Origin of the sequence: Pedobacter chinensis (genome assembly GCF_003339865.1) — a bacterium.
Taxonomy (GTDB): domain Bacteria; phylum Bacteroidota; class Bacteroidia; order Sphingobacteriales; family Sphingobacteriaceae; genus Pedobacter; species Pedobacter chinensis.
In genome coordinates this window covers 1-115,343 of record NZ_QPKV01000008.1, presented here as the reverse complement: position 1 = coordinate 115,343, position 115,343 = coordinate 1, and the positions used below count along the sequence as shown (strand labels likewise).

The 115,343-nt window shown below is 36.4% G+C and carries 88 protein-coding genes; 27 read left to right on the top strand and 61 right to left on the bottom strand.

Annotated features, from left to right (window positions below; genetic code table 11):
- Positions 1-163: 163 nt before the first annotated feature.
- Positions 164-2,248, top strand: coding sequence for a hypothetical protein (locus DU508_RS18265; RefSeq protein WP_115404210.1), 2,085 nt, complete (start codon positions 164-166; stop codon positions 2,246-2,248).
- Between the two features lie 607 nt (positions 2,249-2,855).
- On the opposite strand, the gene DU508_RS18260 is transcribed toward DU508_RS18265, so the two are convergent.
- From DU508_RS18260 to DU508_RS18225, 8 genes are all read right to left on the bottom strand, one after another.
- Positions 2,856-3,470 (bottom strand): trimeric intracellular cation channel family protein, encoded by a 615-nt coding sequence (locus DU508_RS18260; RefSeq protein ID WP_115404209.1) that lies wholly within the window; start codon positions 3,468-3,470, stop codon positions 2,856-2,858.
- Positions 3,471-3,584: 114 nt separating this feature from the next.
- Complete coding sequence (locus tag DU508_RS18255; RefSeq protein ID WP_115404208.1) at positions 3,585-3,884, bottom strand: FtsB family cell division protein; 300 nt, start codon at positions 3,882-3,884, stop codon at positions 3,585-3,587.
- A gap of 180 nt (positions 3,885-4,064) precedes the next feature.
- Positions 4,065-5,360, bottom strand: a complete 1,296-nt coding sequence (gene eno / locus DU508_RS18250; protein ID WP_115404207.1) for a phosphopyruvate hydratase — start codon at positions 5,358-5,360, stop codon at positions 4,065-4,067.
- Between the two features lie 609 nt (positions 5,361-5,969).
- A complete protein-coding gene (locus DU508_RS18245; RefSeq protein WP_158542206.1) occupies positions 5,970-7,013 on the bottom strand; it encodes an alpha/beta hydrolase in 1,044 nt (347 codons plus the stop codon).
- Between the two features lie 164 nt (positions 7,014-7,177).
- Positions 7,178-8,581, bottom strand: a complete 1,404-nt coding sequence (dacB, locus tag DU508_RS18240) for a D-alanyl-D-alanine carboxypeptidase/D-alanyl-D-alanine endopeptidase (RefSeq protein ID WP_115404205.1) — start codon at positions 8,579-8,581, stop codon at positions 7,178-7,180.
- Positions 8,582-8,600: 19 nt separating this feature from the next.
- Positions 8,601-9,725, bottom strand: coding sequence for an ATP-binding protein (locus DU508_RS18235; protein ID WP_115404204.1), 1,125 nt, complete (start codon positions 9,723-9,725; stop codon positions 8,601-8,603).
- 147 nt (positions 9,726-9,872) lie between these two features.
- Positions 9,873-10,475, bottom strand: coding sequence for a CDP-alcohol phosphatidyltransferase family protein (locus DU508_RS18230; RefSeq protein ID WP_115404203.1), 603 nt, complete (start codon positions 10,473-10,475; stop codon positions 9,873-9,875).
- Positions 10,476-10,528: 53 nt separating this feature from the next.
- Positions 10,529-11,518 (bottom strand): aspartate-semialdehyde dehydrogenase, encoded by a 990-nt coding sequence (locus DU508_RS18225; RefSeq protein ID WP_115404202.1) that lies wholly within the window; start codon positions 11,516-11,518, stop codon positions 10,529-10,531.
- 49 nt (positions 11,519-11,567) lie between these two features.
- Here DU508_RS18225 and DU508_RS18220 point away from each other — a divergent pair, with 49 nt between their 5' ends.
- Positions 11,568-14,174 carry a lamin tail domain-containing protein gene (locus DU508_RS18220; RefSeq protein WP_115404201.1) on the top strand — a complete coding sequence of 869 codons (2,607 nt, stop codon included), beginning with the start codon at positions 11,568-11,570 and terminating at the stop codon, positions 14,172-14,174.
- 196 nt (positions 14,175-14,370) lie between these two features.
- Positions 14,371-14,922, top strand: coding sequence for an REP-associated tyrosine transposase (locus DU508_RS18215; RefSeq protein ID WP_115404200.1), 552 nt, complete (start codon positions 14,371-14,373; stop codon positions 14,920-14,922).
- Between the two features lie 1,316 nt (positions 14,923-16,238).
- Here the strand turns inward: DU508_RS18215 and DU508_RS18210 are convergent.
- The 11 genes from DU508_RS18210 to DU508_RS18160 all read right to left on the bottom strand — a co-directional run bounded on the left by DU508_RS18210 (position 16,239) and on the right by DU508_RS18160 (position 27,532).
- Positions 16,239-17,108 (bottom strand): sugar phosphate isomerase/epimerase family protein, encoded by an 870-nt coding sequence (locus DU508_RS18210; protein ID WP_115404199.1) that lies wholly within the window; start codon positions 17,106-17,108, stop codon positions 16,239-16,241.
- Between the two features lie 7 nt (positions 17,109-17,115).
- Positions 17,116-17,991, bottom strand: a complete 876-nt coding sequence (locus DU508_RS18205; protein WP_233509669.1) for a sugar phosphate isomerase/epimerase family protein — start codon at positions 17,989-17,991, stop codon at positions 17,116-17,118.
- Between the two features lie 6 nt (positions 17,992-17,997).
- The gene (locus DU508_RS18200) at positions 17,998-18,882 is read right to left on the bottom strand and encodes a hydroxypyruvate isomerase family protein (protein WP_115404197.1); all 885 of its coding nucleotides are present in this window, start codon (positions 18,880-18,882) and stop codon (positions 17,998-18,000) included.
- A gap of 2 nt (positions 18,883-18,884) precedes the next feature.
- On the bottom strand, positions 18,885-20,126 hold the full coding sequence (locus DU508_RS18195) for a nucleoside permease (RefSeq protein ID WP_115404196.1): 1,242 nt from the start codon (positions 20,124-20,126) through the stop codon (positions 18,885-18,887).
- 145 nt (positions 20,127-20,271) lie between these two features.
- Positions 20,272-20,952, bottom strand: coding sequence for a 3-keto-disaccharide hydrolase (locus DU508_RS18190; protein WP_115404294.1), 681 nt, complete (start codon positions 20,950-20,952; stop codon positions 20,272-20,274).
- 84 nt (positions 20,953-21,036) lie between these two features.
- Positions 21,037-22,494 carry a Gfo/Idh/MocA family protein gene (locus DU508_RS18185; RefSeq protein ID WP_115404195.1) on the bottom strand — a complete coding sequence of 486 codons (1,458 nt, stop codon included), beginning with the start codon at positions 22,492-22,494 and terminating at the stop codon, positions 21,037-21,039.
- Positions 22,495-22,525: 31 nt separating this feature from the next.
- The gene (locus DU508_RS18180; RefSeq protein ID WP_115404194.1) at positions 22,526-22,906 is read right to left on the bottom strand and encodes a c-type cytochrome; all 381 of its coding nucleotides are present in this window, start codon (positions 22,904-22,906) and stop codon (positions 22,526-22,528) included.
- Positions 22,907-22,916: 10 nt separating this feature from the next.
- Positions 22,917-23,975, bottom strand: a complete 1,059-nt coding sequence (locus tag DU508_RS18175) for a sugar phosphate isomerase/epimerase family protein (RefSeq protein ID WP_115404193.1) — start codon at positions 23,973-23,975, stop codon at positions 22,917-22,919.
- Positions 23,976-23,984: 9 nt separating this feature from the next.
- The gene (locus tag DU508_RS18170; protein ID WP_115404192.1) at positions 23,985-25,142 is read right to left on the bottom strand and encodes a Gfo/Idh/MocA family protein; all 1,158 of its coding nucleotides are present in this window, start codon (positions 25,140-25,142) and stop codon (positions 23,985-23,987) included.
- Between the two features lie 78 nt (positions 25,143-25,220).
- Entirely contained in the window at positions 25,221-26,921 is a 1,701-nt protein-coding gene (locus tag DU508_RS18165) for a GMC oxidoreductase (protein WP_199562742.1), read from the bottom strand.
- A gap of 26 nt (positions 26,922-26,947) precedes the next feature.
- A complete protein-coding gene (locus DU508_RS18160) occupies positions 26,948-27,532 on the bottom strand; it encodes a gluconate 2-dehydrogenase subunit 3 family protein (RefSeq protein WP_115404190.1) in 585 nt (194 codons plus the stop codon).
- Between the two features lie 494 nt (positions 27,533-28,026).
- On the opposite strand from DU508_RS18160, the gene DU508_RS18155 reads away from it, so the two are divergent.
- Positions 28,027-28,971, top strand: a complete 945-nt coding sequence (locus DU508_RS18155; protein WP_115404189.1) for an NAD-dependent epimerase/dehydratase family protein — start codon at positions 28,027-28,029, stop codon at positions 28,969-28,971.
- A 105-nt stretch (positions 28,972-29,076) separates the two neighbouring features.
- A complete protein-coding gene (locus DU508_RS18150; RefSeq protein WP_115404188.1) occupies positions 29,077-29,805 on the top strand; it encodes a YebC/PmpR family DNA-binding transcriptional regulator in 729 nt (242 codons plus the stop codon).
- Between the two features lie 385 nt (positions 29,806-30,190).
- Here the strand turns inward: DU508_RS18150 and DU508_RS18145 are convergent, their stop codons facing one another.
- The 12 genes from DU508_RS18145 to DU508_RS18090 form a co-directional block, all read right to left on the bottom strand.
- Entirely contained in the window at positions 30,191-30,973 is a 783-nt protein-coding gene (locus DU508_RS18145; protein ID WP_115404187.1) for a carboxylesterase family protein, read from the bottom strand.
- A gap of 231 nt (positions 30,974-31,204) precedes the next feature.
- Positions 31,205-33,499, bottom strand: a complete 2,295-nt coding sequence (gene bglX, locus DU508_RS18140; protein WP_115404186.1) for a beta-glucosidase BglX — start codon at positions 33,497-33,499, stop codon at positions 31,205-31,207.
- A gap of 18 nt (positions 33,500-33,517) precedes the next feature.
- Positions 33,518-35,248, bottom strand: coding sequence for a family 43 glycosylhydrolase (locus DU508_RS18135; protein ID WP_115404185.1), 1,731 nt, complete (start codon positions 35,246-35,248; stop codon positions 33,518-33,520).
- 7 nt (positions 35,249-35,255) lie between these two features.
- Positions 35,256-36,239 (bottom strand): metallophosphoesterase, encoded by a 984-nt coding sequence (locus DU508_RS18130; RefSeq protein ID WP_115404184.1) that lies wholly within the window; start codon positions 36,237-36,239, stop codon positions 35,256-35,258.
- Positions 36,240-37,601 (bottom strand): glucoamylase family protein, encoded by a 1,362-nt coding sequence (locus DU508_RS18125; RefSeq protein WP_115404183.1) that lies wholly within the window; start codon positions 37,599-37,601, stop codon positions 36,240-36,242.
- Between the two features lie 14 nt (positions 37,602-37,615).
- Positions 37,616-39,304, bottom strand: coding sequence for a glucoamylase family protein (locus DU508_RS18120; protein ID WP_115404182.1), 1,689 nt, complete (start codon positions 39,302-39,304; stop codon positions 37,616-37,618).
- A 111-nt stretch (positions 39,305-39,415) separates the two neighbouring features.
- Entirely contained in the window at positions 39,416-40,303 is an 888-nt protein-coding gene (locus tag DU508_RS18115) for a LamG-like jellyroll fold domain-containing protein (RefSeq protein WP_115404181.1), read from the bottom strand.
- 18 nt (positions 40,304-40,321) lie between these two features.
- The gene (locus DU508_RS18110; RefSeq protein ID WP_115404180.1) at positions 40,322-41,878 is read right to left on the bottom strand and encodes a RagB/SusD family nutrient uptake outer membrane protein; all 1,557 of its coding nucleotides are present in this window, start codon (positions 41,876-41,878) and stop codon (positions 40,322-40,324) included.
- 24 nt (positions 41,879-41,902) lie between these two features.
- A complete protein-coding gene (locus DU508_RS18105; RefSeq protein WP_115404179.1) occupies positions 41,903-44,923 on the bottom strand; it encodes a SusC/RagA family TonB-linked outer membrane protein in 3,021 nt (1,006 codons plus the stop codon).
- A 332-nt stretch (positions 44,924-45,255) separates the two neighbouring features.
- Positions 45,256-48,135, bottom strand: a complete 2,880-nt coding sequence (locus DU508_RS18100) for a ligand-binding sensor domain-containing protein (RefSeq protein ID WP_115404178.1) — start codon at positions 48,133-48,135, stop codon at positions 45,256-45,258.
- Between the two features lie 474 nt (positions 48,136-48,609).
- On the bottom strand, positions 48,610-49,557 hold the full coding sequence (trhO, locus tag DU508_RS18095) for an oxygen-dependent tRNA uridine(34) hydroxylase TrhO (protein ID WP_115404177.1): 948 nt from the start codon (positions 49,555-49,557) through the stop codon (positions 48,610-48,612).
- A gap of 829 nt (positions 49,558-50,386) precedes the next feature.
- Positions 50,387-52,834 (bottom strand): DUF5686 and carboxypeptidase regulatory-like domain-containing protein, encoded by a 2,448-nt coding sequence (locus tag DU508_RS18090; protein WP_115404176.1) that lies wholly within the window; start codon positions 52,832-52,834, stop codon positions 50,387-50,389.
- A 251-nt stretch (positions 52,835-53,085) separates the two neighbouring features.
- Here DU508_RS18090 and kbl point away from each other — a divergent pair, with 251 nt between their 5' ends.
- The 4 genes from kbl to DU508_RS18070 all read left to right on the top strand — a co-directional run bounded on the left by kbl (position 53,086) and on the right by DU508_RS18070 (position 56,446).
- Positions 53,086-54,273: a glycine C-acetyltransferase gene (kbl, locus tag DU508_RS18085; RefSeq protein ID WP_115404175.1), complete on the top strand. Its 1,188-nt coding sequence runs from the start codon at positions 53,086-53,088 to the stop codon at positions 54,271-54,273.
- A 147-nt stretch (positions 54,274-54,420) separates the two neighbouring features.
- A complete protein-coding gene (gene pheS, locus DU508_RS18080; protein WP_115404174.1) occupies positions 54,421-55,461 on the top strand; it encodes a phenylalanine--tRNA ligase subunit alpha in 1,041 nt (346 codons plus the stop codon).
- A 2-nt stretch (positions 55,462-55,463) separates the two neighbouring features.
- On the top strand, positions 55,464-55,871 hold the full coding sequence (locus tag DU508_RS18075) for a Rieske (2Fe-2S) protein (RefSeq protein WP_115404173.1): 408 nt from the start codon (positions 55,464-55,466) through the stop codon (positions 55,869-55,871).
- Positions 55,871-56,446, top strand: a complete 576-nt coding sequence (locus tag DU508_RS18070) for a TetR/AcrR family transcriptional regulator (RefSeq protein ID WP_115404172.1) — start codon at positions 55,871-55,873, stop codon at positions 56,444-56,446. Before DU508_RS18075 ends, DU508_RS18070 begins: the two co-directional genes overlap by 1 nt.
- 12 nt (positions 56,447-56,458) lie before the next feature.
- Here the strand turns inward: DU508_RS18070 and DU508_RS18065 are convergent, their stop codons facing one another.
- The 5 genes from DU508_RS18065 to carA all read right to left on the bottom strand — a co-directional run bounded on the left by DU508_RS18065 (position 56,459) and on the right by carA (position 62,192).
- Positions 56,459-57,142 (bottom strand): XAC2610-related protein, encoded by a 684-nt coding sequence (locus DU508_RS18065; protein ID WP_115404171.1) that lies wholly within the window; start codon positions 57,140-57,142, stop codon positions 56,459-56,461.
- A 54-nt stretch (positions 57,143-57,196) separates the two neighbouring features.
- A complete protein-coding gene (locus DU508_RS18060; RefSeq protein ID WP_115404170.1) occupies positions 57,197-58,153 on the bottom strand; it encodes a Fic family protein in 957 nt (318 codons plus the stop codon).
- A gap of 113 nt (positions 58,154-58,266) precedes the next feature.
- On the bottom strand, positions 58,267-59,421 hold the full coding sequence (locus tag DU508_RS18055; RefSeq protein WP_115404169.1) for an ABC transporter permease: 1,155 nt from the start codon (positions 59,419-59,421) through the stop codon (positions 58,267-58,269).
- 66 nt (positions 59,422-59,487) lie between these two features.
- A complete protein-coding gene (locus DU508_RS18050) occupies positions 59,488-60,252 on the bottom strand; it encodes an ABC transporter ATP-binding protein (protein WP_115404168.1) in 765 nt (254 codons plus the stop codon).
- Positions 60,253-61,079: 827 nt separating this feature from the next.
- Entirely contained in the window at positions 61,080-62,192 is a 1,113-nt protein-coding gene (carA, locus tag DU508_RS18045) for a glutamine-hydrolyzing carbamoyl-phosphate synthase small subunit (RefSeq protein WP_115404167.1), read from the bottom strand.
- A gap of 343 nt (positions 62,193-62,535) precedes the next feature.
- On the opposite strand from carA, the gene panB reads away from it, so the two are divergent.
- Positions 62,536-63,351: a 3-methyl-2-oxobutanoate hydroxymethyltransferase gene (gene panB, locus DU508_RS18040; protein ID WP_115404166.1), complete on the top strand. Its 816-nt coding sequence runs from the start codon at positions 62,536-62,538 to the stop codon at positions 63,349-63,351.
- 245 nt (positions 63,352-63,596) lie between these two features.
- Positions 63,597-64,283 (top strand): RluA family pseudouridine synthase, encoded by a 687-nt coding sequence (locus DU508_RS18035; RefSeq protein WP_115404165.1) that lies wholly within the window; start codon positions 63,597-63,599, stop codon positions 64,281-64,283.
- A gap of 13 nt (positions 64,284-64,296) precedes the next feature.
- Here DU508_RS18035 and DU508_RS18030 read toward each other — a convergent pair whose 3' ends face one another.
- The 17 genes from DU508_RS18030 to DU508_RS17950 all read right to left on the bottom strand — a co-directional run bounded on the left by DU508_RS18030 (position 64,297) and on the right by DU508_RS17950 (position 83,985).
- Entirely contained in the window at positions 64,297-64,764 is a 468-nt protein-coding gene (locus tag DU508_RS18030; protein ID WP_115404164.1) for a hypothetical protein, read from the bottom strand.
- 144 nt (positions 64,765-64,908) lie between these two features.
- Positions 64,909-66,351 (bottom strand): glycoside hydrolase family 30 protein, encoded by a 1,443-nt coding sequence (locus DU508_RS18025; RefSeq protein ID WP_115404163.1) that lies wholly within the window; start codon positions 66,349-66,351, stop codon positions 64,909-64,911.
- A 190-nt stretch (positions 66,352-66,541) separates the two neighbouring features.
- On the bottom strand, positions 66,542-67,966 hold the full coding sequence (locus DU508_RS18020) for a RagB/SusD family nutrient uptake outer membrane protein (RefSeq protein ID WP_115404162.1): 1,425 nt from the start codon (positions 67,964-67,966) through the stop codon (positions 66,542-66,544).
- An 11-nt stretch (positions 67,967-67,977) separates the two neighbouring features.
- Complete coding sequence (locus DU508_RS18015) at positions 67,978-70,890, bottom strand: SusC/RagA family TonB-linked outer membrane protein (RefSeq protein ID WP_115404161.1); 2,913 nt, start codon at positions 70,888-70,890, stop codon at positions 67,978-67,980.
- A gap of 292 nt (positions 70,891-71,182) precedes the next feature.
- Positions 71,183-73,081 (bottom strand): 7TMR-DISM family protein, encoded by a 1,899-nt coding sequence (locus tag DU508_RS18010; protein WP_233509668.1) that lies wholly within the window; start codon positions 73,079-73,081, stop codon positions 71,183-71,185.
- Between the two features lie 69 nt (positions 73,082-73,150).
- Complete coding sequence (locus DU508_RS18005; protein WP_115404159.1) at positions 73,151-74,452, bottom strand: ATP-binding protein; 1,302 nt, start codon at positions 74,450-74,452, stop codon at positions 73,151-73,153.
- A gap of 91 nt (positions 74,453-74,543) precedes the next feature.
- Positions 74,544-75,221, bottom strand: a complete 678-nt coding sequence (locus DU508_RS18000; protein WP_115404158.1) for a response regulator transcription factor — start codon at positions 75,219-75,221, stop codon at positions 74,544-74,546.
- Positions 75,222-75,291: 70 nt separating this feature from the next.
- Complete coding sequence (locus DU508_RS17995; RefSeq protein WP_199562741.1) at positions 75,292-76,491, bottom strand: aspartate aminotransferase family protein; 1,200 nt, start codon at positions 76,489-76,491, stop codon at positions 75,292-75,294.
- 70 nt (positions 76,492-76,561) lie between these two features.
- Entirely contained in the window at positions 76,562-77,002 is a 441-nt protein-coding gene (locus tag DU508_RS17990) for a hypothetical protein (protein ID WP_115404292.1), read from the bottom strand.
- Positions 77,003-77,093: 91 nt separating this feature from the next.
- Complete coding sequence (locus DU508_RS17985) at positions 77,094-77,768, bottom strand: hypothetical protein (protein WP_147273660.1); 675 nt, start codon at positions 77,766-77,768, stop codon at positions 77,094-77,096.
- 15 nt (positions 77,769-77,783) lie between these two features.
- Positions 77,784-78,344: an RNA polymerase sigma factor gene (locus DU508_RS17980; RefSeq protein WP_115404156.1), complete on the bottom strand. Its 561-nt coding sequence runs from the start codon at positions 78,342-78,344 to the stop codon at positions 77,784-77,786.
- A gap of 138 nt (positions 78,345-78,482) precedes the next feature.
- A complete protein-coding gene (locus tag DU508_RS17975) occupies positions 78,483-79,442 on the bottom strand; it encodes a transketolase family protein (protein ID WP_010602830.1) in 960 nt (319 codons plus the stop codon).
- Between the two features lie 181 nt (positions 79,443-79,623).
- Positions 79,624-80,469 (bottom strand): transketolase, encoded by an 846-nt coding sequence (locus DU508_RS17970; RefSeq protein WP_115404155.1) that lies wholly within the window; start codon positions 80,467-80,469, stop codon positions 79,624-79,626.
- A 57-nt stretch (positions 80,470-80,526) separates the two neighbouring features.
- Positions 80,527-80,991 carry a thioredoxin-dependent thiol peroxidase gene (gene bcp / locus DU508_RS17965; protein WP_115404154.1) on the bottom strand — a complete coding sequence of 155 codons (465 nt, stop codon included), beginning with the start codon at positions 80,989-80,991 and terminating at the stop codon, positions 80,527-80,529.
- Between the two features lie 155 nt (positions 80,992-81,146).
- On the bottom strand, positions 81,147-82,877 hold the full coding sequence (locus DU508_RS17960; RefSeq protein ID WP_115404153.1) for a M23 family metallopeptidase: 1,731 nt from the start codon (positions 82,875-82,877) through the stop codon (positions 81,147-81,149).
- Positions 82,878-82,880: 3 nt separating this feature from the next.
- Entirely contained in the window at positions 82,881-83,492 is a 612-nt protein-coding gene (locus DU508_RS17955) for a fumarylacetoacetate hydrolase family protein (protein ID WP_115404152.1), read from the bottom strand.
- A 73-nt stretch (positions 83,493-83,565) separates the two neighbouring features.
- Positions 83,566-83,985 (bottom strand): T9SS type A sorting domain-containing protein, encoded by a 420-nt coding sequence (locus tag DU508_RS17950; protein WP_233509667.1) that lies wholly within the window; start codon positions 83,983-83,985, stop codon positions 83,566-83,568.
- Positions 83,986-84,277: 292 nt separating this feature from the next.
- On the opposite strand from DU508_RS17950, the gene DU508_RS17945 reads away from it, so the two are divergent.
- On the top strand, positions 84,278-86,254 hold the full coding sequence (locus DU508_RS17945; protein ID WP_115404151.1) for a KUP/HAK/KT family potassium transporter: 1,977 nt from the start codon (positions 84,278-84,280) through the stop codon (positions 86,252-86,254).
- A gap of 4 nt (positions 86,255-86,258) precedes the next feature.
- The gene (locus DU508_RS23910) at positions 86,259-86,411 is read left to right on the top strand and encodes a hypothetical protein (protein ID WP_158542205.1); all 153 of its coding nucleotides are present in this window, start codon (positions 86,259-86,261) and stop codon (positions 86,409-86,411) included.
- 16 nt (positions 86,412-86,427) lie between these two features.
- Here DU508_RS23910 and DU508_RS17940 read toward each other — a convergent pair whose 3' ends face one another.
- The 3 genes from DU508_RS17940 to DU508_RS17930 form a co-directional block, all read right to left on the bottom strand.
- On the bottom strand, positions 86,428-86,862 hold the full coding sequence (locus DU508_RS17940; protein WP_147273659.1) for a transposase: 435 nt from the start codon (positions 86,860-86,862) through the stop codon (positions 86,428-86,430).
- Between the two features lie 13 nt (positions 86,863-86,875).
- Positions 86,876-87,421: a transposase gene (locus DU508_RS17935; RefSeq protein WP_115404149.1), complete on the bottom strand. Its 546-nt coding sequence runs from the start codon at positions 87,419-87,421 to the stop codon at positions 86,876-86,878.
- 1,078 nt (positions 87,422-88,499) lie between these two features.
- Positions 88,500-90,446, bottom strand: coding sequence for an amino acid permease (locus tag DU508_RS17930; RefSeq protein ID WP_115404148.1), 1,947 nt, complete (start codon positions 90,444-90,446; stop codon positions 88,500-88,502).
- Between the two features lie 285 nt (positions 90,447-90,731).
- Between DU508_RS17930 and DU508_RS17925 the strand changes: the two genes are divergently transcribed.
- Positions 90,732-91,949 carry an MFS transporter gene (locus DU508_RS17925; protein WP_115404147.1) on the top strand — a complete coding sequence of 406 codons (1,218 nt, stop codon included), beginning with the start codon at positions 90,732-90,734 and terminating at the stop codon, positions 91,947-91,949.
- A 554-nt stretch (positions 91,950-92,503) separates the two neighbouring features.
- On the opposite strand, the gene DU508_RS17920 is transcribed toward DU508_RS17925, so the two are convergent.
- The 4 genes from DU508_RS17920 to yihA all read right to left on the bottom strand — a co-directional run bounded on the left by DU508_RS17920 (position 92,504) and on the right by yihA (position 98,925).
- The gene (locus DU508_RS17920; protein WP_115404146.1) at positions 92,504-94,924 is read right to left on the bottom strand and encodes a TonB-dependent receptor; all 2,421 of its coding nucleotides are present in this window, start codon (positions 94,922-94,924) and stop codon (positions 92,504-92,506) included.
- A 636-nt stretch (positions 94,925-95,560) separates the two neighbouring features.
- Entirely contained in the window at positions 95,561-97,267 is a 1,707-nt protein-coding gene (locus DU508_RS17910) for a M3 family oligoendopeptidase (RefSeq protein WP_115404144.1), read from the bottom strand.
- A 56-nt stretch (positions 97,268-97,323) separates the two neighbouring features.
- Positions 97,324-98,181 carry a UbiA-like polyprenyltransferase gene (locus DU508_RS17905; protein ID WP_115404143.1) on the bottom strand — a complete coding sequence of 286 codons (858 nt, stop codon included), beginning with the start codon at positions 98,179-98,181 and terminating at the stop codon, positions 97,324-97,326.
- Positions 98,182-98,301: 120 nt separating this feature from the next.
- Entirely contained in the window at positions 98,302-98,925 is a 624-nt protein-coding gene (gene yihA, locus DU508_RS17900; RefSeq protein ID WP_115404142.1) for a ribosome biogenesis GTP-binding protein YihA/YsxC, read from the bottom strand.
- A gap of 263 nt (positions 98,926-99,188) precedes the next feature.
- On the opposite strand from yihA, the gene ubiE reads away from it, so the two are divergent.
- From ubiE to murI, 13 genes are all read left to right on the top strand, one after another.
- The gene (gene ubiE / locus DU508_RS17895; protein ID WP_199562740.1) at positions 99,189-99,920 is read left to right on the top strand and encodes a bifunctional demethylmenaquinone methyltransferase/2-methoxy-6-polyprenyl-1,4-benzoquinol methylase UbiE; all 732 of its coding nucleotides are present in this window, start codon (positions 99,189-99,191) and stop codon (positions 99,918-99,920) included.
- Positions 99,917-100,714 (top strand): type IX secretion/gliding motility protein PorT/SprT, encoded by a 798-nt coding sequence (porT, locus tag DU508_RS17890; RefSeq protein WP_115404141.1) that lies wholly within the window; start codon positions 99,917-99,919, stop codon positions 100,712-100,714. The genes ubiE and porT overlap by 4 nt, the downstream gene beginning before the upstream one ends.
- A 94-nt stretch (positions 100,715-100,808) precedes the next feature.
- Positions 100,809-101,567, top strand: a complete 759-nt coding sequence (locus DU508_RS17885) for an SDR family oxidoreductase (RefSeq protein ID WP_115404140.1) — start codon at positions 100,809-100,811, stop codon at positions 101,565-101,567.
- A 568-nt stretch (positions 101,568-102,135) separates the two neighbouring features.
- Positions 102,136-102,582 (top strand): GatB/YqeY domain-containing protein, encoded by a 447-nt coding sequence (locus DU508_RS17880; RefSeq protein WP_115404139.1) that lies wholly within the window; start codon positions 102,136-102,138, stop codon positions 102,580-102,582.
- Between the two features lie 181 nt (positions 102,583-102,763).
- Complete coding sequence (locus DU508_RS17875; RefSeq protein ID WP_115404138.1) at positions 102,764-103,528, top strand: alpha/beta fold hydrolase; 765 nt, start codon at positions 102,764-102,766, stop codon at positions 103,526-103,528.
- A complete protein-coding gene (locus DU508_RS17870) occupies positions 103,528-104,190 on the top strand; it encodes a CBS domain-containing protein (protein WP_115404137.1) in 663 nt (220 codons plus the stop codon). Before DU508_RS17875 ends, DU508_RS17870 begins: the two co-directional genes overlap by 1 nt.
- Before the next feature lie 8 nt (positions 104,191-104,198).
- Positions 104,199-105,080 carry an NAD kinase gene (locus tag DU508_RS17865; protein ID WP_115404136.1) on the top strand — a complete coding sequence of 294 codons (882 nt, stop codon included), beginning with the start codon at positions 104,199-104,201 and terminating at the stop codon, positions 105,078-105,080.
- Positions 105,081-105,082: 2 nt separating this feature from the next.
- Complete coding sequence (gene porG / locus DU508_RS17860) at positions 105,083-105,880, top strand: type IX secretion system protein PorG (RefSeq protein WP_115404135.1); 798 nt, start codon at positions 105,083-105,085, stop codon at positions 105,878-105,880.
- Positions 105,881-105,899: 19 nt separating this feature from the next.
- Positions 105,900-106,640: an isoprenyl transferase gene (locus DU508_RS17855; RefSeq protein ID WP_115404134.1), complete on the top strand. Its 741-nt coding sequence runs from the start codon at positions 105,900-105,902 to the stop codon at positions 106,638-106,640.
- A gap of 153 nt (positions 106,641-106,793) precedes the next feature.
- Complete coding sequence (bamA, locus tag DU508_RS17850) at positions 106,794-109,337, top strand: outer membrane protein assembly factor BamA (RefSeq protein ID WP_115404289.1); 2,544 nt, start codon at positions 106,794-106,796, stop codon at positions 109,335-109,337.
- Between the two features lie 186 nt (positions 109,338-109,523).
- Entirely contained in the window at positions 109,524-110,054 is a 531-nt protein-coding gene (locus DU508_RS17845; RefSeq protein ID WP_115404133.1) for an OmpH family outer membrane protein, read from the top strand.
- A 61-nt stretch (positions 110,055-110,115) separates the two neighbouring features.
- Entirely contained in the window at positions 110,116-110,694 is a 579-nt protein-coding gene (locus DU508_RS17840) for an OmpH family outer membrane protein (RefSeq protein WP_115404132.1), read from the top strand.
- Between the two features lie 1,418 nt (positions 110,695-112,112).
- Positions 112,113-112,931, top strand: a complete 819-nt coding sequence (gene murI, locus DU508_RS17835; protein WP_115404131.1) for a glutamate racemase — start codon at positions 112,113-112,115, stop codon at positions 112,929-112,931.
- 989 nt (positions 112,932-113,920) lie between these two features.
- On the opposite strand, the gene DU508_RS17825 is transcribed toward murI, so the two are convergent.
- On the bottom strand, positions 113,921-115,057 hold the full coding sequence (locus DU508_RS17825; RefSeq protein ID WP_115404129.1) for a cytochrome-c peroxidase: 1,137 nt from the start codon (positions 115,055-115,057) through the stop codon (positions 113,921-113,923).
- Positions 115,058-115,343: the final 286 nt, after the last annotated feature.

Below are 115,343 nucleotides of genomic sequence, written 5' to 3'. Positions count from 1 at the left end.
CTGTGAAACTCAGTGCAATTCTTAGTGTTCTCTGTAGTTAAAATTTATGAGCTTGGTTATAGCTTCTATTAATTGCAAAGAGCAGAGCTATTTGTAAATAAACCTTTGCGTAAATTCTTTACGTCCTTTGCGGTTAATAACAAAATTAGCATCTTTATAAAATATGAATGGCTTTTTTGCTGGTACTTCCATCTTGTATTTTCTGGCCTGCCTTGCTTTAGGTGTTTTGTATGCATGGTTGCTATATCGTGGTAATAAAAATCTGAATAAAAAATTACAGTATGGTCTAACTGCAATTAGAATAATCGCTGTTACAGCTATTGCCTGGCTATTATTCGCTCCATTAATTAAAACGTTAAATTATACGCTGGATAAGCCTGTAATCATCATCGGTCAAGATAATTCTCTTTCTGTTGGTCAGGTTAAAGCTGTCGGTTTCGACCAGAAACTATATGAACAAAGTCTCAAGATTTTACAAAATAAATTATCAGATAAGTATGAAGTAAAAGCTTACAACTTTGGGGATTCGGTAGCCGATGGATTCAACTTTAAAAACCAGGGTAAATTAACTGATGCATCAGCGTTTTTTCAGAAGATCAGAGATGAATACACCAATAGAAATATTGGGGCAATTGTTCTGGCTACTGATGGAATTTTTAATCACGGTGGAAACCCTTTGTACAATATCAATCAAATTAATGCCCCCGTATATACAATTGCTTTAGGTAATAGCATTCCAAAGCGTGATGTTTTAATTGCAAATGTAAACTACAATAATATTGTTTATCTGGATGATGATTTTACTATTGAAGTTCAGGTTCAGGCATTTCAAAGTGATGGAGAAAATACTGCTTTAACGATTAGTCAGAATGGTGTAAAGGTTGATCAACAAAATATTGCTATCTCTGGAAATTCTTTTGTAAAAAACATTCCTGTAAAACTGCATGCCGGTAAAATCGGTATTCAGAAATATACGATTCAGCTTAATGCGCTACAAAATGAAATTACCACGAAAAATAATTCTCAAACTTTTTATGTTGAGGTTATTGATGGTAGGCAAAAAGTATTAATGGCAGCGGTTGCACCGCATCCTGATTTAAGTGTTTTAAAAGAAGCAATTTCACTTAATAAGCATTATGAGGTTAAATTGGCTTTAGCTGATGAATTAAATTCAACTGACCCTTCAAAGTTCGATTTGATTGTATTGTATCAATTGCCAGATGTTCAAAATATTTCATCTGCATTTTTACAAAAACTTACCGCATTAAAGAAACCAACCTGGTACATTGTTGGTGCGCAGAGTAATGTAAATGCTTTTAATCAAATTCAAAATCAGGTTAATCTGAGTTCGGCTAATGGTTCGTTGCAAGAGATTTATCCTGATATAGCCGATGGATTTACCAGTTTCAATTTATCTGAAGAAAATAAAAAACACTTTTCAGTGTTCGATCCATTGCTTTCGCCTTTCGGCAGATTAACAGTTAATGCGAGTGCAATACCAGTTTTTAACCAACGTGTGGGAAAAGTAAATACCCAACAACCGTTGTTGTTCTTTACCAATGAAAATGGATTAAAAGCCGGTTATTTAATGGGAGAGGGGTTGTGGCGATGGAAATTATCAGAAGCTGAAAATGAGATTCCCCAGTCAAGTTTAAATGATTTGATCTCTAAAACGGTTCAATACCTTTCTGTGAAGGATGATAAACGTAGATTTAAGGTTTTTACTTCCAGGTCTGCTTACGATGAAAATGAAAGTATTCAATTCAATGGAACACTTTATAATGATAGTTATCAGCCTGTAAATGAATCAGAAGTTAATCTTCAGCTCAAAAACGATTCTGGAAAAGTTTTTAACTATCTTTTCTCAAAAACTGAAAATGGTTATCAGTTGGATGTGGGAACAATGCCTGCAGGAAATTATTCTTATACAGCAAGTACATCACTAGGCGGACAGAAATTTACTGCCTCTGGTCGTTTTTATGTAAATGCTTTGATTGCAGAATATCAACAAACAACAGCCAATCATCAATTACTCTATACAATTTCAAAACAAAGTGATGGAAAACTTTTTATGCCTGCAGATTTGCTGAAAATTGCCGATGAAATTCTTGAAAACGAGAATATTAAAACCATTAGTTATGAAAATCGTAAATACGATGAATTGATTAATATTAAATGGTTATTTGGAGTGATTTTGGTTTTATTAAGTGTCGAGTGGTTTTTAAGGAAAAGAAATGGGGAATTATAAGCTTTATTTAGAAACGTTTATTTAACCACAAAGCACACAGAGAAAGGCACAAAGAAACACAAAATTAGCTACCGATATTTTTTAAATTAAATCGAAGTCCAGGGTGCTCTTAGCTGTCTAAGGTGGTAAGCCTTAATACTCCCATATTTTATGTTTAACCGCAAAGTACGCAAAGGGAAAGACGCTAAGAACCCAAAGTTAGGTTTATAATACCCGTAAGGATTAAACTGTTAACTGAAACCGTAAACTTAATTAATCCCGCCCATATTGTATGTTTAACCACAAAGTACACAAAGGGAAGGCGTAAAGAACACAAAGTTGGATGCAGAATTCTTACTCGAATTAAAGCTTGGATGTTCTTAGCTGTCTAAGGTGGTAAGCCTTAATGCTCCCATATTTTATGTTTAACCGCAAAGTACGCAAAGGGAAAGACGCAAAGAACCCAAAGTTAGGTTTATAACACCTGCAAGGATTAAACTGTTAACTGAAAACTGTAAACTTAATTAATTCCGCCCATATTGTATGTTTAACCGCAAAGGGAAAGACGCAAAGAACCCAAAGTTAGGTTTTATAACATTAAACTGTTAACTGAAAACCGTAAACTTAATTAATGCCACTCATCTTTATAAACGAATTTCGGCATGTGCCATTCGTATCTTATAGAAAGTAGTCTGATGGTTAAACCAACAACGGCGGCTAATATTGTAGCCATTAATTCACTTCCATGGAAATGTTCAATGCCTATATAAACTGCTCCTGTAACAATTGCTGCACTTGCATAAATCTCTTTACGAAATAGAAAGGGAACTTCATTACAAAGTACATCGCGAAGAACACCGCCGGCACAGCCTGTAATCATGCCGCTGAACAATACAATTAAATAAGGTAAATGGATTTGTTGTGCAACCTGGCAACCAATAATGGTAAAAACAACTAAACCCATTGCATCAAGATACAGAAATAGTTTTTTAAGTTTTGTCATGATGGAAGCAATAAAAGCTGCAAATAAAGCAGCTACTGCAGTAATGACTAAATATTCAGGATGTTCAACCCAACTCATGGGATAATGACCAAACAATACATTTCTAACTGTTCCACCACCCAAAGCAGTAACCCAGGCAATAATACAAACGCCAACCCAATCCATATCTCGCCTGCCAGCAGAAAGTGCAGCAGTCATAGCTTCAGCAGTAATGGCGATGATGTATAGAATGTGAAGCATAGAGAGGTGGTTAATTGTTTGAATTGGATAAATGGTTAACCTAAAACCGTCGGACAACTAAATGAATTTCCCCTGATCTTGAAATCCTAAAATCCTAAAAATCTTAATTCTTGTTTAATCTTTCTTCTCTTCGTGGATGATAACAAAAACGTCTTCGTTGTCTTTTTTCATGAAATATTTTTCACGAGCGAATTTTTCAGCAGTATTCAAATTGGTATTCAATTCGTTTAAATCTTTTTTTACCTGAGCAATTTCTTTCTCAAAATATTCTTTTTCTTCCTGCAATTTATTCGCCTGGCTACGATATTCGTATTGCGACATCATATCATTTTTATCAAAGAACAGCATCCACATGGCGAAAGCAACCGTTGCCAGAAAATATTTATTGCGGAAAAGATCTATTAAACGTTTCATAATTCTTCTCGAAAAATCGTCAATGACGTAAATGTAAATAAAAACATCCGAAGATTTAAAATCTCCGGATGTTCTACAAAAAAAGTTTTTCAACTTCTTAACATTAAATCTAATTGTGATGTTGAGCCTGTCGAAACACTTACCGAAAAGTTCTTCAACAAGCTCAGCATGACAAACTATTTATTTTTTTGCGTATTTGAAGTTTTTACCAATAAAACGGGCATTTTCGCCTAATTCTTCTTCAATACGTAATAATTGATTGTATTTTGCAATCCTGTCAGAACGAGATGCAGAACCGGTTTTAATCTGTCCGCAGTTTAAAGCAACAGCTAAATCAGCAATAGTAACATCTTCAGTTTCTCCTGAACGGTGGCTCATTACTGAAGTGTAACCACTGTTTTGGGCTAAAGTTACCGCATTGATTGTTTCTGTTAAAGAACCGATTTGGTTAACTTTTACCAGGATTGAGTTTGCAGTATCTTCATCGATACCACGTTGTAAACGCGTTACGTTGGTTACAAATAAATCATCACCAACCAATTGAACATGGTCGCCGATTTTTTCAGTTAAAGTTTTCCAACCAGCCCAGTCATTTTCATCCATACCATCTTCAATAGAAATGATTGGATATTTTGCAGAAAGATCAGCTAAATACTGAGCTTGTTCTTCACTAGAGCGGATAGCACCTTTGTCACCCTCAAATTTTGTATAATCGTATTTACCATCTTTATAAAACTCAGATGAAGCACAATCTAAAGCCAGGCAAATTTGTGAACCAGGCTTGTAACCCGCAGTTTCAATTGCTTTTAAAACAGTTTCGATTGCATCTTCAGTACCATCGAAAGTTGGAGCAAAACCACCCTCATCACCTACAGCAGTAGATAAACCTCTGTCGTGAAGAATTTTTTTCAGGTTATGGAAAACTTCAGTTCCCCAACGCAATGCTTCAGAGAAAGATGGCGCGCCTACTGGCATAATCATAAACTCCTGAAAAGCGATAGGTGCATCAGAGTGAGAACCACCATTGATGATGTTCATCATTGGAATGGGTAAAGTATTTGCATTAACGCCACCAATGTAACGGTACAAAGGTTGACCAATTTCATCAGCTGCAGCTTTAGCAACTGCCAATGAAACACCTAAAATTGCATTAGCGCCCAGGTTACCTTTATTTTCAGTACCGTCAAGTTCTAACATGATCTTGTCAATCGCATTTTGCTCAAAAACATCAATACCTCTCAACGCCGTAGCAATTTTAGTGTTCACATTTTCAACAGCTTTTAAAACGCCTTTACCTAAATATGTAGATTTATCTCCGTCACGTAATTCAACCGCCTCATATTGCCCGGTAGATGCACCGCTTGGTACAGCTGCACGGCCAAAAGCGCCTGCTTCTGTAACTACTTCTACTTCTACTGTTGGGTTGCCTCTCGAATCGAGGATTTGTCTGGCATGGACATTAACGATTATGCTCATTTCTATTTGATTTTTTGTTGATTTTTTAACCTGCTTAGTGTATAAAGTACAATTACTAAGCTTAACATCAAAGTTAGTATATTTTTTAAATAAATAAAGCCTTTCAAGGGTTAATGTTATGATGGTTAGCTTATGTAAAATACTTTAAGATTCCCACCTGTGTGGGAATGACGGAGTGTACAAACAAAGTTATCAAAGATATGTTGCTGTGCGCTCTTTCCTAAAATTACCGAACCCAAATTATCTAAACCCGATTGAAGTGGAAAGTTTTTTAATTTGCACTTCCCTAAAATATACTTCTCATGCTGAGGCACGAAGCATCCGCAACCGATAAAACAGATGCTTTGTACCTATCAGTTGACAGCAATTAAAAAACTTGCAACAAAAAGCGGGATTGATTTAACCGAAAAGCCACTGCTATTGCTTTCCTAAAAATAACTATTGAAATAAATTCAGAATGACGATTGGATCACAAAGACTGGCGGATTACTAATATTACTAATCAGGTTGTCGCAACCGATGAAAAATCAGCTTCGTAATGACGATGGAGAAAAAATAGCCTGACCAAACAATAATCAGTTAACCCATTCGAACAATTAACCTACAAATCTACTTCGCAATAAACTTATAAAACGGTACAAACTCACGATGCCAAAACCATTCTGTATGCTTGCCATCTTCCTTTTCAACAAAAATCACGTTTTTATTAGTGTCATCAGGATTTAGAATGTCGTAAACCTTTTTCAAATCACGAACCATTGCCGGGCCTTCTTTATCGCCTGCAACAAAAAAGATTTTACTATTCTTCAATCCGGTTAATCGTTCTTTTATATCAGCATAAATTTTCGGAGCCAACCAGAATGCAGGACTAAAAACTCCGGCCGAACCAAAAACTTTAGGATACTCGGCAATCGCATACATGGAAATTAATCCACCCATTGAACTGCCGGCAATAGCTGTATTTTTAACGCCGGGTAAAGTCCGATAGTGCTGATCAATAAATGGTTTCAAAGTTTCAACAAGAAATGCAGCGTAGGCTTTCCCTTCGCCTTTTCCGTACTGGCTATCATAAGGATTATATTCTTTCAAGCGATCATTACCGCCATGGTCAATACCTACAATTATCATCTCTTTAGAACCCGCTCTAATCAAACTATCCATAACAGAATCAACCGCCCATTCGTTATTGCGTGGTGGATTGGCATGAAAAAGATTCTGACCATCATGCATGTAAACCACAGGGTATTTCTTTTTAGAATTTTTATAGCTCTTGGGCAGGTAAATCCAAATTTTGCGATATTTCTTAAGCTGAGGTATGTAAAAAGCAGAATCAATTACATGGACATGATCTCCAAAGCGGTAATCTTCCGTTTGTTGCTTGAAATTATCTGCCCAATTTGCAATTCTTACATCCATGTTTGTATCAACATTCAAAGTCAAAGTTCTGTTTGCGATAGGTTTCCCATTTGACTGTGATTCTACCTGATCCCAACTGCCACGGGTTATTTTAAATTCATGATATCCTTTTGGCAAATTCAGCTCAATAAGATAGGTTAGGCTATCTTTCTGTTTCAAATGGAAAGCCCGGTTTCCTGGATTCCAGTCATTAAAGTTGCCAGCGATAAATAAACTATCATTTGTTTTCTTTGGCATGTGGACGGTCAAATTAACTTTAACCTGAGCACATAAAATAAAAGGAAACAGTAAGTTGATAGATAAAAATCGCTTTAACATATTAGAAACTCAATTGATGTGACTTTGAAGTTCTTAGATCCTGAAATAAAATTCCGCATCACGAATATGCAGAAATAACCAAACTATTTCAGTTCATCTAAAACCCGAAACAATTTTTTATTAATCCCGCTGCCGCTATAGTTGTTGATATTAATTACGATAATGTATTTATTTCCAGCAGAATCAGTATGGTAGCCTGCAAACGCAGAAACATCATTTATGGTACCGCTTTTGATTTTCATGCCATTGTATTCTGGCAAGCCTTTATAAAAATCAGGAAACCAATTTTCTTTTTGGATTTGAAAAAGGACACTTGCCATTGCAGAAGTGGTGATTCTGTTGCCTGGTGATAGTCCACTGCCATCAATAACATTCAGTGCTGATCGATCGATACCTTTCCCTGCCCAGAAATTAATTTCGGTTTCAGTTCCTTTGGCTGTGGTTGCAGCTTTTCCAGATTTTAGTGCAATGGTTTTTAATAGGGTTTCGCCGTATAAATTGATGCTTTTCTTCAAAAACCAATAGGAAATTTCACTTAAGGTAGGAGAAGTAATTGTACTAATCTTTTGCGTCACTGCGGGAATGGGTTGATTATTTAAAGCCATTAACCTCGTGGTTGTTACTTGGTTTGCTTGGATTCCTAGTCTTTTCAAAGTATCCTGTAAGCGATAGGCACAATCAAAAGCAGGGTCGGGCAGAGCTACAGAAATTCCTGATTTGCCAATTCCCATTCCCCAGCTCCCGCGTAAATAAGCAACATTACTGTATGGGGGAAGAAAAGCATAACTTCTGTCGCCAGTTCCGGATGCTCCGGTTTTAAGTTCGTTTACAATTTGAACATAAGGCGTTTCGGGAATGGTTTTAACTACTTTTACCTCGTCAGCGGTGCTGGAACCCGCTCGTAAATGAATATCGAATTGATTTTCTCTCCAGGCTAATCCGGAAGTTCCTGCACCATAATAGTTCCCAATATCTTGCCAAACCCAGCCCTCTGGTGTTGTTTGTGTCCCAAAAATCCGATCATCGCCAATTATTGAGCCTTCAATTTTTTTTATTCCTGCTGATTTTATTGCTGTTACCCATTGCGTTAAAACAACATTTTCTTTGTTTTGATATCGCCATGAGCCCAGTGTTGGGTCTCCACTGCCAATGATGATCAAATTTCCTTTTAATATTCCATCAGCAGTGATATTTCCGGAGTAAGCCAGCGTGGTTTGAAATTGAAAATCTTTACCCAAAATACTGAAAGCCGTTGCGGCGGTAATCGTTTTTAAAGTTGATGCTGTTGCCAGACCGATCTGTTCATTTTTAGCGAAGAGTGTTTTACCTGTATTGGCATCCAAAACACAAAGCGATATAATGGCATATTTTGCCTGCTCATCTGCCAATAAATTATTGAAAGCCTTTTCCAGGTTTTGAATTTTATTTTGGGCAATTGTGGCTGTTGCTGAAAAAACGAACAGGAGTAGTATTTTGAAAAATTTCATTTATAACGGAATGATTGTTTTATATCAGAAAACTGGTATAGTTAGATTTATTTATAACGTGTGTTTCATTGGTATTATACGCATCTAGAAAAGTTGATGGGAATCTGACTTTTTTATTCTCATTCCATTTTATTTCTATTGCATTTATTTTTCCATCGATTTCTTCTATCAAATCGATTTCTTGCTGTTGAAAGCTACGCCAAAAGTAATATTTCGCAAGTTTTCTTTTGTTATTATTGGCCTTAATGTATTCTGATACAATATAATTTTCGAAAAGCTGACCAGCATCTTGTCGCAATCCGAGCACATTGAAATTTTCAATTACTGCATTGCGGATCCCTGTATCGTAGAAGTATATCTTTTTGCTTTTTTTTATTTCATTCCTCAGGTTACTGCTGTATGCGCCTAATCTGAATACAACCAAGCATTGTTCTAACAGGTCTATATATCGCTCAACCGTTAGTTTATCTGCCTCAATCATCTGACCAAGTTCTGTATACGATACCTCATTACCTATTTGTAATGCCAATGCTTGTACTAATTTTTCTAGCTGTAAAGGTTTTCGGATGCCAGTAAGCGATAAAATGTCTTTAAAAAGATAGCTATTGGTTAAATTTAGTAATAACTCTTTTTCTTCTCCAGGATAATTGATGGCATCTGGGTAGGCACCGTAAATCAATCTCTTTTCTAATGCCTGTTCCTCTATAAGTATATTGGTATCTTCAACAAGTTCTGCTACTGAAAAAGGAAAGAGATGATATTCAAATTTTCTTCCGGTTAGCGATTCTTTGATGCCAACAGCCAGATCTAATGATGAAGAGCCTGTAGCCAAAAGCTGCACATCAATAAAATTATCTACTATCAATTTTAGTGTTAAACCAATGTTTGTAACACGTTGCGCTTCATCAATAAAAATAATTTTATTTGAACCGATAATTGATTTTAACCGCTCAATACTGATGTCTGTTAACGTAGTGCGTACATTAGCTTCGTCGCAATTGAGAAAAACGAATGGCAATTCTGTTTTTTTTACCAATTGCTTTAACATGGTAGTTTTGCCTACCTGTCTGGCACCAGTAACTATAATTGCTTTTTGTTTAAAAAACTTAGACTCGATATGATTTTGTAAACTTCTGATGATCATTTCGCTACATTTTCTGATGACAAATATAGTTAAAATAAAATCGCAATCCCTTTTTTATATGTAATTTAGTGATTATAATCACTTTTTTTATATATAATTTAGTGATTACAATCCCTTTTTTATACATAATTTATAATAGGAAGATGGTTATCCGTTAAAAAATTTATTGCGCTTAATTCCCTTTCCTTGCCTCAATTTTATGGCGTGATAAATTGTTGGAACATCGTTTGTCCAGCTTCTCAACGTTAAAACGATTACTAAAATCTCCAGCCTTGTAGCTAGTCCAATCCACACGCAGAGTTCAAATAATAGGGTAGATTTACAATGAACCATGATTTCAACCAGTGTTGCAAACAAAAATAATGTCCAGATTTTTGCACCTATGGAATGCGTTGCAATCTCTTTTTTAAATTTAATATAACTAACAAGGTAAATCAGCACTTCAGCACCGATTAGAATAGCAAGTTTAACGGGATTAGACTGGAAGAAATCAGGGCACTGAATATAAGTTGCAATAGCGACCGAGATGAAAAACACCTGATCGATGCTGGAATCCAATCTTCTTAATTTTTCTGAAGAAACATTTAATTTTCTTGCGATTATTCCATCAAAAACATCAGTAAGCAAACCAATGGATAATAAGGTAATGGCTAAAAATGAATAATAGCTTGCATGAAATAAACTAAGTAATATAATTCCGAAACCAATTAATAATCTTGCATAAATTAATGTTATAGGAATGTTTTTCATGATGGAAAGCGCATAAAAAAGCCCGTGAATTTGTGCACGGGCTTGATCTGTTTTTAAACTAATTCTTTCTGGATTAAGTATTCTGCAATTTGAACTGCGTTTGTAGCAGCACCTTTGCGTAAATTATCAGCTACAATCCAAAGGTTTAAAGCTTTAGGAGCCGATTCATCTCTTCGAATACGTCCTACAAAAACTTCATCCTTTTCATGTGCATCTTTCGGCATTGGGTATTTTAAATTAGCAACATCATCAACCACGATCACACCAGGTGATTTTTCTAAAATGCTGCGAACTTCTGCTAAATCGAAATCATTTTCAAATTCAATGTTAACCGATTCAGAGTGGCCACCCATAACCGGAATACGAACGGTTGTTGCGGTAACTTTAATACTGTCATCGCTCATGATTTTATTCGTTTCTTTAACCATTTTCATTTCTTCCTTGGTATATCCGTTTTCCATGAAAACATCAATATGAGGAAGAACATTCAAATCAATTTCGTACGGATAAGCTTTAGGGCCATCAATTCCATTACGTTCATTCATTAACTGGTCAACCGCTTTAACGCCGGTTCCTGTAACCGATTGGTAAGTAGAAACCACAACACGTTTAATTTTATATTTATCGTGTAAAGGTTTTAAAACCACTACCATTTGAATGGTAGAACAGTTCGGGTTTGCAATAATTTTATTATCAATAGAAAGCTCATGAGCATTAACTTCTGGCACGATTAATTTAATCGAAGGATCCATTCTCCAGGCTGATGAGTTATCAATTACAGTTGTTCCTGCTTCTTTGAAACGTGGTGCGTGTTCTAATGAAGTATTTCCACCTGCAGAAAACAAAGCGATGTCTGGTCTCATGCCGATTGCAGTATCCATGCTAACGATTGGGAACTTCTTGCCCTTAAAAGTAATTTCCTTACCAACGCTCTTTTCTGATGCTACGGGAATTAACTCTGTTAAAGGGAAATTTCTTTCCTCCAATACTTTTAACATTACGGTACCAACCAATCCGGTTGCACCTACTACTGCTACTTTCATTTTAAATTTTAATTATTATATTTATTAAACATTTGATATAAGCCCAAATATGAAGAAAATTCTGCTTATATCCCTATTGTTATTTTCTAAAATTGCATTTTCCCAGTTTTCTGATCACTTTGAAGACGGGAATTTTACTCAAAACCCTGTATGGCAAGGCGATGAAAATTATTTTTTTATAAATGCCGGTAAACAATTACAATCAAACGGGCCACAACTTGGTTCACAAATTCTTGCGCTTTCAACCGTCAATCAAAACAGCTTAAATACAAGCTGGGAGTTTTTTGTTAAGCTCAACTTTGATCCAACCGCAACCAATTTTGTACGGATTTATTTAACTTCTAATCAGCAGGATTTAAAATCTGCACTGAATGGGTATTTCGTTCAAATCGGAGAAACAGGCTCAACAGATGGGTTTCATTTATACAGGCAAACAGGTACGTCTACTTCCAGAATAATAACCGGGTCACAAAAAACGAGAGTAAACAATAACGTGCTAACTGCCAGGATCAAAATTACCCGTGATGATTCTGGTTTATGGAATTTATATACCGACGTTAACGGCGGGCAAAATTTTATTCCTGAAGGCTCAGTTACAGATAAAACTTTCACTACTTCTGGTTATGCCGGTGTTTATTGCAGGTATGCTACAGCATCGAGGTATAGCCAATATATTTTTGATGATTTTGAAGTTAAAGATTTAGTGCCTGATGTTACCCCGCCAACGATAAAAAATGTAACAGTGGTTGATCAAAATAATTTAGAAGTTACTTTTTCTAAACCTATTGATCAAAATTCGGGATTAACACCCATTAATTATACTTTGTCAGGAGGGTATTCCAGTCCCGAAAATGTTTCCCTGATTGATCAAAATAATTATCGATTAACATTTAAAAAAAGCTTTTTAAGTGGAAATTATTCTTTGATAATTAATGATGTGAAAGATAAAACAGGGAATACGATTTCTGCAAATTCAGCTTTTAATTTTTTTTATGTTAAACCATATCTGGCTGAGTTTGGAGATGTGGTAATTAATGAGATTTTTGCAAACCCTACTGGAAGTAAAGGACTGCCACAAAAAGAATTTATTGAATTGTGGAATACAACAAATGAATATATTTTAACTGCAGGTTGGAAATATTCTGATCAAACCTCTACCTATACTTTTCAAAACGATACTATAAAACCTGCTGAATATATTATTTTATGCGCCAAAGCAGATACCAATTTATTTAAACCATTTGGAAAAACCATTGGTCTTTCGCCATGGCCCAGTTTAAATAATGATAAAGATATATTGACTTTGAGCAATGCAAAAGGTACAACTATAGATAAGGTAGCTTATTATGATAGTTGGTACCGGGATGACTTAAAGAAAAAGGGAGGATATAGCCTGGAGTTGATTGACCCCAAAAACAGTTGTAAAGGAAGTCAAAACTGGTCTTCAAGTACAAATGTTGATGGAGGAACACCTGGAAAAGAAAACTCGATTTTTCACGCGCAATTAAGTACGGAAATTCCAAAGCTCATTCAAGCTACGGTTGTGGATAGTGTGACCATTTTAGTTCAGTTTTCTAAACCAGTAGATAGTTTATCTGCTGTTCAGGCTCAAAATTATACTGTTAACAATGGTGTTGGTTACCCATTAAAGGCAGTTATATCTCCTCCACAATTTTCATTGGTAACATTAAAATTTAAAACCCCATTAATTAGAGGTGTATTGAATACCCTGAATGTAAAAGATTTAATAGATTGTGCTGGTAATCAACTTTCTCCTTCGGCAAATAGTGTTCAGATTTTTATGGCAAAAAAGATATCAAAAAATGATATTCTAATCTCGGAAGTTTTATTTAATCCCAAACCTAAAGGGGTTGATTTTGTCGAAATTTTTAACAATACCAATCAACCTTTGGATTTAAAGGATTTGCAACTCGCCAATATCGATACTAAAGGTACTATTGCAAATATAAAGTCGCTTTCAACTAAAAGTTTACTGATCGATCCTGGAACTTATTGGGTAATCAGCAGTGATACCTTAAATGTTAAACAGAATTATTTTGTACAAAATCCCGATAATTTCGTTCAAATCACTTCTTTGCCAGCTTACAATAACGATAAAGGAAGTGTCATTCTTTTGAGCAATAATATAGTAATCGACAGATTGAATTATAATGCTAAAATTCATCATCCTTTAATTCATGATGAAGATGGAATTTCAATTGAAAGAGTTTCTTTTAGAGTTGACACCAATGAGCCGAACAATTTTAAATCGGCTGCGGCTACCGTTGGTTTCGCAACCCCAACTTATAAAAACTCCCAGGAATCATCTGGAGATGAAAATTTTGTAAGGTTAAAGAATAAAACTTTTTCGCCGGATAATGATGGTTTCGATGATGTGATGGCATTAGAATATCAGGTAGCCGAAAATACGAGTTTAGCCACTGTAAATATTTATTCAGATAAGGGAAGACTGGTTAAAAAGCTGTTAAAGAATCAAACGATCGGCACAAATGGAACTTTAACCTGGGATGGTCTGGATGACAACGGACAAAAAGCTGCCATCGGCATTTATGTTGTTTTATTTGATGTTTTTGATTTAAAAGGTAATACCAAACGGTTTAGAAATACTGTTGTGTTGGCAAGGAAGCTAAATTAAATAGCTATCGCTGCTTGTAGCATCTCGTTATGGCTATCACTGGTTGTAGCATCCCGCTACGACTTAAAATAAATCATCAAAAAAATAGAGAGAAAATATTCAATTAAAAATCGACAAAATCTCTACTTCGTAGCCTTTACATTGGTTATCACTGGTTGTAGCGTCCCGCTACGACTTAAAATAAATCATCAAAAAAATGGGGAGAAAATATTCAATTAAAAATCAACAAAATTTATACTTCGTAACCTTTACAGTTATACATTGGTCAGATATTTTTACCAGAGATACTTATCGCGATATTTTATATGATGGAATTAAGTTTTGCCAAATCAATAAAGGACTTAATATTCATGCTTATTGCATAATGAGTAATCACGTACATTTTGTGATGAGTGCAAAGGATAATTTTATTCTTTCAGATATCATAAGGGATTTAAAAAGTTTCACATCAAGAACGATTAGGAAAACATTGGAAACTGATTTTACAGAAAGCAGAAGGGAATGGTTTTTAAAAATGATGAGAGATGCTGGGCAAATAAATAAAAGGAATAATGATTTTCAATTCTGGCAGCAACATAATCACCCAATTGAATTAAACACAAATTTTATTCTGGATCAAAGAATAAATTATATTCATCAAAATCCAGTTATTGCTGGTTTAGTTGAAGAACCGCATTATTGGTTGCATAGTAGTGCTAAAGATTATTCTGATTTTGGTAAGAGTATTATTGAAATAGATTTTGTTTGATGTTCAAAATAAGATTTTCTTAGGGTCGTAGCGAGACGCTACGACCAGAGAAAAGACGCTACAACCAGAAAAAATAGCCATCACTAGTTGTAGCGTCCCGCTACGACTTGTAATTGAAATTGTGGTATTCTGACCTAAATTTTAATAGTTTTTCTTAGGGTCGTAGCGAGACGCTACGACCAGAAAAAATAGCCATCACAAGTTGTAGCGTCCCGCTACGACTTGTAATTGAAATTGTGGTATTCTGACCTAAATTTTAATAGTTTTTCTTAGGGTCGTAGCGAGACGCTACGACCAGAAAAAATAGCCATCACTAGTTGTAGCGTCCCGCTACGACTTGTAATTGAAATTGTGGTATTTTGACCTAAAGATTTTAATGGGTTTTCTTAGGGTCTTAGAGAGACGCTACAACCAGAAAAAATAGCCATCACTAGTTGTAGCGTCCCACTACGACTTAAAATAGAGATTTGTAATTGAAATTGTGGTATCCTGACCTAAATTTTAATGGTTTTTTTAGGATCTTAGCGAGACGCTACGACCAGAAAAAAGGAAAATGTCACTTCATGAAATAGGCAGTTACACTCTTGACTGGCCATAACAAAGTGTTGAAGTAAAAACGAACTCAAATGTTTAGAGGGCAATGAAAACTATGACAATCCAAATAACGCTGAAAATGCAGCCGATATAAAATAATGGCATATTTTGTTTTAAATTCTTCTTAATAAGACTAGCATAAATTATCCAACCAATAAAAGCAATAAAGAACAATGGAGCGGCGAAAAATAGCATAATTATATATCTTTAATTTTTATCCCAATAGATAAAATTAAAGATACTAAACAAGTTTTGAATTATTTACTATAAATGATTATTGGCCTTCTGAAATATATAACAAGCTCAGGCTATTGTAAATGAATAAACAATTTTATAAAATATTCCTGATTTGTTCAAATTAGTCAGCAAATTTAATTTTTCGATTAATATTATAATTTGGAGTTTGAACTGGCTTTCATCTTGATTTCTTTTCCTGTAATTTTTGTTCTTCAACCGAGCATCCGTGATCTTCTTGCATTTACAACCACAAAGAGATATTATTGAAATAGATTTTGTTTGATGAAAATGAGATTTTTTAGGGTCTTAGCGAGACGCTACGACCAGAAAGTGTTCCTGACCTAAAGATTTTAATGGTTTTTCTTAGGGACGTAGCGAGACGCTACGACCAGGAAGTTAAAATAGATTTTGTTTGATGAAATGAGATTTTTTAGGGTCGTAGCGAGACGCTACGACCAGAGATGCTACGGCCAGAAGGAGAAAAACTAAACCAGGTTAGCTTTAATATAATCGCAGCTTGTTTTTATCGAACCAATTGGATCTGGTTTATAATTACTTTCATGTTCTACAAAAAAATGTTTCATGCCCGAAAGCTTTGCTTGTGCAAAAATGCTTTTAAAGTCAATCGAACCTTTTCCAATCTCTGTATTCCATTCTGGTTTTGCTTTGTCCATATCCTTTACATGCCACATGGGGAAACGACCTGGATATTTTTTAAATAGCGCGAGAGGATCATTTCCTGAACGCACAACCCAATATAAATCCATCTCAAAATTGACCAGATTTTTATCTGTTTCACTTAGATAAACATCGTAGCCTGTAGTATCTTCAAATTTTTTAAACTCGAAATCATGATTGTGATAAGCAAACTTTAATCCTGATGCTTTTGCCAATTCTGCTACTTTATTAAAATCATTAGCAGTTTTTTTGAAACCATCTATACCTTTACTCATATCCACATGGGCGCCGGCAATGGTAAAATATTTTCCACCAATGATTGCACAGGCCTCCATATCAGCTTTAAGATTATCGGTTTTGCCGGTTCTGGAAAATTGGTCCATACCATAATGTCCGCTGGGTGCTTTAAGGCCGTTGGCACTTAATAAGGCTTTGAATTCTTTTGCTGATAAATCCCAGAATTTTCCTTTATAAAAACCATAGGTTTCTACTTCTTTATAACCAGCCTGGGCAACTTTTTCAATTACGCCTTTTACATCTTTGGGTAATTCCTCACGCAAAGTATATAATTGTAAACCCACATTTTTATTTATTCTTTTAAAAGCAAAAGATGGAACCAGCAATGCTGCTCCTGCTGCTAGTCCTGCTTGTTTTATAAAAGTTCTTCTTGAATTCATCTTCAGTTTAGATTAGTTCTTTCTTGATATATTTACAACTTGCGGCAACCGACTCAATAGGATTAGGCTTGTAATTGGTTTCGTGCTCTACAAAGAAATGTTTCATGCCTGATAGTTTGGCATCAGCAAAAACGGTTTTGAAATCAATTGATCCGGTTCCAATTTCAGCGTTCAACGCAGGATCTGTTTTATCCATATCTTTTACGTGCCACATGGTAAAACGGCCTGGGTTATCTGTAAACAATTTAATTGGATCATTTCCTGAGCGAACAACCCAGTATAAATCCAATTCAAAATCCACCAGGTTCTGATCTGTTTCCGTCAGTAAAATTTGATAGCCAGTAGTTTCTCCTTGTGGGTCAAATTCAAAGTTATGATTATGATAGGCCAATCTTAAACCAGCATCCTTACACATTTTGCCAGCCTCATTTATTTTTAAGGCAATTTTTTTGTAATCATCAGCATTCTTTCTAATATCTTCATCTAACCAGGGAATAGTCACATACTCACTACCTAAAACTTTTGCAGCAGCAATAGCAGCTTTTAATTCGTCAGTATTTCCATCAGCTAAATATGTACCCAAGCCATAGTGCCCACTCACAGCTTTTAGTCCGTTGGCATCAAGAAGTTTTTTGAAATCGGCAGGTGTTAAGCCCCAGAACTGATCATTGATTGAAAAACCATAAGTTTCTACTTCCGTAAAACCAGCTTTTGCAACTTTTTCAATGGTACCTTTTAAATCTTTAGGCAATTCATCTCTTAAAGAATAAAGCTGTAAACCTACTGCTTTTCTATCGGCTACACAGGCAAATGACGGAACTAACAGCGCCGCCGCTGCAGCTAAACCACTACTGATTATAAAATTTCTTCTTGATAACATCATAAATAATTAAATATCACAAATTGAAATCGCCTTTTTAAGCGAGGCTAATTTATCTGCATTTTTAGGAATAAATTCTTGTGCTACGAAACCTTTAAAGCCTGTTTCGGCAATGGCTTTTATTATTGCAGGGTAGTTTAATTCCTGCGTTTCATCAATTTCATTTCTGCCAGGTACGCCTGCAGTATGGTAGTGTGCAATATATTTGTGGTTGTTTTTAATGGTTGCAATCACATCTCCCTCATCAACTTGCATGTGATAGATATCGTAAAGCAGTTTAAAGTTTTCGGAACCTAACCTTTTGCATAGCTCAACTCCCCATGCCGTTTTATCGCATTGATAATCTTGATGGTCAACTTTGCTGTTTAAGAGCTCCATCACCAACACCACATTGTGTTTTTCAGCTAGTGGAATCAGTTTTTTTAATCCTTCAACACAATTGTTCCAACCCGTTTCATCATCCTTTCCTCTTCGGTTTCCGCTGAAACAAATCAGATTTTTGTAACCTGCTTTTGCAACAAGTGGTATCATTTCCGAATAATTTCTAATCAGGGTTTCATGAAGTTTTTTATCATTAAACCCATCAACTAAATTAATTTCGGCACCATTGCACATGGTTGATTCTAAGCCGTGTTTTTTAAGTATTGGCCAGTCTTTTGGTCCAACCAGGTCAATCCCGGTTAAGCCTATTTTTTTCGCCTCAAGGCAAAGTTTTTCCAAATCAAAATCACTAAAACACCAACGGCAAACCGAATGATTAATATTCCCCTTTAAAGGTAGATTTGTTTGATGTTTTTCCATAGCAAGCGTTGAAATCCCGGAAGAAACACCAATCGCAGCAGATTCTGCGATGATGTTTTTTAAAGCATTTCGTCTGTTTAGTGTTGAAGACATGCCTACAAGGAATTGGGTTCTATCTCTGATTTTGTTTTATCATTAAATACTAAAGCAAAGAGAATGAAAACAACCAAAGCTATGCCTGCAGGAATGATCCAAATCATTTTCCAGTCCATTGTACCATCTGTTGCCTTATAAACATCAGATATTTTACCAGCTACAGCAAAGCCAATCAGCATCCCTACACCATATGTGGCCAAGGTAATTAATCCCTGAGCTGAACTTTTAAATCTTTCTCCGGCTTTCGAATTGGTATAAATTTGACCGGACACAAAGAAGAAATCATAACAAACGCCATGTAAAGCAATTCCTAAAATTAGCATAAAGCTTAATTCGCCGGCATTTCCATAAGCAAATAAAGCATAACGGACAGCCCAGGCTAACATACCAACCAAAATGGTCATTTTAAAACCAAAACGTTTAAAGAATATTGGAATAAATAACAGGAAAATAACTTCTGAAGCCTGACCAATCGTCATTTTTCCGGTTGGATTATCCATACCAATATTAGAAAGGAATGGGTTGGCATTTTGATAATAGAAGGCTAATGGAATACAGATTAAAATGGAAGAAATAAAGAATATTAGAAAATTTCTGTCTTTTAATAATTTCAAGGCATCAAGTCCTAATACATCTGAAATTTTTATTTTTTCATCTGATGAAACCTTTGGAGGTGTTTTAGGTAAAATAAAACTGAATAACCCTAGTGCCAATGAAACAATTCCGGCCATTAAGAAAGTGTTTTTCAATAATCCTGCTGTTGTACCTTCCTGCGAATCCCAATGGAAGAAGTAGCTAATTAATAAACCAGCAGCAATCCAGCCAAGGGTACCCCAAATCCGAATAGAAGAAAATTCTTTTTCGGGATCTTTCATTTGATTGAAAGAAACTGAGTTTACCAATGCAAGAGTGGGCATGAACAAAATCATATAACCTAAAACATAAGGATAAAAGATACTTATATCTGTAGCATTATACATTTGGTACATTAAAATTGCTCCAATAATATGTAAAACACCCAAAATTCTTTCCGCATTGAAATATCGATCTGCAATTAAACCAACAATAAACGGGGCAATGATTGCACCCCATGATTGGGTTGAAAATACAGCTCCGGTTTCTGCTCCGGTAGCTTTTAAATTATTACCTAAGAAAGTTCCCAGTGTTACAAACCAGGCGCCCCAGATAAAAAATTCCAGGAACATCATGGTTGAAAGTTTAAAGCGAGTAGTGCTATTCATTTGGTTTATATTGGTTATTTGGTTTAGTGGTTAGCGTTTAGAAGTGGTAAGGTTAGTGTTTAGAATAGTTCAAGCCTTGTGACGGGTACTTTCTGAATTCCTTTCGTCCCTAATCTCTAAACACTAAACCCTAACCATATTTACATCATAATTCTTTAATTGATATATTTTTGTACCAAACCTCATCTCCATGATCTTGCAATGCAATTTTTCCAGATGTGAAGGTTCCCCAGTTTTCCCATGTGGCAAATTTGCTTCCGGCGACTAGGTTTTTCCAGTTTTCATCCCAAAGAGTGGTTTTTACAACTTCAACGCCATTTAAAATAAGGGTTAAGTTTCCTTCGTTGCTAATGATTTCTGCTTTGTTCCATTCTCCAACAGGTTTAACAGGTTCTGATGAGCTTTGAACCAGGTCGTACAAATCGCCAGCACGGTGTTTAGTAATCTTTCCATCAGGATGGCCATCATTATCCAAAACCTGCATTTCTAATCCTGTTGAGTAGGTTGCATGATATTTTGGCTCTTCATGAACATAGAAAATAAGTCCGCTGTTTCCTTTTGGTGCAATTTTCCATTCATACTTTAAATGGAAATTTTTGTATTCCTTATCGGTTACTAAATCACCACCTCCGTCTTTTCCTTTAGTTTTTGGATCTAAATGTAAAGCTCCATCTTGAACTTGCCATGCACTACCAACAGTACTTTTATTATAAGTATGCCAACCAGTTGTTGTTTTACCGTCAAATAAAGATTTGAAACCTTTTTGAGCTTTTGATATTTGAGTAATTGCCAATAAAATGCAGGCAGAAAGGATGAGTTTTTTCATTGTTTTTGTATTTCCATTATTGCGAGGCACGAAGCAATCTTTTAAACCAGCTGCTTTGTGCCTCGCAAAGACGAGTGTTTTTTATTAAAGAGTTAAGTTATTCCAGCCTTTACGGTATTCGCGTTTTACAAACTGGTTTGCTTCATCAAAATTGGTAATCTTCATATTATCATTATCCCAAAGCATTTTCATGTATCTTCCTGGATAAGAATCTTTCCCGTTAACCGATTTTTTAATATCAAAGCTTCTTATTGCCAGGTTTGCCATTAATAAAGCCTCGGTTAATGGACCGGCAATTTCGAATGGAGAACTCACTTCTTGTTTGCCGTAACCCGCAATTGCAGCTTCTACCCATTGTGCATAATGACCATTTGCGCCATCTTTTACACGAGCATATTTTTCTTTTACTTTGATATCGTTATTTCTGCTTAAAGGCAATAATTTTGGATTTGCACTATAAGTTTCTGACATCATTTTGCCTTTTGTACCGATGAACAATGTACCATTTCCGCCATCGCCAAAAGTTTCATTAGCTTCTAATTCTGCCGGGCGCTCTGGTTGGATACCACCATCCATCCAGTGTAAAGTAACATCGCCTTTGGTTTTATCTGTTTTAGGAAATTTTAAGGTAACATGGCTTGATGGAGGACAGCTTTCCGGAAAATATCCGCGTTTAAACTCATCAACATATACAGAACCCACACTGGCTTCAACTTCTTTGGCATATTTCAGGTTAAGAACACTAAATGGAGCCTCGATTAAATGACAGCCCATATCGCCTAATGCACCAGTCCCATAATCCCACCAGCCGCGCCAGTTAAATGGAACCAATTTATCTACATAGTCTTTATCAGGAGCAGTACCCAACCATAAATTCCAATCCAATTCTTTTGGAATTTCTGCCTTTTTATCAGGCCATGGAATACCCTGAGGCCACACGGGGCGGTTAGTCCAGGCGTAAACTGTATGTACATCACCAATCAAACCAGCTTCGTACCACTCTTTCATTTGGCGAGGGCCATCATTAGATGCTCCCTGATTACCCATTTGGGTTACTACTTTGTATTTTTTAGCTGCTGCTGTTAAAATACGAGCTTCATAAATATCATGAGTTAAAGGTTTTTGCACATATACGTGTTTACCCAACTGCATAGCGGCCAAAGCTTGAATGGCATGGTTATGATCTGGAGTAGACACTGAAACAGCATCGAAATTTTTGTGCTCTTTATCAAGCATTTCGCGATAATCTTTATAATACTTCGCTTTAGGGAATGCTTTGATACTGGCTGCCGCACGGCGATCATCTACATCGCATAAGAATGCGATATCGGCTTTCCCGCTTTTAGCGAACATGGCAATATCGCTTTGTCCTTTGCCGCCAACGCCAATACCTGCTACCAATAAACGATCGCTAGGGGCTAAAAAGCCTTGTCCACCTAAAACATGGCGTGGAACAATCATAAATGCTGCAGCGGCAATGGCGCTTGTTTTAATAAAATCACGTCGGTTAGTCGTGTTCTTATTTTCTTGCTCTGTTTTCATTGTAGTTTCTGAGGTTTAAACTGTTTTTTACTTATTTTTTTAAAGATAAAATATATTTTACCATGAGTTTAGCATCAGCTGGTTTCAGTGTTGCGTGTGCTGTCATGGGCATTGTTCCCCAAACACCTGTACCGCCTTTAATAATTTTATCGGCTAAATAGTTAATGTTTTTTTCTGTTGCCGGATATTTTTTAGCGATTTCTACGTAAGATGGGCCGATAATTTTATTCACTTTATTATGGCAGCCAATACAATCTGATTTGTTGATCAGTTTTTCGCCGGCGCTCATTTGAAATTCGTGATTGATTGGTGTTACGGTTGCAACTGCAAGTTTCTCCTTCTCTGAATCAGCTTTCGAAAAAGACGCCATAAATATTACTATTGCGCCTAAACCTAAAAATGTTTTTTTCATGTGTGTGTTGTTAATCTTGTAATCCTAATATTTTTTTGTTGAAAGCGCTATCACTGCCCGATGCTGCAAAATCATCAAATGCTTTTTCTGTTACATTAATGATGTGTTTCTGAATAAATTCTGAACCTTCACGGGCACCATCTTCCTGATTTTTTATACAACATTCCCATTCCATAACGGCCCAACCTTTAAAGTCGTATTGAGCCAACTTACTAAAAATGGTTTTAAAATCGACTTGCCCATCGCCAGGTGAACGATATCTGCCCGCTCTGTTTGCCCAACTTTGGTAACCACCGAAGGTACCTTGTTTACCTGTTGGATTAAATTCTGCATCTTTTACATGAAAAGCTTTGATTCTTTCATGATAAAAATCGATATATTGAATATAATCCAATTGTTGTAATACAAAGTGAGATGGATCATACAATAAGCATGCCCGGGAATGATTATTTACGGCTGCCAAGAACATTTCGTAAGTTTCTCCATCAAATAGATCTTCTCCTGGATGGATTTCATAACAAACATCAACTCCGCAATGATCAAATTCATTTAATATTGGTGTCCAGCGTTTTGCTAATTCTGCAAATCCTTCTTCTACCAGACCGGAAGGGCGTTGAGGCCATGGATGGAAATATTGCCAAAGTAATGAACCACTAAAAGTAGCATGGGCATTTAAACCTAAGTTTTGTGATGCTTTAGCCGCGTATTTTAACTGTTGTACAGCCCATTCCGTTCTGGCTTTCGGGTTTTTATGAAGTTCTTTTGGAGCAAAGGCATCAAATAAATCATCGTATGCAGGATGAACAGCAACTAACTGACCTTGCAGGTGTGTAGAAAGTTCTGTGATTTCCAGGCCATAAGATGCAATTTTGCCTTTTAGTTCATCAGCATAAGTTTTACTTTCTGCCGCTTTTTGAAGGTCGATAAATCTGGTATCCAGCGTTGGCATTTGAATGCCTTTGAAACCTAAACCTGCGGCCCATTCACATATATTATCTAAAGAATTAAAAGGAGCTTCATTACCAATAAACTGAGCTAGAAATACTCCTGGTCCTTTTAAAGTTGTCATGTCTGAATCTTAAATTTTATAATCGAACCATTTTTGGTCTGATTTGCTGGAGTTTACCACGTTTTCGATAAACGCCATGCCACGTACGCCATCTTCTGCAGTAGGGAAATCGAGCATTTCAGCCGTAGGTTGTTCATGGTTTAGCTTAGCATTTACTGTTAACGCGAAATTTTTGTAAATGTTGGCAAAGGCCTCTAAATAACCTTCTGGATGTCCGCCTGGTGTACGCGTGTTGTATTTTGCAAAATTGCCCATATAACCATTTCCGGTTCTATAAATTTGAGCAGGTTCGTTTAACCATTTTACAATTAAAGTATTAGGCTCCATCTGATGCCATTCCATACCGCCTTTCTCGCCGTAAATTTTTATTTTTAAGGCATTTTCTTCTCCTGCTGCAATTTGCGAAGCAATTAAAACACCGTTTGATCCATTATCAAATTTAAGCAATACGTTTCCGTCATCGTCAATTGCTCTTCCCGGAACAACAATGTTCAGGTCAGCGCAGATTTTAGTGATTTTTAATCCGGAGATATATTCTGCAAGATGGGCTGCATGCGTACCTATATCGCCCATGCTACCACTTTTTCCGGTTTTAGACGGATCAGTACGCCAGGCTGCCTGTGCATTACCCTCACGTTCAGACAATGTACTCAGCCAGCCTTGAGAATATTCTACCATGATTTTTCTGATTTCGCCCAATACGCCCTCACGCACCATTTGCTTAGCTTGTTTAACCATAGGGTAGCCAGCATAGGTATGCGTTAAGCAAAGCGTTAAGCCAGTTTCATCTACTTTGGCTTTCAGCTGTTTAGCTTCATCCAAAGTAAGGGTCATTGGTTTTTCAATAACCACATTAAAACCATGCTCAAGCGCCATCATTGCAGGAGCAAAGTGAGCAAAGTTTGGGGTTACTATTGTTACAAAATCAATTTTTTCATCAGCTGGCAATTCACTTTCCTGCTGAATCATTTCTTCGTAACTCTTATATATTTTATGATCTGGAAGGAAAAGCAATTTTCCGGATTCATACCCAACTTCAGGGTTAACACTCAGTGCTCCGGCAGATAGTTCAATTAATCCATCCATGTTAGCAGCTAAGCGATGTACGGCACCGATAAATGCGTCTTTTCCACCGCCTATCATGCCCATTCTTAATTTTCTTTTCATAAGGTTTAGGGTTTAGGGCTTAAGGCTTAAGGCACTGGATTTATACCCTACACCTCAAGCCTTATACCTTATACCGCTCTAAATGTTGTTTTTCTTAAGCTCTTTAACCGCGTAATCTGCAGCACGAGCCGTTAAAGCCATAAAAGTTAACGATGGGTTTTGACAAGCAATAGACGGCATGCAGGATCCATCGGTTACAAAAACATTGTTAACTTCGTGCATTTGATTCCATTTATTTAAAACAGAATTTTTAGGATCGTTACCCATTCTGGCTGTTCCCATTTCGTGAATGGCCATTCCAGGATAACATCCGTTATCATACGTCCTGATGTTTTTCATGCCTGCCTTTTCGAGCATTTCTGCGGCATCATTCATCATATCAACCCGCATTTTTTTCTCATTTTCTTTGTATTCGCAATCAATGGCTAATACCGGCTGTCCCCACTTATCTTTTTTGGTTTTATCAATGTAAACCTTGTTTTCATAGTAAGGTAACATCTCTCCAAAACCACCCAATCCCATGGTCCATTTACCTGGCTTGGTCATTTTTTCTTTAAGTCCTGAACCAAACGATAACTCGGCAACATCATTTTGCCAGTTGCTTCTGCTGGCGCCACCCTGATAACCAAAACCGCGTAAATAATCGCGTTTATCATTTCCAATGTTTTGATATCTCGGCACATAAATTCCGTTTGCGCGGCGGCCGTAGGTATATTTATCATCAAATCCTTCTGCCTCGCCAGATGCTCCGCAACGGAAATGATGGTCCATTAAATTATGTCCTAACTGGCCACTGCCATTTCCTAAACCGTTTGGATGAGCTTCAGAAGTAGAGTTTAATAAGATGAACGTTGATCCTAAAGTAGAGCCATTAACAAAGATGATCTTGGCATAAAACTCCATTGTTTTATTGGTTTCTGCATCAATTACCATTACTCCTTTTGCTTTCTTCGTGTCCTTATCATAAATGATATGGTTCACAATAGAATATGGCCGAAGAGTAAGGCGTTTTGTTGCCATGGCCGCAGGCAGTGTAGAAGATTGTGTAGAGAAGTACGCTCCAAAAGGACAACCACGGCTACATAAATTTCTGTATTGACAGTTTCCACGGCCTTTATGAGGAACAGTAAGATTGGCCACACGACCAATCATCATAATACGTTCTCTGTTATAATGCTCTTCTATGCGTTTTTTTACTGATTTCTCTACAATGTTAAGATCCATTGGAGGTAAAAACTGTCCATCAGGACACGTTGGCCAATTTTCACTGGAACCACTAATGCCCGCAAAACGCTCGGCATAATCGTACCAGGGAGAAAGCTCTGCATAACGAACAGGCCAGTCATTTCCATGCCCGTCTTTTGCATTATCTTCAAAATTATGATCACTTAATCTATAACTTTGGCGTCCCCACATTAGTGATTTACCCCCCACATGGAAACCACGATACCAATCGAAACGTTTATCTTCAGTGTAAGGACATTCCAAATCGTTAACCCACCATTTTTCGTTTGCTTCCTGGTATGGATAATCTCTTTTTTGTACAGGGTGGGTACGTTTTTGCTCTTCGGTCAATTTACCGGCATGTTTAAATTCCCAGGGGTTTTTCATGGCCGATTCATAACCTGTGATATGCTCAACATTCATTCCTCTTTCGAGCATTAAAACGCGCAGGCCTTTTTCAGTAAGTTCTTTTGCAGCCCAGCCGCCACTAATGCCCGATCCTATAACAATAGCATCGTAAGTATTCTCTGCTTTTAAATTTGTATTTAAATTCATGATGTTTTGTTCGTTGTATGGTTAGATTAGGTTGCCCAGGATTTTTGCCCTGGCTTAAGGGTTGTTCCGCCATCATATCGGCCTGGGATGGCCACATATTCACGCGCCTGGGTGCAACCAATTTCCGATGCATAATAGCCCAATAAAGTTAAATCTCTGGCTGTTATGAAAAAGTAAACCAGATCTTGATTTTCTTCTGATTTGGTTTCTTTTTGAGCAATCGACATTAATCTTAAATCGACCATTAATTTGGTGCGCTCGCCAACAGTCAAATTCATGTAGTTCTTACCTAAATCGGTGGTTGATTTATCCTGAAGTTCTTTAAAGCCTTTTGCAAAAGAGGTTTGCATTTTTGCGGGATAACAATCTTGCATCATCATCGGGATGAATTTTCCCAAACCAGCAGCTTTAGCACCTGGAGATGATTTTGTGGTCGGAACAATAATGTTAGCAAATTCAGCAAAAATCTTTTCATCCTGTATAGAGAATGATACAAAGTTTTTTTCATTTTCAGGGAGCGTAAAACTTTCAAACAGAACGCCCATTGTACTTGCTGAGATGGCTCCTCCCAGCAAAAATGCGACGTTTTTGAGTGCTTCTCTTCTGTGCATCGTTTTTATGATTTTTTTATATTGATTATCATGCGTTGAATTAGTAATATTAGAAAAAATATAACGGAAAAATCAACTCTGCCCATTTAAAAATCTCATCTGCAATGCGATTGTTACTGCGTAGAATTATTCTAAATAGCTGTTGTTTTCATGCCTCATGCATGTTTAAATTTATTTTTTATATGTGATTTACTTCGTGTAAATAATACATTAACTCTACATAAATGTATTTCTTGCCTAAGAATTTGTTCCTATTCTTCGTCAGTTAAAAATTATTTTAAAATAAGCCTTTCTTTTAAAGTAATTATAATTTCCACATGCACCCAAGAATGTTTTTAATCAAATATCTTTTAGTAAAAATATAAATCAGCATAAACATTAAATTAAAGCATTTACTTTTTTACAGGTATTAATATCTTCAGCTATGTACTTAGTGTAAAAATTTTATAGCCTTTTGTCCCATTTTTTTACCTTTGCTCAATCTCTAAAAAATTATGCAGGAAAAAATTATTGTTTTAGGCTCTAATGGGCAAATTGGTACCGAACTGGTTACCATGTTACGTAAAATATATGGTGATGATCATGTAGTTGCATGTGATATTCGCCGACCAGATTATGATATCAAAAATTCTGCGCCATTTGAGTTTGTAAACGTTCTGGATAAGGAGATGATTAACGGCATTTTCAAAAAGTATAAGCCAACACAGGTTTATCTTTTGGCTGCATTATTATCAGCAACAGGAGAGCAAAACCCTAAATTGGCATGGGATTTAAATATGAATGGTCTTTTGAACGTATTGGATTTAGCTTTGGAATACAAGGTTGCTAAAGTTTATTGGCCAAGTTCTATAGCTGTTTTTGGACCGAATTCTCCTAAAGATAATACTTCGCAATATTGCGTAATGGATCCAAATACTGTTTATGGAATTAGCAAACTGGCAGGAGAACGTTGGTGTGAATATTATAATCAAAAATATGGGTTGGATGTTCGCAGTATCCGTTATCCGGGTTTAATCAGCTGGAAAGCAGCTCCCGGAGGTGGAACAACAGATTATGCCATTCATATTTTTCATGAGGCCTTAAAAAAGGGGAGTTATCAAAGCTTTTTAAGTGCCGAAACGGAATTACCAATGATGTATATGGATGATGCTATTCGCGGTACAATTGAATTAATGGATGCACCAGCCGATCAGATTTCTGTTAGAAGTAGTTATAACTTTGCCGGGGTAAGTTTTACACCTGAGGTTTTAGCGGCTGAAATCAGAAAACATATTCCGGATTTTACTTTAACTTACGCCGATAGTGATCCTCGCCAGCAAATTGCAAACAGCTGGCCACGCTCTATTGACGATAATTTTGCTGCAAAAGATTGGGGATGGAAACCAGAGTTCGATTTATCGAAAATGACCACAGATATGTTAAATAATTTAAAAAAATAAGGTGTAATGGTTTAACTGTTTTAATTGATTAATTGTTTGAATCGTCATTGTACATCAGTTAACCGATTTAAAACTAACAGTTAACCTACCCTGGATACTAAAAAAATGGGAAGAGCATTCGAATTTAGAAAAGAAAGAAAATTTAAGCGTTGGGCCAAAATGGCGGTTCAATTTACACGTATTGGTAAGGATATTGTAATGGCGGTTAAGGAATCAGGACCACATCCTGAAACCAATTCCCGTCTGCGTACAGCAATGCAAAATGCAAAAGCTGTAAACATGCCAAAAGATAGGGTGGAGGCAGCCATTAAACGTGCTTCTGATAAATCGTTGGCAAACTATGAGGAAATTGTTTACGAAGGTTATGCGCCTCATGGAGTTGCTGTACTGATTGAAACAGCAACTGATAATACAAACCGTACGGTTGCCAATGTTCGCAGTTATTTTAATAAAACCAATGGCACGTTGGGTAAAACAGGGTCATTGGATTTTGTTTTCAACCGCAAATCGGTTTTCCGTTTTGTACCTGCTGAAGATTTGGATTTAGAAGAATTAGAATTCGAATTAATTGATGCTGGTTTAGAGGAATTATATGTAGAGGCTGATGAAGAGGGAAATGATGTAGCGGTTGCACAAGGTGCATTCGAGAATTTTGGATCATTACAAAAGGCTTTGGAAGAAAAGGGCATCGAATTAAAAAGCTCAAAATTGGAACGTATTGCGCTATCTCATCACGAAGTTACGGAAGAGCAGGCTGCTGATGTTTTGAAGCTGATTGACAAGTTAGAGGAGGATGACGACGTACAAGCGGTTTATCATAATATGGCCGAGTAGTTAAATTACCTGGTTATACAAAAAAGGCTTGAAGATTTTTCTTCAGGCCTTTTTTGTATATTAATCTATCATTTTTGCTAAAGCCCATCGTGCGGACACATCATTAGCATTGTATGTCATGCCCATTTTGATTTGATTTTCTTAATGTGTTTTTAAATAGCAAAGGCTTCAAGGTTCCCACCTGCGTGGGAATGACGGCGCAACAAGCATAGCCTGAAGAATATATGTGTCACACGATAGGGTATGAGTGTAGGAAGATAAATGATATGTTCAGAATAAAAATCTCATGCTTTTATCACCATTGAGAAATTAACAACATTAAGCAGAGGGGCTTAATGTCCTTAATTGTAAATGACTATTTTCAGATCGATACTGATCTGCAAAATCAATTCTTTTTATGACTAAACAACCATGGCAGCAATTCTGGTTCTGCGAAAGCTGAATCCCAGCTATTGTGATTTGCGTTTGGATAAAGTGTGAATTTTACCTCTTTACCTACTGTTTTTAATCTTTCGGCAATAGCCATTGAAAAAGCCGGATCAACAATGTCATCTTTTCCACCATGAAAAATCCAAAGGGGGATATGCTGATATTTTTTGATGTTATTGGTGTTGTCTCCGCCACAGATTGCAAAGGCAGCAGCAAATGTTTTACGTTGTCTTCTTAACAGCTCATAAGTGCCCATTCCTCCCATGGATAAACCACCCACATAAACCTGTTCTTTGTTTACAAATGGCTTTTTCAAAAAATCTTTAACCATTCGTTGCAACGCATGCATAGCAGCAGTTGGTTTGCCACCTTCAACAAAGCTGAAATTTCTTTTGCCTTTATCATTGCTTGTAATATTCACGTTTGCCCAATAACTTTCTACAGGACATTGAGGAAAAACAATAATTGCAGGGAATTTTTTTCTGATATCATCTTTTAAAAACAGTTTAGCACCATGTGTTAACTGTTTCTCATTGTCTTTTCCACTTTCTCCGCGGCCATGTAATACAAATAGGATAGGATATTTTTGTGTGGGGTTAAAATTCTCCGGAAAGAGAATTCTGTAATAGATGGAATCTTTTCCTTTTATAAAATTTCCACGATCATATTTTTTTAGATCCTGAGCGTTTAAAGTGATAATCGAAAAGAGAATGCAGATGCTTAGAAAAATTTTCTTCATAAAACAAAAATATAAAACCCTGACCATTTTACAATGGCACAGGGTTTATAATAAATCTGTAACCTTTAGCTTGATAATTAAACAATTATTTTTGGTTTTAATCTTAGTTTTGGCCAGCATGACTTTACGCCTTAGATATGCCCGAGCCGAGGTATGTGTCTTCGCTGAATTATAAAGCCGACAAGTCATTTTTAAATAGTTTTTATATTAATGTTATCAAAGCTGTTGTAATTATTTTAATGTAAAAGATGCTTCTTTTACATCTCTGGAATTTGTGCCAATGAATACTTTAAAATCGCCTGGTTCTGCAACAAATTTTAAATTAGAATTATAGAATTTAAGATCATCTTCAGTAAGGTTAAAACTAATCGTTTTGCTTTCCCCAGCTTTCAAACTCACTTTTTGGAAACCTTTTAATTCTTTAACCGGACGAGTAATGCTACCTACCAAATCACGGATATAAAGTTGTACAACTTCTTTTCCATCATATTTACCGGTATTGCTTAGCGTAACCGAAGCGGTAATCGATTTGCCTTTGGTTAAAGTATTTGAACTTAATTTAACATCACTATAACTGAAGGTGGTATAACTTAAACCAAATCCAAAAGGATATAAAGGATCGTTACTTACATCTAAATAATTGGAACGGAATTTCTCAAACCATTTGCCCTCTGCTAACGGGCGACCAGTGTTTTTATGTGCATAATAAAGTGGCACCTGACCTACATTTTGAGGAAAAGTTGTGCTTAATTTACCTGATGGATTTACTTTTCCAAAAAGAACATCAGCAATAGAATTTCCTGCTTCGCTGCCCGGGAACCAAACATTCAAAATAGCTGGAATATTTTCTTCTTCCCATTTTAGTGCCAATGGACGACCAGTAAATAACACCAAAACAATTGGTTTTCCTGTTTTTGCCAAAGCTTTTAATAAGTTTTTCTGCGTTTCAGGAATTTGAATATCTGTTACACTGCTTGCTTCTCCGGTAAATTCAGAGCCTTCACCAATTGTAGCTACAATCACATCTGATTTTTTAGCTACTTCTAAAGCCTCTTTAATCATATCGGCTTCAGATCTTGAATCGCGTTTATACGTGGGGTTATGAACATTTACATAGCGGTGTTCCATTGTTGAATCGGCAAGGAAATTTGCGCCACGAGCGGTTAAAATTTTAGCATCAGCGCCTAAAGCATTTTTTAAACCCTGTAAAACCGTTACTGATTGATCAAATAACGCTGCAACACTCCAAGTACCATACATATTTGCCGTGTTATCTGCCAATGGACCAATTAAGCCAATTGTTCCTGTTTTTTTAAGTGGAAGAAGGTTATTGTTATTTTTAAGCAAGACGAAACTTTCTGCTGAAATTTCACGGGCAACCTGACGATTTTCTGCATTGAAAACTTCTTTTTCAGCTCTTTGTGCATCACAAAATTTATATGGATCAGTAAATAATCCTAATTTATATTTTGCCTGAAGAATTAAACGGCAAGCCCTGTTAATTTGGTCAACACTAACTTTTTTCTCTGCCAAAGATTTTTTCAATGTGCCTAAAAAACCTTCGCCAACCATATCCATATCAATACCGGCATTTAAAGCTAAGGCAGAAACAGTTTGCAAATCACCCATGCCATGCGCAATCATTTCCGGAATACCGGTATAGTCAGTTACCACGAAACCTTTAAAGCCCCATTGGTTACGTAAAACTTCAGTCATTAACCATTTGCTTCCTGTTGCCGGAATCCCGTCAACTTCATTAAAAGAGGCCATAATACTAGCCGCACCTGCATCTACAGCGGCTTTATATGGTGGAAAATACTCATTGTACATTCGTACTTTACTCATATCTGTGGTATTATAATCTCTACCAGCCTCAGCAGCTCCGTATAAGGCATAATGTTTTACGCAGGCCAGAATTTCGTTATTAGCCTGTAATTTGCCCTGATAACCTTTAACCATTGCAGCGGCAATTTTAGAACCCAGATAAGCATCTTCTCCACTTCCTTCAGAAATCCTTCCCCAACGCGGATCACGGGAAATATCAACCATAGGCGAGAATGTCCAGTTAATTCCACTTGCACTCGCTTCAATGGCAGCAACCCTTGCCGATTTTTGAACGGCATCCATATCCCAGGTACAACTCATACCTAACGGGATAGGGAAAACGGTGTTGTAACCATGAATAACATCCATGCCAAACAGCAAAGGAATTTTCATTCTACTATTTTCTACCGCAACTTTTTGTACCGCCCTGATTTTATCAACACCTTTAATGTTGAACAAACCACCAACCTGACCATCTTTGATTTTTTTACCGATATCGCTGCTATTTGCTTGTCCGGTTGTGATATCACCAGAACTGGGCAAATTCAACTGACCTATTTTTTCGTCGATTGTCATTTTAGCCATCAGGTTATTGATGAATGTATTCATCTTAACCTCTTCGGCTGAAACAGGTTTTTGGGATTGTGCTAAAATGGAATTGGCCAGAGCTACAAACAAAAGGATGGAAATTATTTTTTTCATTATAGTGTATTTAAAATTTTATAAAATGCTTGTTTTTTTTGATGGAGCGCTAATTCCATTTTCATTAAAAGATTCTATTGTGAAGAAATATTTTTGATCTACATTTAAGCTTTTAAGCGTTAATGAGTTCTGATCATATACCATCCAAGAATTGTATAATTTATCAGGAGCAATTCCCCATTTTATATTGTAGCCCTGACTGCCATTTACTTTTTTCCAGTTTAGGTTGGCATTTCTCTTATCCTGTTCTCTGGTTACAATGAAGTTTTCAGGAGTTGCAGGTAGTTTTCCATTTCCCAGACCAAATATTCGAATGTCGGAAATAGCAAGATTAGGCATAGGTACATGTATATTTTTATACTTTACGTAACGAGCTTTGACTGGCGACTGAAGTTCATTATAGGCGTTTGGAGTATCACTGAAACTTTGTGATTGATCAACCATAGTGAACCATGATTTGCCATCTAAACTACCTTCAATGGTATAACGATGATAAAGATTATCTACTTTGCCATATAAATTTGACTTATAATCATGGTAGTTAAGTTGAATGGCGTAAATTGAACTGATTTTTTCCAGATCAATTTCTATCCACTGATTGTTGTCATTTTTTTCTGCAACCCAAAATGACTTTACATTTTCATCCACAACATTATTAATGCTATAATTTTCAGTCTGAGATGAAGCTTTAACATTTTTTTTATAAGAAAGGAGCATCCATCCGGTAAATTCGCCTTTTTTCTCACTTTGAACCGGGCTGAAATGTGGGTAATCTCCAAAAGAAGTATTGGTATACATTAATCCGTCTTTATCAAAAAATGTGGGGTAAGCACAAATTCTACGCTCCCAATTCACATTAACTGATAATGCCATAGATGCAAAGTGCCAATATTGATTGCCCGGACCTAAAACGGTACTGCCATGACCAGCACCATTCATAAAACCACCCGGCTTGTATGAAATCGGATTATTGGGTGCATAGATATAAGGACCTAACGGTTGATCACTAACATACACGCCATCACCATAAACATTGAACTCCGTTCCGGGTGCCGCATATTGCATATAATATTTATTGTTGTGCTTAGTAAGCCATGGCCCTTCTATATAACCCTTAAGTGACGTTGAAGAATGATTTTCGCCAAATCTTTCCCATCCGTTTTTCTCGGGGTTAAGATTAAAGAGCTCAATGATTTTTGAAGATGGATTAAAACGTTCATTTTTGTTTAACTCCATACCCTTGATTGGGAACACGTTTGATGAGCCCCAAAACATATAAGCTTTATCATCATCATCAATAAATAAACCCGGATCTTGTAGATTATTGAGTATAGATGGCGTTGCTTTCCAATCTCCCTTTTTCGGATTATCAGTATATAAAATGCTCATAGAACCCGATGGATCTCCTGTAACATAAAGAACTGAATCTTTATAATTATGTGCTGCAGGTGCATTGGAGCCTTGAAAATACCATTTTTCTGGTTTAATAAAACTCCAATTGGTTAAATCCTTACTATGCCAATAGCCCATAGAGCGTGTTACAAACATGTAATATTCATTTCTAAACTTAACCACAGCAGGGTCGGCACCAGAACGATAAGAAATGTTTTTATCTGAGTTGTAGATCATGTAGGTGTAATCAATATCGATAGGGTTGCAGTATGTTGCACTGTTTTGACCATAAGATTTTAGGAAAAACAATATTAAAATAAATAATAAAGGCGCTTTTTTATCGATACTATACACCATAATGCTACTATTTTGCAGGACTAAAATTAACGTCGTTAAAAATGAAGGAATGTTCCTTTTCTTCTTTAAATATTTTTAAGTAAGGGGAATAGGTTTTAATAGTAGCCGTTTTTTTCTTAAAATCCATATCTATAATTCTAAGAAAACCATTTCCACCATTTACAGAGCCTTCAACACCTTGTTGGAAATTTGCTAACATTTGATATACGGGCAATCCCTTTTCGTTTGTACTAATCAATGTTCCTACACCAGAATCCAGGATGTGACCAGAGAACACCCACCTGATGTTAGGATTTTTACTGATCAATTTTTCCCAGATTTGTTCGCCATCATTTACGGCTTTTGGTCCGCTGTCTTTTCCAACACCGTAAGCCTGCGGCCGCCATTTATCACCTTCTCCAATTCGGGTGTTATCATTATACATGTAAGCATGGGTATTAACAATTGTTAATCTATCAGGATATTTTGCTGCAATGTAATTGGCCCAATCCAAAACTTCATTTCTTGGGCCAAATTCTAAAGTGATAACCAACCATTTTATTTTTCCTGTATTAATCAGATAATATGAATTATCAAGTTTATCTTTCTCAAAAGCCCCGCCAAAATATTTTTTTGAAGAAAAATCTGCGTACTTAAAATATTGATTAAACAATTCTGAATTTCTTACATCGGCAAATTTGCCTGGTCCGCTTCCCATATCATGATTGCCAACAGCCAGGATATAAGGCACGCGCTCATCGATTTTAGAAAATGCTTTTTTAACCAAATCCCATTCTGTTTTATTGTTATTTTGAGTAAGATCACCTTGTTGCAACACAAAATCTATCTTTTTTGAATTTGTTGCAATCCAATCCAGTTGTGAATCTAAAATTTGTGGAAATTTCTCCGCATAAGTTTGCGTATCAGGCAGCAAAACCACTCTTACTTTATTGCTGCAGGATGTTAACAACAAAATTATGATTACAATATAATGGGCTCTTATTTTCATCATTTATTTTTGAATTTCGAAACCTAACTTGGCTAGTCCTTTTTGTACATCAGTATTGCTCATGAATAATTTCCAAAGCAAACCAGATCTATAATTTTCAATCATGACAACCATTGGCCCCTGATCAATTCCTAAGTATCTTTTTGGGTACCAGTTATCTGTTTCAGAAAAGGCATCGTAAAAACCATATTTACCCCAAACCTTATCGCCTAAATTTTCATACAGGTGGCGAATCACTTTCATGGATTCTTTTGGCGTATATGGAATAGATGAAATGGCTGCAGTAGGGGAGATTACCCCAAAGTCTTCCCGTGGATTATGAGCCGCATAGCCTTTAACTGAATAACTTGCTGTTAAACCCCAGTTATTTTCACTATAACCTTTAAAACCTTTTGGGTTAGCTACGCAATAGTCGTGAATGGCTAAAGTATGGTTTACATTGTTTTCCCAGTAATCTGCATATCGATCTTTCAATCCTTTTGGATTCAATCCTAAATAAGAATAATGTGCCCAAAACAATGGTCCGACAGAATTTTTCTGGCCTTGATAATCTAGTGTGAATGGATGACCGTAAACTTCAAATTTTGTTTTAATAGCGCCATTTCTGCCCCAGCCTTCGTGGTAAACTTCTGCAGGAACAGTGTGTGTTGGAGAAGATGCCGCCAAAACATACATAATCAAACATTCATTGTAACCTTTAACCGGGAAGTTCATTTCCCATTGATATTCAGGCGACCAGTGCCAGTAAAGGACATTTTGCTCACCGTTACGATACCAATTGAAATCAATTCCTTTCCAGAGTTCATCGGCCTTTTTAGCAAGTGCTTTCTCTGTTTTTGTTCCGTTTTTATAATAAGCATCAATACAAATCAATGCCTGTGCTATAAAAGAAGTTTCAACTAAATCACCACCATTATCTTTTTTGCCAAATGGCCTTACCTTACCGGTTTCTCCATTAATCCAATGTGGCCAGGCGCCGTGAAAGCGATCTGCTTTTGCTAAGAAATCCAGAATCTTATTCAATCGGGTTAATCCTTCTTTTTTAGTTACGTAACCTCTATCAATGCCACTTAAAATGGCCATTAGGCCAAACCCGGTTGCGCCGGTTGCTACCGTATTTTTATCGTTTTGAGGATAAACTTCATCAACATGAAAACGTTCTCTCCCTGCTCCTGAAACCGGTTCGGCTCCATCCCAAAAATATTGGAAGGTTTGTTTTTGAACCAGATCGAGTAACTGTTCATCAGAGAGGTTTTTCTTAATGGTTAAATCGGGGTTATAGGTTTGACTTTCTTTTTGTGCAGAACACGAAAAGAAAATTAAAGCCAGTGATAAAAATAAAGCGTTTAGGAATGTTAGTTTCATTGTATGAATTTATGTTAAAGATTAGGGCTGTTAAAACCTAGGGTTCTCATGCCCGCTTTAATTTCTGGTGCACTCATAAATAAGTTCCAGATTAGTTTTGTTCTGTAATTTTCGATCATGATGATGATCGGACCCTGATCTATCGCCAGGGTAGAAGAGGCAAACCATTGATCTCTTAATGAGAATGCATCATAAAAGCCATATTCTCCCCAGGTTTTATGGCCTATTTTATAATAAAAAAATCTTAAGGCTTGCAGAGATTCAGCAGGTGTGTAAGCAATAGATGATAACGCTGCGGTTGGTGCGATTGTGCCCACATCATTGTTTGGAGAACTTGCTGTATATCCATTTTGAATATCACTGGCAGTTAATCCCCAGCAATTTTCACTATAACCATAATTACCTAAAGGATTTGCTTTGCAATAATTATAATTGATTAGTGAATGGGCTTTTACCTGGGTTTCATAGTTGGCATAAGCATCAGTTAAACCATTTGGGTTGATTCCAAGAAAGGAATAATGAGAAAAGAACAATGGTCCGCCGTTAGCCGTGCCCAAAGGAAGTTGAACACCGTAATAGGTATTGCCGTTTTTCATTGCTCCGTTTTGCGCCCAGCCAGCATCATAAACGGTTTTAGGAATAGAATAAGTTGAGGAAGAAGCAGCCATTACATAGGTAATCAAACACTCATTCCAACCTTTAATTGGCAGATTCATTTCCCAGTTGTAATTAGGACTCCAATGCCAATAAAGGGTATTGCTGTTATCTTTTCTGTACCAGTTCCATTCAACGCCGTTATAAATGACATTGATGTCGTTTCTTAAAGTTGTTTCGGCAGCATCAGCACTATTAAAATATTGACGGGCAGTAAGTAAACCTGCCATCAAAAATGAAGTTTCAACTAAATCGCCACCATTATCTTTAGTACTGAAAGGAATCACTTTACCCGTATTTCCGTCTAACCAATGTGGATAAGCGCCGTGAAAACGTTCTGCTGTTTTTAAAAAAGAAACAATTTTCTGCATTCTGGTTAAGCCTTCTGCTCTTGAAATAAAATTGCGGCTTACGCCCGTAACTAAAGCCATGATTCCAAAGCCCGAACCACCAGAGGTTACGGTATTGCCTGAAGTGTTTCTTTCTCTGGCCAAGCCACTTGTTGGGTGGCCAAAATCCCAGAAATATTTAAAAGTTTGTTTTTGAACCAGGGTTAAAAGTTCATCATCGGTAATGCGTGGAAATTTATCAGTATCGTCTAAGCCGGTATTGAGTGATATGATAACCGGATTAATTAATCGCCCGTTAGTGGAAGATTTTAAATTACCATTAATATTTAAGGTGTATGCTGTAAAAGATGAAAGTGCAGTTTTGGGAACGATTACAATTGTTTTATCTGAATTTTGTAGCTGTTGGTTATATGGAACAACTGCTCCGTTAGATTCTGATAATATGATAGCTCCAGGAATTGTTGAACTATTTATAGGCTCTGTGAAGTTAATTCTAATTTCCGGAAGATTATTTAAACCACTGTAGGTTAATGTACCATTATATTTATCATTAACCGTAAAAGATAATGTTACATCATTTGGGACAGGTGATGAATCTCCTCCTTTTTTACAACTGAATGTTAATAGCACCGGAATGATTAGCAACAAATACTTTAATGGTAATTGTAATGAAATCAAATAAGGTTTGAATATTAACATTTATTTTAGTTGAATTTATGAAAGAGGGGGAGCCCAAAAAATCGTGGTCAGTCGTTATTCTTGTTGAAAACGGAAATGACCATTGATTTTTTGGACAGCCTCTTAATCGTATTATTTTCCGGCAACGCCTAAATTATATAAAGCTTTGATGTGTGCATCAGGAAGAACAGTGTTGTAAATTCTTAATTCATCGATAGTTCCTGTCATTGCTGCATATTCTACGCTCGTATTAACAGCTTTGCCAGGAATAACATTATAGTTACCACCAATTATGAATTCACTTGGTTCATAAGCTTTAAATAAGTTATTACCCACGCCGCGATTGTTATAAGAACCCACATCTATACCATTGGCCCATTCCTTAAATGTACCAGAGTTGCTATCATAAGTTAATACCAGGTGTGTCCAAACATCAGCACCAATTTTTGGGTTTAATGTAGCGTTTAAATTATCCTGAGAACCACCACCAACAGTCGAGAATCTTGGGCCGATTCCTAATTTATCAGTTACTGTAGCTGCATAGGCCTGGGTATTTAATCTGAAATCTAAGCTGCCATCAAAAACACCCGGACGAGCCAGTTGCATCAACATGGTTCTTTTTGAACCATTGTTTGTAATCTGCACCCAAACACTTACGGTAAAGCTTTTTAGGGCATCAGTTTTAAAAGCATCGAATTGTTTGGCGTAGTATAAATAACCAGCGGTAAGTTTAATTGCCTTTCCTTTTACACCGGTAACAAATACATCGTTTGCAGTTTGTGTTGGTGCAGAAGAAGATTTGATTTCATTTTTGGTATCATCAAAAGACCAGTAAGCTTTTAAATTGTTTGGATAAATTTCATCTGAACTGGTATATCCGTCAACCTTTCCCTGATATGCAGATGGATCTATATCAGGTAAATTATTGGGGTTATCACTTTTTTTACATGATGAAAAAAGTGCTGAGCAAATGGCAATGCCAAATGCTAAGCGTTTTATGTTTAAAGTTGAAACTTTCATTTTCTAATTTTTTATGGTTTAATAACCAGGGTTTTGAGTTAAAACACCTTTACTTAAATCTATTTGAGCTTGTGGAATTGGAAGTAGATTATCGCGTGATGCAATAAAATTAGGTCTTCCTGCACTTGGTAAAGCTGTTCCGGAAATTCCCCATCTTACTAAATCGAAGAAACGATCATGTTCCATTGCCAGTTCAATTCGTCTTTCTTGTCTGATTGCTTCACGTAAAACAGCTTGATCAGTTGTTACAACATCAGGCAAAGTACCAGCAGGGGCACCTGTTCTGGCTCTTGCACGAACGCTGTTTAATGCGGCCAGAGCTGCTGTTATATTTCCAGCACCACCAACTTCATTCGCTGCTTCTGCATACATTAACACTACATCAGCATATCTTAGCAAGCGAATATTCATCCATCTGCCAGCTCTGTTGTTATAAAGCGCTCTAAAAGCAGGATTAGTATAAACTTTGTGGTTATAAATAGGGTTTTCCCAGGTAGTTCCTGTTATTTCTCCATAAACGGTTTTGTATGGATTTTGAGAGGCCAATGTAGCGGCAGTATTTCTATATAAAAATGTTCTGGCTTTTCTTGGGTCATTAGCCTCGTAAGCATTCTCCAGGTTTGTGTTTGGAACATTCCATCCATATCCTAAGTTCCAATCGCCTGGCGCTCGTACCCCTTGCCATTGTGTAAATTCAGCTCCATTATTTGTTGGAACGGTTGCACTTGCCGTTGCCTGAACTTCGAAAACTGATTCTTTGCTATTTTCTCCTGATTCTCCAAATATGGTATTGTATGAAGTTGTCAAATCATACTGACCAGAAGTCATTACCGCATTAGCAGCCCCCATGGCAGCAGCCCATTTTTGCTGAGTTAAATAAACTTTGGCCAATAAGCCGTTTGCCATTCCTTTTGATGATCTTCCCACAAATTTCTTATCCCAGCTTACCGGAAGATTTGCAGCAGCAAATTGTAAATCACTTTCTATGAAAGCATAAATTTGGGCTGGTGTACTTTGAGGAACATTATATTGATCAACGGCTAGTACTTTATCAATTAATGGAACTCTACCATAAAATCTAACCAAATTAAAGTACGCATAAGCCCTTAAAAACCTGGCCTCTGCCTGTGCTTGAGTTTTTTGTGCATCGGTAGCCACTATATTGGTGTTGTTACTTACGTTTTCTAGAACAGTATTACACTTACTAATAAATGTGTAGTATCCCGTCCACATGCCATTACTAAAGCCATTGCTTGGTAGTACAGGAAAAAGGTCCATGCTGCTTGCATCGGCTCCACCATCAGTTGGAGAACTACCTTTATCTGCATCATCGCTTCTTATACTCGTAGCCAAAAAGAAGGCTGTACAATGCACCGCATATGATCTTAAGTCATTATATGCTGCGAAAAGAAACACATCGTAAGGCCCTGAGCCTGCTGGGTACGGATAATCCTCAGTGGTATATTCTCCCTGTCTTTGTGTATCTAAAAATTTCTTACATCCAGTTGAAGAAAATATCATTAATGCAATTAATGCAAGAACAATATTTTTGCGGGTGTTAATATTTGTTTTCATTTTATATTGATTAAATGATTTTAATTAGAAAGTTACGTTTAATCCTACTGAATATACAGCTGGAATAGGATACACGCCATTATCTGCACCGCTTCCAAGTATATTTGCAACTTGCGGTTCAGGAGAATATCCACTCACTTTACTCCAGGTTTTTACATTCTGCCCGCTAACAAATAATCTTAATTTTTGAACGCCAACTTTGTTAAAGATTTGATTGTTGAAAGTATAACCGAGTTGAATGTTACGTAAGCGAAAGAAACTTCCTGACTCTAAAAAATAAGAGCTAAATAAAAGATTATTTCCTCTAGAGTCAATAATAGGCTCAATGTTTGAAGTTCCAGGGCCAGTCCAGGCATTCAATCTGTTGCTTTCATAATTAAACGGAGCGAAGTTAGCGGTACGACGTTGAGTATAGATTTTATTTCCTGCAACACCTTGGCCTTGAATTGTTGCGTCAAAACCTTTATAAGCAACTGATAACGTTAAACCATAACTGTAAGGAGGGAATGGAGTGCCTAAGTAAGTTCTATCTGCGGGTGTGATTACACCATCGCCATTGATGTCTTCATATGCGATGTCACCTGGCAATGAAGTTGGCAAATGAGCCTGCCTATCTAAATCAGCTGTTGATTGGTAGATTCCAACTTGTCGGTAGCCATAAAAATAACCGACTGAGTTACCGGTTTCGGTTAAATTTGCGCCTCCGTTACCAATAATTTGGAAGTTGCTGGTGTTACCAATTGAATTAACAATGTTTTTATTATAACTGAAGTTTCCAGAAACATTATAAGTAAAATCTTCTCCAACTTTATCACTCCAACCTAAACTAACCTCAAAACCTTTATTTGTTAATTTACCTAAGTTAGTGAAGTATGTTTTGTTTTCACCAGGTAATGTAAAGCTTGTTAAAATACCATCAGTTGTTTTGTTATAATAATTAATCTCAGCACTTAATCTGTTATTTAATGCTCTTAAATCTAAACCAATATCAAAACCTTCTACGATTTCGAAGTGCAGGTTCGGATCAGGAATATATGTATAATCTACAGCAGGATAAACATTTTCTCCGAATACAGCTGTTGAGGCTTGAGAAACCGTTTGTTGATATAAATTCGGATCAACACCTTTTGAGTTTCCTAAACGGCCCCAGGCAGTTCTTAATTTTAAGAAATCAATCCCTTTAAGATTGTTTTTGAAAAAATCCTCATCACTCACGACCCAGCCTAAACCAACACTACCAAATGTTCCCCATCGGTTTTGAGGGGCAAATCTCGAACTACCATCTCTTCTAATGGTTGCATTCAATAAATATTTGTTTTTAAAAGAATAACTTAAACGTCCAAAAGCACCTGCGTTTGATTCTTCAGCACCGCTTCCACCATTTGAAGTAATATTATCTCTGGCAATAACGTCTAAATACCATAAGTTTGAATCAAAAGGAACTTTCAATGTGGAGTCTGTTCTGGATCCACTTAATGTAGTACTTGAAGTATAAATAGATGTGAAACCGATCATTGCATTGATTCTATGATCTTCTTTAATTACTTTATCATAATTTAAGGTGTGATCTTGTTGGTATTTACGCCCCTCAAAAGTATTCTGACTAACCGAAGTTCTTGCAGTCGGATCTAAAAATGTTGACGTTGGAGTTGTTCCCTCACCAATGTTTACAACCGTATAAGGAAGTGGAGTATAACTTCTTGTGTTATTAAAGCCCAAGTCGGTGTATACCGTAGATTTCAGCGTGAAATCTTTTAAGAATTTAATTTCAGCAAATAAGCTACCATTAAATCTGTAACCTCTATTAATTGAAGTATTACGGTTACGTTCGATATTATATACAGCATTGCCCACAGATGTTCTTTGAAAGGATGGCATGAGGTTATACAAGCCAGCTCCATTATCAACGGGAACAATTGGAGCAGATCTGATCACTGTATTCAGAACATTCTCAGTTGGTTGGTTTCTAAAATGAAAACCTGTAAGGTCAGCACCAATTTTAATTTTATCAGTAATTCTGATTTCTTCGTTTAAACGAGCAATAAATTTTTGATAATTGTTGTATTTAATAACTCCATCCTGGTTATTATATCCTAAACTAACTAGTGTTGTACTTTTCTCGTTATTGTTAGAAATGCTTAATGAATTTGTACTTATTGCTGCATTTCTTAAAATTTCTTTTTGCCAGTTGGTATCACCATTATAGTTTGTGAAATCAAACGGTGCAGCACCAGCATTGGCCAAAGCCGCAGAATATAATTTTTTAAAACCTGCAGCATCTACTACATCGATTAATTTATTAACGTGTTGTATACCATAGGTAGTTTGAAAATTAACAGTTGTTTTGCCTCTTGCAGCCCTTTTAGTTGTAATAGCTATCACACCGTTTGCACCTCTTAAACCGTAAATAGCAGTTGAAGATGCATCACGTAATACATCAATTGTTTCAATATCATTAGGATTTAAATAGTCAATATTATCCTGTAATAATCCATCTACAACATATAAAGGGTCAGCATCTTTGGTACTTGCTATACCCCTTAAACGAACAGTTGGAGATGAGCCTGGTGATCCTGCATTAGAAATCGTCATCCCGGGAACTTTTCCCTGCATCGCTGCTATTGGGTTAGTTACTGCAAATTTCTCAATTTCTTCTCCTTTAACACTAGAGATAGATCCAGTTACATCTTTCTTCCTTTGCGTACCATAACCAACTACAACAACTTGCTCTAATTCTTTAGAAGATGACAACAAAGTGATATCAATTGTAGTTCGATTGTTAACAGCAACCTCTTGCGTTACATACCCAATGTAGGTAAATACTAAAGTTGCGTTTGCCGGAGCACTGATGCTGTACGCACCAGTTGCATCTGTTTGTGTACCTGTTTGTGTTCCCTTTACTAACACGCTGACGCTTGGGATGGTTGACTTATCGTCTCCATCAATTACCCTACCTTTAATGGTAATGTTTTGCGCAAATGCTACGTTAATTGCGAGTAAACAAAATAGTGCCAGAACAGAAATTCTTGTAAAAATTCTTTTCATGCTTTATGATTTTAGTTTAATTGTTAGCATAAAAGTGAGGTAGTTTTTCTGCATGTGCAAGCAGGTTTACCTCTACATTAATACATCAAATATGAAAGTGAGGTATCTCAAAGTATAAAACCATATGGGGATTTAGGCTAAAAACGCAGTTTTTTTAGTTTCAACTGGGTAATTACCAATACACAAGTGTACAATATACACGAAGGCCTTTGTAGGGGGTAATTTTTAATTTATGAGAGGTAATGATGTAGTGATTAAAAAGCGTTTTCTATACAAATCAATAAAAATTTGTGTTTTATGCAAACGTTGCCAGACCCCTTTAGAAGGAGAGATTATAACTCCATCAAAAATTCTGTTAGATTTTTGTCATGCGGAACCTCGAGTTTTTTTCGTAACCGGTATCTCCTGATTTCTACTCCACGTAAACTAATATTTAATAGTGAAGACATCTCTTTGCTGCTCATATTCATTCTTAAATAAGCGCAAAGTTTTAAATCGTTTGGAACAAGGTCAGGATGTTGGGCTTTTAGCTTTTTAAAGAAACTTTCGTGTGCTTCATTAAAACTGTTTTCAAATAAATTCCAATCCCTCTCATCATTCATTCCATCGTTAATTACCTTTTGAATCTTACGGGTTTGATCTTCAGAAAGCTTTTTGCCATTTTCATCTTTAAGCTTGGTAATTTCATCACTCAACTTTTGTAACAACTCATTTTTATAAACCAAAGTCATGGCTGAATTGGCGAGTTCTCTATTTTTAGAAGCAAGCTCTGCCTGTAGTTTTTCCGTTTGCAGCCTGGCAATCTGTTTTTCATTGGCCTCGGTTTCCTGTTTTAGAATTTCTTCTTGTTCTGCTTGTAACCTGTCGCTTATTTTTTGACTATCTTTTCTGAGCTTATTTTCATAAAGCCTTTTTCCTACAATTAAAACAATGATAAATAAAACAGAATACACAATAATGGCAAAATTATTTAAATACCAGGGGCGTAAAATGGTAAATTCAAAAGTTGTAATATTACTTACCGATGAATCATCAATTTTGGCCCTGACCATAAATTTGTAATTTCCGCTACTCAGGTTGGTAAAATCTTTTTGTGTTGCGTAACTCCAATCAGACCAATCTTTAGAATAGCCCTCAAGATAATATTGAAACTTAAGTTTTGCTTGCCGGTAATAAGGTAGTGAGAAAGATATTCTGATATTATTTCTACTGTAGGGAATTTCTGTTTCCTGATTGTGATTTCCCGTTTCGCTGATGGTGAAGTATTTATCAGTGATATCATCAATTCTTCTGATTAACACAGCTGGTAAAGTCTTTTTTGCTAGCGATTGACTTTGTGCTTTATTATAAATCACAAAACCATCATCTACACTAATGAGGTATATGGAATTGCTAATCTGGCTGATATTCTCATAATATTGAACCATTCGTCCATCCAAAAGACTGAATTGATTGGAATCAATGTCTATTTTACCTGGTTCGGAAAAGTTAACTAATGATGTTTTTCCATGATTAATAAACCAGTATTTTTTATTGCCGGCGTCAATAATTTTGTTGGATGTAGCAAAGGAGCCAAGTTTTTTATTCAAAACCTCGTAAGGTGTAAATTTATTGCTTAGCTCATCATAAGTGTAGAAGCCATGATCGGATGAAAATACGATCTTATTCTCCAGGTTGAATATATTAATGTTGTAATTGCCGGGAAGGCCATTGTTTTCATCAAAATAAGTTATGCTTGTAACTTTGTTATAGCTGTTATTCAAAGTTACTTTATACAATCCTTTATAGGCGTGTGCCACCCAGATATCTCCTTTATGGTCTTGTTCAATAAATCTTGATGGAGCATCAAAACCAGATATTTTCGTTATAAATGCTAAACCCGACATTGTTTTTTGGTATAATGATAATCCCGTATAGGTTCCCTGGATAAAGTAATTGGGTGTAGAATTTAGCTTTTTGATGGTCCAGCCACCATTTATCGTTGAAATCTGGCTAATCTTGTCGCCTAAAACTTTGAACGTTCCATTGTTATGGCCACAGATTAATTCATTATTTACAATGGCAAGTTCCCAAACCTGCCCCTGAGAATTAGGTATTAATTTAAAGTTAAAGGGTGTTAGTTCGCCGTTTGATGACCAGTCACTATAAAACAATCCTTGATTTGTTCCCAAATAAATTTTATTTCCGAAAATAATGCTGGAGTAAACCGTGCCAAACTGCCCTGTTTTATCGAAGTAGAAATACAGGGGAGAGTTTAACTCAATCCTGTCGATCCCGTTATCTAAACCAGTCCATAAATTTTGCTCATCATCCGCATAAATACTAAGTACGGTATTGTTTTGTAATCCACTTGATTTGTTAATCCTTTGAACAACTTTCCCATCTTCATCTATTATAATTAATCCATTTAAAATGGTGCCATAGACATAATATTTATCTAATAACTTAACTCCGTTATTTAGTTGATAAGTTTTGAGGTAATTATTTGCTGATGTAATTAGAGGGCTGAAATCACTTCCATTGAAAGTAAACAATCCATTTTTACTTGTGCCAATAATTAAACCACCATTTTTATAAGGTAAAATGGATAGAATGCCTTGTTTGCCGAGCTTTTCACTGTTCGGAATGAATGTTAGTTTGTTACCTTTTAACTCGAACAAGCCTTTATCTAAAACTTCAATAAAATACCTGGTATTGGCTTTGTGTAAGAAGAGAAACGATGATGGCGCCTTAATAATTTCAATTTTATTATTCTTGTAGATGAATATTCTGGAGAAGGACTGAAAAATTACCCGGTCTTTATCTACATAGATTTTCCAGATTTCATCAGTTACTTTGTTTCCTTTTGGCAAAAGTGTAGTGAGTGATTGATAGCTTAATTTGTTGCTTGAATATGACCAGTAACCAAATTCCCCAAAACTTCCGGTGTAAATTCTGCCTTTGCTATCTGTAGCCACAGATCGTACGATTTGCCGGTTTGGCATCTGATATTTCTGCCAATATCTTCCATCGAAGGTTAAAAGCCCCTCCGCATTTCCGAAGTACATTACGCCGTTTTTATCTTTTGCGATACTCCAATTCTGGTTGCCTGAAGCATACACCGATTTTGGATAGTTCTCTATATAGGGAACACCGATGCTTTTAATATCAGCAGCATATAGAAAATTAACCGAAAAGAAAAGAAATATGAATAAACGTAAAAGTTTCAGCATAAAATGGAATCTGGTTAAGCCATTGTTACGCAAAGTAAATGAAAAAATGTTACACCTGCACGTCTTTCCCGCTGATGCGGAAATCCAATGCCGTTATTTGAGCTTTTAGAGTGGCCGTCAATTGCTGAGAAGCATAGCGACGAAGCAATCTTTTTTATGTTTGCGTCTCATTACTCACATGACTGAAAAAAGGATTGCTTCGTTTTGTTCAGCAATGACGAGCAAGTTTGGGAATCTATGCGATGTTTAAACAAGCGGAAGGCTTTAGGATTCCTTATTGCAGTACCTTTTTACAACAACAAAATCAGCAGTAAACCAAGTATAATGCCTGTAGCTGAGGGATTTACTTCGTAGCTGCTTCGCGGTCTTCACTGCGTTCAGAACGACAATTGCTTTTTGTTTCTCCCTGACTTAATAAATGTTGGATTCCTACCTGTTTGGGAATGATAGCATCAAGCGTGGCCTGAAAAATAATTAACTTACCAATTCACTTTTTTTAGCCACTGGTTGTGGCACTTTGACATAGTAACCGGTTCCATCATACGGACGTTTGCGTGGGTTGATAATACATGCAGTTGAGCAACAACCTTGCAACTGTTCTCCACACTCATCACACTGTGTAATGTGCTCATTACATTCCGGATTTGCACAGTTAATCATTTTTGGAGTGGTTTTGCCACAGTTATAGCAAACAGATACTACTGTTGGATTTACATTGTTCACATCAACCGCAATGCGGTTATCGAAAACATAACATTTACCTTCAAAATCTTTACCACCAGCTTCCTTGCCATATTTTATAATGCCACCATGAAGCTGATAAACATCATTAAAACCATGATGTAAAAGTAATGCAGATGCCTTTTCGCATTTTATACCACCAGTGCAATAGGTTAAAATCTTTTTGTCTTTATATTGTGCTAGCTGATTAATTTGCTCAGGAAAATCTCTGAAATTCTCGATATCAAGTGTGATCGCATTTTTAAATTTCCCGAGGTTGTGCTCGTAATTAGAACGGACATCTAAAATCACGACATCTTCCTCGTCTTTCATTTTCATGAAATCAACAGGTTCCAGGTGTTTACCCGTTTTTTCAGTAGGATTTATAATAGATTTATCTCTCAAACCAGAATGAACAATTTCTGATTTGTAACGGCAATGCATTTTTAAAAAAGACGGTTCTTCAACGTCATCAATTTTAAATTCTGTTTTGGCAAAACGTTCATCAGCATGAATAGCTTTCATGTAAGCATCGCAAGATTCCGGAGAACCTGACACAGTACCGTTTAAGCCTTCATCAGCAACGATGATCCGGCCAACTAAATCTAATGATTTACAAAATTTAAGGTGATCGGCAGCAAATTGCTCTGCCTCTGCTATGTAACTATAGCAATAGTAAAGTAGTGTTTGATATTTTTTCATAACGCTGTTGATACCGTTGCAAACGGCGTTTAAAGCGGGGCAAAGATAATAAAAAAAGGTTTAAGGTAAAAGGTTTAAGGCGTAAGGTTTACCTTTAAGCTTAATGCCCTTTCTGAGGTTTAAGGTAAAAGGTTTAAGGCGTAAGGTTTACCTTCAAGCGTAATACCCTTCTGAGGTTTAAGGTAAAAGGTTTAAGGCGTAAGGTTTACCTTCAAGCGTAATACCCTTTCTGAGGTTTAAGGTAAAAGGTTTAAGGCGTAAGGTTTACCTTCAAGCTTAATACCCTTTTGAGGTTTAAGGTAAAAGGTTTAAGGCGTAAGGTTTACCTTCAAGCTTAATACCCTTTCTGAGGTTTAAGGTAAAAGGTTTAAGGCGTAAGGTTTACCTTCAAGCGTAATACCCTTTTGAGGTTTAAGGTAAAAGGTTTAAGGCATAAAGTTTACCTTCAAGCTTAATGCCCTTTCTGAGGTTTAAGGTAAAAGGTTTAAGGCGTAAGGTTTACCTTCAAGCGTAATGCCCTTTCTGAGGTTTAAGGTAAAAGGTTTAAGGCGTAAGGTTTACCTTCAAGCGTAATACCCTTTTGAGGTTTAAGGTAAAAGGTTTAAGGCATAAAGTTTACCTTCAAGCTTAATGCCCTTTCTGAGGTTTAAGGTAAAAGGTTTAAGGCGTAAGGTTTACCTTCAAGCGTAATGCCCTTTCTGAGGTTTAAGGTAAAAGGTTTAAGGCGTAAGGTTTACCTTCAAGCTTAATGCCCTTTCTGAGGTTTAAGGTAAAAGGTTTAAGGCGTAAGGTTTACCTTCAACCTTCATACCCTACACCTTCCACCTTATTAAAACCCGTAGCTAATTCTGAAACCCTGGGTTAATTTACGTGCGCCATCATAGGCGAAACCATAACTGGCTCTTAAAACCAAACGCTGTAAGCCAAAATAAAATTCTTTGTAATTTCTTTTTTCAGGCGATGATAAATATCCTCCTCCTATAAATTCTTCTAGCTTTGCTTTACGCAATAGTGGTACTTTATTTAAGAAAAAACCAGAAAAATTATGTTCTAAATGCGCCTCAAAATATTGTTGATTGGTGCTAAACTGATAGAAATCTAAATATTGAAACTTCCTTAAGTTAGGTGGAAAGATGGTGGAAATATTACCTGCAAAATGTTTGTAATCCGGGTAATAAAGTTTGGAATTATTTAAAAATTTTCCGGCACCAACAAGAAATGATGTATATCCCCATAGGCCAAGTCCAATTCTGTCTTGAAGGATCTCCACTTTAGCAAAATCATAATCAACGTTACTACCTAAAACATTATTAAACCCTTTTTTATAAAGAACGGTAATTCTTGGGAATAGAGATTCGGTATAAAATTTCCCGTCGGGGCGAGTGATATATTTCTGCCCGATGGTATAAGTTAAGCTAGCCGTGGCACTGAAAGATTTATACGTTGGAAATAAAGGTGTTTCTACCGTAGGTGTAAAAGGATTATTTGAAGTGAACTCGCGATCCTCTACATCAAAAAATTTAAAATCTGTGCTGTTTTCCAGTGTTTTGTTTTTACTGTAATCCAAACTCAGGTTTCCCTGGAGTCCGGTTGCCAGTTCGCGTGATGTATAAAAATTGATAAAGCTTTTCTCATAGAATTTAGGGAAATTCTTTTCGTACAACAATGAGTTGATTGTGTTTCCGAGCGCTGTCATAGAGCCCAAATTATTTAAATCAAAAATCCCGTTTCCGAAAGAGCCGCCAATGGATGCACGTTTCAAAGGATTGTAATAATAGTTTCCAGTTAAACTTCCGGTTAATTTTTGATTGGCAAAGCCATATCTGAATTCTGGCCTGATGGAATATGAGCGTCTGTTCTCAAAGTCTTTTCTATACGTCACTCCATATTTAATGGCAAAACCTTCAACAGTATTATAAAATATGGATTTTAACACAGGGTCAAAGCTCCAATATTCTTTATCATACCGATCATTTTTGCTATAGCCCCTCAATAATAATTTACCAATACCAAACTTGTTATTCTCCTTCTCAAGCGAATCGAGGTAATGTTTTGACTCTTTTAACTTCGCAATACTATCTTTTTTAACGTAGTTCAACTTTTCATCCGGAGTTAAAGGAATTGGACGGTTATTGGTCCAATAACTCGAGTCTTTCTTGTTCACCATTTCTGTAATCTTCAGGATTTCGCCACTGAAGAAATTTTTAGGAAAGTTAGGATTCAGGTTATAATTGCTGTAAATCCCGACAAAATATCCTTCTATTTTAAATCCCAATACATTACCGGCAAATTGAAAGTTTATAGCTGTTGGCATATAAGTGTTTTCAACCTTTGTAAACTGTTGGTTAATGTTGAGTGTATCTATGAAGTTAATACCGGCTTTTTCAGTTAAATAAACATCAGTATTGTAAATTCTCCAGCTTTCATCAAGAATGTAAATGTATCCTCTAAAAACCGGATCATTTTCTCTTCGTGGAATTACCTGTATTTTGTGGATGGTTTCTCCGTTTTCCTTTGATTCTCCCACAAGTTTATACCTGTAATAAAACAGGGCATTATCAGCAATTGGGGAGATAAATCCTCTTGCACTAAGTGTGTTTTCCAGAAGGTAATTGTCATAAAAATTGATAACCAAATCTGATGCTTTATTAAAACTGAAAGCATTGTTTCTACCCGCAACCTTAGAAGAAATCATTTCCTCATGAATATCATTCGGACGGCGGAAGTTGAATTTACTTTGAGATTCTGATAAATAAATGATTCCTCTTCGGTTGGTATCCAACTCCAAAACCTTTTGTATATCACGCCCGAAAAACTTTTTCGGAGCTCCTCTTAATCTTTGAACGCCCTTTATATAAACATCACAACTGAAAGCATTGACCTCTTTTAAGTGAACTTTACGTTGTTTTATTGCTTTTCTGATGATTTCATAAGCCGGATCTTCAGCATTAGCTTTAATGGTTACATTATTAAGTGTGTAACTTTCAGATGCTAGTGTGATATTGTGGGTTAAATCTCCGGTTACTTTAATCGTTTGATCTTGTTGTTTATAACCAATTGCTCTGTAACTAATAATATGTTCACCTTTATTAAGATTGATGGCATATTTGCCATCAACGTTTGCAGATGTACCAATGGTAGTGTTTTTTAAATACACCGAGGCAAAAGGCACCGGTTGTCCACCTGTATCCTTAATTGTTCCTGTAACTGTATATTGCTGGGCAATTACCAGGTTAGTCAGGCCACAAAAAAGGATGAGTGCGCAGATTTTGATCATAAGTATTAATTAGTAAGCTATAAATATCGAATAAGTTTTAAGACTATACATATAGTTATATGTTAAAGTTTGTTAAGTTGATTAAAAAATAAGTTAACTGGTAATTTTTTTGATATTTTTTTAAACTAAAAACCTTTTTATGCAGTGCATCAAACGTTTGTTTTCAAATTATAAGTCCGAAATATGGGTTTTTAAAGCTGTGAGAAGTTTTTTTTATAACTTTGGAAATAAATAAAAATACTTATAAAACCATGTATAAAACTCTTAAACCTGTTCTCCAAAAGGAACTTGAAGAAATCGAAAACGCCGGGTTATTCAAACGCGAACGTGTAATCATTACTCCTCAGGGAGCAGATATTAAAGTTACCGGTGGAGCAGAAGTAATAAATTTTTGCGCTAATAATTATTTGGGGCTTTCATCTCATCCGAAAGTAATTGAAGCAGCAAAAAAGGCTATCGATGATCATGGTTATGGAATGTCTTCAGTTCGTTTCATTTGCGGAACTCAGGATGTGCACAAAGAACTTGAGGCGAAAATCTCTCAGTTTTTAGGTACTGAAGACACCATTTTATACGCTGCAGCATTTGATGCCAATGGTGGAGTATTTGAACCATTGTTTAATGCTGAAGATGCCATTATTTCTGATGAATTAAATCATGCTTCAATTATTGATGGGGTAAGATTATGTAAGGCGCAACGCTTCCGTTATAAAAACGCAGACATGGAAGATTTAGAGAAACAATTAATTGCGGCGAAAGATTGCAGACACCGGATCATAGTTACAGATGGTGCATTTTCTATGGATGGCTCCGTTGCACCTTTAGATCAGATAGCTGATTTAGCAGATAAGTACGAAGCATTGATCATGATTGATGAATCACATTGTTCTGGCTTTATTGGTAAAACAGGACGAGGAACGCATGAACATTTCAATGTAATGGATCGTATTGATATCATTACTGGAACGTTAGGGAAAGCATTAGGCGGTGCTTCCGGAGGTTTTACATCAGGTAAAAAAGAAATTATTGATATGTTGCGCCAGCGTTCACGTCCATATTTATTCTCAAACACGTTGGCACCGGCAATTGCAGGAGCCTCTATTGCTGTGTTAGATATGTTAAGTGAAACCACATCATTAAGAGATAAATTAGAGCGCAACACGAAATACTTCCGTGAAAAAATGACTGAAGCCGGTTTCGATATCAAACCAGGTTTCCACCCGATTGTTCCGGTAATGCTTTATGATGCAAAAATTGCTCAGACCTTTGCAGCAAAAATGCTCGATGAGGGAATTTATGTGATTGGATTTTTCTATCCTGTTGTTCCTCAGGGAAAAGCAAGAATACGTGTTCAACTTTCTGCTGCGCATGAACAACATCACTTGGACAAAGCCATTGCTGCTTTTACTAAAGTTGGAAAAGAACTGGGTGTAATTTAATACTCAAATACTATAAATTTTTCGAAAGCCGCTTCTATGCGGCTTTTGTTGTTTCGGGTTCATTTTCTTTTATAATGATATTGTAAACAGAATTTTTGAACCCGCTAACACTAATTTTTTCAGATTATTTGCCGTATATTTGAAGCCATGTTACAGGATAAAATAACACAATACACTGAAAAGATTAATGCTTTTGTAACTGAAAAAGCAGATGAATTAGAACAGTTCCGCATAAAATACTTAGGAAGTAAAGGCGTAATCAAAGAGATTTTTGACGAATTTAAATCCGTATCTGTTGAAGAAAAAAAATCATTAGGTAAGGTTTTAAACGAATTTAAGCAACTTGCCGAATCAAAATATTTGACTTTAAAAGAATCAACTGAAAATTCAGTACAAAAAACAGAGAAAGCGGAATTAGATTTAACCCTTCCGGGAGAAGGCTTTGAAATCGGTTCCCGGCATCCATTGGCATTAGTTCGCAGAGAAATTGTAGAGATTTTTGCCAAATTGGGCTTTACTGTTGCTGAAGGACCTGAAATTGAAGATGACTGGCACAACTTTTCTGCTTTAAATTTTCCTGAAGAGCATCCGGCAAGAGACATGCAAGATACCTTTTTCATTAAAAAAGGTGGAGAAAAGGGCGATATCGCTTTGCGTACACATACATCATCGGTACAGGTTCGTATGATGGAGCAGGGACAGCCACCTTTCAGAGCGATTATGCCTGGTCGTGTTTATCGTAATGAAGCCATCTCTGCCAGAGCACATTGCTTTTTTCATCAAGTAGAAGGTTTATATGTAGATGAAAATGTATCATTCGCAGATTTAAAGCAAACTTTATTTTATTTCGTACAGGAGCTATACGGGGAAGGTACAAAAGTGCGTTTTCGCCCGTCATATTTCCCTTTTACTGAACCATCAGCAGAGATGGATATTTCCTGTACCATTTGTAAAGGCGCCGGATGTCCGCTTTGTAAATACAGCGGTTGGGTAGAAATTTTAGGTTGTGGTATGGTAGATCCAAACGTGTTGGAAAATTGTGGTATTGATTCGAAAAAATATAGTGGTTTTGCATTCGGTATGGGAATTGAACGTATTGCCAACCTGAAATATGAAATTAAAGATTTACGCTTGTTCTCTGAAAATGATGTTCGTTTCCTGAAGCAATATAAATCAGCCTTAATTTAATAATGAGGTATTTATACAGCATATTATTCGCTTTAATTCTTTTTACCAGCTGTGGTAAGCAAGAAAATTACATTCCTGATGTGCCTGTAAATTACAACGTCACACTTACAGAGTTTAGCCTGAAAGCCGTAAATAATGTTCTTTTGGTGGCAAATAATGGCATAGCCGGATTAATGATTGTAAAAACTCCACTTGGGGGCTTTGTGGCTTTTGATCGTTGCAGTACAGTTAACCCCGATAATAAGTGTAAGGTTGTTCCTGACGATACCGGATTAACGGCTACTGATCCTTGTTCGGGTGCAAAATTCTTGCTGCTTGATGGTAGCCCACAAAAAGCCCCGGCAGAAAGAACCTTAAAAACATACAGTGTTTCCTTACAAGGCAATACGACATTAAACGTTAGAAATTAATGGAAGCTGAAAAAATTAAAGATACAGTTAAAAAAGCTGCCAAAGAACTTTTTAGAAAATACGGTTACCACAAAACAAGTGTTAATGAAATTGCTAAAAAAGCAAGGATAGCAAAAGCTACCATATATAAATATTTTGAAAGTAAAGAGCAGGTTTTAGATAGTATTCTGATGGATTATCTGGATCAAAACCTTCACGAAATTCTTCATAATAAGGTAAGTTACGCTTCAGAAGAAGAACACCTGAAGGCTTTAGTGATGAAGACAAGCCGCTTATCTTTCACTGCCTGTAATGAATTTATCGGTTGGGATTTTGTTCGTGAAAATGCAAACTCGCAAGAGTTTTTAAAACACCTTTCCGATCAGTTGGAGGCATTGTTACTAGCTGCTTATCTGGAGTTAGATAATTTTAAGAACAATCCGGCCAGAAGAGAAGGACTTGCCTTTTTGCTTAAAGCCAGTAAAAGTATTGTGTTTTCTTTTGCTTTTACATCGGTAAGTGATTCTGATGTGCGCAAAAACTTTGTGAGTTTTCAAAAGGAAATACTCCCGTTTTTGGTAAAGGCGGCGCTTTAATAATCTAAGAGACTATAATTGCTGTTCGTAATAATCTTTCTTTTTAAACTTTTGAATGGTTCTTTTTATTTTACCATTTGAAAGTTTTTGAGTGATCACGGTTACATCATCTCCAATGCTCGAATCTTCAATTACGGATGAAACTTCTGTTAAACCATTTTTTGCCCCAATTGCATAATTGATTGATTTATGATAACAACACCCATCTTTATGATTGATGGTAATTTGTTTCAGGTTTTTATTAACCTCAAACATCCCTAAATTTTCACTGGCGAGTTTGGTTAATTCTTTATTTAAAAAAAAGTTATCCCCTTTTGCTAGGTATATGTCGTAAGATGGACTTGCATAAGAACCATTACTTCCGTTTCTAATCGCAATATCTTCTGCGCCATCAAAATTAAAATCTCCAAAAATCAAAGGACTTTGATACTTTCCAAGTTCTAACCAGCCAATTTTTGCATTTTGTTTCTCTGTTAATCCAAAATCTAAATCAGCAGAATGAAATGTTTGAATTTCTTTTTCGGTTATTTGATCATATAGAATAATCGTAGCTTTCCCGCCGCAGGAACCGTCACTACAATCTGCAACAAAAATCTTTGCTTTATATTGATTAGAACTGTTATTAGCCAGGAATTTGAATTGAGCATTAGAAGAATACCCTGAAATTAAAAATATAACTATTAAAAGATATTTCATTGGAGATTTTTAACAAAAATACTCCAATAACTTCTGGTAAAAAGTTAAAAAAGGTTAACGTATTCTCTTTCTGTTTTTAATATACTCCTTAACAGCTGCTTTTGTAGTAAGCCAATCTTTGCCTTCTTTATAAGCATCAATTTTACCCTGCCTGGCTAATAAACTAACATATTCCTGCCCGTAGGGAACATCCGGCTCTGAAACTATAGAAGATATTGGTTCATAATCACCATAATTATTTCCTGGCAAAGCATTAATATACATGTTTAATGAGCGCTCAACAGCCTGAAGCATTAATAAGCAAAGTTTGTGGTAACTCCCTTTGTTAGCCTGATTTAAGGATTCATAGTATTTTTTTCTATCAGTTTTTAAAATAATGGCTGGTGGAAATCCTTTTCTCATTAATAATAAATTCATGGCCAACCTTACTGTACGGCCATTGCCATCAAAAAATGGGTGTATCCAAACAAATTTATGATGGAAAATTGTGGTTAATACAATATCATTTAACCCTAAAGGATTATCGTTTACAAAAGAAATCAACTCATCTAAAAAATCAGAAACTTTATTGGCATTGGGCGGCGTAAAGTTTGCTCCAACAATACGTACCCCACCATTTCTTAACCTGCCGGCAAAATCATCTTCAATGCTCCTTAAAACCAAACCATGGAGTGATAATAAATCTATGCTGCGTAACGAGTAACTTTCTTTTACTAAGGTGTATAAATAATCTATTGCTTTTTCATGATTAAAAACTTCAAAATGTTCTCTCAATGATTTTCCTTTAACGGTAATTCCTTCCTGGAGAACCATTTGAGTTTCCTGCAAACTTAATGTGTTTCCTTCGATGCTGTTAGAGTTATAAGTCCATTCCAGGCTTAAATCTGTTTTGATTCTTCGAAGTGCGCTTTCAGGTAATGGTCTTGAAGAATCAAGCTTTGCTTTTTTCTGATACAACCGCTCAATAACAGGATGTAGTTCTTCCAAATCTTGTAAATCAAAATTCCACATACCCAAATGTACTAATATCGTTTCGGATTAAAAAGTATTTCATCCGATATTAAAAATATAAACATAAAAAAAGCCGGAATAAAATCCCAGCTCAAAAAATATTTTCTCAAATTTTATTCCCATTTAAATACTTTTACGGCAACTGCATAAATACCTATCCCCCAAATTAAAAGAATCATAATTTGAAATTTAACATCCCATAAACCTAAACCTTCAAAAGCCACTTTACGCATGGCATCATTTAAATAGGTAAGCGGTAATGCTCTGCTAATGGGTTGTAACCAACTTGGAAAAGCTTCAATTGAAAAGAAAGTTCCCGATAGTAAAAACTGTGGCAGGGTTACAATGTTCGAAATAGGAGGCACCATACTTTCATTTTTTGCAATGCCTGAGATAATAAAGCCAAAGCCCATAAAAACAATTATTCCCATGGTGGCCAGTAGCAACATATTAATAACCGTGGCAACGCCATGAACAAGTGTGAAGCCGAAAAAGAAATGGCCAATTAAAATGATAAACAACGCCCCGATTAAAGCAAAACCTATTCTGGCAATTCCTTCTCCAATTACAATGCTTGATCTTTTTACTGGTGTAGCAAAGAAACGTTTAATAACTAACGTTTGGCGTAAGCTTAAAAAAACGAATGCGGTACCAAAAACACCAGTACTCAATAAAGAAAAACCAAGCTGGCCAGGTAAAATAAAATCGATGGTTTTATATTCACGCCCTACAATTGTATTCTCTTTAATCTCTGCAACTGAGGGTTTTAAAGTTTTATCATAGAAAACATTATTGAGCACAGATTTTAAAATTCCGCCTTTATCTCTTGATGCTGAAGTATAAACCACATTCACCGAATAAGCCGCCGAATTCACTTTTCTATGTACATCAATCATGGCATCGATATTTCCTTTTTCCAACAGTTTATCAAAATCAGCTCTTGATTTATCCATTACCAACCTGATCATGCCTGTTTTACTGAGCATGGTAATTACAGGATTGCTGATGTCTGAACCTGGTGTAACGCCAACATCAATGCGTGTTCCGCCGCCACCTAAAAAGCCAAATACCAAAATGAATATCAAGGGGAAGGCAAGGGTGAAAACCACTGCCGATGGGCTTCGCATAATAGAACGAAAACTAGCTTTGGCCAATGCCAATGTTGCTGTTGTGTTGCTGTAACTGCCTAGCTTCCTGAATGGCGCTTTTTCCGTTTCAGCGTTTAATCCCTCCGTCTCTAAAGAAGAACCTGAATTTCCAGTGTTCATATATATTGTTTAATGTTTAAATGTTATTTTCGCCTCTTCTGTAGTTCCTCTACAGGATAGGGGATATTACTCTCTCCACTCTTTGCCTGTAAGGTTGATGAAAACATCTTCCAGATTGGCTTTTTTTACCTCTTTTTTACGTTCAAAGCCACTGTTTACTAAATTGTCAATTAGGTTGTCAGGTGTATCAAGTGCAATGATTTGACCACGTTCTACAAAGGCAACACGATCACAAAGTTGCTCTGCTTCATCCATATAATGTGTGGTAATCACTACTGTTGTGCCTGCATTTCTGATTTCAGTAATCAAATCCCAAAGATTTCTCCTCGCTTGGGGATCCAAGCCTGTGGTAGGTTCATCAAGAAAAATAATTTTAGGTTGGTTGATCAGAGTGGTTGCAATGGAGAAACGTTGTTTTTGCCCGCCAGAAAGTGCCTTGTATTTTGCTTTGGCTTTATCTTGAAGGTTTACTTTTTCCAGCATTTCCATAGGTTTGATGTTAGCGCCATACAAACCAGCAAAAAGCTCAATTAATTCGATGAGATTCAGGTTTGGATAATATCCTGCGGCCTGTAGCTGAACGCCAATGATTTGTTTAATATCCTGAGCTTGCTTATCAACCGAAAAACCATCCACTATGATTTCGCCTGAAGTTTTATCCCTTAAAGTTTCAATGATTTCGAGTGTTGTTGTTTTTCCTGCACCATTTGGTCCGAGCAAGCCGAAAATCTCGTTTTCATAAACTTCAAAACTTAAGCCTTGTACGGCTACAAAATCATCGTATTTTTTTACCAGATCTTTAACACTGATGATGGCCTTTTTTATTTCCATGTTGCGAATGTAAGGAGCTTTAAATGAATAGAAAATGAATTTTATCAGTTTCGTGCAAAAATGTCGGTAAAACGATGTTTTATTAAGGTAAAAAATACGTTTAAACAAAATCTGCGAATCCTGGGCTTAAGTTTAGCCGCAGATTCGCAGATTATTTATGGTTTCAATTTTGAATTTAAATGCTTTGGCTTTTATCCTAAACCTTAACTGCAGTTTAGCCGCAGATTCGCAGATTTTTAAGGTTTCAATTTTGAATTTAAATGCTTTAGTTTTTACCCTAAACCTTCTAACCTTAATACTACCAAATACAGTTTAGCCGCAAATTCGCAGATTATTTAAGGTTTCAATTTTGAATTTAAATGCTTTAGTTTTTACCCTAAACCCTAAACCTTCTAACCTTAATACTACCAAATACAGTTTAGCCGCAAATTCGCAGATTATTTAAGGTTTCAATTTTGAATTTAAATGCTTTAGTTTTTACCCTAAACCCTAAACCTTCTAACCTTAATACTACGAAATACAGTTTAGCCGCAAATTCGCAGATTATTTAAGGTTTCAATTTTGAATTTAAATGCTTTAGTTTTTACCCTAAACCTTCTAACCTTAATACTACCAAATACAGTTTAGCCGCAAATTCGCAGATTATTTAAGGTTTCAATTTTGAATTTAAATGCTTTAGTTTTTACCCTAAACCCTAAACCTTCTAACCTTAATACTACCAAATACAGTTTAGCCGCAAATTCGCAGATTATTTATGGTTTCAATTTTGGATTTAAATGCTTTGGCTTTTATCTAAACCCTAAATCTTCTAACCTTTAACCTTAATACTACCAAACCAATTCGCCCTTCATCACATTCACGAAATCATCAAATAAATAACGAGAATCATGCGGACCAGGAGAAGATTCAGGGTGATATTGTACTGAGAATGCTTTTTTACCTTTAACACGAATACCTTCTATTGATTTGTCGTTTAGGTTAACGTGAGTAATTTCTACTTTATCAGAGCTTCTAACTTCATCAGGAATAACACCGAAACCATGGTTTTGAGAGGTTACCTCGCAATGGTCTTTGATAATGTTTTTTACCGGATGGTTTAAGCCACGGTGTCCGTTAAACATTTTCATGGTACCAATGCCATTAGCCTCAGCCAATAACTGGTGGCCTAAGCAAATGCCGAATAATGGTTTATCTTCAGTTAAAATTTCTTTAATGGTTTCTACAGCATAAGGCATAACCGATGGATCACCAGGGCCGTTCGAGATAAAGTAACCATCAGGACTGAATTTCTCCATCTCTGCAAAAGTGGTTTTTGCAGGAAAAACCTGAACGTAAATATCACGGTTTTCGAAACTGCGTAAAATATTTTTCTTGATACCAAGATCTAAAGCCGCAACTTTTAAAGCTGCTTCAGGATTACCATAAAAATAAGGTTCTTTAGTACTCACTTTAGATGAAAGCTCTAAACCTTCCATTGATGGAACTTCAGCCAGTTTTTGCTTTAATTCATCAATATCAGTAATTTCAGAAGAAATAATCGCATTCATTGCACCTTTATCCCTAATGTGACGAACCAAGGCGCGGGTATCGATATCAGAAATTGCAACCAAATTATCATTTTGGAAATAATCCTGAATAGATTCAGTAGCTTGCTTACGGCTGTAAACAATGTTATAATTTTTGCAAACTAAACCAGCAATTTTAATCGAATCAGACTCGATTTCTTCTCTTTGGATACCATAATTCCCAATGTGCGAATTGGTTGTAACCATAATTTGCCCGAAATAACTTGGGTCTGTGAAAATTTCCTGGTAACCTGTCATCCCGGTATTAAAACAAATTTCGCCTGTAGTGGTGCCAATTTTTCCGGCCGCTTTGCCGTAAAAAACTGTGCCATCGGCCAGTAATAAAATCGCAGGTAACTTGGTGTAGTTAGTCATGGTAATTACAATGTGGATTTTGATTTAAAAAAGAGTTGAAAAAAGGATGGCTTTCGGCATTAAAGCCGTTTTTGCTAGGTGCAAAAAAACATGAATAAGTCCCTTCCATTTCGGGATACAAAGATAAGAGTTAAGATTGGGAATGTAAAGAAAAATGTGAAATAGGTTTAGGGGGTAAGGCTGTCCAAAATCTAAACCCTTATGCCTTTTACTTTGAATTGAAGATGAAAAGAGAAATATGAAAGGTTGAAGGTTGTTTGGTCCTAACCCCTAAACTCTAACCCCTAAACCTTATGCCTTTTTAAAGAAAAAACGATACTTTTGAGGCAACAAAACAAAACCCATGTCGGTACACAAAGAAATAAAACGAATCACCACGCACATTTTACAAGAAATGAAACAACGTGGTGAGAAAATATCAATGCTAACTGCTTACGATTATTCAATGGCAACTATTTTAGATGATGCCGGATTGGATGTTTTACTGGTTGGCGATTCTGCTTCAAATGTAATGGCAGGGCATGAAACCACACTGCCAATTACCCTAGATCAGATGATCTATCATGCTGCATCGGTAATCAGAGCAGTTAAAAGAGCATTTGTGGTGGTTGATTTACCATTCGGTTCTTATCAGGGTAATTCAAAGGAAGCACTAAATTCTGCCATCCGGATCATGAAAGAATCTGGAGCTCATGGTGTGAAGTTAGAGGGTGGAGAAGAAATTATCGAGTCAGTTCAAAGAATCATTACTGCCGGAATCCCGGTGATGGGGCACCTGGGCCTGACACCGCAGTCCATTTATAAATTTGGAACCTATACTGTTCGTGCAAAAGAGGAAGAAGAAGCGAATAAACTTAAAACAGATGTTTTGGCCTTACAGGCTGCCGGTTGCTTTGCCATTGTTTTAGAAAAAATTCCTGCGGCTTTAGGTAAAGAGGTTTCTGAAAGTTTACATATTCCAACCATTGGCATTGGTGCAGGGCCAGATTGCGATGGACAGGTTTTGGTGGTAAATGATATGATCGGTTTAACAAAAGGCTTCAAGCCACGCTTTTTACGCCAATATATTAACTTGTATGATGAAATTCTTGATGCAGCGCAATCTTACATTCGTGATGTGAAAAGTAATGATTTCCCTAATGATAAGGAGCAATATTAAGTTCATGATTATGCTTGTCATCCCAATCTTCTGGTAATATGAAAAGCAATGACAGCACTTTAATTAAAGTTAGTCCCGCTTTTTGCTGCAATCTTTTTGTTAATGTCATCCTAAGTTTATAGATAGAATAACAAAAAGTATTTTCGCTGCAATCGGGTTTAAATAAGTAAACCAGTGCATTCTACTTCAGTTGCAAAACGATTATTGCTCGTATATTAATGTACTAATAAACCAATGAACTATTAATGCCAATTACCGATAAAGACATACTTTTTGAAGATAATCATCTGATCGCAATCAATAAAAGAGCAGGTGATATTGTTCAGGTTGATGAAACCGGCGATGAACCCCTGGATGAGCAGGTAAAGAAATATATCGCCAAAAAATATAATAAACCTAATGGTGCATTTTTAGGCGTTGTACACCGGTTAGACAGGCCCGTTAGCGGTGTTATTCTTTTTGCTAAAACCAGCAAGGCACTGGAAAGGATGAATGCTGCATTTAAAAACCGCGAGGTTAAGAAAACTTACTGGGCAGTTGTTAGAAATAAACCCGAGAAGCAATCTGCAACCTTAATTCATTGGTTAATTAAAAACCCACAGAAAAATGTAGTTACTTATTATAAAAATGAAGTTGCAGGTAGTCAGAGAGCCGAACTTTCATACCGTTTAATTGGTAACCTGGATGGATATTGCTTATTGGAAGTAGATCCATTGACAGGGCGCTCACATCAAATCAGGGTACAGCTTTCTTCTATGAACTGCCCAATAGTTGGCGATAATAAATATGGTTATCCACGTGGAAGCAGAAAAGGGAGCATTTGTTTACATGCCCGGAAATTGCAGTTTCTCCATCCCGTTAAAAAAGAACCGGTAAGCATCTTTGCCAAATTACCGGTAGATGGTTTTTGGGAAAGATTTGAAAACATGTAAATTCAAACTCTTTTTATTTACAGTTGGTTTTGCTAAAAATCGTCGATTTACCAAAAGTAAGTTTTCCAATATTTTTAAATTTGGTTTTACCATCTACTTCTTCCACATCGCCAAAGCCCTCTATTAATTGATCATTTTGCCTTAACCATGCTACTTGACGGATAGAGGTTATTCCTTCCGATTGGAAAGTATAATCTGCAATAATAGTATCACCTTTAACTATCCCTGCAATAACACCCTTGTTTTTATCTTTTTCAAATAAATTATAACTAAGCGAGCCAGTCACTTTTTCATCTTCAATATTTAAAGTTAAACCAGCAGTATCCCTGTTTTTAACATATTGAAAACATTGTGCTGAACCAGTTTGGGTTTCTGTTGACGAATTAATGGTAGAATCTGTTGTGGCAGTAGTTGTAGTTTTTGATTCACAGGCAACCATAAATACTGTTGCAATTGTTAAGATTGGGATTAATTTTTTCATGATGTTTCAGGGTTGATTTGCTGTTTCACTGCAAAGTACCTGCCAGAATTTACTCATTGTCGCTAAAAAGTGCTGTTCCTTGGTTTATTCTGAAACTAGAAAGCCCCGCTATTGCGAGGCTGACTAAACAATTAAACTGGATTTTTACCAAACATAGGTTGCCACTGCGCCTTTATCTAAGGCCGTGGTAACTATTTTTCCATTGTATTTAATATTGAAGATTGTTTCGTTGTTGTTATTATTGCAAACTATTAATACCTTTTTGCCACTTGGGGTTTTAAAAGCCACGTTTTGAAGATTGTTTGTAATGTTGGAAGCAATGCGTACCGAACCTGTCTGTACAAACTTTGATGCATGACCAATTACATAATAAGCTACATTTCTGGTAATTGCAGGTGCAATTGTAATGGCACCCAGACATGACGTGCAACCACCCTGATCAGTATGCGGATTGTAATTCGGATCTGCAGCTAAATTCCACTCCAAAACATTTCTGCTCCAGTTACGGGTTGCACCAACAATAAGTGTTGAAACATGCCATTTTAAGTCTTCTCCAAAATTACTCGGTCCGCCAACCCACTGCTCAGTAAAATAAATATTTTTATCTGGGTGAGCATTATGTACCTGTGTTAAGGCCGAAATGGGGCCCGCATATAAGTGAAATGCAGAGCCATCAATATATTTTTTTGCTTCAGCATCATTTAACACTGTAATTGGATACTCAGGTTTATCCGCATTGTGGTCGTAGATGATGATTTTTGTATCAATTCCACTGCTTTTAAAAATGGGGCCTAAAGCTGTTTTAATGAAATTAGCTTGTTCTGTGGCGTCCATATACATGCTTGGGTTATTACCAGGATGTAACGGCTCGTTTTGAGGAGTTATGGCATCAATGGTAATTCCTTCTGCTTTCATTGCCTGAATATATTTAACAAGGTATTTAGCGTAAACCTGATAATATTCAGGTTTTAAATTTCCGCCGATAAAACTCTTATTGGTTTTCATCCAGGCAGGGGCGGTCCATGGTGAGCCTAAAATTTTGATTGCTGGATTAATGGCAACAATTTTTTTCAAAATTGGAATCAGATCTGTTTGTTCTTTTGCAATCGAAAATTTAGATAAGTTTTCATCAGTTTCGCCATTGGCTAAATCATTATAAGTAAAAGCATGTGAACTTAAATCTGAGGCACCAATACTTATTCTAATGTAATTAACGGCAATCGCGTCATCCGCAGATGCGAAAAGCTCATTTAGCAATTTATCCTTTTCTGCTGCTGGCAAAGCATTTATTAAGCTTGCACTACCACCTGTAAGCGTATAACCAAAACCATCAATACCTTGAAATGTTGTATTTGGATCAACTTCAATTGTTGGATTTGCATTAGTTGTTTCAGCAAAGTTTAAGGCAATATTTTGTTTACTCAACAACTGTGATTGATCTCCTTTTGTAAGCCAAAAATCTACCTCAGTTTTTACAGGTTCAGTACTTACTGGAGGTTGTTGGGTTGCTGTGGTTGTATTTTTTCTACAGGCACAGGCTGCGAAGAGCATGCTTGCGGCAAAGCATATATTGTAGATAGATTTCATTAGCTTTTAGGTTTTATGAATTGGTATAGATTTTAAAAAGAGCGGATTTTTTAAATTGTCCCGCCCTTTAAGATTTAATTTGTGTGATTAAATTCGAATTGATCAAAGCCTAACCACTTTGATTTGACATGAGAATATGCCAGATATGTAAATCAAAGGCGACCTCAGCCGCCTTTGATTCAATAGGGAGCTAGCGGATATTTGGATTTCTATCCAATTCTGCCTGAGGAATTGGAAATAACAACTTCGCAGCAGTTACATTATAATTCAATAAGTTTCCATTTCCATCTCTTTGTGCATTCATTACAGTTATCGCTCTGTTTGTTCTTACTAAATCAAACCAACGGTGACCTTCGAATGCTAACTCTAAACGACGCTCTTTTTCAATGGCTAAACGCATTGATGCCTGATCTGCAGCAGGAGTAACCCCTAAATTAACGCGGCCACGAATTTCGTTTACAATTGTTGCAGCAGCCGACCAACCGGAAGCGCTTGATTCATTTAAAGCTTCTGCTTTTAATAGTTTAATGTCAGCCAAACGAATGATATATGAGTTTGCTAAATCATCATTGCGGTATTTGTTGATGTAAGGATAATTTGACTTCGACCAGTAATCATCAGACCACCCTTCAGTAACCACGTTTCTGAAACTTATGCTGGAATTCTTACGAATCACATCACCTTCAGCGTCAAAAGCAGCAACTAAATCATTGGTAGGTGTGCAAAAACGTTTCCAGCCTGTACCCACAATTACACCAGTCATCCAGTTACCACGTCCCATTGGGCCGCCCCAACCATCATACTGCATTTCCCAGATCGATTCACTGTTGTTTTTATGAGCACCATCAAACAATTGGTCAAACGATCCAAGTAAGGTGTATCCTCCTGCGATGGTAGCATCAGCATATTGTTGCACTTTTGTCCAATCAGGGTTAGGTTTGGATGCGTAAACTTTTGCTAATAATGCATTTACGATGCCTTTGGTAATGATGCCTTTATTTGCTGCTGTAGTGCGTACATTAGGCAAAGCATATTCCAAATCTTTAATGATTTGTGCATAAACCTCATCAACAGAAGAACGTGTTTTTTGCATTTCTTCCAAACTGGTTGGCGATTTTAATATTAAAGGAACACCACCCCATAAACGCACTAAATGGAAATAAAAGTAAGCCCTAAGAGCAGATGCTTCTCCAAGAATCTGGTTTCTTCTGCCATTGGCATCTAAAGCCGGGTCCTGAATGTTAGGCACGTTTTCCAATACTTCATTTGCATTCTTGATGTTTGAATAAAGCCCGCCCCAATCACGGCCAACGTTTCCATTGGTAGAATTGGTGGTAAACAAATCAATTTGAATATTTGCAGGGTTATCGCCTCCTGCATATGCATTATCGGCAGTAACATCTCCATTTACCATATAATCCCAAATGTGGTAGTCATTGTACATTCCACCGTAAGCACCTGCAATTAACTTTTCAGCGCCTTCGGCTGTGTTAAACGCTACATCACCGGTAACCTGATTAAAGGGTTGCTTATCAAGGAAATCTTTTTTACAACCGCTTTGTAATGTAATGGTTAATGCTGCGGCCGCTACTAACGAATATATTTTTAATTTCATTTTCTTAATTCTTAAAATCCAACATTAACACCAAATAATATACTTCTTGACTGCGGGTAAGTACCATAATCAACACCCATTGAAGGGCCATTTGCAGCGTTCACGTTAACCTCTGGATCTAACCCGGAATATTTGGTAAACGTTAATAGATTATAACCAGTTGCAAATACGGTTATTTTACTCATTCTAAGTTTCTCCAGCACTGATGCCCCAAAACTGTATGATAATGTGGCTGTTTTTAAACGTAAATAAGATGCATCTTCTACAAAGCGGCTGGATGTTAGTGAATTTTCTGAACTGCTTCTTAGTGCTTTAGGTACATTGGTGATTTGACCGGGAGTTGTCCATCTGTCTAATACGGCTGTTGATTGGTTTTTAGAATCAAACATACCTTCTAAATCAATTCTGGAAGCGTTGAACAATTGGCTTCCCTGAACACCCTGGAAAAATATATTCAAGTTCCAGTTTCCATAAGTAAGGTTGTTGGTCACGCCATAAATGAATTTCGGCTGTGCCGAACCAATAAAAGTTCTATCCGAAGGATCTGCAGAACCTGTAACACCATTTCCATTCGTATCTGCATATTGTGCAGCTCCTGTTGCAGGATTCACACCTGTAAATACATAACCATAGAAACTGCCCAATGGTTTGCCAGGAACGATTCTAACAGCGGCATCGCGCTCATAAATACCTGCAAAATCTAAAGATTGAGTGGTGGTACCTAAGTCGGTAACTTTATTGCGGTTAAGGGAAAAGTTTAAGTCGGTAGTCCATTTGAATTTCTCACGATCGAAATTTTTGGTTGATAATACAAACTCCAAACCTTTGTTTTCCATAGCGCCAACATTATAAGCCTGGCTTCCAAAACCTGAAGATGGAGGCAACTGAACATTGATCAGCAAATCGTTGGTTTTTTTCAAATAAGCATCAGCGGTAAAAGTAATTCTGCTGTTGAACATAGTTAAATCCAAACCCACATTGGTTTGAGTTGTTTTTTCCCATGAAAGCGCATTGTTAGCAGGATTTTGAAGGTTGTATTCACCTTGTGCATTTACGCTGTATAATTTCAGGTAAGCATAGTCTCCAATACCTTCATCGTTACCCACTTTACCCCAGCTACCACGTATTTTTAAATCGTTAATGGTTTCGCTTTCTTTCATGAAATTCTCACCCGAAATTCTCCAACCAGCAGAAACCGAAGGAAAATAACCAAAGCGATTTTCTTTAGCAAACCTTGATGAACCATCTGCCCTAAAGTTTGAGCTGAACAAATATTTGTTATCGTAAGCGTAAGTTATACGGGCAAGATATGATTGTTTACTCCACTGTGCACGCTGAGGAATAGTTAACGCTGCAGATGGTATAGTCGGATTGCCTGCAACATCATAAAAACGGGTAAGTTCACTATTTCTGTACTGCCAGTCTGATGATTGTAAAGTATAACCACCAGTTGCCGTAAAAGCATTCTTGCCAACGTTTTTAGTGTAATTTAAGATGTTTTCATTTAACCAAACATGATCGTTAGTGGTATTATCACGATATACACCTCTTTCCTGGCGACCGTAGGTAGTCAGGAAATTATCAGTAGAGTAGTTATAAAATCTATTTCTTGCGTTTGTACTAATCGTAGATTTTAAATATAAATCTTTAGTAAAATTAAGTTGTGCGCCAAAAGCACCGATAAATCTGAATTCTCTGGCCTTATTAGTCGAACCGAAAGCCAAAGCCAATGGATTGTCCCATCCACCCGCATTTGGTATGGTGGTATATTGCCCGTTTGGCTCAAAAATGCCAATAGTAGGAGGTGTTGTTAATGCTCCTAAAATTACACCTCCACGAGAAACGCTGCTGTTGTCACCAACATCGATAGAGTTGCTTGAAGTTAAAATAGCATTACCCGTTAATTTTAACCACGGTGTGATGTTTTGTGATCCGTTGAAGTTAGCTGTTAAACGATCTAATTTAGCCGGAGCTACAACACCCTGATCTTGTTGGTAACCAGTTGAGAAATAGTACTGACCACCTTTTACACCCCCAGAGATAGAAACCTGATATTGATTTTGCTTTCCTGTTCCAAATGTTTCTTTTTGCCAATCAGTATTGTTGTTACCTCCAAAGGTAGTGTAACCCAACTCTCTCATCAAACCAATATATTGCTCGCTATTTAAAACCTCCTGGGTTTGCCAGAAGTTAGAGAAACCCGTGAAAGCATTAAATGCAACTTTCAATTTACCGGCAGAACCCTTTTTAGTAGTAATTAATACCACACCATTGGCACCACTGGAACCATAAATAGCTGCTGCTGAAGCATCTTTTAAAATAGTCATCGACTCAATGTCGTTCGCATTCAAAAAGCTTGCATCCCTTGAAGTTACTCCGTCAATTACGTATAAAGGACTATTGGATGCAGTGATTGAAGTGTTACCCCTGATGCTGATCGAAATACCTGCGCCAGGTTTTCCAGATTGTGAAGTTACCTGTACACCAGCAGCACGGCCTTGAATGGCTTGCAATGGATTGGTGATCGGTTGGTTTTCCAAATCTTTTGAAGAAACAGAAACAACAGCCGTTGTCAGATCTTTTTTAGTAGTAGTACCATATCCGATTACTACAACCTCATTGAGCTGCTGGTTATCATCAGATAGGCTGATGTTAATTGTAGTGCGATTATTCACAACCTCTTCTACAGATTTAAATCCGATAAATGAAAACTCCAGGGTTGAATTTTGCGGAGCAGTAATTGTATAGCTACCATTATCGGTAGTTGAAGCACCTTGGTTAGTTCCTTTTACTTTTACAGAAACTCCAGGCAGCGGTAGACCTTTCTGATCTTTTACCTGGCCCTTTATGGTTATATTCTGCGCCATACTCAAAGAGATCCCGCATAGAATACATACCATAAGCAATGTAAACTTTTTTCTCATAATTTTTGCTCTTGTTAATTTTTATATTGGGTAAAGTTAGCACTCATTTAATGTTAAATACAAGTTTTTTGAGTGTTAATTTTTTGATAAATACCTGATAATTAGGTGTTTGTGATTGTTTTAATACGCTTTAATACCGCTCGGTAAATCATCGTTTTAGTATTGATTATCAGTGTATAACCAGCCTTTAAGAATAGGTTTACAGAATGAAAATGATACGCTTAAGTACCTTTACTATTTTTTTGTTTTTAACTGGTAAAACAACAAAAATGTGACTAAACTGAACAGTGAATTACTCGATTACAAGCTGGCTCCAGCCATTTTTGCCAGATTTTTTGAGCATTTTCTTCCTGTCGTCCATTACTTTTTTAATGCGGGTGCCAAATGTCCAGCAGGTGCTTTGCCTGATGGAAAGTAATTCGGATAACTTATGTGATGATATTTTTCCTTTTGAAGAGTAGATTAAGAAGATCATGTAGAATGCCTTGTTAATGGGTATTCTGGTATTGTGAAAAATGGTATAGGTGGTAACCGATTCTTCATAGCCACATTTGCTGCATCTGCGGCTATGTAAAATATGGCCGGCGAAATAATGATCGTTGCTGCATTTACGGCAATGGTAACCTTTACTCCATTTCAATTCAGCTAAAAATTCATAACAGGTTTCTTTATCCGGATAAATTTTACTGAACTCTTCAAAATCAACCTCGGTATTCATAACCCTATCGCGGGTTACTTTTTCCACACTGGTTTGAAGTTCTTCATTGTCTTGCTCAAGCAGCACATTCATGCGGGAAATTTCTTCTGCTTGTTTTTGGAGCAAAGCATTTGCTTCTTCCAATGCCTGATTTTTACTTTCGATAATGAGCGATTTGTGGTAAACTTCTCTGGTCCGTTCCTCAACCTTACTTTCGAGTTCCTGGTTCACGGTATCTTTCAGTTTAGCATTAATGGCCATTTGCCTGATGATTTTTTGCTGTGCCTTATCCTTTTTAAGCTTTAAAAGACGAACCTTATCTCCAATGGCAAATGATAAAAATATCATTTCGAGGATAAAACAAAAGCTTAAACTGTAATAACTTACCACGCCAAAGTTTAACCAGCTAACTCCTAGCATAATTAAGAACTTTAAAGTAAAGCCCGCAAATAAGAAACTGTAACCTAAAACAAAGAAACGGGCAGGTTGATATCCGTTTTTATAAATATAAATACCTGTAAAAAAAGCTACAGAGAGTGGTATCGCTTCAATAAATTTATAACTGAACAGGGTTTGATCAAACAGGTAGCAATAAACAAAAAATATCAGTCTGATCACAATTACACCCATAATCAATTGGTTTAGCTTTAGCGCTTTTGCCCTTACAAATAAGAGCTCTCGGGTAAATAGCAGAGCAAAAATACTGGTAGCACAAAGCGCAAAAGCATAAGCAACCTGATTCCAGGCAGGTGCATTTGGCCATAGGTATTGATAGGCAATGCCATCGGTGCTCATCTCAAAAAAACCGACACTTAAATTGTAGAGCACATAATATAAATACTGCTTTTGCCTGATGGCAATGTACATGATGAGGTTATAGAAACTAAAAACCAAAATCATCCCATAAAAAATACCGAAATAGAAATATTCATCCAATGCATAAGAAATAAACCACTCAGCGGTTCTGAGAACTATAATGATATCAGAAATTTGTGAAGAACTGATTTTGAAATAATAGATTTGTGTATCGTTCCCTTCGTTCTGAATAGGAATTTCAAAATTTTTATGGTGTATTAAACGCTCATTAAATGCATGGGCATCTCCAAGGCTTTCTACTTTATAGCTTTTATCATTTTGTGGAATGTAAGCTGTAATCCGATCGATTGTTTGATCGAAGAACTCCAGAATAAACGGTTTTTCTGCCGATTTGTTCTGCTTAATTTTAATGCGGAACCAATAGGTTGTGTTTAATTTCTTAGTTTGAGGTGTACTGGTAAGGCTGGCTTTGAATTTCTGATCAAATTTTTCACTTTTAATCTCATCAAAGGTAAACTTGTTTTGTGCATCTTCCAGAATCTCAATTTCTTTAAATGTAAAGATATGTTGAGGTACATCATCTTGTATTTCCACTGTTTTTTGTGCCTTCAATCCAGAAAGTGGAAACAGTGCAATGGCAAATGATAATAAAAAGATTTTCTTGAAAAAAGGTAACATCAGCATGAATAACAAAGGTAATCATTTGTATTCATGTGGTACTAATCAGGTTATCAGACTAATTTCATTTTAAAAATGAAGTGTTACGCTGGTTCCTTTGTTTTCTTCAGATTGAATTCCGACATCTATTTTATGAAATTTTGCAATACTTTGAACGATGGCCAAACCTAAGCCAAATCCATTTTCTTCTGTGTTTCCACGTTTAAAACGATCGAAGGCATTTTCCAACAGCTGTTTATCCATGCCCAAACCGCCATCTGTAATCGTGAGAGTATATTGATGATTAATGGTTTTGCCGGTAATGGATATGAAACCGCCACTAACATTATATTTTATGGCGTTGTTGATGATGTTGATCAGTAAAGTGTGAATTAAAGCCTTGTTACCGGTAAAATGGAAATCTTCCACATTTAAATCGTAGCGGATGCTTTTATCGGCAATCCGATCTTCCAGTTCTTCAAAAATATCTTCTATTTCTTGTTTAATGCTTATTTCTTCTGTTTTTAGATATTGATTGTTTTCTACTTTAGAGATGAGCAATAGGCTATTAATAATCACTTTTAAGCGATTAAGGGTTTTGAGCGATGCATAAATTTTATTTTCATGCTCAACCGGAATACCAGGTGTGTTGAGCATGTTTTCAAAACGTGTACTTAAAATGGAAATAGGAGTGAGTAACTCATGTGAAACATTGGCTATGAATTGCTTCTCTAATGCGAAAAGGGTATTTATTTTCTTCATCAAAGAATTTACGCTGTTATCCAAAATCTTAAAATCATCAGTACTTGTTGGAATATTTTGATAATTGTAATGTAAGGGGTCGTTTACACGGTTAATCTTTTTATCGATGATTAAATAGAAGGGTTTAAGTAAAAAGTTTGAAAAGAAATAATCGGTAACCAGCGTAATTAATAATGCAGAAAATAGAACAACAAGCATGTAAAAGCGAATGGCATTTTTAATTGATGCAAGTGCAGTCATTGATTCACCAATTTCCAGCTTGTACCAATTGGTATGGTAAGAAAACTTGTAATTCAGTATCCGGTAAATTTCCACGTCGCCTTCAATTTCCCGTTTCTCGGTAAATACTTCGGCTAATGAATCTTTCTGATTATCCGGAATATCGGTTAAAACAATAAACTCTTCCTTTAATATGTTGTAGTCTGTAAAAGATTGTTCCTTGTTTAAAAGGCTATCAATTTCGCTATCACTAAGATGTTCTATAATCTTGTTTTTCTTTTTAATCAGGCGGTTATCAAGCTGGTTATAAGCAAGCTTATCTAATGAAAAAAGAATAATGGCGCCCAAAACCACTATGATTGCAATTTTAGTTATGGCATTATATAAAGAAAATTTAACCTGTAACTTCATTTTGATGTTTCAATAGTTTACTGGTTCATTAGTTCATTAGGTTTATTTTTACATGGAATATGGCCTTTTAGCTTCAGGTTTTTGATCCAAGCTAACAATTAATCCTGTAACCAATGCTTCTAACGGTTTCAAACCAATCTATCTGACTGATTGCAGCCAGTTTTTTACGCAAATTTTTAACATGCACATCTACAAAGTTTGAATCGGAATTTACTTCCAGAATATCGCCCCAAACATGTTCGGTTAAGCTCATTCTAGAAACCACCCGATTCTTGTTTAAAACCAGATAGTTAAATATTTCGAATTCCTTTTTAGTCAGGTTCAATCTTTCTTCGCCAAAGGATACTGTTCTGTTTTGAATATTCAACAGGAAATTATGAATATTGATTTCATTTTTCTCCAGCTTATGTTTTCTGCGGGTAATGGCATGCATTCTTGCCAAAAGTTCATTTAGTGAAAATGGCTTAGGCAAATAATCGTCTGCACCCTCATCTAATCCCTTAATCCGGTCATCAACAGCGCTCCTGGCAGTTAAAATAATCACAGCATCGTCGCGGTCTTTCATTGTTTTTAGCTGTTTCAATACTTCAAACCCATCCCCATCAGGCAAGCCTAAATCCAGCAGGATGAAATCATAATTATTTACAAAGATCTTTTCTTCAGCCGATGATTTTTTCCATGCATGTTCTATGATAAATCCTTCGTTACTCAAAAATTCATCCATTTCGAGTGCAAGGCTTTTTTCATCTTCAACAATTAGTACATTCATTCGATTGGCAGTTTACAGTTATCAGTTTACGGTATTGCAAGATTTACGACCAGCTTTCAGTCTTTCTTTTTTAAGCGCTAAGCCCAAAAATTAAGTTAATGTTTTTAAGAATGATTTCGCAAGCTTCTCTGACTTCTTCTTTGGTAATAATTAAAGGCGGGGCAATACGCATGGAATTGTTGCAATGAAGAAACCAATCAGACAGGACTCCATCTAAAATACAGGCATCGATAATTTTTTTATTGATTTCGAAATTCTCAAATTCTACAGCAAGCATTAAGCCCTTACCTCTTATTTCTTTAATTGCCGGATGTTTTAAAAGCTGCTTGAATAATTGTCCTTTTTCTTCAACCTCATCAATAATTTCATGATCAACTAAAGTTCTTAACGTAGCTAAACCGGCGGCACAGCAAACCGGATGGCCACCAAAGGTTGTCATGTGGCCCAAAATAGGGTTGTGTGATAAAACTGACATGATTTCAAGGGAACTAATGAAAGCACCGATAGGCATTCCGCCGCCAATTCCTTTTGCTAAAAGCAAAACATCGGGCACTACATTGTAATGCTCAAAAGCAAACATTTTACCACTTCTGCCAAAACCCGACTGAATTTCATCAAAAATCAACAGCGTTCCTGTTTCCTGGCATTTAGCTTTAAGTGCCTGCATGTATTTTAGATCAGCCACTCTAATTCCTGCTTCGCCTTGAATAGGCTCGATGAATACGGCTGCAATTTCAGCGGTGATTTTTTCTAAATCAGCAATATTGTTGTGCTCAATAAAACTTACATTCGGCAGAAACGGTCCATATCCTGATGAATAGAAATCGCTTTCCATTAAACTTTCGGCACCTTGTGTACTCCCGTGATAAGCATTTTTACAAGCAATAAAACCTTTTCTTCCTGTATAACGTTTTGCCAGTTTCATGGCACCTTCAACGGCTTCGGTACCAGAGTTTAAAAAATAAGTGCAGCTTAAACTTTCAGGTAAAATATCGGCTAAAGCTTTTGCAAAATTAACCTGAGGGGTTTGGACATATTCACCATATACCATCAAATGCATATAGGTTTCGGCTTGTTCCTGTATCGCTTTAACCACTGCCGGGTGGCAGTGACCAACATTGCTCACACCGATGCCGGCAATAAGATCTAAATGTTTTTTTTCTTTTGAATCGTATATGTAAACTCCTTTTGCCCGTACAAATTCGAGCATTAGTGGCTCAGGAGAGGTTTGCGCATTGTGTTGTAAAAATAACTGACGTTTGGTAAGCATGGCACAAAAGTACGGAAATAGAATAGCCTGTAAAACAAAAAAAGACCTACATCGCTGTAAGTCTTCTTGATTAATTTCTTGGTCCGCCTTTAAATCTATTGAGCAATTCCCGCTTAAATCCTTCCTGGGCTCTGTAAAATTTTCCAACCACTTTAATCGGTAAGCTTGATTTCAATCTGTTGTAATATTTTTTTTCCAGATTAAGATCCTGTTGCCTAAAATCAAATTCGCTTGTAATTAAACTTTGAACCTGGGCATCAGTAAGATTATCAATTTCATCTGTTTTTCTAAATGAAATCATTTTTTGCATACGTTCTTTGCGTAATGCATTTTGTTCGCTCTGCATATCATTATAAATTGGCCAGAACACTTTAGCTTCTTCTGGAGATAAATCCAGTTTTTGCGTAAAATAAGCTATTTTAAGTGATTCTATTTCCTCGCCTTTAGGTCTTTGAGCTAAAAGCGTAGCCGGTAACAGAAACAATAAAGCAACAAAAAGTAAATTCTTCATTTTCATCAATTTTGTTATTGTTTTCAATGTGATGAAGCTATCATGATTTAGATTTGTATGTTTTTTTTGGTAAATCATGATGGTTTCCTAATTAATTATTTAATTCTTGAGTTAAATCATCGGATGAGAAATTACTCAAAATATAGTTTTCCATTTCTGTATCTGACGCAGAAATTGTTTTGGTATTTGATGATGATGCATTTTGTGCTTCCAGATGTTCAATGATGGTACTTTCGTCAATATCATATAACATTTGCTCGTTTGCAAGATCTGCCGATCGAGTTTGAGCCACTGGAATTGATGTACTGTTTTGATAAAAATAGGCACCGAAAGATGCAATTAAAACAAAGCAGGCAGCACTCGCATATTTAACGATGTTTCTTCTCCACAATGGAACAATTTTAGCAACTTTTTTAGGTTCCCCGGCAACAATCCGATCTGTAATTCTGCTTTGTAAAGTATCGAAGTAGTTTTCAGGAACAGCAAAAGCATTTTCTGTAATGGGCAGTTCTGATAACCTGATATTCGTTTCAATACGTTCCGTTAAATCTTCAAAATAATTTTGTGGAACCTCAAAACTATTGTCATTTGTTTTTTGCTTCAATCCATCTAAAAAGACAGCGGAAAGAACCGTCTCCTCAACACTTTCGAAATAGTTATCCGGAACGGCAAAAGGATTCCTTCTGGCCATTGCTGCCAGAACAGGTGCGTCCTTTTTCCAATCGTTATTTTCTACATTTTCATTCATCACAGATATATGATTCAATTTAGGCAAAAAGGTTTAATAGTCTATTTCATCATTTGTGATAAAAGCTTCAATTTTTTTTGCCGCGATGTGAAATGATGCTTTTAAAGCGCCAACAGAGGTTCCTAAAACTTCTGAAATTTCTTCATACTTCATATCATCAAAATATTTCATGTTAAAGATGATGCGTTGTTTTTCAGGTAGCGTAAGAATTGCTTTTTGTAATTTAAGTTCCAGTTTATCACCGTTGAAATATGATGAGGCCACGAGATTATCAGCCAATTCTGAAGATACTTCATCAAAAGGTGTATTATTTTTTTGTTTTTGCTTGTTCAAAAACGTTATTGATTCATTTGTTGCAATTCGATATATCCATGTATACAACTGCGAATCGCTCCTGAATTTATCAAGGTTTTTCCAAACCTTTACAAAAACTTCTTGTAACAGGTCGTCACAGTCATCATGGTTAAGTACCAGTCTCCTGATATGCCAGTAAATTTTCTGCTGATATTTTTTTAAAAGCAGGTTAAAGGCTTCATTACGAGTTTTCTCGACAGCAAACATTTCAAGAATTTCCGAATCTTCAACTTGTTTCATTAAAATGATTGCTTTATAAAATCAATTTGGGAATAAAGTTTCCGAAAAATGATCTTTTGTTTGATATTTTAAGCCACAAAGGCACTAAGACCACCAAGATTACGCTTTGTGTTCTTCGTGCCTTTCGTGATTATTTTATTAAGCTTTTTTTCTGCCAATTACTTTTTGTACGGCTTCAACAATGTTTACAGCATCTAAACCGTATTTAGACATTAGTTGATCTGGTGTTCCACTTTCACCAAAAGTATCATTCGTAGCTACAAACTCTTGTGGTGTTGGTAATTCTGTGGTTAATAAACGAGCAACACTTTCGCCCAAACCACCAAATTTGTTATGCTCTTCGCATGTTACCACACAACCTGTTTTCTTAACTGATTTTAAGATGGCTTCATCATCCAAAGGTTTAATCGTGTGGATGTTTATAATTTCTGCATCAATACCTAATTCTGCTAATTTTTCTCCTGCTTCAATTGCTTTCCAAACCATGTGGCCGGTTGCAATAATGGTTACATCTGTTCCCTCGTTAACCATCCAGGCTTTGCCAATCTCAAATTTTTGATCAGGATCTGTAAATACAGGAATTACCGGGCGACCGAAACGTAAATAAACCGGACCTTCGTATTCTGCAATTGCTATGGTTGCAGCTTTGGTTTGATTATAATCGCAAGGATTGATAACCACCATTCCAGGCAACATTTTCATTAAACCAATATCTTCTAAAATTTGGTGTGTTGCACCATCCTCACCTAAAGTTAAACCAGCATGAGATGCACAAATTTTAACGTTTTTATTTGAATAGGCTACAGATTGACGGATTTGATCATAAACACGGCCGGTTGAAAAGTTAGCAAAAGTACCTGTAAAAGGAATTTTGCCACCTATTGTCATGCCCGCTGCAATACCAATCATATTGGCTTCAGCAATACCAACCTGAGTGAAACGCTCTGGAAAATCTTTAATAAAAGCGTCCATTTTAAGTGATCCTACTAAATCGGCACACAATGCAACCACATTTTCGTTTTTCTTTCCGGCCTCATGTAAGCCAGCTCCAAAACCCGAACGTGTATCTTTTTTTTCTGTATATGTATATTTTTTCACGTTTTTATATTTTTATTTAAAGGTGTTCAAGCTTGCTTCTCAGGTTTTCATACCCCAAACCCCTAAAGGGGCTTTATTTGTAATTAAAATTAAATGTTATTTATTCCTTTTTGGGAATTAGGATAATTTTACTATTTATTTTTTACCCTGCTATTAATTCCCCCTTCAGGGGGTTAGGGGGTTAATAATCCCCTAAAGTTTCTGGTAATTGCGCCAAAGCTGTTGCCAATTGCTCATCATTTGGAGCTGTACCATGCCATTTGTGAGAACCCATCATATAATCGACACCAGCACCCATTTGAGTGCTCATTAAATTCAAAATTGGCTTACCTTTTCCTGCCAAGGTTTTAGCGTAATGTAAACCTTCTACAATTGCAGCCATATCATTACCATCAGTATTGATAACATGCCAGCCAAAAGCTTCGAATTTAGCCTGTAAGCTATCTAATGAAAGCACTTTATCTGTTGGGCCATCAATTTGCTGGCCATTGTAGTCTACTGTACAAATTAAATGATCTACTTTATGAAACGGTGCAAACATTGCAGCTTCCCAATTTTGGCCTTCTTGTAATTCTCCATCGCCATGTAAACTGAAAACGTAAGAATTATCACCATTTAGTCTTTTAGTTAGGGCAGCACCAATGGCAACTGACATCCCTTGACCTAAAGAGCCTGATGCAACACGTACTCCAGGTAAGTGCTCGTGAGTGGTTGGATGTCCCTGTAATCTTGAATCCAACTTACGGAAAGTTGCTAATTCACTTTTATCGAAAAAACCAGCATGTGCCAATGTACTGTACCATACCGGAGAAATATGACCGTTGGAAAGGAAGAATAAATCTTCACCAATACCATCCATACTGAAGTCTTTTTTATAATTTAAAACCTCAAAATATAAGGCTGTAAAAAAATCAGTGCAACCTAGTGAACCACCCGGGTGGCCAGATTGACATCCGTGAACCATTCTTACGATATCACGTCTGATTTGTGAAGCAATATCTTCTAGCTCTTTAATTGTATGTTTCATTAAAATAAGAGGTTGTTGTTACATAGCAAAGTTAATATTTTACTTGCTATATCATAATTAGTTATTGATTAAATCGAGTACTTGTTGTGTGGCGTTTTTTGTGTCTACTTTTTTAATGATGTGCAAAATTTTTCCATCGCCATCAATAATGAAAGTTGTACGAACTGTGCCCATGTATTTCTTGCCATACATGTTTTTTTCTTCCCATACTCCATAGTCATTTACAATTTTCTGATCTGTATCTGCCAGTAGTGTAAAAGGTAAACTATGCTTGTTTATAAATTTCTGGTGTGATTTTTCATCATCAACACTTACACCTAAAACCACAATTCCTTTAGCTTGTAAGCCCTGGTAATTATCTCTAAAATCACAAGCTTCAGCCGTACAGCCAGGTGTATCATCTTTTGGATAAAAATAAAGAACCACCGTTTTACCTTTGTAATCGCTTAACGATACTTCGTTGCCGTTTTGATCTTTTGATGTTATTGCAGGTGCCTGGGCACCTTCTTTTAACGCTGCCATATATTAAATGATTGAATTATTGAGTGATTGAATGTGCAATTTAACAGTTTAACTCATTATAGTGTTCAATCTTAATTAAAAGATGACATTTTTTAATTTAATGTGATGTTTTTTCAGCACTCAATTCAATGTTGAAATATTAAAACCCTTACCCTCTATTTGAAAAACGAGATGCCATATCGTTTCACATTATCTTTCATATCAGCCACAACCAATTCAAATGAATGTTTTCCAACAGTTGTTCTTTCATCAAAGCTGTGCCAAAGGGTAGCAGTTTTTGCGTCAAATTCCATTAAAACCCATTTGCCATCAATGTATCCGTTAAAACTTTTGATTCCGGAAAGATTGTCACTGATTTTAAAGGTCATTTTTGATAATCCAGCCATACTTTTACCATCAGCGATATTAGTTGGGGTAATTCTTGGGGCAATGGTGTCAATAGCGACATAAAAAGTGCCAAAATTTTTCGGTGTGGCTTTTACATAACCGTTTTCGTAATACCCACCTTGCGATGAACCGCCTGAACTTATAATCAATGCTTTGTTCTGTAAATTCTCAGGAAGCGCATCTGCCTTGATCCATAAATCGAAACCAATATGAAGTGGTATGTATTTATGATGAATTTGGTGCATGGCCGACCAGGCGTTGCCAGTTGGTTTTGGAAGTTTTTTATAAGTGAAATTTAAATCATTGTATAAAGTTCCCTGCGGGAGAACGACTTTAATTTCGTCGCTGTTAAATTCGTTCGCCCTATTATAGGGATAAATGATGCCTGCAGGAATAGTTGCAGCAACAACAGGAGCAGCACCAGCATTTACGGTAAAAGGCAAAACCGATGAATTTCCTTTAGAATCAGTGATGATGTAACGAAGCTGATGTGATGCGCCATCATTGAAGTTAATTTTACCATTATTAATTAAACCGCTGTAAATTTTCAAGGGATTTCCCGGATCAACAAAACTTTTTTGAATGCTTGTTTTTGTGTTCAGATAGGTGGAATAATCAATATGTGAATTAATGGCCTTGCTATCTTCAAAAGCGAAACGTTCCAAAGCAGAAGTATAAATCATTTTTCCATCTAATTCCAATTGAATGGAATAAACACCGTTTGTGCCTGATAAACCATTGTGGCGATCGGTAACTACAATTCCAAAACCAACTTCTCCGGTCAGGCTTATCGGTGCATTTGCTTTATAATTACCACTTGCTCCGGTAATTGCGATTGCCTGTTTTGGAGTAGATTCATTAAATGTTTTACCGTTTAAGCGATAAACATATAAACCATGGATTACAGGAGGAATATTATCTGGAATATTGATGCCAAAGAATTGAGGATTGATGGTTTCTTCGGTTTTGGTGTCTCTGATTTCAAAATGTAAATGTGGTCCGCCAGAACTTCCGCGGTTACCAGACCATGCTATAACCTCCCCCTTACGAACGGGAATTAGAGCGGCATCTGGAAATTCATCAATCTCGAAAGATTTCTTTTCGTATTGCAGATTTTTAACAATAGTTGCAGTTTTTGGTGCAAAACGTTGTAGGTGGCCATAAACTGTTGTAAAGCCGTTCGGATGATTGATATAAAGCGCTTGTCCAAAGCCGCTGTTTTGAACCCTTAAACGAGAAATATAACCATCAGCTACTGCGTATACAGGATAACCCTCCCTTTGATTGGTTCTAAAATCAATGCCAGAGTGAAAGTGATTGCCACGAATTTCGCCAAAGGAACCTGCAAGAGCCGGAGGAACAATATCCAAAGGCTGTCGAAAATCAGTAATCGGGTATTTATTTGTGCTAAAAATCTGTTGAGCCTGAGCAGAATTAAAAGCATATAATAAAACGGGAAGTAAAAATTTAGTGAAATTCAGGATCGGATTTTTAATCATTCGTTATTTTACGTCAAAATTTAAAAGTTGTTTGCCTTCCAGCCAGGCGTCTAATTTATCGCCTTTGTTTGTTTTACCAACACCTTCGGGAGTTCCGGTAAAAATAAGATCTCCTTTTTTTAATGTGATATACTGCGAAACAAAGCTTATTATCTTCTCGAACGAGAACAGTAAATCTTTAGTATGACCTTTTTGACGACTCTCGCCATTTACTTTTAATTCGAAATTTAAGTTGTATAAATCTTCAAAATCCGATTTAGGTAAAAAAACACTAATGGGAGCGGAGTGATCAAACCCTTTGGCAAGCTCCCAGGGCAACCCTTTTTCCTTATGTTTACTTTGGATATCGCGAGCGGTAAAATCGATTCCTAAACCAATTTCATCATAATAATTTGCAGCAAACTTTTCTGCAATATGCTTACCTTCTTTGCAGATTTTTAAAACCACCTCAAGTTCAAAATGTACGTCATCAGAAAAATCTGGCAGATAAAATGGTTTATTATCCTTTAACACTGCCGTATCTGGTTTCATAAAGATTACAGGTATTGTAGGAACAGGGTTGTTTAATTCTTTTGCGTGTTCGGCATAATTACGACCAATGGCGATGATTTTCATTTAATTTAAATATTGAGGTAAAAGAATGGAGATCAAAAATCTCGGGTAGCCAAAAATAGAAAAGAAAATGATGTTATAAAACCGAGATCCGTTTTACCTGACTTTCAGAGCCGGCCATTACCCGTAAAAAGTAAATCCCCGAATTTAATCGACTCGGAATTGTAAAGCTTTTAGTTTGCTCGCCAGCGTTTAATCGCTCATTGGCCAGCGTAATCACCTCATTTCCTAGCAAATCGATAATTTTGATGGTTGTTTGGGTACCATCTTTTCCTATTGATAAAATAATGTTCAATTGATCTTCAACAGGGTTCGGATAGATTTTTACAATCGTTAATAATTTATCTTTAGTGGCTGATAAAGTTGATGATTTTGATGTGCCAGAGTAAGTGTTAAACATTCCTGATGTTCCCAGGGTACTAAAAAGCGGCTTATAAGGCTGAATGTTTGCTTTAATTTCAGGAATTCTACTGGTTTTTTTTACTCTGTTTTTCAAACTAATATGAATACTATCAGCTTGTTGTGCCCAGGAATTCACATTGCACAGCAAAACAATACATAAAATGTATACAAGTTTTGCGAGTAACGTTATCCTAGTGTAAAGTTTCATCAAATTGGTAAAGCAAATGTATTGATTTAAAACAAAGAAATTAAACATTTTGTTTAAAAGCCATAATTTAACACAATTTAACAATAATAATTAAAATTCATAGTGTTAAAAATACACAATAATTTGGTTGTTAATTTCTTATAGTTTTTTACTTTTGCTCGCAGAAAATATCAACGAAGTGTCAAATCATAAAAATGTCAATGCATTAACTGCTGGGGGAGTACTGGTAAGTTTGGGAATTGTTTTTGGCGATATAGGTACGTCACCCTTATATACGCTTAAAGCAATTTTTAAAACGGCTAAAGAAATTGCAGAAAAAAGCGGCGGAGGTGGCTCTTATATAAATCCGGATCTGGTTTTGGGAGCGCTGTCTTGTGTAATCTGGACACTTACCTTGCAAACAACGATCAAGTATGTAATGATTACTTTGCGTGCTGATAATAAAGGCGAGGGAGGGATATTTTCGCTTTACTCCTTAGTGAGGAAAAAAGCCAAATGGTTGGTCATTCCTGCGATTATTGGTGGAGCAGCGCTTTTGGCCGATGGCATGATTACACCAAGCATTACAGTAACTTCTGCTATAGAAGGTTTAAAGCTCAAATTCCCAACGGTATCTGTAATACCCATAGTCATTACCATTATTGCTTTATTGTTTATCATTCAACAATTCGGTACTAATTTGGTCGGAAAGCTTTTTGGCCCCATCATGTTTCTCTGGTTTGCGGCATTAGGTGTTTCGGGCCTCGGACAAATCATTCATGATCCTTCAATTTTTAGAGCATTAAACCCATACTATGCCATACATCTTTTAACAACAAATCCTGGTGCGCTTGCTATTTTAGGTGGTGTTTTTCTTTGTACCACAGGAGCAGAGGCGCTTTATTCTGATTTAGGCCACTGTGGTAAGAAAAATATAAGAATAAGCTGGATTTTTGTTAAACTAATGCTGATTTTCAACTATTTAGGGCAGGGTGCCTGGGTGTTGAAAAACCCGAATTACGATCCTCATTTTGTGAACCCATTTTTTGAACTGGTTCCGCCAGGGATGGTTTTATATATGGTAGCATTGGCTACAACTGCTGCGGTTATTGCATCTCAGGCCATGATATCAGGCTCATTTACATTAATTTCGGAGGCTGTAAGATTAAACCTTTGGCCAAAAGTTAGAATCAACTACCCAAGTGTGCAAAAAGGACAGCTGTATGTTCCTTCCATCAATTGGTTACTTTGCATTGGATGTATCATTATTGTTTTGATTTTTAAAAGATCAGACGATATGGAGGGCGCTTACGGTTTGGCCATTAATCTTACGTTCTTAATGACAACTGTTTTAGTGGCAGTTTATATGTTGAGAAAGAAATTTCCGAAGTACCTGATTGTTATTTTTGTTGCTATTTATGGAGCAATTGAACTTTCTTTCCTGGCAGGTAACCTCTTCAAATTTGTACATGGTGGTTGGGTAACACTGTTAATTGGTTGCGCATTGCTAAGTGTGATGTGGACCTGGTACAATTCTCGTAAAATCAAGAACCGTTTCGTTAAATACGTGGAAATTGAGGATTACTACGAAATTTTAAGTGAATTAAGTAGCGATGAGACGGTTCCGAAATATTCTTCTCAACTGGTTTACTTAACCAGTGCAAACTTTAAAACGGAAATAGAATCAAAAATTATTTATTCCATTATACAGAAAGAGCCTAAACGTGCTGATGTATATTGGCTTGTTCACGTTGATGTAATGGATGAACCTTATACCATGGATTACAAGGTTGAATTCTTGATTCCCGGAAAACTAATTCGTATCGATTTTAAACTTGGATTCCGTATCGAACAGCGTGTTAACTTACTTTATCGCAAAGTAATTGAAGATTTAGTGAAAAATGGTGAAGTTGATATTACTAGTCAATACAAATCACTGAATAAACATAAAATTGCAGGCGATTTCAGATTCGTGCTGTTGGAGAAACATCTTTCTAAGTTTACTAAATTGAGTTTCTATGAACGTACAATCATGGATTATTATTTCATTTTGAAACGTTTGAGTTTATCAGAAGAGCGAAGTTTTGGACTTGACAGCAGCTATGTTGATGTAGAGAAAGTTCCATTGATTTTCGTTACGCCCGATGATATTGAATTAAACAGATTACCGGTTTAAAACGATGAGGACAGCAATATTAATATTAGGAATTGGCCTTTTTATCATTGGTCCGGCAGCAAAGATATACCATCTGGATCATGCTAATAGCTACATGATTGCCTCAGGTTTGGGACTGGTAATGATCACTGTTTTAGCTTTCATAAAAAAGAAATAATCTTAAACAAAACTCCTTAATTTTTATAAATTGAGGAGTTTTGTTTAATGATGGAACTTGTCTTCGGTCCATTAGCAGAATTATTTATGATATAATTTGAAATATTATAATAAGCATTTTCATCAAGTATGATATGTTCATAATAATTCCGTTGCCATAGTTTGCCCATTGATCTATTTTGTAATTTAAATAGTTGTAAACATGAATTTGAAACAATTGATTTATATGCTCCAATTGTCGGGGCAACCCTTGCGGTTGCCCTTGTTAATTCATCTTTTTCTTCTTGGGCAACCGCAAGGGTTGCCCCGATGTCTGACAAAATAATTATACCGTGCATATGATTCGGCATAATCTGAAAAACATCCAAATCGAAATTTGAAAATCTTTCAGACAGATTAATCCATTCATTATTCGCTATAATTCCATATTCATTAGTTCTATCGGTTGTCATCACCAACCGAAATTTAATCTCTGAAATGTTTAAGAATTCCAAAATTGTCAATCCCATCTTTATAGAAACGAGCGCTACTCCAAGCATAATCTTCAGGGTATTTACATAAACGCCATCGGTCCTTTATGGGGTTTTCATGTATATAATCTAACTTCTGAATTAATATATTTTCAGTACTTAATGGAATGGCTAATGGATCTCGTTTCCAAAATTGGTAGTGGCGATCTTCTTTTTTTGATTTGTAATGCTCAAGTAAATGTGGATTATGGGTAATCAGATACTTTCTAAATTGATGAGCAGTAAATTTTGTAAAACTTGCTACTGGACTTTCTTTCCCATTTAACTTTAACATATTCCAAATTAAATGGATATGGTTAGGCATAATCACATAGCCATAAATCTCAACTAATTTTTGTTGAACTAAGAACTGCAATGAATTCATAACAATCAATTTAAATTGATCATTTTCTAATAAATTTCTAAAATCACATATTGTATCAGTGTAGAAATAGGGATAGTTATAATCCATTTGTCCCTGTCGTTTATGAAAAATATTCATAATTGTTTTTTTTTGTTACAGGGATAATCAAAACAAGATAAGAATTTTTAATTAAATAATGTTTCGGTCGGTGAGACACCAACCGATAACTTGAGGATGAATCTTTCCTGAACTTTTAAGCTGTAGGCATTCTTTATACCTAATACCTATCGGTCGGTGTCTCACCAACCGAAACCAGTATACTTTGTTTTAAGCTATAGGGATAATCAAAACAAGATAAGAATTTTTAATTAAATAATGTTTCGGTCGGTAAGACACCAACCGATAACTTGAGGATGAATCTTTCCTGAACTTTTAAGCTGTAGGCATTCTTTATACCTAATACCTATCGGTCGGTGAGACACCAACCGATAACTTGAGGATGAATCTTTCCTGAACTTTTAAGCTGTAGGCATTCTTTATACCTAATACCTATCGGTTGGTGTTTCACCAACCGAAACCAGTATACTTTGTTTTAAGCTATAGGAATAATCAAAACAAGATAAGAATTTTTAATTAAATAATGTTTCGGTCAGTGAGGCACCAACCGATAACTTGAGGATGAATCTTTCCTGAACTTTTAAGCTGTAGGCATTCTTTATACCTAATACCTATCGGTTGGTGTTTCACCAACCGAAACCAGTATACTTTGTTTTAAGCTATAGGGATAATCAAAACAAGATAAGAATTTTTAATTAAATAATGTTTCGGTTGGTAGGACACCAACCGATAACTTGAGGATGAATCTTTCCTGAACTTTTAAACTGTAGGCATTCTTTATACCTAATACCTATCGGTTGGTGTCTTACCAACCGAAACCAGTATACTTTGTTTTAAGCTATAGGAATAATCAAAACAAGATAAGAATTTTGAATTAAATAATGTTTCGGTCGGTGAGACACCAGCCGATAACTTAAGGATGAATCTTTCCTGAACTTTTAAACTGTAGGCATTCTTTATACCTAATACCTATCGGTTGGTGTCTCACCAACCGAAACCAGTATACTTTGTTTTAAGCTATAATGACAATCAAAATAAGATAAGAATATTTAATCTTATCAATCTCCGATGATGTATTGAAGGATCGTATCCCATTTCATTATATTTCCTGTGCTAGCTTGCTATGTTTGTAACCGTATGCAAAGTACACAATTAACCCAATCACAAGCCAGATTCCAAAGCCAATCCAGTTAGATATTCCCAATTCACACATCATGTATAAACAACTGATCAATCCTAAAACGGGAATCAATGATAGATTTTTAGTAATACAATAATAACAGATGATCACGCAGATAATTAGAAAAATCCACATTGGGATTTTATGCTTAAACAAACTCCAGCCGCTTTCATACTTCTTTTCGATAGAAACTTTTGATGCTGAAATGAATTGCTCGTAACGATCTGCAGGCAGAGCACTCAAATAAGATTCTGCATCAACTTTATCTGCCAGCATGATTTGTGGAGTGGCATCTTTTACAATTTCTTCTTTTACAATTTTAAGTTCATCACCGCTTAAAGAAGTGACGAAAGTTATGGTTTCAATGGTTTTAGGTTCGTTTAAAAAGAACGATTTTGTTTCCTTTCCGTATTGAGTAAAAGCAAAAACAACAGCCGTAATAAATGCAATCGGCACAATGAATTTACTGTTTGCATAAGGAATTTTGAATTTACCACGTTGCACATCAGGACGGTTTTGCAACACTAAAACACCTGCACAAACCAAAACGAAGGCGAACAAAGTGCCGATAGAACATAGATCAGTAACGATGGTCAGGTTCATGAATAAGGATGGAACTGCAACCACAAAGCCCACCACAATAGTTGCAAAAGATGGTGTTTTATATTTTGGATGAATTTTTGAAAATGACTTAGGCAACAAACCATCGCGACTCATGCTCATCCAGATACGTGGCTGACCCATTTGAAATACTAAAAGTACGCTTGCCATAGCAAAAACAGCACTCACAGCGATGATTCCACTCATTAACTTTAAATCAATTTGGTCGAAAACAAAGGCTAATGGATCGCCTACAGCTAAAGTATTTGATCTTACAATTCCTGTTAAAACTAAAGCAATAGCTACATATAAAATAGTACAAATAATAATTGCCCACATCATTCCGCGAGGTAAATCACGTTGTGGATTTTTACATTCTTCAGCTGTGGTAGAAATGGCATCAAAACCAATGTAAGCGAAAAATACAGCAGACACACCTTTTAATATTCCGGAAACTCCGTTTGGTGCAAATGGATCCCAATTTTTAGTGTCAACATAAAAAATACCCACAGCCAAAACCAGCAAAATAACAGCTAGTTTAACTACCACCATAGCATTGCTGGCATTGCGGCTTTCTTTCATTCCACGGTAAATTAACCAGGTAATTAAGATAATAATGCCCAATGCCGGAATATCAGCCACTAAATGGAATCCTCCAATTTGTGGTGCGGTAATCCAGGCGTTATTAGCCAGAGCTGTTGCAGAATCTAAATCAGCAAGATTTTTGCCTGCTGCAAGTAAAGCTTCGGCATGCTTGTTTCCATTGTAAGCACTCAAATAATCCATCGTTGCCCAGTCTGGAATATGAATCCCATTAATGCCGAGGAACGGGATTTTGATAGTGGAGAGTAATCCTGTAAAATAATCAGACCATGAAATGGCCACTGTTATATTCCCGATTGAATATTCCATAATCAGCGACCAGCCAATAATCCACGCTACTAATTCGCCAAAAGCAACATACGAATAAGTATAAGCACTGCCTGAAACAGGTACCATCGAGGCAAATTCTGCATAAGCGAAAGCAGCAAAACTACAAGCAATCGCTGTAAAGATGAACAAAAATATTACTGCCGGACCGCCATCTGCACTGGCTTTGCCGATGGTGCTAAAAATACCGGCACCAATTATTGCCGCAATACCAAAAGCGGTTAAATCCCGTACACCTAATGTTTTATGAAGCGTATTGTCATGGTCGCCATAGCCGCTTGCCGCATCTTTTAATATCTTGGAAATCGATTTCTTTCTGAATAGCTTTTCGAACATCTTTGTTTGGTTGTTGTATTCCTCAAACTTATAAAAATATCAGTTAAAAACGTTTAAAGCGAGATATAAATTTCATTACATCGAAATTTTCAGAATAAAAAGGTATAAAATAACCTGGTTTTATAATCTGAAATTCCAAAATCATTTCTATACAGAAAGTAAAAATCGATTTGTATTGTAATCTGTATGTGTTTATTTGCCTGGCGCTGTTTCCAGGGGATCATAAAATGCTACTTTTGCCTCCTTAATCAAAAATGAGACATTATAATTTCATTTTCTACAGTCATGACGTCAACTACCTTACCTCAATCCTATATTAAAGAAAAAAATCAAGGAATAGCAACCATCTTGGCTTTTGCTTTAATCCCACTTTCTGGCTTCGCAACTGATATTTATATTCCATCGTTACCAACTATGGCTGGTGAAATGAATGTTAGCAACGTTCAGGTTCAGCTTACCTTAAGCATTTTCTTAATTAGCTATGGAGTGGCACAGCTTTTCGTAGGAAGTCTGCTTGATAGTTTCGGACGATACAAAATCGGTCTATATAGCTTATTGATTTTTGCTGCCGCCAGTTTTATTATTGCAAATACACATCATATTTACCTCATTTATTTAATGAGGGTTATTCACGGTCTTTCTGTAGGAGCCATTGTAGTGGCTAAACGGGCATACTTTGTCGATTTATTTACTGGTAATAAGCTGAAGCATTATTTAAGTTTGTTTTCCATCATCTGGTCAACCGGACCAATTATAGCACCTTTTGTTGGCGGATATTTACAAACTGCTTTTGGCTGGGAATCTAATTTCTATTTTCTGGCTGGTTTTGCATTGATTTTTGCCTTACTGGAATTTATTTTCAGCGGAGAAACTTTAAAGTACTTTACCGATTTTCAGTTAAAAAAGATCACAAATATTTATGTGGATATGATTAAAACCACAAGTTTTACTCTAGGCATCGTGATGTTAGGGTTAGCCTACTGTATGGTAATGGTTTACAACATGACTGGTCCGTTTATCATTGAGCATGAATTAAAATATTCGCCCGTTGTTGCGGGTTACAGTTCTTTGGTTTTAGGTTTTGCATGGATGGTAGGCGGTTTCATTGGTAAAGCAACTATCAATAAACCTTTTTTTAAAAGATTAATGGTTAACTCGTTGTTGCAAGTGGTTTTTGTGATGGTAATGATGATCAGCCTTAACTTTGTGTCTAATTTATTCTCGCTGATCTTTTTTGCATTTATTATTCATGTTGGAGCTGGTTTTACATTCAATAACTATTTCACTTTTTGTTTAAGTAAATTCCCGAAAAATGCAGGTATCGCAGGCGGACTAACCGGTGGAATCACTTATGTGATCGTTTCATTTTTAAGTTACGGTGTTGTTAATCTTATTCCTGCAAAGGATGAAAGAAATTTAAGTCATAGTTATTTGGTAATGATCATTCTTTCTGTTTTAGTGATGTTTTTGATTATGAAAACGAGAAAGAATGGGGAGGATTAGTTTAAAAAATCACAAATCAGTATTGATAAAGCAATGGGTTTTTTTACGCAAATTACAATGATTCCGTTGATCTTCTCTGCGTCAATCATTTGAATCTGCGGGAAACAATTGAGCATTAAAAAAGTCGTAGCGAGATGCTACGACTAGATATAGCAATAAAAATAAAAAGTCGCGAAATACTGCGGTTAAATGTTTTAATTTCAGTCGGTTGTGTTTTTCTCCCACAAATTACGCTGATTCCGTTGATCTTCTCTGCGTCAATCATTTGAATCTGCGGGAAACAATTGAGCATTAAAAAAGTCGTAGCGAGACGCTACGACTAGATATAGCAATAAAAATAAAAAGTCGCGAAATACTGCGGTTAAATGTTTTAATTTCAGTCAGTTGTGTTTTTCTTCCGCAGATTACGCTGATTCCCTTGATCTTCTCTGCGTCAATCATTTGAATCTGAGGGAAATGATGAGCAATAAAAAAGTCGTAGCGAATGCTGCGACCTAGTGTTTAAAACGAGAGCGCATTGGTTATTTTCTAATTCTATTATAATCTTGCAATTGCTATTTAATTCTATTTTCTTCATCAGTAACGCTGGTTTTTCTTTCTCTTGTGGCCTTAATACTGTTACTTCCGAAAGCATAGTTTAAACTTAATCTAAAAATTCTACTTTCTTGCTTTTGGCTGAGATCATAATTCAGCGTTGATAATGCACTACTGATTCTTGCTTTTCTACTATTCAAAACATCATTCAGGGCAAATTTCAGATTCAGCCTTTTATCTAAAAAAGATTTTTTCAAACCAAAATCAATTCCATAATAGGGCTTTATAGCATAGGTTCCATAAATCTGAGCGGAGATAAATTCTCCAGATAATTCTGCTGAAGTTGATGGTGTTATCGTAAAACTATGATTGCTGTTCAGCGTAAAGTTTACCTTTTTCCGATCATAAGCTAACCCATCTAAACTTTCCGATTTTATTTGATTATAAGTGCTTGTAATTGTATTATCCATATTCCAAAATTCAGTAAGGATAGTTGGATAGCCAATTGTTAAATCGTAAGAAATTTGTTTATCCAAATTCTGTACGGTTTGATAAAGTGCCTTTTTCTCATTTTCTGGGAGCAGAACATCGATAATTAAATTGTTGGTAACGCCATAGCCCAATGAAATGTTTAATTCTTTTTTATAATTATAAGAGAACTCGAAAGCATTGGTATACTGCGGATTTAAAAATGGATTCCCCTGACTGAAAGTGTATAAATCAACAAAGTAAATAAATGGATTTAGCGATTTATAATCAGGTCTGTCTATTCTTCTACTATAAGAAAACCCAAGTTCATTATTTTCTGATAAGGTTTGATTTAAGGAAAAACTTGGGAAAAAATCGAAGTAGCTTCGTTTAACAACTTTTTGCTCGTTAATAGAATTTCCTTTAGAATTCGTTTGTTCAATTCTCAATCCGGCTTCAATACTTGTTGATTTAAAATTGTGCTTAAAATTAGCATAGGCTGCATTTATATTTTCATTGTATACAAAACGATTACTCCTCGTAAGATCATTTTGCCATAGCGTGGCTGCTAAGTTTTCAAATTTAAAATCGTTATCAGTACTTACCCAACTGCTCTTTAATCCGAAATCAAATTTGATACCCTTCAATGGGAGCGAATAGTCTACTTTAACCGCTTGGATTTTAATTAACGATGGTGTTAAGTTTCTGAAGATTAAAGGTAATTTATAATTGTAACCGCGATCATCATAAAATACGTTGTTGTAAACAGTGTTTTCTTCATTTCTGTATCGAGCATAATCCAAATCAATTGAAAATTCTTGACCCAATGTATCAATAATAGATTTGTAGTTCAGGTTATAAGCTTGATTTCGATATTTGTTCAATGATGGATTATCAGCTACGATAGATGAATCAATCCTCGACAAACTCTGTCCGATCGCTGTATTTCCTTTCGAACTTTCGTGTCCATTGTTGAAATATCCCGTTGTTAAAAAACCGATTGTATTGTGCTCATTTATAAAATAATCGATGCCAGCTTTGTAGTTGTTATTATGTGAAGAGCGAATTTGAGTATTGTACTGGTGGAAGAAAGTATTATAAAACCCGTCATTTGTAATTCTGTTGATATCTAAATCTTCCTGAAATTTATTGTTGTTGTTTGAAATATTGCCGAATATGTTGAAATTTTGATTCCTGTGATTTAAGGAAACTCCAACATCACTTTTTGGGTTTTTTCCATATCCAAAACCTAAATCGATATCTCCGTTCGTTCCGAAGGCTGTATTCTTTTTCAGTTTGATATTAATGATGCCAGCGTTGCCTTCAGCATCATACTTTGACGATGGATTTGTTATTAATTCAATTGATTTTAGCTCATTACTATTTAGTGATTTTAATCTTGTGGCCAATTGTTCCGGAGATAAGTAAGTAGATTTTCCATCAATTAAAACATTAGCCCCTGATTTTCCTTTAACAGTTATAATTCCATCTTGATTCACTGAAACTCCAGGCATTTTTGATAGTATTTCCAAAGTAGTATTTCCAGCTGCAACAATGCTATTTTCAACATTCATTACAATTTTATCACTAAATCGCTGGATTAATGGTTTTTTAGCCGATATATTTATATCGCCAAGTTTATTAGAAACTGTAGCAAGTTTAAAGTTTTTGGTAATAAATAATTGAGCGATGTTTATTTCAATTTTTTCGCTAAGGTTTTCGTAACCAATCGCATTTAATTTGATTAAATATGGTCCAATATTTAAATCATTGAAAACGAATTTCCCTCCTTTAGCAAAAGTCGTTTTTGAAAAAGTGGAATCATTTAAGCTTTTAAGGGTAACAGTTGCTGAAATGGTATTTCCAATGTCGCCAATCAACGTTCCTGAAATTTTTCCTTTTTTATCTTGTGCCATTGCCGACGAAAAAAGCAGCACTGTGAAATAAATGAAAATTGTGAAGAATTGTTTCATTATTAATCCGGTAGCGTAATGATTAGTTTTCCTTAACTCAGGAATATGAGTACGAAACTAAAATATTAGGTATATCTAACCGGCTATTTAACAATGTTTAACTTAATTAACAAAATTTCACAAATCAGTATTGATAACAAGGAATTGATGTTTCTTGCCAACTTTACTAATTCCAGTAGATCTTCTCTGCGTCAATCATTTGAATCTGCGGGAAACAATTGAGCATTAAAAAGTCGTAGCGAGACGCTATGACTAGATATAGCGATAAAATAAAAAAGTCGTAGCGGAATGCTGCGGTTAAATGTTTTAATTTCAGTCGGTTGTGTTTTTCTCCCGCAAATTACGCTGATTCCGCAGATCTTTTCTGTATGGATCATTTAAACCTGCTGTAAACAATTGAGCATTAAAAAAGTCGTAGCGAATGCTGCTATTAAATGTTTTAATTTCAGTCGGTTGTGTTTTTCTCCCGCAAATTACGCTGATTCCGTTGATCTTCTCTGTGTCAATCATTTGAATCTGCGGGAAACAATTGAGCATTAAAAAAGTCGTAGCGAGATGTTACGACTAGATATATATAAGGAAAGCCTTCTGCCTTCCACCTTTTTACCTTCAATCTCTAACCCCTCAACCCTAACCTTATCCTAACTTCTCCAATTCCTCTTTCACGAATTGAGCTAATTCTTTTACATAATCTGCACTAAAATCAAACTTGATTCCAGCAGTTTCGTAGATTTCATTCATCGGTTTTGTATAACCTAAAGATAATGCAGCTAAATACTGATCTAAAGCCTTACCCGGATTTTCCTTATAATTTTTCCAAACGGCGATAGCACCTAATTGTGCAATTGCATATTCGATGTAGTAGAAAGGAACCTCAAACAAATGCAACTGTTTTTGCCACACATTGCCGAATTGTTGCTCTAAATCCGTCCAATCTGCAAAACCTGCACCAAAACGATTGTAAATTTGTTTAAACGTTTCTTCCCGATCAGCGGCTGTATGATCAGGATTGGTGTAAATCCAATGCTGAAACTGGTCGATCACGGCAACCCAGGGCAATGTTTTTAAAACATCTGCCAGTTGTTCTTTTTTGGCACGGATTAAATCTTCCTCATTGTCAAAATAAACATCCCAATTATCCATAGAAATCAATTCCATGCTCATAGATGCCAGCTCTGCAACTTCCGAAGGACAATGTTTGAAATCGTTCAGTTCCAGGTTTGCCGTTAAAAAAGTATGTATTGCATGGCCACCCTCATGAACCATTGTAGTTAAATCACGAAGTGAATTTGCTGAATTCATGAAAATGAACGGTGCACCGGTTTCTGCCAATGGATAGTTATAACCACCAGGCGCTTTACCTTTTCTGCTTTCTACATCGAAAAGATTGTTGGCTTTCATTGTTGCCAGTTTTACACCCAGTTTTTCATCAATGGCGTTGAAACAGGCAATACTTTTATCAATTAACTCCTCGCCATTATTAAAAGGCTTCAACGCTGGTTTACCGCTTATGCTCACTTCCAAATCCCAGGGTTTTAAAGTTTCTAAACCCAACGCTTCACGACGCTTTTCTGCCTGTTCTTTTAAAATAGGAACAATTTCCTTCTCAATCGCATTGGCAAAGTCGTAGCAATCCTGCGGCGTATAGTCAAAGCGGCCTAAAGCTTGAAACATATAATCCCGGTAATTTTCAAAACCAGCATTCAGGGCAACCTGGTCACGCAGTTTAATTAGTTCATCAAACAAAATGTTTAAATCATCTTTATCTATTAAACGACGTTGCTGAATGGTTTTCCAGGCATTTTCCCGAACTTCACGGTTTAAATCCTTAATAAAAATTGAAGCTTGTTCCAGTGTATATTCCTGGCCATTAATTTCAACGCTCATGGCACCTGTTATGCCTTGATATTTTTGTTGTTTTACCTGTAATTGGGTAAATAACTCTATGTTTTCTTCGCGATAAATTTCCAAAGCTTTTTTAATAGCTCTGCTGTAAACGAAATATTTCTCTTTATCCAAATCATCCATAAAAGGGCTTTCAACAAACTTTTTGTTCAATTCGTTTGATAAAGGAGAAATTTTTGGTTCAATCTGCTCTGCAAAATATTGGAAGTTTTTAACTAATTCTTCGTTGGCCGTATCGCAACTCATTTTAATGTATCGCCATGCGAAATCTTCTTCTAAAGCAGCTTCCAGTTCGGAACGATCTTTTAACCACTGCTCCAATTCATCAACACTGTTGATTTCACGGTTTTGCAATTCTGTAAAAAGTGGCTCCAGGCTCTCCCAGGTAATGGTTAAATCCTGCGGAATATATGTTCTTGTTTTTTTAGTTATAATCATAATATTTAATTAAGGAATGGTTGAATGATTTCCGCTTCAGCGCCTCATTCAACCATTCATTTATTTCTTATATAAGCATCAATTAAAAAGCAAATAGCAAATATAACCGATGCATATCCGTTTAAAGTTTGGAATGCCCTGTTTACTTTGCTAATGTCGTGAGGTTTTACAAGCAAGTGCTGGTAAATCAGCATCGAGCAAAAAAACACAACGCCTACGTAATAAACCCAGCTAAATTCGGTAAAGAAAATGGGTAAAATTACACAGGCTGCAGAAAACACATGCAGCAAAACCGAAACATTCAATGCATTTTTTATGCCAAGAGCTGATGGAATGGAATGCAATTTTTCCGTTCTGTCGAACTCTTCATCCTGCAAAGCATAAATAATATCAAATCCACTAACCCAAAATAAAACAGTTAATGAATATAAAACGGGAACAATGGCAAACTGACCAGTAACCGCAATATATGCTCCGATTGGCGCTAATGCCAGCCCCAAGCCCAAAACCAGGTGGCAAAGTGCAGTAAACCGTTTGGTGTAGCTATAAAATAATACCACAAATAAAGCCACAGGCGATAAATAGAAGCATAATGGGTTGATGAAATAAGTGGTAGTTGTAAATAAAACACAATTGATGATCACAAAAATCAGCGCTTCATTTGCAGAAACTTTTCCGGCAGGAATATCTCTCATTTTGGTACGGGGATTTTTCGCATCAATCTCCCGGTCTAAGTAACGATTGAAAGCCATCGCAGAATTGCGGGCAAAAACCATGGACAGTAAAACCAATATTAGCTTATGCCATTCAAAAGGATGATTGGTTGTGGTAACACCTAAAAAAAATCCAATCATTGCGAAAGGCAATGCGAACACAGAATGTGCGAATAATACGAGTGAAAAGTATTTTTTCATTTATAACAGGGTTAACTTGAACTGTTAAAGTAATTAATTGTTAAATGATTTGGAAGTTTAACCTCTTAAAAGACTAATGACAAATGAACCAATGAATTAATGACGATTGAACCTTCTTTTTTAAAACCGCTTATAATCAGTCGGGACAACAAAATCTTTGTTTACTTCAGTGATAAAACCTAAAACCTCATCTTTTCCATTGCCTTTTTCTGCTGATGTGATAAAAGTTGCAGGAATTTCTTCGAAAAATTCGCCCAGTTTTTTCTTAAAAGCGGCTACGTTTTTCTGTGTGGTGGTCATTCCCTGTTTATCTGCTTTAGTGAATATTAAGGAAAATGGAATTTGCTTTTCGCCCAGCCAATAACAAAATTCAATATCAATTTGCTGTGGGTCTAAGCGGCTATCAATCAATACAAATACGCATTGCAAGCTTTCTCTTTTTGTAATGTAAGCACGAATAAATTTCTCCCACTTTTCTCTGCTGGTTTTAGAAACTTTTGCGTAACCGTATCCGGGTAAATCGACAATATACCAGGCTTCGTTAATTAAAAAATGATTAATTAACTGAGTTTTACCAGGGCGTTGCGAGGTTTTTGCCAGGCCATGTTGATTAACCAACATGTTAATTAATGATGATTTGCCCACATTAGAGCGTCCAATAAAAGCATATTCAGGCAAAGTTGGCGCTGGTAATGCTGAAATTTGGGTGTTGCTACAAACAAATGTTGCCGTTTTGATAACCATAGTTACAAAGGTAGGGTTTTGAGTCGGAAGTCGGAAGTCTTTAGTCCGAGGTTCTAAGTCGGGAAGTCTTTAGTCTGGGGTTGGAAGTCCAAATGGAACAACCATGTTAAAATATAAACTTTAAATTTTTATGTTCTTTTGAACACAGGCTGTTACTTAACATCAAGACTTCGGACTCCCGACTTCGGACTTTTTATCTATCCCCAAGACTTCCAACTTCGGACTCCCGACTTCGGACTTTTTATCTATCTTTGCCTCACATCATGAATCAGAATATCACGCCATACCAAGTAGAAGATGCAACCAAAAAAGAGCAGGTTGCTACCATGTTCAATAACATTTCAGGAACCTATGATTTTTTAAACCATTTTCTTTCTTTAGGGATAGATGTTTTATGGCGTAAGAAAGCCATTAAAGAACTGGTTTCCATTCAACCACGAATTTTACTTGATGTGGCTACCGGCACAGGTGATTTCGCCTTTGAAGCAATTAAAAAACTTCATCCGGAAAAGGTTATTGGAGTTGATATTTCTGAAGGAATGCTGGAAGTGGCGAAGAAAAAAATCAACGAGCGAAGTTTGAACGAAGTTTTTACGGTTCAGGTTGGCGATTCGGAAGGCCTACATTTTGAAGCAGACACTTTCGATGCCATTACTTGTGCCTATGGCGTTAGAAATTTCGAAAATCTTGAAAAAGGTTTGGCAGATATGTTCCGGGTATTAAAACCAAATGGTAAAATGGTTATTTTAGAGTTTTCGAAACCAAAAGTTTTCCCCGTTAAACAGCTTTATAATTTCTATTTTAAACAGGTAACTCCATTCTTTGGAAAACTGTTTTCTAAAGATGCCAGAGCATATACTTACCTGCCAAAATCTGTTGCGGCATTTCCTGACGGAGAAGATTTTACAGCCTTAATGGATAAAGTCGGTTTCAAAAGTACCAAACATAGAATTTTAACGTTTGGAATAAGTTCAATATACGTTGGCACTAAATGATAAAAAGATTAAGCCTCATCCTATCTTTATTTATGATTTATACGGCAGCCTTTGCCCAAAATTGGGGCGGGGGTGTTGATGATGAAGATTGGAGCTGGGGGTTTAACTTTCAATACATTTCGGCAGAATACAAAATTCTGAAAAAAGAAAACTGGCGTGCACCTTTTTACGAAGTTCCAAATTCTTTAGGTGTTTCTTACGATCCAAATTCCGGCCTTCCGGTTACCAGTGCTTTAAATTCTATTTCCAGTCCGCCATCTCAAGGTTTTGGGTTGGGTTTCGTTATGAACAGGAGGTTGGCTGAAAACTTCGACATTCGTGCAACGCCATCATTAATTTTTAGCGACCGTGTTGTGAGCTACGAGTACGTGCCCATGGAGTCAATAAACCTGGATAATGGCCAAACTAAAAACTTCCCAACGGTTATCGATAAAAAAGTACAGGCCACCATGTTTGAATTTCCTTTGGGCATAAAAGTAAAATCAAACCGCATGAATAATTTTCGCGCTTATTGGTTGGGTGGTGCTAAATATTCCATTGATATAGCTTCAAAGAAGAAGTTTTTCGATGAAGGAGAAACACCTTTAAATAAGTTGTTGAAAAATCAGAGGAGTTACCTTTCATACGAAACCGGAATTGGCTTTGATTTGTATTTTGAGTATTTCAAAATGTCTCCCGAAATTAAGCTGGCCTATTCTACCAATGATATTTTGCAGCACGATAATACGGCTTTCGCCAATCCAATTGATAAGTTGAAATTACGTCAATTAACGTTTAGTTTGATTTTTCAATAGTCGTACAATTCCAAAAAAACTTACCTTTGCCTGCATAGATTAAATCATTAACCTGGTGTTTTGGTGATTTATTCAGGCTTAAAATTCATAAAACATGTCTAAAATTGCATTAATTACAGGCGCAACTTCGGGAATTGGTGAGGCTTGTGCCCATACACTGGCTCAACAAGGCTATCAATTAATTCTGCTTGCCCGTCGTGAAGACAGATTAGCAAAGATATCACATCATTTAGAAGATAAATACGCCATCACCATTAAGCAGGTTATTGCCGATGTTCGTGATCAGGAAAGTTTATCAGCTGCGCTGGAAGCTTTACCTGAAAACTGGAAAAAAGTTGATGTTTTGGTAAACAATGCAGGTTTGAGTCAGGGTTTAGATCCCATTAATCAAGGCGACACCAAAGATTGGGATACCATGATTGATACGAATATAAAGGGATTGCTTTACGTAACGAAGATTGTTTCAAACTGGATGATTCCACAAAAAGCTGGTCATATTGTCAACATTGGATCAATTGCGGGAAAAGAAGTTTATCCGAATGGAAACGTATATTGTGCAAGTAAACATGCTGTAGATGCATTGAGCAAAGGAATGCGCATTGACCTTCTGCCGCATGGCATTAAAGTTACGGAAATTAATCCGGGCATGGTTGAAACCGAATTTTCCATAGTTCGTTTTAAGGGAGATGAAGAAAGGGCAAAGAAAGTTTATGAGAATCTGGAACCATTGATTGCTGATGACATAGCCGATGCGATTTGGTATGTGGTAAGCCGCCCAAAACACGTAAACATTAATGATATGCTGATTATGCCCACCGTACAGGCAACAGCAACGATTATTAATAGAGGATAGATTATAACTGGTAGTTGGTTAATTGTTTAATTGTATAAAATGGTTAACTGTTAGTTTAGTTGGTTAATTGTTTAAATTGTATAAATGGTTAACTGTTAGTTTAGTTGGTTAATTGTTTAAATTGTATAAAATGGTTAACTGTTAGTTTAGTTGGTTAATTGTTTAAATTGTATAAAATGGTTAACTGTTGTCATACGAGTTACAATTGATCGATTAACCAATTAACCAATTAACCGATTAACCAATTTGACGATTAATCAATTTGACGATTAACTTCACAAACAAATAATCGATTTAAACAATTGATCGATTAACCAATTTGACGATTAACCAATTTGACGATTAACTTCACAAACAAATAATCGATTTAAACAATTGATCGATTAACCAATTAACCAATTTGCGGATTAACCAATTTGACGATTAACTTCACAAACAAATAATCGATTTAAACAATTGATCGATTAACCAATTAACCAATTTGCGGATTAACCAATTTGACGATTAACTTTACAAACAAATAACCGATTTAAACAATTGATCGATTAACCAATTAACCAATCAAAGAATGATATCAAATACAATAGATCAGGAAATTAAAAAAGCCATGCTGGCTAAAGATAATGCACAGTTAAGGGGTTTAAGAGCTATAAAAGCGGCGCTGCTTCTGGCTAAAACAGAGAAAGGATCATCAGAAGAAATCACTGTAGAAACTGAGCTGAAAATCCTTCAGAAATTGATTAAACAACGTCGCGAATCGGCAGATATTTACAAATCCCAAAACCGCGAAGATTTGTTCCAGGTAGAAGAAGAAGAAATTGCCGTAATCAATCAATTCTTGCCAAAGCAATTGGATAGGGCAGAAGTTGCTGTAATAATAGAGCAGGTAATCAAACAATCCGGCGCTACATCGGTTAAGGATATGGGTAAGGTTATGGGCATGGCGAATAAGGAACTTGCTGGTAAAGCCGATGGCAAATTAATTGCTGAAATTGTTAAAGAAAAACTGGCTTAAAAGAAGGTAAAAGGTAGAGTGTTTTGAGGTTGAAGGCTTTTAATTGCCACACGCTAATCGCTTTCCGTTTAAGAAATGGCGTTTTTATACCGTTTTGCATTTTATTTCAGAAAAATGATATAGAAATGCGAAAAATTAATTTTACTCTACTAACTTAGTGCACAATACCATCTAAAATAATATGACATACCAGATAATAGAAGAAGACGGATTTAAATACATTGAAGCTGGAAAAGGCGAAACGCTGGTATTGCTGCATGGCCTAATGGGTGAACTGAGCAACTGGGAACTGGTTATTGAGCAGTTTAAAGATCGCTATCATATTGTAGTGCCTATTTTACCAATTTATGAACTCCCTATTTTAACATTGGGCGTGAAGGCACTTTCTAGATACGTGCATCGTTTTCTGAAATATAAAGGGCTTAATAATGTAGTACTGATTGGAAATTCATTGGGAGGGCATGTCGGTTTGGTTTTTACCGTGGCACATCAGGAATTTGTTAAAGCACTTGTACTTACCGGAAGCTCCGGCTTATATGAAAATGCTTTTGGAGGTTCTTTTCCCCGTAGAGAAAGTTATGATTACGTGAAAGAGAAAGTTGCATTTACCTTTTACGATCCGGCAGTTGCCACTAAAGAATTGGTTGATGATGTTTTTAAAACAGTTAACGATCGTTCAAGAGTGATCAGGATATTAACAATGGCAAAATCGGCAATTCGTCATAACATGGCGAAAGAATTATCGAAAATTACCATTCCCGTTTCTCTGATCTGGGGAAAAAATGACAAGGTTACTCCGCCAGAAGTGGCAGAAGAGTTCCACGAGCTTTTACCCAATTCAGAATTAAACTGGGTTGATAAATGCGGGCATGTTCCCATGATGGAACACCCGGAAATATTCAATGCTTACCTGGAGAAATTTTTAGATAGAATATTACTTAAATAATGTTTGCTCAAGAAATCATATCGAATGTTATCCCATCATTAAAAACTGATGATACGGTGCAAAAGGCTTTAGATCGTATGAACGAGTTTAAGCTAAAGCACATGCCGGTTGTTAATGATGTAACTTTTCTCGGTTTGGTTTCTGAAGATGATTTATTGAGCATTCATGATCACAACACCATTTTAACTGATTCTGCCGTAAACCTTCTTCATGTTTTTACTTTAAGCGATGCACATACTTATGATGTAATCCGTTTAATGAGTCAGCTTAAAATCACGGCAGTTCCTGTTTTAGATCAACAAAAAAACTATGCTGGTTTAATCTCCATTAATGATATTGTTGATGCTGTTGCTGAGCAATATGCCGTTAATGAACCCGGAGGCATCATTGTTTTAGAAATCAGCAACCGTGATAATTCATTGGCACATATTTCACAAATAGTAGAGGCAGATAATGCTCAGGTGCTATCGTCTTATGTGAACTCCTTTCAAAATTCTACCCGACTGGAGGTAACCATCAAGGTAAACAAAACAGAAATTACATCACTTGTTGCTTCTTTTGAAAGGTATGATTATCTGGTTAAAGAAGTTTATAACAACACTCAAATTGATGATGGTTCCCAGGAAAGATATGATTCTTTCATGAACTATTTAAATGTATAAACCTGACTATGAGGATTGCAATTTACGGAAGAGATTTTAACGATACGGTTTTGCCCTACGTGCAGGAAGTTTTTGATCATTTAGCAGCTCATCATATTCAGCCGGTTTTATATTCAAAGTTTAAAACTTCATTACACGGCAAAATTAAATTACCTGCAAATACGGTTGTTTTTCATAATCATAAAGAGTTAAAAGACCTTGCCGATGTTTTGTTGAGCTTGGGTGGTGATGGAACTTTACTGGATACACTTTCCCTGATCCGCAACTCCAATATTCCCGTAATCGGGATTAATTTTGGCCGGTTAGGTTTCCTGGCGAGCATCAATAAAAACGAAATTGAATCGGCACTTAAAGCCCTGATTAACGGAGAATATACTTTAGATGCCCGTTCTCTGTTGATTCTGGAATCTGATAATGGACTTTTTGGAGAAGAGAACTTTGCATTAAATGATATCACCATCCACAGGCGGGACAATTCTGCGATGATGATCATTCACGCTTCCATGAACAATGAGTTTATCAATTCTTATTGGGCAGACGGATTAATCATTGCCACTCCAACAGGTTCAACCGCATATTCTTTAAGCTGCGGCGGACCCATTATTTACCCCGATTCTAAAAACTTTGTAGTTACACCAATTGCACCACATAATTTAAATGTGAGGCCGGTTGTTGTTCCCGATAGCAATAAACTATCTTTCGAGGTAGAGGCCCGGGAATCTAAGTTCCTGGTATCCTGCGATAGCAGGACCGTTACAGTAGAGCGATCGGTAAAAATATCCATTAAAAAAGCCGACTTTTGTATAAATCTTATTCGTCTTAACAATGAAACTTACTTAAACACGTTAAGGAATAAATTATTATGGGGCATTGATACCCGTAACTACTAAGTATGACGCTGAATAAACTCCTTTTAATCATTCTCTTTTTTATTACCTGCGGACAAATTTCCCGTGCCCAGCAAGGTAACTGGGAACTGGGTTTAATGGCTGGAGGAGCAGGTTATATGGGTGATTTAAATCAAAATAACCCCTTGCAAATCAGTGGGTTTTCTGCTGGTGTTTATGGCAAACGAAATTTCAATCAGTATTTAGGCGTTCGCTTAAATTACCATTACGGACAAATACAGGCCAAAGATGCTGAATCAGGGAATGCGCAGTTCAGGGAAAGAAATTTAAGCTTCAAAACCTCATTAAATGAAGTAAGTGCGTTAGTTGACTTTAATTTTTTCAATTTTAATCTTGGTGGAGGAACCAGACAATTTACGCCTTATCTATTTACCGGTGCCGGATTTGTTGTTTTTAAGCCTACCATTAAATATGATGGAGAAAAATATCGTTTAGACAGAATGGCAACAGAAGGACAGGAAAACGGTTATAGTAATGTGGTTTTAACTATTCCTTATGGATTAGGTTTACGCTATAATTACAGAGATACCTGGAGTGTTTTTACAGAATTGGGCTATAGAACACCCTTAACTGACTATATTGATGATGTGAGCGGACGCTATCCTACCAATCCTGTTATAGTTGGAAACGGGCAAAATCAACTCAATTTATCTGATCCATCTCTTAACCAAACAGGTTATGCTGGCACACAAAGAGGAGATTTTCGAAAAAGGGACACTTATCTATTTGTTAGTGTTGGCATATCTTTTACCTTTGTATCCTCAAAATGCTACTCGTTTTAAGCTGATTTTGACATAATTAATGGATTTTAAAGAACAAATAGACTATAATCGCCTGCCAAAGCACATTGCCGTAATCATGGATGGGAATGGAAGATGGGCAAAGGGCCAGGGCAAAGTGAGGGTTTTTGGGCATGAACAAGGTGTACTTTCGGTAAAAGACATCGTAGAGGGTTGCGTAGAAGTTGGTATTGAATACTTAACCTTGTATGCTTTTTCTACAGAAAACTGGAACAGGCCAAAAGAAGAGGTAGATGCTTTGATGCAGATTCTCATTTCCACAATAAATAAGGAAACCGAAACCCTTAATAAAAATAATATCAGGCTGAATGCAATAGGAAATATTTCATCATTGCCACAAGAATGCATTGATGATTTAAAAGAAGCAATGGCTAAAACCGCACATAACGAAAAATGTACACTTACACTGGCATTAAGTTACAGTGCAAAATGGGAAATTGTTGAGGCCGCAAAGAAAATTGCAGAAGCAGTAAAAAATAATTCAATCTCATTAGATGATATTGATGAAAACCTCTTTTCATCAAAACTGACCACTGTAAACATCCCGGATCCTGAACTGATGATCAGAACAAGTGGTGAACACCGCATTAGTAATTATTTGCTTTGGCAAATGGCTTATACGGAGTTTTATTTTACTGATATTTTATGGCCGGATTTCAGACGTGAAGATCTCTTTGAAGCTATTGTTGACTATCAAAAACGCGAACGCCGTTTTGGTAAAATTAGTGAGCAATTGAACTAATTTTTCTTTTAACACTTTTTAACAAGCGTTTAAACTAACTTAGCACCACTTTTATACGATAAATGAAACCATAATAAGGGAAACATAGTAAACGAAAATTTTGCTAAATAAAACATTGTTACCTTCGTGGCCATTACTGAACAAATTATTTTAATGAAAAGAATATTTCAAGTTTTAATCCTACTCGTTTTAGCCGCTCCGGCCTTCGCTCAAATACGTCCACAAGGTCAGGCACCGGCAACCCCATCTTTAAAGGTTGGAGGCTTAGATCTCGATTATTTTAATCCAAAAGAATACATCATTGGTGGCACAACCGTAACAGGAACCGAATATCTGGATAAGGAAGTTTTAATTACATTATCAAAATTAACCAAGGGCGATAAAGTGGTTCTTCCGGGTGAAGCTACTTCAGATGCCATTAAAACGCTTTGGGCACAGGGTTTGTTTGATGATGTTAAAATCAATATCGAAAAATTTGTTCTGGATTCTGTTTATTTTGAAATTGAGGTCGTGGAGCGTCCTCGTTTAAGTTCAATTGATTTAAAGGGAATCAGTAAATCGCAAAGAACAGCCATTCAGGAAAAATTAAATGATAAAACAGGTAAAATCGTAAACGATAACCTATATAATACTACTTCGTCAATCATTAAGAAATATATGCTGGATAAAGGCTTTTTCTTTACCACCATCGATTATAAAACACGTAAAGACCCAAATGCCGAGAATAGTGTTGTGTTAGAGGCTTATATTGATAAAGGTAGCCGTGTTAAAGTTCAGCATATAGATTTTACAGGGAATAAAGATTTTAAGGCAAGCAGACTCAGAAAGTTTCTGAAAAATCCAAAGCAGTTTGCCTGGTGGCGTTTCTGGGGTTCCGGAAAATTCTCAAAAGAGAAATATGAAGAGAACAAAGTGAAGATGGTGGCTAAAATGCATGAAAAAGGTTACCGCGATGCAGAACTTTTAAAGGATACCATTTATCAATACAATAAGAATAGAGTCAACATCAGAATGGACATTTACGAAGGAAGAAAATATTACTTCGGAAATATTACCTGGGCCGGAAATGCGATTTATCCTGATAGTATCCTGAATAAAGTTTTAACTATTGAAAAAGGTGACATCTTCAGTGAAGAGAGATTAAACAAAAAACTGAATGGTGGTGGTGAAAATGGCGGAGATATTAACAGTATGTACACTGATAACGGATATTTAACTTTTAATATCGATCCGGTACAAACTAAAATTTATGGCGATACGGTTGATGTAGAGATGCGCATGTATGAAGGGCCGCAATACACCAATAACAGAATTACTTTAAAAGGTAATACCATTACCAATGATAAGGTTGTTTTACGTGAGATCCGTACCAAACCGGGACAAAAATTCAATAAAAGTGATTTGATCCGTACCATTCGTGAGATTGGACAATTAGGAAACTTTGATGAGTCGAAAACAGTTCCTACACCTCGTCCAAATCCGGCAGATGGAACCGTGGATATTGAATATGCAGTAGAAGAAAAACCATCAGATCAGATTGAGCTTTCAGGTGGTTTTGGTGGGGGCCGTATTATCGGTACCTTAGGTTTAACCTTTAATAACTTCTCATTACGTAATTTATTTAATTTAAAAGCTTACAAGCCCCTTCCAAAAGGAGACGGGCAGAAGTTGAGTTTACGTGGACAAACCAATGGTAAATACTATCAATCATATAGTTTCTCCTTCTCTCAACCATGGTTTGGTGGCGAGAAACCAGTAAGTTTTGGTGTGAGTGCATTTACATCACTACAATCAAATGGCTTAAGTTCTGAGAATTCACAGTTTCAGAAGATTCGTTTGAATGGGGTTACAGTGAGTTTAGGCAGAAGATTGAACTGGCCAGATAACTATTTCCAGTTGAGCCATGCGGTAAACTTACAGCAATATATTTTAAGTAATTACCCGGGTTATTTATTTACTTCAGGTACCTCATATAACTTAAACCTATCGCAAGAGATTAGCCGTGATTCTAGAGATTCGCCAATATTCCCTAAATCGGGTTCATTTATCCGTTTTACCATTCAGGCAACACCTCCATATTCACTATTTAATAAAGTGAATTACGCAACTGCGCCTGATAAAGAAAAATATCGTTTTACGGAGTATCATAAATGGAAGTTTGATTCGCAATGGTACCAACGTGTTGCAGGTAACTTTGTAATTAAGGCTCAGGCGCAATTTGGTTTCTTAGGTCAGTATAACAGTGCAGTGGGCCAATCAGCATTTGAGCGTTTTAAATTAGGTGGTGATGGTATGCAGGGATTCGATTTCTTACAAGGCTCAGAATTGATCGCGATGCGTGGTTATGCAAACAACACGGTTATTCCTGTAGGATCTAATCCAAGTATTGCACAACAATCTGGTAGCCCGATTTATACTAAATATGTATTAGAAGCCCGTTATCCGGTAATTGCCAGCCAGCAAGCCACAGCTTTCGTATTGGCCTTTGCTGAGGGCGGTAATACCTGGAACAGGTTTAGTGACTTTAATCCTTTTAATATTAGAAGATCTGTTGGTGTTGGTGCCAGAATTTTCTTACCAATATTTGGTTTGTTGGGAATTGATTATGGATATGGGTTTGACAAGATTCCTGGTTTATCAGATGCTAACAAAGGTCAGTTCCATTTTAGCATCGCACAACAATTAGGTGGATTTTAATTGATAAAGAATAAAAATTTAGCTAAATATGCAATAAAACATGATAAGTTGAGTTTAAACAAAGCTTAGGTTATAAACGAACATCATTAAACACACACAAATGAAACCATCAGGATTTTACCATCCTTACAAAACATGTATAAAAATCATGATAGCTTCATCACCTTTAAAAACAATTATTAACGGATGAAAAAGTATCTTTTTATTGCATTCTTACTTTGCACAACCATTGGTGCTTATGCCCAAAAGTTTGCATATGTAGACACAGAGTATATTTTAAGGCATATGCCTGAATATAAATCGGCATTAAGCCAATTGGAAGTTGCTTCTAAACAATGGCAGCAGCAGGTTGATCAGAATTTTTCGGAGATCGACAGGATGTACAAAGCTTATCAGGCAGATCAGGTATTATTGACTGATGATATGCGCAAGCGTCGTGAAAACGAAATTATTGAGAAGGAAAAACAGGCAAAAGAATTCCAACGCCAGAAATTTGGTCCTGACGGAGAGCTTTTTCAAAGCAGAACTAAATTAATCAAACCCATTCAGGATAAGGTTTCTGATGTGATCAAGCAAATTGCAAAAGCGAAATACCTTGATTTCATCTTTGATAAGAGTAGTGAAGCAACCATGATGATTTATGCGAGTACCAGTTACGATGTTAGTAATGATGTAATTGTGAAATTAGGTTATAAACCAGGGACAGCAAATAATTAGTATATTCGCGCCTTAGATTTTAGAAAAATAAATTAAAAAAAATAAAAAGTAAAACAGAACGATGAGAAAGTTAATTAACGTATTCTTTGTAGCAGCAGGGTTAGTGTTTACAGTGAATATGGCAAGTGCGCAACAGAAATTAGGTCACATTAATTCAGAAGATGTTTTTGCTAATCTTCCAGAGGCAAAAACAGCTCAAACAACATTAGAAAATTTGGGCAAAACAAAACAAGCTGACATTGATGCAATGATCAAAGAATATCAGACTAAACTGGCGGCTGCTCAAGCTAAAGAAAAAACTTTGAGTGAAGCTAATAAAGATCAGGTAGGTAAAGAATTGCAAGCTGCCGGCCAGGAATTACAAGACCTTGAAAAACGCATTACTGATGCCCGTACTAAAGCTTCACAAGATATTGGTACTAAACAAGGTGAATTATTTCAACCTATTCAAACTAAAGTAGCTGCTGCAATTTCATCAGTAGCTAAAGAAAAAGGATTGGCTTATGTTTTTGACATCGCAAACGGACAGGGTGGCAACAACCTGGTTTTCTGGGATGGTGGTGAAGACATTACTGCTTCAGTTAAAACTAAATTAGGTATTTCGGCAACTGCTGCAAAACCAGCTGCTCCTAAAAAATAGTCTTTTATCAGTCCATAGTCTTGAGTCATAAGTCTCAGGCCAGGAAACACGATACGGCGGAATTAAGTTTAACTTAGTTCCGTTTTTTTGTGCTAATGTTAATGTTATTACCTTAGCGCTGGCCTGTCTCGGTAATAATTGTCCTTCTGAACGCAGTGAAGATCCCTTACCTATGGGCATTGTACCTGCTGTACCGCTGAATTTTTTTTGTAAGGGAGTAGTACTTTATTAAAGTTTTGTGTTTCATCGCCTGGAGATTCTTCACTGCGTTCAGGATGACAGTGGTTAAATGGGTTTTGTCATTCTGAGTGCAACGAAGAATCTATAGCCTACAGGTGTTGCACCTGGTTTACTGCTGACCTTGTTTTTTTAAGAGATGCAGTGCTGTATCAAAGTTTGTGTTTCATCGCTTTGAGATTATTCATTAATGCTTTGAGATTATTCATTAATAACGTTGTTTTCAATTGTACTCATGCTTGCTTAGCAGGTCTTCGCGATGCTCAGAATGACAGGTATATTCGGGTTTTGTCATTCTGGGTGCAACGAAGAATCTATAGCCCAAAGGTGTTGCATCTGGTTTACTGCTGACCTTGTTTTTTTAAGGGTGTGTTGCTGTATTAAAGTTTGTGTTTCATCGCCTGGAGATTATTCATTAATGATGTTATTTTCAATTGCCCTCATGCTTGCTTCGCAGGTCTTCACTGCGTTCAGAATGACAGCGGCCATAGAAAGGTCTTCGACAATGTTGCCATCGACGTTTTTTGTAATTTATTGTTAATCGTGATTTAACTAACTAAGGTTTTTAAAGAAAGAACATCCCGCAGATTTAAGAAAATTACGCAGATTTATTTTTATCTGCGCAATCAGCGGCATCCTACGGGAAAATACCTGAAGAATCTCAACGTCATTTATATTGATTTTTATGAGATGAATTATGCCTCAAACTGACAACAATTGCGCTTAACTTAATGTGAGTTTGGCCTAAGAGATAATGACACCTCTTCGAGGTTAAGATTGTTAAATTCATCAATTTTATTATCGTATCAGTCCTTCGGACTTAAACAACCAGAAAGTAGTGGAATTATGAATTATGCTAGGCGATTGATTAATAAATAGTTACAAATCCTGAAAGGACGACATTATCCTGATGTTTACGTATCCCGAACTCACGTTAAATAATGACATTGGGTGGGAACCATCAAATGTTCAGCGAAGATAATCTTAAAAGCTTTCGCTATTGAAAAATGCATTAGGCTACCAGTGAAATTAGGTATGATGATATAGGAAAGATGTACTCAATGTGAGAACCCTAATACAAGAAATTAAATGCATTGACAGTACATCAGGTTAGAACTTTTTAACATTCCAACAAATTTAACCTTTCAACATTTATCAAAGAAAATAATATCTTTACTGCAATGCAAAATTCATCACCAATAGGTATTTTCGATTCAGGTTATGGCGGTTTAACGGTTTTCCGTTCCATTGCAGATCGCTTACCACAGTATAATTATATCTATCTCGGTGATAATGCCCGTTCTCCTTACGGTGATCATGCTTTCGATATCATTTATAAGTACACTTTAGAATGTGTGGAATGGCTTTTTGATAAAGGTTGTCAGTTGGTTATTCTGGCTTGTAACACGGCTTCGGCGAAGGCATTAAGAACTATTCAGCAAAGGGATTTACCCGCCAAATATCCCGAAAGAAGGGTTTTAGGTGTAATCAGGCCTACCGCAGAGGTAATTGATTCTTATACCCTAACCAAGCAAATAGGCATTATGGGAACCCGCGGAACCGTAAATTCTCAATCTTATCTGTTGGAAATCAATAAATTTTTCCCTGATATAACGGTGTATCAGCAAAGCTGCCCGATGTGGGTTCCGTTAATTGAAAATAATGAACACCTACAAACAGGTGCCGATTTTTTTATCAATGAATACTGTAATCGTTTAATGGAACAATCTGATGATATTGATTGTGTTTTATTGGCTTGCACACATTATCCGTTATTACTGTCAAAACTTAAAAAGGTGTTTCCAGATTATATCAATATTTTAACACAAGGAGAAATTGTTGCAAGTAGTTTAGCTGGTTATTTGGAAAGGCATCCGGAAATTGAACAAAAACTGGGTAAAAACGGTCATAAATCTTTTTATACCAGCGGCGATCCATTAACTTTTGATGAGCATGCTTCTATTTTCTTTGGCGAGGCCTTGCGATCTGAACAGATGTAAAACTTATGCATGCATAACATATGCGATTAAATGCAATTATCATGCAATAGACTACGGCTTATCTAAGGATGGGAATGCGATGATCTTGGGCTTAACATTAGGTAGAAATTCTTCATTGCGAACTGAAGCAGGGGTTTGTGAGGTGGGGTGGGGCGATCTTTCCAAATTGATGATAGCGAAAGAGATTGCTTCGTCGTTCCTCCTCGCAATGACGGAATCATGCTCAGACTGACGAAGTTTCCCCAGACCGCGACCCAACAAAACTTCGTAAGTCGGTCAGGGCGATAGTTTTGAAACTCTCATCATTGCGAACTGAAGCAGGGGTTTGTGAGGTGGGGTGGGGCGATCTTTCCAAATTGGCGATAGCGAAAGAGATTGCTTCGTCGTTCCTCCTCGCAATGACGGAATCATACAGACTGACGAAGTTTCCCCAGGCCGCGACCCAACAAAACTTCGTAAGTCGGTCAGGACGGGAGTTTTGAAACCCTCGTCATTGCGAACTGAAGCAGGGGTTTGTGAGGTGGGGTGGGGCGATCTTTCCAAATTGGCGATAGCGAAACAGATTGCTTCGTCGTTCCTCCTCGCAATGACGGAATCATACAGACTGACGAAGTTTCCCCAGGCCGCGACCCAACAAAACTTCGTAAGTCGGTCAGGGCGATAGTTTTGAAACCCTCGTCATTGCGAACTGAAGCAGGGGTTTGTGAGGTGGGGCGATCTTTCCAAATTGATGATAGCGAAACAGATTGCTTCGTCGTTCCTCCTCGCAATGACGGAATCATGCTCAGACTGACGAAGTTTTCTAAGCCAGACCCAACAAAACTTCGTAAGTCGGTCAGGGCGATAGTTTTGAAACTCTCATCATTGCGAACTGAAGCAGGGGCTTGTAAGGTGGGACGATCTTTCCAAATTGATGATAGCGAAAGAGATTGCTTCGTCGTTCCTCCTCGCAATGACGGAATCATGTTATGTTTTGGATTAGGACGGTCTTACTGAGGCAACTTTTCTACCCTCACTAAAAAAGTAGGAGAAGATAGTGCATCCAGAAAAGAAATGACAGCATCCTTTTCAGCCTTGCTTAACATTAAACCTTTCAACAACTTATCGTTTTTAGGCAATAGCGGATCGTTCACCTGCTCCGGCCTAACGCGCTGGTTGGGCATCCCCACATTATACATGTTCATCACGCCATCCATATCCGGAAATAATCCATTGTGAAACCATGGAGCTGTTTTCATCACATTCCTTAAACCTGGCGTTTTAAATTTACCCACATCTTCTGGTTTCTTGGTAACATTATATAAGCCTAAATCTTCGTATTTACGGCCATAATAAGTTAATCCGTCGTTATGAAATTCATTGTCGGTAAAGAGTGGTCCGTTATGGCAATTGATACAGCGTGCTTTGGTGCGGAATAAATGTAAACCCACCAGTTGCTGATCGGATAAGGCTTTTTTATCATTTGCCAGGAAACGATCAAAAGGTGTTCGTCTGCTTACAATGCTCCGTTGAAAGGTAGCGAGACTTTCGAAAATCCTTTTATTTGTAATTTCTTTTGACCCAAAAGCGGCTGCAAAATAAGGTTGATATCCTTTTATTTTATTCAGTTTTTTAGGCAAGGCCTTCATATCCTGATGCATTTCATTATGTGCTGCAACCGGGCTTTCTGCCTGCTCTTCCAAGCTCGCTGCTCTTCCATCCCAAAACAATCGCTTGTAAAACCAAACGTTCTCTAAAGATGGCGCATTACGGATATTGGTTAAGTGATCGTGCCCAACAGAAACCTGACGGCCATCTGTCCAATGTAAATCCGGTGCATGGCAACTGGAACAGGATATCTGGTTTGATCCGGAAAGGCGGGGATCAAAGAATAAGATTTTACCCAACTCTACCACATTTTTTACGGAATCATTCTTCAAATCTACAGGAGAGGGGGGAAGCTCTCCGAGCTCTTGAAAAACCGCATCTTTATCAACCGTGGGCTTAGGCCATTGATCTGTAGGTTTTGAATAAACTTTACGCAAGCTGTCTACACTCAATTCATCATCATTGAAATCTGCTGATTGAAAAGAAAATAAAATTAATCCAATAAGGATTAAAGCAAGCGTGGCAAAAACTTTATTCATAGGTTAAAAATATAGATTTAAAGCAATATTAAGATCAAGGTAATTTTTACCAGGAATAGAAATTGCATCTAAACTGGATAATGGAGTATCTAAATTTCTTAGATACGTTGATTGTAAGGAGATTCCTGTGTGGAATTTCTTAATTATTTTTTCTGTGGTAGAGATTGTAAAATAAACTGTGTCAAAAGTCAAAATCACTAACTTTAGATACAGTTTATTATGATGAGAGAAGAACAGCTCGATTATGAGCTAATGAAACAAAAGGCCCTCGAGCAATTGCGCTCAG

Coding starts and splice junctions, on each gene's coding strand:
- DU508_RS18185 (WP_115404195.1), bottom strand. CDS start 22,494: ATGAAAACAGAGCAAGAAAATAAGAACACGACTAACCGACGTGATTTT.
- DU508_RS18205 (WP_233509669.1), bottom strand. CDS start 17,991: ATGATGTTATCAAGAAGAAATTTTATAATCAGTAGTGGTTTAGCTGCA.
- DU508_RS18050 (WP_115404168.1), bottom strand. CDS start 60,252: ATGGAAATAAAAAAGGCCATCATCAGTGTTAAAGATCTGGTAAAAAAA.
- DU508_RS18180 (WP_115404194.1), bottom strand. CDS start 22,906: ATGAAAAAAACATTTTTAGGTTTAGGCGCAATAGTAATATTTATGGCG.
- DU508_RS18245 (WP_158542206.1), bottom strand. CDS start 7,013: ATGCCAAAGAAAACAAATGATAGTTTATTTATCGCTGGCAACTTTAAT.
- kbl (WP_115404175.1), top strand. CDS start 53,086: ATGTATAAAACTCTTAAACCTGTTCTCCAAAAGGAACTTGAAGAAATC.
- DU508_RS17925 (WP_115404147.1), top strand. CDS start 90,732: ATGACGTCAACTACCTTACCTCAATCCTATATTAAAGAAAAAAATCAA.
- DU508_RS18020 (WP_115404162.1), bottom strand. CDS start 67,966: ATGAAATTAAAAATATATTCGTTAGTAGCGGCCGCAGCATTAACCATT.
- DU508_RS17910 (WP_115404144.1), bottom strand. CDS start 97,267: ATGATTATAACTAAAAAAACAAGAACATATATTCCGCAGGATTTAACC.
- DU508_RS17990 (WP_115404292.1), bottom strand. CDS start 77,002: ATGAAGAATTTACTTTTTGTTGCTTTATTGTTTCTGTTACCGGCTACG.
- DU508_RS18055 (WP_115404169.1), bottom strand. CDS start 59,421: ATGAACACTGGAAATTCAGGTTCTTCTTTAGAGACGGAGGGATTAAAC.
- DU508_RS18230 (WP_115404203.1), bottom strand. CDS start 10,475: ATGAAAAACATTCCTATAACATTAATTTATGCAAGATTATTAATTGGT.
- trhO (WP_115404177.1), bottom strand. CDS start 49,557: ATGAAAAAATATCAAACACTACTTTACTATTGCTATAGTTACATAGCA.
- pheS (WP_115404174.1), top strand. CDS start 54,421: ATGTTACAGGATAAAATAACACAATACACTGAAAAGATTAATGCTTTT.
- DU508_RS18115 (WP_115404181.1), bottom strand. CDS start 40,303: ATGAAAGTTTCAACTTTAAACATAAAACGCTTAGCATTTGGCATTGCC.
- DU508_RS17935 (WP_115404149.1), bottom strand. CDS start 87,421: ATGAATATTTTTCATAAACGACAGGGACAAATGGATTATAACTATCCC.
- DU508_RS18190 (WP_115404294.1), bottom strand. CDS start 20,952: ATGAAAAAACTCATCCTTTCTGCCTGCATTTTATTGGCAATTACTCAA.
- DU508_RS17845 (WP_115404133.1), top strand. CDS start 109,524: ATGAAAAAGTATCTTTTTATTGCATTCTTACTTTGCACAACCATTGGT.
- DU508_RS18170 (WP_115404192.1), bottom strand. CDS start 25,142: ATGAAAAGAAAATTAAGAATGGGCATGATAGGCGGTGGAAAAGACGCA.
- carA (WP_115404167.1), bottom strand. CDS start 62,192: ATGACTAACTACACCAAGTTACCTGCGATTTTATTACTGGCCGATGGC.
- DU508_RS18220 (WP_115404201.1), top strand. CDS start 11,568: ATGAAGAAAATTCTGCTTATATCCCTATTGTTATTTTCTAAAATTGCA.
- DU508_RS18155 (WP_115404189.1), top strand. CDS start 28,027: ATGCAGGAAAAAATTATTGTTTTAGGCTCTAATGGGCAAATTGGTACC.
- DU508_RS17955 (WP_115404152.1), bottom strand. CDS start 83,492: ATGAAAATCATCGCCATTGGTCGTAATTATGCCGAACACGCAAAAGAA.
- DU508_RS18015 (WP_115404161.1), bottom strand. CDS start 70,890: ATGAGAAAAAAGTTTACATTGCTTATGGTATGTATTCTATGCGGGATC.
- yihA (WP_115404142.1), bottom strand. CDS start 98,925: ATGGTTATCAAAACGGCAACATTTGTTTGTAGCAACACCCAAATTTCA.
- DU508_RS17940 (WP_147273659.1), bottom strand. CDS start 86,862: ATGACAACCGATAGAACTAATGAATATGGAATTATAGCGAATAATGAA.
- DU508_RS17840 (WP_115404132.1), top strand. CDS start 110,116: ATGAGAAAGTTAATTAACGTATTCTTTGTAGCAGCAGGGTTAGTGTTT.
- DU508_RS18060 (WP_115404170.1), bottom strand. CDS start 58,153: ATGTGGAATTTTGATTTACAAGATTTGGAAGAACTACATCCTGTTATT.
- dacB (WP_115404205.1), bottom strand. CDS start 8,581: ATGAAATTTTTCAAAATACTACTCCTGTTCGTTTTTTCAGCAACAGCC.
- DU508_RS18260 (WP_115404209.1), bottom strand. CDS start 3,470: ATGCTTCACATTCTATACATCATCGCCATTACTGCTGAAGCTATGACT.
- panB (WP_115404166.1), top strand. CDS start 62,536: ATGTCGGTACACAAAGAAATAAAACGAATCACCACGCACATTTTACAA.
- DU508_RS18215 (WP_115404200.1), top strand. CDS start 14,371: ATGGGGAGAAAATATTCAATTAAAAATCAACAAAATTTATACTTCGTA.
- DU508_RS18005 (WP_115404159.1), bottom strand. CDS start 74,452: ATGAAGTTACAGGTTAAATTTTCTTTATATAATGCCATAACTAAAATT.
- DU508_RS18010 (WP_233509668.1), bottom strand. CDS start 73,081: ATGTTACCTTTTTTCAAGAAAATCTTTTTATTATCATTTGCCATTGCA.
- DU508_RS18210 (WP_115404199.1), bottom strand. CDS start 17,108: ATGAATTCAAGAAGAACTTTTATAAAACAAGCAGGACTAGCAGCAGGA.
- DU508_RS18120 (WP_115404182.1), bottom strand. CDS start 39,304: ATGTTAATATTCAAACCTTATTTGATTTCATTACAATTACCATTAAAG.
- DU508_RS18145 (WP_115404187.1), bottom strand. CDS start 30,973: ATGAAGAAAATTTTTCTAAGCATCTGCATTCTCTTTTCGATTATCACT.
- DU508_RS17995 (WP_199562741.1), bottom strand. CDS start 76,491: ATGCTTACCAAACGTCAGTTATTTTTACAACACAATGCGCAAACCTCT.
- DU508_RS18070 (WP_115404172.1), top strand. CDS start 55,871: ATGGAAGCTGAAAAAATTAAAGATACAGTTAAAAAAGCTGCCAAAGAA.
- DU508_RS18235 (WP_115404204.1), bottom strand. CDS start 9,725: ATGATCATCAGAAGTTTACAAAATCATATCGAGTCTAAGTTTTTTAAA.
- DU508_RS18175 (WP_115404193.1), bottom strand. CDS start 23,975: ATGACAACTTTAAAAGGACCAGGAGTATTTCTAGCTCAGTTTATTGGT.
- DU508_RS18100 (WP_115404178.1), bottom strand. CDS start 48,135: ATGCTGAAACTTTTACGTTTATTCATATTTCTTTTCTTTTCGGTTAAT.
- DU508_RS18135 (WP_115404185.1), bottom strand. CDS start 35,248: ATGGTGTATAGTATCGATAAAAAAGCGCCTTTATTATTTATTTTAATA.
- DU508_RS18075 (WP_115404173.1), top strand. CDS start 55,464: ATGAGGTATTTATACAGCATATTATTCGCTTTAATTCTTTTTACCAGC.
- DU508_RS17980 (WP_115404156.1), bottom strand. CDS start 78,344: ATGAAACAAGTTGAAGATTCGGAAATTCTTGAAATGTTTGCTGTCGAG.
- DU508_RS17930 (WP_115404148.1), bottom strand. CDS start 90,446: ATGTTCGAAAAGCTATTCAGAAAGAAATCGATTTCCAAGATATTAAAA.
- DU508_RS17880 (WP_115404139.1), top strand. CDS start 102,136: ATGATATCAAATACAATAGATCAGGAAATTAAAAAAGCCATGCTGGCT.
- DU508_RS18195 (WP_115404196.1), bottom strand. CDS start 20,126: ATGAATAGCACTACTCGCTTTAAACTTTCAACCATGATGTTCCTGGAA.
- DU508_RS17905 (WP_115404143.1), bottom strand. CDS start 98,181: ATGAAAAAATACTTTTCACTCGTATTATTCGCACATTCTGTGTTCGCA.
- murI (WP_115404131.1), top strand. CDS start 112,113: ATGCAAAATTCATCACCAATAGGTATTTTCGATTCAGGTTATGGCGGT.
- bamA (WP_115404289.1), top strand. CDS start 106,794: ATGAAAAGAATATTTCAAGTTTTAATCCTACTCGTTTTAGCCGCTCCG.
- DU508_RS18000 (WP_115404158.1), bottom strand. CDS start 75,221: ATGAATGTACTAATTGTTGAAGATGAAAAAAGCCTTGCACTCGAAATG.
- DU508_RS18160 (WP_115404190.1), bottom strand. CDS start 27,532: ATGCACAGAAGAGAAGCACTCAAAAACGTCGCATTTTTGCTGGGAGGA.
- DU508_RS18025 (WP_115404163.1), bottom strand. CDS start 66,351: ATGAAATCTATCTACAATATATGCTTTGCCGCAAGCATGCTCTTCGCA.
- DU508_RS17875 (WP_115404138.1), top strand. CDS start 102,764: ATGACATACCAGATAATAGAAGAAGACGGATTTAAATACATTGAAGCT.
- DU508_RS18110 (WP_115404180.1), bottom strand. CDS start 41,878: ATGAAAACAAATATTAACACCCGCAAAAATATTGTTCTTGCATTAATT.
- DU508_RS18030 (WP_115404164.1), bottom strand. CDS start 64,764: ATGAAAAAATTAATCCCAATCTTAACAATTGCAACAGTATTTATGGTT.
- DU508_RS23910 (WP_158542205.1), top strand. CDS start 86,259: ATGAGGACAGCAATATTAATATTAGGAATTGGCCTTTTTATCATTGGT.
- DU508_RS17970 (WP_115404155.1), bottom strand. CDS start 80,469: ATGAAACATACAATTAAAGAGCTAGAAGATATTGCTTCACAAATCAGA.
- DU508_RS17885 (WP_115404140.1), top strand. CDS start 100,809: ATGTCTAAAATTGCATTAATTACAGGCGCAACTTCGGGAATTGGTGAG.
- DU508_RS18125 (WP_115404183.1), bottom strand. CDS start 37,601: ATGAAACTAACATTCCTAAACGCTTTATTTTTATCACTGGCTTTAATT.
- ubiE (WP_199562740.1), top strand. CDS start 99,189: ATGAATCAGAATATCACGCCATACCAAGTAGAAGATGCAACCAAAAAA.
- DU508_RS18200 (WP_115404197.1), bottom strand. CDS start 18,882: ATGTCTTCAACACTAAACAGACGAAATGCTTTAAAAAACATCATCGCA.
- DU508_RS18035 (WP_115404165.1), top strand. CDS start 63,597: ATGCCAATTACCGATAAAGACATACTTTTTGAAGATAATCATCTGATC.
- DU508_RS17960 (WP_115404153.1), bottom strand. CDS start 82,877: ATGATTAAAAATCCGATCCTGAATTTCACTAAATTTTTACTTCCCGTT.
- DU508_RS17920 (WP_115404146.1), bottom strand. CDS start 94,924: ATGAAACAATTCTTCACAATTTTCATTTATTTCACAGTGCTGCTTTTT.
- DU508_RS18105 (WP_115404179.1), bottom strand. CDS start 44,923: ATGAAAAGAATTTTTACAAGAATTTCTGTTCTGGCACTATTTTGTTTA.
- DU508_RS18065 (WP_115404171.1), bottom strand. CDS start 57,142: ATGAAATATCTTTTAATAGTTATATTTTTAATTTCAGGGTATTCTTCT.
- bglX (WP_115404186.1), bottom strand. CDS start 33,499: ATGAAAAAAATAATTTCCATCCTTTTGTTTGTAGCTCTGGCCAATTCC.
- DU508_RS17870 (WP_115404137.1), top strand. CDS start 103,528: ATGTTTGCTCAAGAAATCATATCGAATGTTATCCCATCATTAAAAACT.
- DU508_RS18130 (WP_115404184.1), bottom strand. CDS start 36,239: ATGATGAAAATAAGAGCCCATTATATTGTAATCATAATTTTGTTGTTA.
- DU508_RS18265 (WP_115404210.1), top strand. CDS start 164: ATGAATGGCTTTTTTGCTGGTACTTCCATCTTGTATTTTCTGGCCTGC.
- DU508_RS18150 (WP_115404188.1), top strand. CDS start 29,077: ATGGGAAGAGCATTCGAATTTAGAAAAGAAAGAAAATTTAAGCGTTGG.
- bcp (WP_115404154.1), bottom strand. CDS start 80,991: ATGGCAGCGTTAAAAGAAGGTGCCCAGGCACCTGCAATAACATCAAAA.
- DU508_RS18090 (WP_115404176.1), bottom strand. CDS start 52,834: ATGATCAAAATCTGCGCACTCATCCTTTTTTGTGGCCTGACTAACCTG.
- DU508_RS18255 (WP_115404208.1), bottom strand. CDS start 3,884: ATGAAACGTTTAATAGATCTTTTCCGCAATAAATATTTTCTGGCAACG.
- DU508_RS18225 (WP_115404202.1), bottom strand. CDS start 11,518: ATGAAAGTAGCAGTAGTAGGTGCAACCGGATTGGTTGGTACCGTAATG.
- DU508_RS17855 (WP_115404134.1), top strand. CDS start 105,900: ATGGATTTTAAAGAACAAATAGACTATAATCGCCTGCCAAAGCACATT.
- DU508_RS18165 (WP_199562742.1), bottom strand. CDS start 26,921: ATGAATTTAAATACAAATTTAAAAGCAGAGAATACTTACGATGCTATT.
- DU508_RS17865 (WP_115404136.1), top strand. CDS start 104,199: ATGAGGATTGCAATTTACGGAAGAGATTTTAACGATACGGTTTTGCCC.
- porT (WP_115404141.1), top strand. CDS start 99,917: ATGATAAAAAGATTAAGCCTCATCCTATCTTTATTTATGATTTATACG.
- DU508_RS17825 (WP_115404129.1), bottom strand. CDS start 115,057: ATGAATAAAGTTTTTGCCACGCTTGCTTTAATCCTTATTGGATTAATT.
- eno (WP_115404207.1), bottom strand. CDS start 5,360: ATGAGCATAATCGTTAATGTCCATGCCAGACAAATCCTCGATTCGAGA.
- porG (WP_115404135.1), top strand. CDS start 105,083: ATGACGCTGAATAAACTCCTTTTAATCATTCTCTTTTTTATTACCTGC.